At 39.9% G+C, this 94,285-nt stretch carries 98 protein-coding genes; 57 read left to right on the top strand and 41 right to left on the bottom strand.

The genetic code is table 11. The features are described 5' to 3' along the window. The first annotated feature begins 132 nt into the window (after nucleotides 1–132). The 11 genes from CWC02_RS08830 (at nucleotide 133) to CWC02_RS08780 (ending at nucleotide 11,371) form a co-directional block, all read left to right on the top strand. Nucleotides 133–1,314, top strand: coding sequence for a thiolase family protein (locus CWC02_RS08830; RefSeq protein WP_138617741.1), 1,182 nt, complete (start codon nucleotides 133–135; stop codon nucleotides 1,312–1,314). Nucleotides 1,315–1,405: 91 nt separating this feature from the next. Beyond that, complete coding sequence (locus tag CWC02_RS08825; protein ID WP_138617739.1) at nucleotides 1,406–2,896, top strand: CoA-acylating methylmalonate-semialdehyde dehydrogenase; 1,491 nt, start codon at nucleotides 1,406–1,408, stop codon at nucleotides 2,894–2,896. A 110-nt stretch (nucleotides 2,897–3,006) separates the two neighbouring features. Continuing rightward, a complete protein-coding gene (locus CWC02_RS08820) occupies nucleotides 3,007–4,164 on the top strand; it encodes an acyl-CoA dehydrogenase family protein (protein ID WP_138602212.1) in 1,158 nt (385 codons plus the stop codon). Between the two features lie 10 nt (nucleotides 4,165–4,174). Then, the gene (locus CWC02_RS08815; protein WP_138617736.1) at nucleotides 4,175–4,954 is read left to right on the top strand and encodes an enoyl-CoA hydratase; all 780 of its coding nucleotides are present in this window, start codon (nucleotides 4,175–4,177) and stop codon (nucleotides 4,952–4,954) included. After that, nucleotides 4,954–6,096, top strand: coding sequence for an enoyl-CoA hydratase/isomerase family protein (locus CWC02_RS08810; protein WP_138617734.1), 1,143 nt, complete (start codon nucleotides 4,954–4,956; stop codon nucleotides 6,094–6,096). The genes CWC02_RS08815 and CWC02_RS08810 overlap by 1 nt, the downstream gene beginning before the upstream one ends. Nucleotides 6,097–6,113: 17 nt before the next feature. Continuing rightward, nucleotides 6,114–7,004: a 3-hydroxyisobutyrate dehydrogenase gene (gene mmsB / locus CWC02_RS08805; protein WP_138617732.1), complete on the top strand. Its 891-nt coding sequence runs from the start codon at nucleotides 6,114–6,116 to the stop codon at nucleotides 7,002–7,004. 9 nt (nucleotides 7,005–7,013) lie between these two features. Further along, nucleotides 7,014–7,775, top strand: coding sequence for an SDR family oxidoreductase (locus CWC02_RS08800; protein WP_138617730.1), 762 nt, complete (start codon nucleotides 7,014–7,016; stop codon nucleotides 7,773–7,775). A gap of 108 nt (nucleotides 7,776–7,883) precedes the next feature. Next, a complete protein-coding gene (locus CWC02_RS08795) occupies nucleotides 7,884–8,372 on the top strand; it encodes a hypothetical protein (protein ID WP_138617728.1) in 489 nt (162 codons plus the stop codon). 55 nt (nucleotides 8,373–8,427) lie between these two features. Continuing rightward, a complete protein-coding gene (locus tag CWC02_RS08790) occupies nucleotides 8,428–10,248 on the top strand; it encodes a protein kinase domain-containing protein (protein ID WP_138617726.1) in 1,821 nt (606 codons plus the stop codon). Between the two features lie 38 nt (nucleotides 10,249–10,286). Next, nucleotides 10,287–10,958, top strand: coding sequence for an RDD family protein (locus CWC02_RS08785; RefSeq protein WP_138617724.1), 672 nt, complete (start codon nucleotides 10,287–10,289; stop codon nucleotides 10,956–10,958). Nucleotides 10,959–10,972: 14 nt separating this feature from the next. After that, the gene (locus CWC02_RS08780) at nucleotides 10,973–11,371 is read left to right on the top strand and encodes a biotin/lipoyl-containing protein (RefSeq protein WP_054553813.1); all 399 of its coding nucleotides are present in this window, start codon (nucleotides 10,973–10,975) and stop codon (nucleotides 11,369–11,371) included. 169 nt (nucleotides 11,372–11,540) lie between these two features. Here CWC02_RS08780 and gloA read toward each other — a convergent pair whose 3' ends face one another. Both gloA and CWC02_RS08770 read right to left on the bottom strand, forming a co-directional pair. After that, a complete protein-coding gene (gene gloA, locus CWC02_RS08775) occupies nucleotides 11,541–12,071 on the bottom strand; it encodes a lactoylglutathione lyase (protein ID WP_054553814.1) in 531 nt (176 codons plus the stop codon). 182 nt (nucleotides 12,072–12,253) lie between these two features. Then, on the bottom strand, nucleotides 12,254–12,670 hold the full coding sequence (locus CWC02_RS08770) for a VF530 family protein (protein WP_138617722.1): 417 nt from the start codon (nucleotides 12,668–12,670) through the stop codon (nucleotides 12,254–12,256). Nucleotides 12,671–12,853: 183 nt separating this feature from the next. On the opposite strand from CWC02_RS08770, the gene CWC02_RS08765 reads away from it, so the two are divergent. After that, on the top strand, nucleotides 12,854–13,420 hold the full coding sequence (locus CWC02_RS08765; RefSeq protein ID WP_054553816.1) for a hypothetical protein: 567 nt from the start codon (nucleotides 12,854–12,856) through the stop codon (nucleotides 13,418–13,420). A 48-nt stretch (nucleotides 13,421–13,468) separates the two neighbouring features. On the opposite strand, the gene acuI is transcribed toward CWC02_RS08765, so the two are convergent. After that, a complete protein-coding gene (gene acuI / locus CWC02_RS08760) occupies nucleotides 13,469–14,458 on the bottom strand; it encodes an acrylyl-CoA reductase (NADPH) (protein ID WP_138617720.1) in 990 nt (329 codons plus the stop codon). 61 nt (nucleotides 14,459–14,519) lie between these two features. Then, nucleotides 14,520–15,152 carry an acrylate utilization transcriptional regulator AcuR gene (acuR, locus tag CWC02_RS08755; protein ID WP_054553818.1) on the bottom strand — a complete coding sequence of 211 codons (633 nt, stop codon included), beginning with the start codon at nucleotides 15,150–15,152 and terminating at the stop codon, nucleotides 14,520–14,522. 373 nt (nucleotides 15,153–15,525) lie between these two features. Between acuR and rmf the strand changes: the two genes are divergently transcribed. Then, nucleotides 15,526–15,696 (top strand): ribosome modulation factor, encoded by a 171-nt coding sequence (gene rmf, locus CWC02_RS08750; protein WP_036968408.1) that lies wholly within the window; start codon nucleotides 15,526–15,528, stop codon nucleotides 15,694–15,696. A 64-nt stretch (nucleotides 15,697–15,760) separates the two neighbouring features. On the opposite strand, the gene fabA is transcribed toward rmf, so the two are convergent. Then, complete coding sequence (gene fabA / locus CWC02_RS08745) at nucleotides 15,761–16,276, bottom strand: bifunctional 3-hydroxydecanoyl-ACP dehydratase/trans-2-decenoyl-ACP isomerase (protein ID WP_054553819.1); 516 nt, start codon at nucleotides 16,274–16,276, stop codon at nucleotides 15,761–15,763. 207 nt (nucleotides 16,277–16,483) lie between these two features. Here fabA and CWC02_RS08740 point away from each other — a divergent pair, with 207 nt between their 5' ends. The 4 genes from CWC02_RS08740 (at nucleotide 16,484) to CWC02_RS08725 (ending at nucleotide 19,686) form a co-directional block, all read left to right on the top strand. Then, nucleotides 16,484–17,341 (top strand): 6-carboxytetrahydropterin synthase, encoded by an 858-nt coding sequence (locus CWC02_RS08740; protein ID WP_138617718.1) that lies wholly within the window; start codon nucleotides 16,484–16,486, stop codon nucleotides 17,339–17,341. Next, a complete protein-coding gene (locus CWC02_RS08735; protein WP_138617716.1) occupies nucleotides 17,334–18,152 on the top strand; it encodes a M23 family metallopeptidase in 819 nt (272 codons plus the stop codon). Before CWC02_RS08740 ends, CWC02_RS08735 begins: the two co-directional genes overlap by 8 nt. 5 nt (nucleotides 18,153–18,157) lie before the next feature. After that, nucleotides 18,158–18,592 carry an acyl-CoA thioesterase gene (locus CWC02_RS08730; protein WP_138602233.1) on the top strand — a complete coding sequence of 145 codons (435 nt, stop codon included), beginning with the start codon at nucleotides 18,158–18,160 and terminating at the stop codon, nucleotides 18,590–18,592. A gap of 182 nt (nucleotides 18,593–18,774) precedes the next feature. Next, the gene (locus CWC02_RS08725) at nucleotides 18,775–19,686 is read left to right on the top strand and encodes an endonuclease/exonuclease/phosphatase family protein (RefSeq protein WP_138602235.1); all 912 of its coding nucleotides are present in this window, start codon (nucleotides 18,775–18,777) and stop codon (nucleotides 19,684–19,686) included. Here CWC02_RS08725 and CWC02_RS08720 read toward each other — a convergent pair. Then, nucleotides 19,659–20,063, bottom strand: a complete 405-nt coding sequence (locus tag CWC02_RS08720; protein ID WP_054553824.1) for a response regulator — start codon at nucleotides 20,061–20,063, stop codon at nucleotides 19,659–19,661. The genes CWC02_RS08725 and CWC02_RS08720 overlap by 28 nt on opposite strands. Beyond that, nucleotides 20,063–20,977 carry a glycosyltransferase family 2 protein gene (locus CWC02_RS08715; RefSeq protein ID WP_138617714.1) on the bottom strand — a complete coding sequence of 305 codons (915 nt, stop codon included), beginning with the start codon at nucleotides 20,975–20,977 and terminating at the stop codon, nucleotides 20,063–20,065. Before CWC02_RS08715 ends, CWC02_RS08720 begins: the two co-directional genes overlap by 1 nt. Before the next feature lie 220 nt (nucleotides 20,978–21,197). On the opposite strand from CWC02_RS08715, the gene CWC02_RS08710 reads away from it, so the two are divergent. The 14 genes from CWC02_RS08710 (at nucleotide 21,198) to CWC02_RS08645 (ending at nucleotide 38,621) form a co-directional block, all read left to right on the top strand. Further along, entirely contained in the window at nucleotides 21,198–22,349 is a 1,152-nt protein-coding gene (locus tag CWC02_RS08710; RefSeq protein WP_054553826.1) for a glycosyltransferase, read from the top strand. A 9-nt stretch (nucleotides 22,350–22,358) separates the two neighbouring features. Beyond that, nucleotides 22,359–23,774, top strand: coding sequence for a lipopolysaccharide biosynthesis protein (locus CWC02_RS08705; RefSeq protein ID WP_138617712.1), 1,416 nt, complete (start codon nucleotides 22,359–22,361; stop codon nucleotides 23,772–23,774). Next, on the top strand, nucleotides 23,758–25,122 hold the full coding sequence (locus CWC02_RS08700) for an O-antigen ligase family protein (RefSeq protein ID WP_054553828.1): 1,365 nt from the start codon (nucleotides 23,758–23,760) through the stop codon (nucleotides 25,120–25,122). The genes CWC02_RS08705 and CWC02_RS08700 overlap by 17 nt, the downstream gene beginning before the upstream one ends. Then, the gene (locus CWC02_RS08695; protein ID WP_138617710.1) at nucleotides 25,115–25,825 is read left to right on the top strand and encodes an acyltransferase; all 711 of its coding nucleotides are present in this window, start codon (nucleotides 25,115–25,117) and stop codon (nucleotides 25,823–25,825) included. Before CWC02_RS08700 ends, CWC02_RS08695 begins: the two co-directional genes overlap by 8 nt. Beyond that, on the top strand, nucleotides 25,822–26,946 hold the full coding sequence (locus CWC02_RS08690) for a glycosyltransferase family protein (protein ID WP_138617708.1): 1,125 nt from the start codon (nucleotides 25,822–25,824) through the stop codon (nucleotides 26,944–26,946). The genes CWC02_RS08695 and CWC02_RS08690 overlap by 4 nt, the downstream gene beginning before the upstream one ends. 153 nt (nucleotides 26,947–27,099) lie before the next feature. Next, nucleotides 27,100–28,575 (top strand): GumC family protein, encoded by a 1,476-nt coding sequence (locus CWC02_RS08685; protein ID WP_054553831.1) that lies wholly within the window; start codon nucleotides 27,100–27,102, stop codon nucleotides 28,573–28,575. Next, a complete protein-coding gene (locus tag CWC02_RS08680) occupies nucleotides 28,572–29,648 on the top strand; it encodes a glycosyltransferase (protein WP_054553832.1) in 1,077 nt (358 codons plus the stop codon). Before CWC02_RS08685 ends, CWC02_RS08680 begins: the two co-directional genes overlap by 4 nt. A 9-nt stretch (nucleotides 29,649–29,657) precedes the next feature. Beyond that, nucleotides 29,658–31,493 carry a sugar transferase gene (locus CWC02_RS08675; protein WP_346774160.1) on the top strand — a complete coding sequence of 612 codons (1,836 nt, stop codon included), beginning with the start codon at nucleotides 29,658–29,660 and terminating at the stop codon, nucleotides 31,491–31,493. Nucleotides 31,494–31,651: 158 nt separating this feature from the next. Further along, the gene (locus tag CWC02_RS08670; RefSeq protein WP_138602248.1) at nucleotides 31,652–31,972 is read left to right on the top strand and encodes an STAS domain-containing protein; all 321 of its coding nucleotides are present in this window, start codon (nucleotides 31,652–31,654) and stop codon (nucleotides 31,970–31,972) included. Between the two features lie 8 nt (nucleotides 31,973–31,980). Continuing rightward, a complete protein-coding gene (locus CWC02_RS08665; RefSeq protein WP_138602250.1) occupies nucleotides 31,981–32,838 on the top strand; it encodes an OmpA family protein in 858 nt (285 codons plus the stop codon). A 1-nt stretch (nucleotide 32,839) separates the two neighbouring features. After that, nucleotides 32,840–34,906, top strand: coding sequence for an SLBB domain-containing protein (locus CWC02_RS08660; protein WP_054553836.1), 2,067 nt, complete (start codon nucleotides 32,840–32,842; stop codon nucleotides 34,904–34,906). Continuing rightward, nucleotides 34,903–35,607: an AAA family ATPase gene (locus CWC02_RS08655; protein WP_054553837.1), complete on the top strand. Its 705-nt coding sequence runs from the start codon at nucleotides 34,903–34,905 to the stop codon at nucleotides 35,605–35,607. The genes CWC02_RS08660 and CWC02_RS08655 overlap by 4 nt, the downstream gene beginning before the upstream one ends. Nucleotides 35,608–35,614: 7 nt before the next feature. Next, nucleotides 35,615–37,072 carry a SpoIIE family protein phosphatase gene (locus CWC02_RS08650; protein WP_138617706.1) on the top strand — a complete coding sequence of 486 codons (1,458 nt, stop codon included), beginning with the start codon at nucleotides 35,615–35,617 and terminating at the stop codon, nucleotides 37,070–37,072. A gap of 100 nt (nucleotides 37,073–37,172) precedes the next feature. After that, nucleotides 37,173–38,621, top strand: coding sequence for a sigma-54-dependent transcriptional regulator (locus tag CWC02_RS08645; RefSeq protein WP_138617704.1), 1,449 nt, complete (start codon nucleotides 37,173–37,175; stop codon nucleotides 38,619–38,621). On the opposite strand, the gene CWC02_RS08640 is transcribed toward CWC02_RS08645, so the two are convergent. Further along, the gene (locus CWC02_RS08640) at nucleotides 38,590–39,624 is read right to left on the bottom strand and encodes a glycosyltransferase family 4 protein (RefSeq protein ID WP_138617702.1); all 1,035 of its coding nucleotides are present in this window, start codon (nucleotides 39,622–39,624) and stop codon (nucleotides 38,590–38,592) included. The two genes, CWC02_RS08645 and CWC02_RS08640, sit on opposite strands and share 32 nt — an antisense overlap. A gap of 20 nt (nucleotides 39,625–39,644) precedes the next feature. On the opposite strand from CWC02_RS08640, the gene CWC02_RS08635 reads away from it, so the two are divergent. Next, nucleotides 39,645–39,977, top strand: coding sequence for an Hpt domain-containing protein (locus tag CWC02_RS08635; RefSeq protein WP_138617700.1), 333 nt, complete (start codon nucleotides 39,645–39,647; stop codon nucleotides 39,975–39,977). Here the strand turns inward: CWC02_RS08635 and CWC02_RS08630 are convergent. Then, complete coding sequence (locus CWC02_RS08630; protein WP_138617698.1) at nucleotides 39,942–40,847, bottom strand: gluconeogenesis factor YvcK family protein; 906 nt, start codon at nucleotides 40,845–40,847, stop codon at nucleotides 39,942–39,944. The two genes, CWC02_RS08635 and CWC02_RS08630, sit on opposite strands and share 36 nt — an antisense overlap. 166 nt (nucleotides 40,848–41,013) lie before the next feature. Here CWC02_RS08630 and CWC02_RS08625 point away from each other — a divergent pair, with 166 nt between their 5' ends. Continuing rightward, entirely contained in the window at nucleotides 41,014–42,987 is a 1,974-nt protein-coding gene (locus tag CWC02_RS08625; protein WP_171043831.1) for a response regulator, read from the top strand. Nucleotides 42,988–43,028: 41 nt separating this feature from the next. Here the strand turns inward: CWC02_RS08625 and CWC02_RS08620 are convergent, their stop codons facing one another. The 27 genes from CWC02_RS08620 to CWC02_RS08490 form a co-directional block, all read right to left on the bottom strand. Continuing rightward, the gene (locus tag CWC02_RS08620) at nucleotides 43,029–44,351 is read right to left on the bottom strand and encodes a Na+/H+ antiporter family protein (protein WP_138617694.1); all 1,323 of its coding nucleotides are present in this window, start codon (nucleotides 44,349–44,351) and stop codon (nucleotides 43,029–43,031) included. 8 nt (nucleotides 44,352–44,359) lie between these two features. Next, entirely contained in the window at nucleotides 44,360–46,300 is a 1,941-nt protein-coding gene (locus tag CWC02_RS08615) for a transglutaminase TgpA family protein (RefSeq protein ID WP_138617692.1), read from the bottom strand. A gap of 2 nt (nucleotides 46,301–46,302) precedes the next feature. Beyond that, complete coding sequence (locus CWC02_RS08610) at nucleotides 46,303–47,262, bottom strand: DUF58 domain-containing protein (RefSeq protein ID WP_138617690.1); 960 nt, start codon at nucleotides 47,260–47,262, stop codon at nucleotides 46,303–46,305. A gap of 3 nt (nucleotides 47,263–47,265) precedes the next feature. After that, on the bottom strand, nucleotides 47,266–48,159 hold the full coding sequence (locus CWC02_RS08605; protein ID WP_138617688.1) for an AAA family ATPase: 894 nt from the start codon (nucleotides 48,157–48,159) through the stop codon (nucleotides 47,266–47,268). A 7-nt stretch (nucleotides 48,160–48,166) separates the two neighbouring features. Further along, nucleotides 48,167–48,562 (bottom strand): response regulator, encoded by a 396-nt coding sequence (locus CWC02_RS08600; RefSeq protein WP_138617686.1) that lies wholly within the window; start codon nucleotides 48,560–48,562, stop codon nucleotides 48,167–48,169. A 725-nt stretch (nucleotides 48,563–49,287) separates the two neighbouring features. Next, entirely contained in the window at nucleotides 49,288–50,430 is a 1,143-nt protein-coding gene (locus CWC02_RS08595; protein ID WP_138617684.1) for a phage head morphogenesis protein, read from the bottom strand. A gap of 1 nt (nucleotide 50,431) precedes the next feature. Beyond that, the gene (locus tag CWC02_RS08590) at nucleotides 50,432–50,974 is read right to left on the bottom strand and encodes a hypothetical protein (RefSeq protein WP_138617682.1); all 543 of its coding nucleotides are present in this window, start codon (nucleotides 50,972–50,974) and stop codon (nucleotides 50,432–50,434) included. Continuing rightward, the gene (locus tag CWC02_RS08585; protein ID WP_138617680.1) at nucleotides 50,975–51,415 is read right to left on the bottom strand and encodes a hypothetical protein; all 441 of its coding nucleotides are present in this window, start codon (nucleotides 51,413–51,415) and stop codon (nucleotides 50,975–50,977) included. A gap of 10 nt (nucleotides 51,416–51,425) precedes the next feature. Next, nucleotides 51,426–52,040: a DUF3164 family protein gene (locus CWC02_RS08580; RefSeq protein WP_138617678.1), complete on the bottom strand. Its 615-nt coding sequence runs from the start codon at nucleotides 52,038–52,040 to the stop codon at nucleotides 51,426–51,428. After that, nucleotides 52,033–53,538, bottom strand: a complete 1,506-nt coding sequence (locus CWC02_RS08575; protein ID WP_138617676.1) for a phage portal protein family protein — start codon at nucleotides 53,536–53,538, stop codon at nucleotides 52,033–52,035. The genes CWC02_RS08580 and CWC02_RS08575 overlap by 8 nt, the downstream gene beginning before the upstream one ends. Beyond that, a complete protein-coding gene (locus tag CWC02_RS08570) occupies nucleotides 53,531–55,270 on the bottom strand; it encodes a hypothetical protein (RefSeq protein ID WP_138617674.1) in 1,740 nt (579 codons plus the stop codon). The genes CWC02_RS08575 and CWC02_RS08570 overlap by 8 nt, the downstream gene beginning before the upstream one ends. Then, the gene (locus tag CWC02_RS08565) at nucleotides 55,270–55,776 is read right to left on the bottom strand and encodes a DUF1804 family protein (RefSeq protein ID WP_063530259.1); all 507 of its coding nucleotides are present in this window, start codon (nucleotides 55,774–55,776) and stop codon (nucleotides 55,270–55,272) included. Before CWC02_RS08565 ends, CWC02_RS08570 begins: the two co-directional genes overlap by 1 nt. Next, entirely contained in the window at nucleotides 55,776–56,114 is a 339-nt protein-coding gene (locus CWC02_RS08560; RefSeq protein WP_138617672.1) for a hypothetical protein, read from the bottom strand. Before CWC02_RS08560 ends, CWC02_RS08565 begins: the two co-directional genes overlap by 1 nt. A gap of 9 nt (nucleotides 56,115–56,123) precedes the next feature. Further along, nucleotides 56,124–56,567, bottom strand: a complete 444-nt coding sequence (locus tag CWC02_RS08555) for a hypothetical protein (RefSeq protein WP_138617670.1) — start codon at nucleotides 56,565–56,567, stop codon at nucleotides 56,124–56,126. 387 nt (nucleotides 56,568–56,954) lie between these two features. Next, on the bottom strand, nucleotides 56,955–57,182 hold the full coding sequence (locus CWC02_RS08545; RefSeq protein WP_138617666.1) for a hypothetical protein: 228 nt from the start codon (nucleotides 57,180–57,182) through the stop codon (nucleotides 56,955–56,957). Nucleotides 57,183–57,193: 11 nt separating this feature from the next. Beyond that, nucleotides 57,194–57,358: a hypothetical protein gene (locus tag CWC02_RS20750; RefSeq protein ID WP_171043830.1), complete on the bottom strand. Its 165-nt coding sequence runs from the start codon at nucleotides 57,356–57,358 to the stop codon at nucleotides 57,194–57,196. After that, entirely contained in the window at nucleotides 57,355–57,546 is a 192-nt protein-coding gene (locus CWC02_RS08540; RefSeq protein ID WP_138617664.1) for a hypothetical protein, read from the bottom strand. The genes CWC02_RS20750 and CWC02_RS08540 overlap by 4 nt, the downstream gene beginning before the upstream one ends. After that, a complete protein-coding gene (locus CWC02_RS08535; protein WP_138617662.1) occupies nucleotides 57,533–57,784 on the bottom strand; it encodes a hypothetical protein in 252 nt (83 codons plus the stop codon). The genes CWC02_RS08540 and CWC02_RS08535 overlap by 14 nt, the downstream gene beginning before the upstream one ends. A gap of 9 nt (nucleotides 57,785–57,793) precedes the next feature. After that, nucleotides 57,794–58,201 (bottom strand): Mor transcription activator family protein, encoded by a 408-nt coding sequence (locus CWC02_RS08530; RefSeq protein ID WP_063705226.1) that lies wholly within the window; start codon nucleotides 58,199–58,201, stop codon nucleotides 57,794–57,796. Beyond that, nucleotides 58,198–58,395, bottom strand: coding sequence for a hypothetical protein (locus tag CWC02_RS08525; RefSeq protein WP_138617660.1), 198 nt, complete (start codon nucleotides 58,393–58,395; stop codon nucleotides 58,198–58,200). The genes CWC02_RS08530 and CWC02_RS08525 overlap by 4 nt, the downstream gene beginning before the upstream one ends. Next, complete coding sequence (locus CWC02_RS08520) at nucleotides 58,396–58,794, bottom strand: phage protein GemA/Gp16 family protein (RefSeq protein ID WP_138617658.1); 399 nt, start codon at nucleotides 58,792–58,794, stop codon at nucleotides 58,396–58,398. Further along, nucleotides 58,791–59,150 (bottom strand): hypothetical protein, encoded by a 360-nt coding sequence (locus CWC02_RS08515; RefSeq protein ID WP_063705220.1) that lies wholly within the window; start codon nucleotides 59,148–59,150, stop codon nucleotides 58,791–58,793. Before CWC02_RS08515 ends, CWC02_RS08520 begins: the two co-directional genes overlap by 4 nt. Before the next feature lie 36 nt (nucleotides 59,151–59,186). Then, nucleotides 59,187–60,422 (bottom strand): AAA family ATPase, encoded by a 1,236-nt coding sequence (locus CWC02_RS08510; RefSeq protein WP_138617656.1) that lies wholly within the window; start codon nucleotides 60,420–60,422, stop codon nucleotides 59,187–59,189. Then, nucleotides 60,412–62,076 carry a Mu transposase C-terminal domain-containing protein gene (locus CWC02_RS08505; protein WP_138617654.1) on the bottom strand — a complete coding sequence of 555 codons (1,665 nt, stop codon included), beginning with the start codon at nucleotides 62,074–62,076 and terminating at the stop codon, nucleotides 60,412–60,414. Before CWC02_RS08505 ends, CWC02_RS08510 begins: the two co-directional genes overlap by 11 nt. A 9-nt stretch (nucleotides 62,077–62,085) precedes the next feature. Beyond that, nucleotides 62,086–62,994, bottom strand: a complete 909-nt coding sequence (locus CWC02_RS08500; RefSeq protein ID WP_138617652.1) for a hypothetical protein — start codon at nucleotides 62,992–62,994, stop codon at nucleotides 62,086–62,088. 118 nt (nucleotides 62,995–63,112) lie between these two features. Further along, nucleotides 63,113–63,562 (bottom strand): hypothetical protein, encoded by a 450-nt coding sequence (locus CWC02_RS08495; RefSeq protein WP_138617650.1) that lies wholly within the window; start codon nucleotides 63,560–63,562, stop codon nucleotides 63,113–63,115. 52 nt (nucleotides 63,563–63,614) lie between these two features. Beyond that, nucleotides 63,615–63,881, bottom strand: a complete 267-nt coding sequence (locus CWC02_RS08490; protein WP_138617648.1) for a helix-turn-helix domain-containing protein — start codon at nucleotides 63,879–63,881, stop codon at nucleotides 63,615–63,617. 203 nt (nucleotides 63,882–64,084) lie between these two features. On the opposite strand from CWC02_RS08490, the gene CWC02_RS08485 reads away from it, so the two are divergent. Both CWC02_RS08485 and CWC02_RS08480 read left to right on the top strand, forming a co-directional pair. Beyond that, nucleotides 64,085–64,735, top strand: coding sequence for an XRE family transcriptional regulator (locus CWC02_RS08485; protein ID WP_138617646.1), 651 nt, complete (start codon nucleotides 64,085–64,087; stop codon nucleotides 64,733–64,735). Between the two features lie 12 nt (nucleotides 64,736–64,747). Continuing rightward, complete coding sequence (locus CWC02_RS08480; RefSeq protein WP_138617644.1) at nucleotides 64,748–65,413, top strand: hypothetical protein; 666 nt, start codon at nucleotides 64,748–64,750, stop codon at nucleotides 65,411–65,413. Nucleotides 65,414–65,467: 54 nt separating this feature from the next. On the opposite strand, the gene CWC02_RS20825 is transcribed toward CWC02_RS08480, so the two are convergent. Next, a complete protein-coding gene (locus CWC02_RS20825) occupies nucleotides 65,468–66,472 on the bottom strand; it encodes a hypothetical protein (RefSeq protein ID WP_212751475.1) in 1,005 nt (334 codons plus the stop codon). Nucleotides 66,473–66,648: 176 nt separating this feature from the next. On the opposite strand from CWC02_RS20825, the gene CWC02_RS08470 reads away from it, so the two are divergent. Continuing rightward, on the top strand, nucleotides 66,649–67,611 hold the full coding sequence (locus CWC02_RS08470; protein ID WP_138617642.1) for a hypothetical protein: 963 nt from the start codon (nucleotides 66,649–66,651) through the stop codon (nucleotides 67,609–67,611). Further along, nucleotides 67,611–68,159, top strand: coding sequence for a hypothetical protein (locus CWC02_RS08465; protein WP_138617640.1), 549 nt, complete (start codon nucleotides 67,611–67,613; stop codon nucleotides 68,157–68,159). The genes CWC02_RS08470 and CWC02_RS08465 overlap by 1 nt, the downstream gene beginning before the upstream one ends. A gap of 123 nt (nucleotides 68,160–68,282) precedes the next feature. Here CWC02_RS08465 and CWC02_RS08460 read toward each other — a convergent pair whose 3' ends face one another. After that, nucleotides 68,283–68,666 (bottom strand): hypothetical protein, encoded by a 384-nt coding sequence (locus CWC02_RS08460; RefSeq protein WP_138617638.1) that lies wholly within the window; start codon nucleotides 68,664–68,666, stop codon nucleotides 68,283–68,285. A 67-nt stretch (nucleotides 68,667–68,733) separates the two neighbouring features. On the opposite strand from CWC02_RS08460, the gene CWC02_RS08455 reads away from it, so the two are divergent. The 20 genes from CWC02_RS08455 to CWC02_RS08355 all read left to right on the top strand — a co-directional run bounded on the left by CWC02_RS08455 (nucleotide 68,734) and on the right by CWC02_RS08355 (nucleotide 92,191). After that, nucleotides 68,734–69,621: a hypothetical protein gene (locus CWC02_RS08455; protein ID WP_138617636.1), complete on the top strand. Its 888-nt coding sequence runs from the start codon at nucleotides 68,734–68,736 to the stop codon at nucleotides 69,619–69,621. A gap of 80 nt (nucleotides 69,622–69,701) precedes the next feature. Next, complete coding sequence (locus CWC02_RS08450) at nucleotides 69,702–70,832, top strand: hypothetical protein (RefSeq protein WP_138617634.1); 1,131 nt, start codon at nucleotides 69,702–69,704, stop codon at nucleotides 70,830–70,832. 4 nt (nucleotides 70,833–70,836) lie between these two features. Beyond that, on the top strand, nucleotides 70,837–71,232 hold the full coding sequence (locus CWC02_RS08445; protein ID WP_138617632.1) for a DUF2190 family protein: 396 nt from the start codon (nucleotides 70,837–70,839) through the stop codon (nucleotides 71,230–71,232). Between the two features lie 41 nt (nucleotides 71,233–71,273). Then, nucleotides 71,274–72,209, top strand: a complete 936-nt coding sequence (locus tag CWC02_RS08440; protein ID WP_138617630.1) for a capsid protein — start codon at nucleotides 71,274–71,276, stop codon at nucleotides 72,207–72,209. Nucleotides 72,210–72,285: 76 nt separating this feature from the next. Beyond that, the gene (locus tag CWC02_RS08435; protein ID WP_063530167.1) at nucleotides 72,286–72,753 is read left to right on the top strand and encodes a phage protein Gp36 family protein; all 468 of its coding nucleotides are present in this window, start codon (nucleotides 72,286–72,288) and stop codon (nucleotides 72,751–72,753) included. A 2-nt stretch (nucleotides 72,754–72,755) separates the two neighbouring features. After that, complete coding sequence (locus CWC02_RS08430; protein ID WP_138617628.1) at nucleotides 72,756–73,178, top strand: phage virion morphogenesis protein; 423 nt, start codon at nucleotides 72,756–72,758, stop codon at nucleotides 73,176–73,178. 22 nt (nucleotides 73,179–73,200) lie between these two features. Continuing rightward, nucleotides 73,201–73,644, top strand: a complete 444-nt coding sequence (locus tag CWC02_RS08425) for a phage tail terminator protein (protein ID WP_138617626.1) — start codon at nucleotides 73,201–73,203, stop codon at nucleotides 73,642–73,644. Further along, nucleotides 73,641–73,844 carry a hypothetical protein gene (locus CWC02_RS08420; RefSeq protein ID WP_138617624.1) on the top strand — a complete coding sequence of 68 codons (204 nt, stop codon included), beginning with the start codon at nucleotides 73,641–73,643 and terminating at the stop codon, nucleotides 73,842–73,844. Before CWC02_RS08425 ends, CWC02_RS08420 begins: the two co-directional genes overlap by 4 nt. Then, entirely contained in the window at nucleotides 73,841–74,737 is an 897-nt protein-coding gene (locus tag CWC02_RS08415; RefSeq protein ID WP_138617622.1) for a hypothetical protein, read from the top strand. Before CWC02_RS08420 ends, CWC02_RS08415 begins: the two co-directional genes overlap by 4 nt. A 195-nt stretch (nucleotides 74,738–74,932) precedes the next feature. After that, the gene (locus CWC02_RS08405) at nucleotides 74,933–75,259 is read left to right on the top strand and encodes a hypothetical protein (RefSeq protein ID WP_138617618.1); all 327 of its coding nucleotides are present in this window, start codon (nucleotides 74,933–74,935) and stop codon (nucleotides 75,257–75,259) included. Nucleotides 75,260–75,279: 20 nt separating this feature from the next. Next, a complete protein-coding gene (locus tag CWC02_RS08400; RefSeq protein WP_138617616.1) occupies nucleotides 75,280–75,630 on the top strand; it encodes a hypothetical protein in 351 nt (116 codons plus the stop codon). Further along, entirely contained in the window at nucleotides 75,590–78,541 is a 2,952-nt protein-coding gene (locus CWC02_RS08395) for a tape measure protein (RefSeq protein ID WP_138617614.1), read from the top strand. The genes CWC02_RS08400 and CWC02_RS08395 overlap by 41 nt, the downstream gene beginning before the upstream one ends. A gap of 54 nt (nucleotides 78,542–78,595) precedes the next feature. After that, nucleotides 78,596–79,465, top strand: a complete 870-nt coding sequence (locus tag CWC02_RS08390; RefSeq protein ID WP_138617612.1) for a hypothetical protein — start codon at nucleotides 78,596–78,598, stop codon at nucleotides 79,463–79,465. 82 nt (nucleotides 79,466–79,547) lie between these two features. After that, nucleotides 79,548–80,156, top strand: a complete 609-nt coding sequence (locus CWC02_RS08385) for a hypothetical protein (RefSeq protein ID WP_249364089.1) — start codon at nucleotides 79,548–79,550, stop codon at nucleotides 80,154–80,156. Further along, the gene (locus CWC02_RS08380) at nucleotides 80,156–80,746 is read left to right on the top strand and encodes a hypothetical protein (protein ID WP_138617610.1); all 591 of its coding nucleotides are present in this window, start codon (nucleotides 80,156–80,158) and stop codon (nucleotides 80,744–80,746) included. The genes CWC02_RS08385 and CWC02_RS08380 overlap by 1 nt, the downstream gene beginning before the upstream one ends. Continuing rightward, a complete protein-coding gene (locus CWC02_RS08375; RefSeq protein WP_138617608.1) occupies nucleotides 80,730–81,140 on the top strand; it encodes a DUF6950 family protein in 411 nt (136 codons plus the stop codon). The genes CWC02_RS08380 and CWC02_RS08375 overlap by 17 nt, the downstream gene beginning before the upstream one ends. Beyond that, nucleotides 81,133–87,258: a phage tail protein gene (locus CWC02_RS08370; protein WP_138617606.1), complete on the top strand. Its 6,126-nt coding sequence runs from the start codon at nucleotides 81,133–81,135 to the stop codon at nucleotides 87,256–87,258. Before CWC02_RS08375 ends, CWC02_RS08370 begins: the two co-directional genes overlap by 8 nt. Nucleotides 87,259–87,261: 3 nt before the next feature. After that, complete coding sequence (locus CWC02_RS08365; RefSeq protein ID WP_138617604.1) at nucleotides 87,262–90,207, top strand: hypothetical protein; 2,946 nt, start codon at nucleotides 87,262–87,264, stop codon at nucleotides 90,205–90,207. Further along, a complete protein-coding gene (locus CWC02_RS08360) occupies nucleotides 90,197–90,835 on the top strand; it encodes a hypothetical protein (protein ID WP_138617602.1) in 639 nt (212 codons plus the stop codon). The genes CWC02_RS08365 and CWC02_RS08360 overlap by 11 nt, the downstream gene beginning before the upstream one ends. 840 nt (nucleotides 90,836–91,675) lie before the next feature. Beyond that, on the top strand, nucleotides 91,676–92,191 hold the full coding sequence (locus CWC02_RS08355; protein ID WP_138617600.1) for a DUF2971 domain-containing protein: 516 nt from the start codon (nucleotides 91,676–91,678) through the stop codon (nucleotides 92,189–92,191). Between the two features lie 424 nt (nucleotides 92,192–92,615). Here CWC02_RS08355 and CWC02_RS21125 read toward each other — a convergent pair whose 3' ends face one another. The 3 genes from CWC02_RS21125 to CWC02_RS20820 form a co-directional block, all read right to left on the bottom strand. Then, entirely contained in the window at nucleotides 92,616–92,786 is a 171-nt protein-coding gene (locus tag CWC02_RS21125; RefSeq protein WP_171043829.1) for a major capsid protein P2, read from the bottom strand. A gap of 250 nt (nucleotides 92,787–93,036) precedes the next feature. After that, on the bottom strand, nucleotides 93,037–93,606 hold the full coding sequence (locus CWC02_RS08350) for a hypothetical protein (protein WP_138617598.1): 570 nt from the start codon (nucleotides 93,604–93,606) through the stop codon (nucleotides 93,037–93,039). Between the two features lie 377 nt (nucleotides 93,607–93,983). Next, on the bottom strand, nucleotides 93,984–94,285 hold a 302-nt coding region (locus CWC02_RS20820; protein WP_502705404.1), incomplete at its 5' end, for a hypothetical protein.

Genomic DNA, 94,285 nt, shown 5'->3' with positions numbered 1-94,285 from the left:
AAATATTATGTATGCTGAATTAAATCGAAATTAAACTATAACAAATTAACTGTTTGGTTACACATGATTTGAACACATGATTTGAACACATGATTTGAACACATGATGATAACCACTTACATGGAGCCAATTATGACTACTGAAGCCGTTGTTATTGTTGCCGCAAAACGCACCCCTATGGGTGGTTTTATGGGCGCACTAAGTGGTGCACACGCAACTGATTTAGGTGCTACAGCTATTAAAAGTAGCTTAGAGCAAGCCGGTTTATCTGCCGATAAGATTGACGAAGTGATCATGGGCTGCGTATTACCAGCTGGTCTTGGTCAAGCACCTGCACGCCAAGCAATGTTAAAAGCGGGTCTTAATCAAGGTACTGGCGCTACAACAATCAACAAAGTATGTGGTTCTGGCTTAAAAGCTGCAATGTTTGCCCATGACTTAATTAAATCAGGCTCTATCAACTCAGCGGTTGCTGGTGGCATGGAAAGCATGAGTAATGCCCCTTATATGTTACCAAATGCACGTTCAGGTATGCGTATGGGTCATGGCGAAGTAAAAGATCACATGATGTGTGATGGCCTTGAAGATGCTTACGACAACAAAGCAATGGGTTGTTTTGCACAAGACACTGCTGATCAGTATTCAATTGGTCGTGAACAAATGGATAACTTTGCGCTTACCTCACTAACTAAAGCGAATAGTGCGATTGAAACCGGCGCATTTGCAAACGAGATTGCCGCGCACACTATTTCTACACGCAAAGGTGATGTGACCGTTGCGATTGATGAGCAACCAGGCAATGCACGTCCTGATAAAATCCCGGGTTTACGTCCTGCATTCAAAAAAGACGGTACGATTACAGCTGCAAACTCGTCATCAATTTCTGATGGTGCAGCAGCGCTTGTGTTAATGCGTGAATCAGATGCTAAAGCACAAGGTTTAACACCACTGTGTCGTATTGTTGCTCACAGCACACATTCTCAAGCACCAAGTGAATTTACTTTAGCACCGGTTGGCGCGATGCAATCGCTTTTAGAAAAAGCAGGTTGGTCTGTGAATGATGTTGATTTATGGGAAATCAACGAAGCGTTTGCCATGGTGACTATGCTTGCAATTAACGAGTTAAAACTTGATGAAAGCAAAGTAAACGTAAACGGCGGTGCCTGTGCACTTGGTCACCCAATTGGTGCAAGCGGCGCGCGTATCTTAGTTACCTTAATTCATGCATTAAAGAATCGTGGTCTTAGCAAAGGTGTTGCCTCACTGTGTATCGGTGGTGGTGAAGCTGTTGCTATGGCAATTGAAGCTATTTAATCACTTTAGAATTTTAATCTCTCACAGCCGCAACGTATTTTAAAAACTATCATGTTGCGGCCTCTTTATACCCACTGGGGAGGAGTGCCTCATGCACCAAGTACCTTTATTTATCAACGGCGAATTTACCCAATCAAGTTCATCGCAACTGATTGATGTTATCAATCCTGCGAACCAAGAAGTGTTAGCCCAAGTACCGTGTGCAACGGATGCTGAAATGGATGCAGCCATTGCCTCTGCAAAAGAAACATTTAAAACATGGAAAGAAGTGCCAATTTCTGAGCGTGCGCGCATTATGATGAAATACGCTGCACTACTAAAAGAAAACCATGACGAGCTTGCGACGATTATTTGTCATGAGCTGGGTAAAACATTTGAAGATGCCAAAGGCGATGTTTGGCGTGGTATTGAAGTGGTTGAGCAAGCAGCCAATGCACCATCTCTGATGATGGGCGAAACAATGGAAAACGTAGCGCGTAAAATCGATACTTACTCTTACATGCAACCATTAGGTGTATGTGCGGGTATTACGCCATTTAACTTCCCTGCGATGATCCCTTTATGGATGTTCCCACTAGCTATTGTGTGTGGTAACACCTTTATTCTGAAACCATCAGAGCAAGATCCACTAACACCGATGCGTTTAGCTGAATTGTTTGTTGAAGCGGGTGCGCCAAAAGGGGTGTTACAAGTTGTTCATGGTACAAAACCACAAGTTGACCGTTTATTAGAAGACCCAGCAGTACGTGCTATTTCATTTGTTGGTTCGTGTGGTGTAGGTGAATACATCTATTCAAAAGGCACAGCAAACCTTAAACGCGTGCAAGCTTGTGTAGGTGCAAAAAACCACATGGTTATTATGCCAGATGCCAGTAAATCGCATGTTGTAAACAACCTAGTAGGCGCGTCTGTAGGTGCTGCGGGTCAGCGCTGTATGGGTATTTCGGTAGCTGTATTTATTGGTCAAGCAAAAGACTGGGTTGATGAAATTAAAGCTGGCTTTGAAAACGTACGCCCAGGTGTATGGGATGATACCAACGCGGCTTACGGCCCACAAACATCAAAAGCTGCTAAAGATCGTATTTTATCGCTTATCGCAAGTGGTAAAGAGCAAGGTGCAACGTGCTTAATTGATGGCTCTGACTTTACTGTTGAAGGTTACGAGCAAGGTAACTGGGTTGGTCCAACGCTATTTACTGATGTAACCACTGAGATGGATTTATACAAAGAAGAGATCTTTGGTCCTGTATTGGCTTGTATGTTCGTAGATACTCTTGAAGAGGCGATTGAGCTTATCAATAACTCGCCTTACGGTAACGGTACTTCGTTATTTACATCAAGCGGCGCTGCTGCACGTAAATTCCAACATGAAATCGAAGTAGGTCAAGTTGGTATCAATGTGCCAATTCCTGTGCCACTCCCGTTTTTCTCTTTCACAGGTTGGAAAGGCTCATTCTACGGCGACCAACACACCTACGGTAAGCAAGGTATTCGTTTTTACACAGAAACGAAAACAATTACTTCACGTTGGTTCGAGGATGATATCGCCTCAGGTCCTAACATGAGTATTAACCTTAAATAAGCCGTAATTAATTTACTGCTGAGCGAGCACACGCTCGCTCAAAGAACACACATTTAAACGACAACAATCGTTTTTCACACAAGAATAAGACAACAAAATAGAGGTCTACTATGGACTTTAATTTAACCGAAGATCAGCAAGCGTTTGCTGAAACAGCCCGTCAGTTTGCAGAGTCAGAACTTGCTCCACATGCAGCTAAGTGGGACCAAGAACACATTTTCCCGAAAGACACCATTAAAGCAGCCGGTGAGCTAGGCTTTTGTGGTTTATATACCCCTGAAGAAGCGGGCGGCTTAGGTTTATCTCGCCTAGATTCAAGCATTATCTTTGAGCAGCTTGCCATGGGTTGTACCGCAACAACCGCTATGTTGACCATTCATAATATGGCAACCTGGATGATTGCAAGCTTTGGTACTGAGGAAGTAAAAGCTCAATACTGTGAACAATTAGTAATGGGTGAGTTACTTGCGTCTTACTGTTTAACAGAGCCTGGCTCTGGCTCTGATGCGGCATCGCTAAAAACCAAAGCGGTTAAAGAGGGCGATGAGTATGTGATCTCAGGCTCTAAGATGTTTATTTCGGGTGCTGGTGAAACTGATTTACTTGTAGTTATGGCGCGCACTGGTGGTGAAGGCGCTGCCGGTATTTCGGCATTTGTTGTGCCAGCTGACGCAGCAGGTATCGAATACGGTAAAGCTGAAGAAAAAATGGGCTGGAATGCACAGCCTACACGTTTAATTAGCTTCGAAGGTGTCAGAATTCCTGCAGCTAACTTATTAGGTCAAGAAGGCGAAGGCTTTAAGTTTGCAATGCAAGGCTTAGACGGTGGTCGTATTAATATTGCTACCTGTTCATTAGGTACAGCACAAGCAGCTCTTAATACTGCGCGCGAATACCTAAAAGAACGTGAGCAATTTGGTAAGCCTTTAGCTGCTTTCCAAGCACTGCAATTTAAGATTGCTGATATGAACACCGAGCTTGTTGCCGCTCGTCAAATGGTACGCTTAGCCGCATTTAAACTAGATACCGGTGACAGCGAAAAAACCACCTACTGCGCGATGGCAAAACGTTTTGCTACAGATGTTGGTTTTAAAGTCTGTGACGACGCACTACAAATTCACGGCGGTTACGGTTACATCAAAGAATACCCATTAGAGCGTCATTTCAGAGACGTCCGTGTGCATCAAATTCTTGAAGGCACAAACGAAATCATGCGTGTGATTATCGCACGTCGTATCTTAGCAGAGTCAGCTGGCGACATTCTATAAGGAGCAACCTATGTCTAATCCATCGATTGATTTAAATATTGAAGGTAACGTAGCGGTTTTAACTATGAATAACCCGCCAGCGAATACCTGGACACAAGATACATTAACCGCGCTTAAAGACACTGTAACTGAGCTAAATGCTGACAAAAATGTCTATGCATTAGTGATTACAGGCCAAGGTGAAAAGTTCTTTAGTGCAGGTGCTGATTTAAACGTGTTTGCCAGCGGTGACAAAGGCGTTGCTGCCACTATGTCAAAAGTGTTTGGTGATGCATTTGAAGCATTAACCAATTTCCGTGGTGTATCAATCGCGGCAATTAATGGTTATGCCATGGGTGGTGGTCTTGAAGTGGCTCTTGCTTGTGATATTCGTATAGCTGAAGAGCAAGCTCAAATGGCACTGCCTGAAGCGAAAGTTGGCTTACTGCCTTGTGCTGGCGGTACTCAAAACCTTGCGTGGCTTGTTGGTGAGGGCTGGGCAAAACGCATGATCTTATGTGGCGAGCGCCTAAAAGCAGATAAAGCTCGCGAAATTGGCCTTGTTGAAGAAGTTGTTGGCACTGGTGAGAGCTTAGCTGCAGCAATGAAACTTGCTAACCAAGTTGGCGAGCAAAGCCCAGTTGCTGTGACTGCATGTAAAGAACTTATTCAAAAAGGTCGCACACAACCTATGGCCCATGCATTGCCATTAGAGCGTGAGTTATTTGTACAATTATTTGATACGCAAGACCAAAAAGAAGGCGTGAATGCGTTCTTAGAAAAGCGTAAAGCAAATTGGATAAATGGCTAATGACTAACGTAACACTACTAAATCATCAAGATGCGCCTGTGGTGTTTGAAACTGCAGAGGCCGAGAGTGGCCTCATTGCAATTGCAACACTCAATGCGCCTAAGTCTTTAAACGCTTTAAATTACGACATGATCCAACTGCTTGAGCCTCAGCTTAGAAAATGGGCTGACGATGACGCCGTTGCCATGGTTGTGCTAAAAGGGGCTGGCGAAAAAGCATTTTGTGCCGGTGGCGATGTAGTAAGCCTGCATAAAGCAATGAGCACAGGTGAGCCAGCTAACTACATTGAAGACTTTTTTACCCTTGAGTACAAATTAGACTATCTAATTCACTGCTATGAAAAGCCAATATTACTTTGGGGTAATGGCATTGTTATGGGGGGCGGCCTTGGCTTAATGGCTGGGGCAAGTCACCGTGTGGTAACAGAGACATCACGTATCGCAATGCCTGAGCTAACCATTGGTTTATACCCTGATGTGGGCGGCAGTTATTTCTTACATAAAATGCCTGAGCAAGTGGGTCTATTCTTAGGGTTAACTGCGGCGTCTATCAATGCTGAAGATGCCTTGTTTGTTAATCTTGCTGATCACTATGCAACAGCAGATAAATATGACGCTATTTTAACGGCTATCACCGCTGAAAAGTGGGGCAAAACAGCCTCATTAAACCACGAAAAGCTAACTAACATTTTAATCTCTATTGATAATATTTCAGGCCGTGTTCCTAAAGGCAATGTAAAAGATAACTTAGCGGTTATTCAAAAGCTGGCTGAGTTTGATTCATTGCAGGGGAAAATTGACTACATTCAAGCTTTACAAACTGAAGAAAAATGGCTTACCCGTGCGCAAAAGTCATTAGCACATGGTTGTCCGCTTAGTTGTGCGCTGGTTGAACGTCAATTAGCAAATTCAAAAGAAATGACATTAGCAGATTGCTTCAAAATGGAGCTGGGTATGTCGGTTCGCTGTGGCGAAGTAGGCGAGTTCCAAGAAGGGGTTCGTGCGCTGTTAATCGACAAAGACGGTGCACCTAACTGGCAGTTTAAATCGCTTAGCGATCTCGACGAAGCAGTTGTAGATAGCTTCTTTACAGCACGCTGGGATGAGCAATCTCACCCACTAAACTCATTAACGTCATCTTAAGTCCAAGGGGTAAACAAATGGCTAAATTAACAATAGGATTTATTGGTTTAGGCAACATGGGTGGCCCAATGGCGGCAAACCTTGTCAATGCAGGTCATACAGTTCGCGTGTTTGACTTAAATAAAGCGGCGGTCAGTGAGCTTGCCGATAAAGGTGCAATTGCTGCAAACGATGCAGCAGAGTGTGCCATTGGCGCTGATATTTTTATCAGTATGTTACCAGCAAGCAAACACGTTAAATCGCTTTATTTAGGCGAAACAGGTCTTATCAACTTACTTGATAGCAAAACCTTAGTGATTGACTGCTCAACCATTGATGCCGAATCAGCGCGTCAAGTGGGTAGCGAACTTGCTCAAAAAGGCATTGATTTTGTTGATGCGCCGGTATCAGGTGGTGTTGCAGGTGCAACAGCGGGTACTTTAACCTTTATCGTCGGTGGTGAGCAAAGCCACTTTGAAAAAGCCAAACTGGCTCTAGTAGATATGGGTAAAAACATCTTTCATGCTGGTGATATTGGTGCAGGCCAAGTCGCAAAAATCTGTAACAACATGTTGCTAAGCATTTTAATGGCAGGTACTAGCGAAGCACTACAAATGGGGATAAATAACGGGCTAGATCCAAAAGTGTTAAGTGAAATCATGACTGCAAGCTCTGGTCGTAACTGGACACTTGAGCTTTACAACCCATGCCCTGGTGTAATGGAAACAGCACCAGCAAGTAATGATTATAAACCGGGCTTTATGGTTGATTTAATGGCGAAAGACTTAGGTCTTGCTATGGAAGCGGCTCAGCAAAGTAATTCATCTACCCCAATGGGGTCAATGGCGAAGAATCTATACACTATGCTTCAGCATCAAGGTGCGGGTAGTGATGATTTTAGCGCTATTTTTAAATTATTCTCGAAGTAGGAGATTGTTGTGGAAATTAAAAACAACAACATCGTAATTACCGGTGGTGCGCAAGGTTTAGGCTTTGCGATGGCCGAGAAATTTGCATCCCTTGGCGCGAACATCGCCCTTATCGATATGCAACAAGACGTACTTGATACTGCAGTATCAGCGCTTGCCAAGCATGGCACAAAAGTTATGGCGTATGCTGCTAATGTCACAGATGAAGATGCTGTGGTAGCAACGTTCAACACGATTAACAAAGACTTTGGCCATATCGGCGTGTTAATTAATAACGCGGGTATCTTACGCGATGGTATGTTTATCAAAGCAAAAGAAGGCAAAGTAGTTGATAAAATGTCGTTGGCTCAATTTCAATCTGTGATTGATGTGAACCTAACCGGAGTATTCTTAGCAGGGCGTGAAGCTGCGAGCCACATGATTGAGTCTGGCAAAGGTGGCGTTATCGTTAATATGTCGAGTGTTGCTCGTGCTGGTAACATTGGCCAAACAAACTATGCTGCGTCTAAAGCCGGTGTTGTTGCGATGACAACGGGTTGGGCGAAAGAACTAGGTCGCTTTAGTATCCGTGTAGGTGCAATCGCACCGGGTGTTATTCGCACAGCAATGACAGATGCAATGAAACCAGAAGCAAAACAACGCATGATGGCGGTAACGCCAGTGGGTCGTTTTGGTGAAGCAGAAGAAATTGCCCAAACAGCACAATATATAGTAGAGAACGACTTCTTTACAGGTCGTGTTGTTGAAATTGATGGCGGTATCCGCCTTTAGTTTGAAATGGTAACCCTTTACCCATTGAAAGTACCAAAACGGTAAGCCTAGCTTGCCGTTTTTTTATTTTTAAAGTATTTTAAATTCATAATAATAAGGAGATTTGTTATGAACACTGATGGCATTACAGTATCAATGAGCAAGGGAATTAAAGCCAACTTCAAACTGGGTGAACATTTAATTGAATACTGGGGTTCTGCTTACTCAGGTAAAGAAGTTCTGAAAGTAGACGGTGAATTAATAGCAGAATCACGTAACTTTAAAACGAAATCTGTTCATGAGTTTAATATTGATGGTAAAGCCTGCCAATTAACAGTTTCAGTGACTTTATTCAGGAAGTTTTCTTCTACCATCACATTAGAGTGTGAGGGGGAGCTAGTTCACAGTTATCAACTCACATATGGTAAAACCCGACAAATTGCTTGGTATTTAAAAGCAATCCCATTTTTATTTGCAGGGATTTTAGGCTGGTGTTTTGCCGCTGATATTCTTACCTTATTAGAGTTAGTCATTTTTGGCTGCTTAACCTTTGCAATATCAGAGCTGCTTATGAAAGATCAAGGCTGGATCATCGAAGAGCAAAAGCCTTGTAATTAACTGCCTAGCATTCAATAATTAAGCGGTTAAAAGCCGCTTAACTTTGAGAGATGTAGTGAATCCCAAACAAATCCGAAATTTTTATATCAATGAAGAACAGTCTGTTTATTTGCTGTCTCACCATGATGCTAAAAAGCACCGTCAATGGCTTAATATTTGTATTAAACAGCTTACTTTGCTTGGTTACAGTGACGTTGAATTAATTGGTTCTGGTGCGTTTGGATTTGTTTTTGCCGGTGTCGATGATGAAGACTTACCTTGGGTATTTAAGTTTTCACGTATAACTCTTGCACAAAGTGTACGTGACCGTCTAGAAGACGAAGCGTACATGCTCTCGCAAGTTAATAATCCGCTTGTGCCAAAATTTTATGCCTTTGAGCGCATTAAAAAGCAAGGCATTTTAATGATGGAGCGGGCTCTAGGTGAAGACTTAGAAAAAATTTCCATCAAGCAGGGGCGTTTTAGTGCAGCAAAAGTCATGGCGCTTGCTCTTAGGCTACGTAATGTGCTAGTAGATTTACGTGAACATAAAAATGGCTTAAGCCCACAGCCAATTGTGCATGGCGATATTAAACCTTCAAACATTGTTTATGACGAACAAACCAATAAGTTGTCGTTGGTAGATTGGGGCAGCTCTGTTTATGCACAAATAGACGCTGAAGGTAATCCGGTTGCCAGCAATTTTATGGATCTTATGTCTGCTGATATCAGCACCACTAATGCACGTATGGGTGATGTGTATTTTATTGGTGATGAGCAAATGTCAGGCGGGCAGTCATCGCCACGTTTTGATGAACAAGGTGTTGCCTCAACTCTTTATGCACTGGCCTCTGCACAATCTTGCAGGTTCGGTGCGGCGGTTATTCCGGCTACAAGCCTGAATTTACCTATGGAGCTTGCCCGGGTTATTGACGGTATGCTTTCAAAAAATAAGGCCACTCGCGATGGCGCTGGTGATTATTTTATACGAAACATGCCGACAATGGCTAAAGCTTACCTCCCTGAGCTGCCCCGTAAGGTCATTCGCCCTTATATTCCTTATTGGTTTAGTGAGTTTGATGAGCACCCAGACACGGTGGTATACAGCTCGCGAAAGCAATTTTTAAGACAAGCCGATCATAATCAGCAATTACTTGATGTAAACGATGCCCAGCTCGACAGATACTACAAAGAGTTTTTATTTGATACCGGCGACACCGAAAAAGCATTTTTGGCCTCAATAAGCAGATTAGCAAAATACCCAGTAGTAGGGGGCCTTAGTTTTCACTGGAAAGAAAACTCACTGTTTGTTGAATCTTCCCTTATTTTGCATGATGAAACACTTGGCACTGCGTTTACCGATGCGATTAACAACACGGTAATGTTAGCACAAGGGATTGAACAAAAAGGTCTCTTTAAATGTTGTTTGTTTGATGCGCGTAAGACCATTCAGCTAGAGCGTGATGGCACAGGTGCTTTTAAGTTTGAACATTTACCTGAGCTTGATTACGAAGTAATGGATGTACAAGCCTCAGACGTAACCAGACCGCACTCTTACTTTGAAGATGGTAAAGACCCTGATGAGCAATTACAGCTCCCGAAAAAGGTCATAAAGTGCGTATTTGAGCTAAACCAAATACACCACACGGGCTGTATCATTTTCGAAGCCTTACCTGATAGGATGAAAATACATCATTACTATCGTCTGCTGGATGCCAGTAAAGAACCTGAATTTAAACGTTTATTAAGTAAGCTCATGCAATATGCAGTCAATATTACCGATGTTGGTGTGGCAGGCTTTATGAAGCTACCTTACAAAAATACCCGTGAATTTGATTTGTGCACTAAACAGCCCGATGAGTTTTATCCAAGAGATCCAAAAAGAGCTGAATGCTAAAAGCTGACTAAATTAAAGCAGTAAGGAGAATAACAAACATGGACTACACCCCAAATTATAAAAATTATTCATTGGATGAGCTATTAGATGCTCAAAAGTATCTTGATAAAGAAAGCTTCCCACAAAGAGCACAAGAGTTAGAATTAGAGATTGCAAATAAATTAAAAGACCCAGAAATAAAAGCAGAGTTTGAAGAGCTAGAAACGAATAAAAGGTATGCTACTTTTTGGCCTCGTTTTTGGGCCGCGATTATTGATGGTTTAATATTTACAGCATTACTTTATATTGAATGCTTACTCTTTGGCGTTGAATACTCTAACCAAAACATGGTTTTACAAGCCGTTAATGGCGTTCAGTATATTGGCTACGTTGTTTTTATGCATGGGTTTTATGGCCAAACTCTTGGTAAGATGGTGATGGATGTTAAAGTCCTCGATCATGACACTGAAACAGATATTAATCTTAAACAATCGGTTCGCCGAGAATCTGTAAATATTGCTATTAACTCATCTTGGATACTACTACTTTTATCTATTTCAATATCGTTACAACAACTCGGTAGCATACATGAGTTTTTAACTTATTTAATTATGGGTTTGAGTTCTTTAGCTACAGTATGGGCATTGTCAGAATTTATAACCATGCTGTTTAATGAAAAGCGTCGTGCAATACATGACTTCATAGGTAAAACGGTTGTTGTTAGGTTGTAATAAGGAGCGCGACTATGTCAATCCCAATAAAAATACCTGAATTACCAAATGATATTGGCGATGTTAAGGTAGCAAATGTTCATGTAGATGTTGGCGATATTGTTTTAGTTAATTCCCCCCTCTTTGATATAGAAACAGATAAAACGATATTAGAAATTCAAGCGTCTGAAGCAGGTGAAATTAGTGAATTTAAGGTTAAAGCTGGGGATTATGTTACTGCTAACCAAGTAGTTGGGATGATGTTACCTGATGAAAACGCTGAAATTAGATTTGTTCACTCTACACCGAAGGAAAATGCTACTTCTAAAGTAAACACCTCAGATAAAAAGAGTAAGAACCATCAAGTTCAACATTATTGGCTGCTAGTTCTTTTTTTTGTGGCTATTGTAGGTATTATTTATACAAGTTTGTAACTGAGAAGATGATGTTATTTGGCTTTTAACAGGTGTATTTAAAGCTAAACAATGACCAAATGATAATTAATGGAATCTTTATTTTAAAGAGAACTCTGAGTTAATAAGTAAAACCTTAAAATGAAAAATTCAATAACCTGCTAAATAGCAGGTTATTAAAGGGGCAGCCTTACTTATGCTCTTCAATGATCTCAGTGATCCCTTCAGCCGAGAGTATTTCTATCCAATAACCATCTGGGTCTTTAATAAAAGCTAGGCCTTTCATAGAGCCATCATCTGGTTTTTTGACAAACTCAACATCGTATTTTGCAAAACGCTCGCATGCTGCGTACACATCTGGCACGCTTATACCGATATGACCAAAGCCTTTTGGTTCATCATTACCACTATGGTAACCTGTAAAGCTGTCGTCATTTTCTGTGCCCCAATTATGTGTAAGCTCGATAAGAGCAGGGCGGCGAAATACCCACTGTGCTTTTTCTTTATCGCTGCCTGTTGGCATGTCTTGCTCATAACCTAAAAAGTACAGCGTAAACTCCATTTTAGGGAAGTCATATTTACCAAGTAACTTCATACCTAAAACATTTTGATAGAAATCTAAAGAAGGCTTTGGATCTTTAATGCGCAACATTGTCTGTTGCATTACATAACCTTGCGTAGCGGTTGCGATTTGTTCAGGTGATTCGTTGTAGTTAGACATACACATCCTTTTTAGCTGATATTTCTGGTAATGTAATTAGTCTAACATATTCACGTTACCCTTAAATTAATAACAAATATTTTTGATGTGCTAAGACAAATCTTCAGTTCTTAATTAGCTAACCCAAATAAAAAACCGCCAAACAGGCGGCTTATTTCATCTTACAGCTCAAAGCTTAAAAATCAATTACCCCAAGGGTTACTCGCACTTGAACGCTGTTTACGAGCTCGAGCAAGTTGTTTTGCTTCTTTTTTAGCGTGGATACGTTTGGCGTCAATAAAACTTAACTCACACGGTTCACCTGGTTTTTGATCAGCAGGGATCACACGATCGCGTGGCGGTAATTCGTAGTTTACATTGTCTGGGCGTGGTAAGTTTTTTAGACGATACAAATAAAAGTTCTCGACTTTTTCTTGAGCCCATTGGGTTTTACGTAAAAACTTAACCGTAGATTTAACATCTGGATTATTCTTAAAGCAGTTCAAACGCATATAGGCGTGGAGTAATTCCCAGCCATATTGTTCGACAAGCTCTGTGACGACTTGCTCGATACCAACACCTTGTAGCGGGTTATTGCTGAAAATTTCTTTATTACTCATATCATGCTCTTGTTTATTGTTTACGTAATTAGTTAATTATAATTTGAAAGATCTAATTTAGATACCGCTTATCAATTTGATATACGAACCATTTTAAAAGTTTACATGTTTACCTTATATGGGTAATCTATGCGCTTGAATTGGCATGAGGCTAATTTATTAAATTGATTAAGGAATCTATAAATGGGACTTTTTGATAAGATCAAAACACAAGCTAATACAATTGGAACAAATATTAGTGAATCAACCTCTAAACTAACCAGTGATATCTCTACTGCGTCGAAAGAAAAATCAAAGCTTTCAGCGATTAATTCTGAAATTACTTCAATTAACGGGCAACTAAATATTGCTTACCAAGACATTGGTAAAAAGTATGTATCTAATTTAGTCGATAATAAGGGTGAAAATGTTGAAGCTGTTCTAAAAGATACACTCGACAGAATAGAGCCTCTTTTAGAGAAAAAAATAGAGCTTGAGAAAGAAGCAGTAGAAATTGAGAAAAAATTAAAAGATCAGATAATTCTACAAGAAAAAGCAATTTTTCAACGTGAGTTTGATGAAGAAAAAGAAAAGCTAGAGAAAGCTGTGAAACTGGATGTATTAACAGAAAAAGAGATGCAGGATAAATTAGCTAGAGCTCAGCTTAAATTGGATAATTTTGATAATATTCGTAAAGTTAAAAAACAGTACGATATGCAATTAATTTCAAAGGAAGAACTAAACGAAAAGCTTGCGGCGTTTGGTGTTTAAATTCTTTTTTTTAAAAAGGCTCTAAGGTGTTTAGAGCCTTTAAATCTATTACTTACAATTAACTACTACACGGCCGCGTATTTCACCTTTTAATAGGGCTTCTGCATTTGCAACGGCGTCAGAAAGCGGGACTTCTTGTGAAATAGTATCTAGGTACTGCGCCTCAACTAACTCACTTAAACGTTGCCATGCTTCAATTCGGTCAGCTTTAGGGCGCATTACACTATCAATACCCATTAGGCTAATGCCACGAAGGATAAACGGCGCTACCGTTGCCGGAAAGTCCATACCTTGTGCTAAACCACAGGCTGTTACAACACCACCGTATTTAATCGATGCACACACATTTGCAAGGGTGTGGCTACCCACAGAATCAATTGCACCAGCGAATTGCTCTTTTGCCAGTGGTTTACCAGGTGCTGAGAATTCATCGCGAGATAAAACACGTTTTGCGCCTAATTTTTCAAGGTGATCTGCTTCGTTCATGCGGCCTGTTGTGGCAACAACATCAAAGCCAAGCTTATTAAGTAAATAGATAGCAAAACTGCCCACGCCGCCATTAGCACCGGTAACAAGAATTTCGCCACTTTGGGGTGTGATACCTTGTTTTTCTAAAGCGATGATACTCAGCATTGCGGTATACCCCGCAGTACCAATTTGCATTGCTTGTTTTGGTGTTAAATTAGCGGGAAGGGGGATAAGCCAATCTGCACTCATAGATGCTTTTGCACTTAAACCACCGAGGTATTTCTCACCAACACTAAAGCCATTTAACAAGACTTTATCACCTACTTTAAATTCATCACTTTTAGACTCAGTCACTGTGCCTGCAAGGTCAATACCTGGGATCATTGGAAATGTTCTTACCACAGGGCCTTTACCCGTAATCGCTAAAGCATCTTTGTAATTCAAAGTGCTGTAGTCAACATCAATATTTACATCGTGCTGGTGGATGCTCTCTAGAGGAAAGTCTGTGTATTCGGCACGATAGCCTTGATCATCTTTGTTGATAACTACCGATTTTACTGATGTTGTCATGTTGACTCCTTTTAGACCGATCGTCTTTTAATGGTTAAAATAAAACCGTATTAAAACGGCTTTATAAAATTAAGCGTAAAAATTGTGCTGTATAAAGGGTAAGCGGTTCACTTGATTTATCAAGTTTAGAGCGCATCACTGCGCCTTCCCAGCCAATCCAGAAGAACTCAGCAAGCATTTTACAATCTGATGATTGAGGTATTTGTTTTTGCTGCTTTGCGTCTATCAAGCAGTGTTCAATTAGAGCTTGCCAGCTGGTGTAAGCCTGCTTAATACGTGCAATCATTGCTTCATTAAGGTAGCTGAGCTCTTGGTTTAAATTACCAATTAAGCAGCCGCGATTAAACTCAAACTTTGCCATGCCTTGTTTAGCGTCATTAGCAAACAGCACAATCCTTTCAAGAGGTGTTGTTGCATCGTTTGCTAGGTGGCGTTTTAACTTTGCCTGAAAATAGCTGTCGTAAGCATCAATGAGTGCCAAGCCGAAATCATTTTTACTTTTAAAGTAATGATAAAAAGATCCCTTAGGTACTTGCGCTGATTTTAAGATTAAATCAATGCCGGTTGCGCTAAAGCCTTTTTCAGTTAATACGGCTAACCCTGTATTAATTAGTAGGGCACGCGTATCTGCATTTGAACGCGCTATTTTTGGTGGCCTGCCACGACGGCTCGGCACTGAGTTATTTGTTTCCATGAGCACCATATTAGACCGATCGGTTTTTAATATGCAAGTAATAAATAGACTAAATTGTAATCATCATAAATTTGTCATGATTACAATTTAATTGGGAACTTTGTCGAAATAGGCTAGGTCACAAATATTGAAGCTAAAAGAGCTGTATCGTTTTTAGCTGAATTTAAGTGTATTAATAGATGGTTTTAGTTAAAGAGGTACGACCACCTAGTCATTTGAAATGTTAATTCATTTGAGCATCAGCACGTTAGTTATTGTCAATTTATTTAATTGCTTTTTGCTATTTGAATTTAACAGTTTTATTAACTATTCATTAAATGTAGATGTCAATTTCGCTACATATCTATAAATATAAAAGGTGAGGATATTACCTATGAAGAGACAGAAAAGAGATCGTTTAGAAAGAGCTCATTCTCAAGGTTATAAAGCAGGCTTGGCAGGCCGTTCCAAAGAACAATGCCCTTATCAACAAATAGACCCTAAATCAGAATGGTTAGGCGGCTGGCGAGAAGCCATTGAAAACCGAAATATGTTTAAAACTTAAAATAGGCACCGTATTTACGCAAAAAAGCCCCACTTTGGGGCTTTTTTGTATCTACAAATTAATATTAGAATGCAGATGTATCTTGGAAAAGACCTACTTTAAGATCTTTTGCTTCATAGATTACGCGGCCATCTACTTCTACAGTACCATCAGCCATACCCATGAATAATTTACGTTTAATTACACGCTTCATGTCTAAACGATAAGTTACTTTTTTAGCTGTTGGTAAGATTTGACCTGTGAATTTAACTTCACCTACACCAAGTGCACGACCAAGACCTGGACCACCAGACCAACCAAGGAAGAAACCAACTAATTGCCACATAGCGTCAAGACCAAGACAACCAGGCATTACTGGGTCACCTTTAAAGTGACAGTCGAAGAACCAAAGATCAGGGTTGATATCTAGTTCTGCAACGATTTGGCCTTTACCGTGCTCACCACCATCAGCAGTGATAGAGATAATGCGGTCCATCATTAACATGTTGTCACTTGGTAAACGACAGTTGCCTTCACCGAACATTTCACCTTGACCGCAAAGGACCAATTCTTCTTTTGTATAGCTGTTTTTAGGTTCCATAACTCTCATTCATCGCTTAGAAATTGCCCCGTACTTTAGCGTACACTTGTACGCTAAACAACTCGGAGCAGTTAATTATTTGCTATTTTTCGCTTGTTTTATGACCATTTAATTAAACTGTCGCTGATAAAGGGAGATAAAACCGCGCATTGTGAAGTAAAAATCATTATAATTGCTGTGATTCTTTAACTAGTCTAAAGGAAATTTATGATCCTTTTTGTAAACTCACTGACAGTGATTGATTTTTCTTACTTGTGTAATAAACGCGGCGCAGTTGGCGAGAGCTGGATTGTGGATTTAACTCTGCACGGTCAATTAAATGATGAGTCGATGGTGCTTGATTTTGGCTTAGTTAAAAAGCAAATCAAGGGCATTATTGATAACTGTATCGACCATAAACTTGCTGTGCCTGCCACACTAAACGGTTCACTAACACAGCATGCTGAGCACAGCGTGCTAGATTGTCATTTTGGTGATAATTATCACTTAGCTATGAGCGCTCCTAACCAAGCATATTGTTTAATCGATGCTGATGTTATTGATGAAAAGTCGGTAACCGAGTTTTTAATTAAAACAATTATGCCTGAGCTACCTAGCAACATTGAAAAGATTGAAATTAATTTATACCCAGAGCATAGCAAAAGTTTTTATTATCATTACAGCCATGGTCTTAAAAAGCACGATGGTAATTGTCAGCGTATTATTCATGGTCATCGCTCTCAGATTGGTATTAGCCTTGATGGTATGGCTATGCCTCGCTTACAAAAAGAGTGGGCAGATAAATGGGAAGACATTTATCTAGCAACAGCTGAAGATGAAATCAATAAATCAGACCTTAAGCATGTAACTGCACAAGAGAACGATGTGTGCTTTGCTTACACATCACAGCAGGGCTATTTTGAAATGGCGATAGACAAATCACGCTGCGACATTTTACCTTGCGATACTACGGTTGAGTGCATTGCAGACTACTTAAGTTCACAAGTTAAAAACCAATACCCTGATTCAGAAGTTAAAATTACAGCTTACGAAGGGGTTGGTAAGGGGTCAATCAGTTATGCGTAAAGGATTACTAATAGCTGCATTTGCAGGATTGTTTTCTTTAACTGCAAGTGCTGTTGAATTAAAAGGACATTTAACTCAAGGCGGTTTAGTAACAGGCCAAATTGAAGGCGCTAAAAGTGTTAGCTTCAATGGTGAGTCTCTTAAGCTTTCAATAAATGGTGAGTTTGTGTTCGGCTTTGGTCGTGATGCCAAGACAAATCATAGCCTTACTTGGGTTGATAGTGCGGGTGTAAGCCACGAACAAGCAATTGTGATCACTAAGCGTGATTACAAAATTGACAAAATCACCGGTGTTGCAAAAAAATATGTCTCGCCACCTAAAGAAGTGTCTGAGCGTATTAGCCGTGAAGCTGTTGCCGTACGCAAAGCGAGGCAAGTCAATTCTGACCTACGGTACTTTTTAGATCCTGTTTATAAGCCTGCAACGGGCCGTATTTCAGGTGTTTATGGTAGCCAGCGTTACTTTAATGGTGAGCCTCGCCGCCCGCACTTTGGTTTAGACATTGCCAATAAAACGGGTAGTCCAGTGTATGCACCAGTAAGCGGCACAGTTGTTTTTGCTGATGCTGACTTATATTACTCTGGTGGAACCTTGATTCTTGACCACGGCCATGGTGTTACCTCTACTTATATTCATTTAAGCAAATTAGATGTAAAAGTAGGGGATGAAATTAAGCGTGGCGATAAAATTGCCGAGATCGGTGCAACCGGTCGCGTAACTGGCCCTCATTTAGACTGGCGTTTTAATTGGAAAAATGAACGCCTTGACCCTGCGCTAATGATGCAAGACACATTAGCTAATAAAAAGTAGAGACTATGACACAACCAATCGATCGTGACGCTATTATTGCAAAGCGTATTGCTGACTCAACAACGTCGGTAACAAAAACTGTTTTTCCTGGCCGCACCAATCACCACAATACCTTATTTGGCGGTGATGCGTTGGCTTGGATGGATGAGGTCGCGTTTATCGCTGCTACACGTTTTTGTCGTAAGCCACTTGTAACTATTTCGTCTGACCGTGTAGATTTTAAAGAAGCCATTCCAGCTGGTACATTTGCAGAGCTAATTTCTAAAGTGGTGCATGTAGGAAACACTAGCCTTAAAGTAGACGTTGAAATCTTTTTAGAAACAATGCACAAAGACGATAAGCATTTAGCTATTTCTGGTAGTTTCACGTTTGTAGCTGTTGATGATAATCACAGGCCAACACCGGTTGTTTGCGATAAAATGATCAACGGTTTCGAATAAAGCACGGCTATACCAATTCGCAATAAAACTTAATTAAGCGAATTGGTGTTAAACTTAAAAAATAAGTACCTGCGGGTATTTATTTTTGCATATAAAAGAACACATCATACTAAAATTTGTGTAAATATTATCTCAGCAAAGATTAAGAAATAGGACTATAAGTAATCAGAGGGAGGGTGGCTATGCGTTTACTAATTCTGGTTCTTTATGGCGTTCTTTTATTTTTAGCTTTTAATCAATTAGATTCTTATATGCTGGATTTAATCGCAGCGCTAAGAGGTCAGTTAATTTTAGTTAGCTTTTTACCTGTAGGGTTATGTTATTTTTACAGTAAAAAGGTGGCATCAAGCTTACTAGTTTTAAGTACAATTTTGACTTTAGTGCACTTTAAACCTTACTCATCTAATCAGAGGGAGGTCGGTGATATTAAGGTTACGCAAATAAACCTACAATATAGTAACCCTAACTTACAACAGATTATCTATAACCAAATGATAGAAGAGAAAAATGATATCCTGGTGTTATTAGAATTTAATGATACACAGCGTCATGTTCTTGATAATCTCAACACTGAATATCATTTGTTTGGTTATGCTGAAGTTGAAGGCGCGCCTTTTGGTATAATCGTTATCTCAAAACTTCCGATTATCCAAAAACAAATTAAACGTTTTGATAATCCAAAACTAGGCTATGTAAAACTTAGTTTTTTGCATAATAACATTATGTTAAATAGCCTTGTTTTTCATCCTCCATCACCAAGAGATAGAACTCTATGGACGCAACGCAACTCTGTTTTAAGTAAAGTGCAAAACGAAATTAAAACTTTAGGAGGGAATTGGTTAATTGCAGGGGATTTTAACACGGTTCCATGGTCGCGCTATTTTATTGAAGCTGATAATAATTGCTTTGATCGTAGTGGATTTTATGTAACTTGGCCTTCTAAAATTCAATTTAATGGCTCACCAGTTTTAGGTCTTCCTATTGACCATTGCATTGCAAGTGAGAAAATTAGGCTAACTAATATTAATACTAGTTTCGTTAAAGGTAGCGACCACAGGTCGCTTACCTATGAAGTTAAACTATCTAAACAGTGAAGTTGTCTTAATTTACTATTTTCTATCAATATCTCTACTAACATACTTAATTCAAAATTATCCCAAGGCTTTGCCGTAATCATTGTTGCGACTTTATCTTTGACTGCATGCTTAGATGCTTCCATCTCTGCATAGCCAGTTAATAACATACGCGAACTGTAAGGTTTTACTGCCTTAATTTTCTCAAGTACAGCTAAACCACTCAAAGAAGGCATTAATAGATCACAAATTACCAGGTCAAGCGCATTTTGTTTCGCATATTCAATAGCTGCATAGGGATCACTGTAACAAACTACAGAATAGTTACTAATTAGCAGTCGTTTTAATGAGCGCAAAATTGCCTCATCATCATCAATTATTAATACAGTTTCTTTCATTAGCTTGCACCCAATAAGTGTTTTAGATCATAAAGAACATGTTTAAAATTTCGCTTATGAGGAAATAGCCAAAATGCCTTATTTGAATAGGATAGTGCTTTCGAGTAATTACCTAATTCTCTATAAAACTCACCATAACACTCACTTAAACGTGCTTTTATTTTCTTTAATTCTCCTTTTGTAACCCCGTATTGATTCCTGCGTATAATTTCAACCATTGCGGCTAATCGATTTTCTCTATTAGCAGTTATTGAGTTTGCTCGCATCAAGTAGTGCATTGCGCACAAAGAGCTGTAAGCTACATCACCTTGCTTAGCTATTTTTAACCAACAATCCAGATCTGTTGCGCTTGTTAATTTGTGATCAAATCCGCCTACGTCAATCAAAGCGGCACGTTTAACCATTACAGATGAAGTGCCAACAATGTTAGTTGTTATCATTTGACTTATTGGATTTTTCAGCAAATGAAATTCTGTGTTCGTTCTATTGCTGTCGAATTCAGGCCAGTAGTCAAAACAGCTGATTATGTCTTCATTTTTTTCATTAAAGTGCATGTAGTCTGTAAAACTTAGTACGCACTCTGGATGCTCGTTATGAAAGGCTAACTGTTTAGCTAGTTTATCTTTTGACCAGTAATCGTCTGCATCTAAAAATGCAACATACTCTGAATTTGCTTGTGTGATGGCCAAGTTTCTTGCTGCCACGACACCTTTCCTATTTTGCGTAAATAAACGTACTTCTTTATTTGTTTTAGCGAGTTGTTGTAAGTAGTCTATGCTTCCGTCAGTAGACCCATCATCAACAATAATAATTTCAAAATTAACATCATTTTGTTGGTAAATACTGTTTATGCATGTCTCTAAATACTTGAGACAATTGTAATTAGGGATGATTACACTAACTTGAGTAGACATAAGATTACTCCAAAAACTTAAACATATTATTCTTGTAGTACGCAATTTAGAAGCCACTTTTATTAGCTCGATATTGGCTATAATTCTCTGATTTTTCTTTTTGTGCGTTGCATTTTGCAATTATTTATAGATTTGACGTCTCAAATTGAGAAAAGTACCCCATAAAAAGCAGGTATGGTTATTGCCCTTGTTTCTACATATATTTTAGTAGGAGCATTTTATGAAACACATCGCTATCTTAGTTCCGAGTTTCCCAGTTGCATCAGAAACATTTGTTGTCACAGAAATTAATGCACTTCTAGATGCTGGACATAAAGTGACGGTATTCACTTTTGAAAAAACCTCTGTGTTGATTAATTTATCAAGTGCAATAGAGGTCAAAGAGATTGAAAAGCCTGATTTTAAAAAAATACTTCCCGCAATGTTTAATGTTGTGAAACTCAGTAAAGCAATAAATACTGCAATCCAGTTTCGCTCGATATCTACACAATCTCTTATTGGCTATGGCTACAAAATTGCTCAGTACCTTAAAGTTGCCAAAATAGATCATTTGCACTGCCATTTTATGCATGGCCCTTTAGCATATGGCATTGTTGCTGCGAAAATGGCAAATATAACTGTCTCTTCGATAGGGCATGGCCATGATGTTTATGTGAATAGTGCCGATTTAAACTCGAAATTAGCTTTATGTGATTTCTCTGTCGCTGTGTGTGAAGAAATGGCTATGCAGTTTAAAAAATGCGAAAAAAGTAACGTGAAATTACTTCACTGCGGTATCGATACTACAAAATTTAACCAAACACCTTCATCATTAAGCGAATCTGTAAGGTTAATTTTTATAGGTAGGCTAGTCGAAAAGAAAGGGCTTCAATTCTTATTACCAGCTCTTAAACATATGCCTAAAGAATTTGGTATTACTTTAGATATCGTTGGCGACGGTCCAATGATCAACGACCTAATGTATATGGCTGAAGAGCTTGGCGTAAGAAAGTCAGTCAGGTTTCTAGGTGAAAAACCTCATGCTTGGGTAAGTGAAAACCTAGTGAATTATTCAGCTTTGATTGCCCCATTTTGTGTTGCTAAAAATGGTGACCGAGATACAGGGCCACTGGTTTTAAAAGAGGCAATGGCATGTGGTTTACCTGTTTTAACAACCACTTTAATGGGTGCGAATGAAATTGTTACGCCTAATGTTGGCATGAAATGTATGCCTAGCAGTATCTCTGGTATTAGCAAGATGCTTTATAAATTTCATCAGTTGTCACCTCATAAACGCTATTTACTCGGCCAAAATGCAAAACAACATGTTAATCAGCACTACAATGCATTTAACCAGGCTAAACAACTATCAAAGTGGGTTGAAGCTTTGTAAGGAACAGTTATGAGTAATCTAAAACAAATAGGTTATTTTGCCGTCGCAGTATTATCAGTAAAAGGACTAGGCTTTTTATTGCTACCAATTAGCACACGATTCCTAAGTCAAGTAGAGTTTGGTCAGTTAAATTTTCTTGTAACTGTTTCTGCGCTGTGCTCGCTTATTTTATCAATAGGCTTACCAGAGCTTTTACTTAAACAACAGTACAATACTCATACTGAAAAACTTGCTCTGTTTCGTGACGCGGTAATAACAACCTTTATATTTAGTTTACTCTTTGCAGGTTTTTCTTTGATTTTTTCTGAGCAAATAGCACATCAGTTACCGGCCAAAGTTGATCCTCTAGATTTAAGGCTATTAATTGTTAACCTTGTACTATCGGCGCTAATTGGTATTCCGTACATTTATTACCGCTTGACTAATAATGCGAGAACATATTGTTATTTATGCATTTCTCATGCTTTAGTCCAAACAACATTAACGATTACCTTACTATTTTTAGGTTTCAGTATCACTGGAGTTATGGTGTCTGGGGTAGTGAGTAGTTTACTTATTGTATGTATTAGCTATTTTGATATTTTAAAGGTTATTAATGTAAGTTATTCAGAGTTTTCTTGGCGAATACAAGGGAAACAGATTGTTTTTATCATTTCTATTGTTATCTCTAGTTTATTTATTTATACCGGAAACGGCGCTGAAAATTGGTTTATAGTTGCAAACTTTGATGAGACATTGTTAGCGAATTACTACGTGGCGGCGCAGTTTGCAGTATTAACTTCGTTTACGTTTGAGCCTATACGCCTTTGGTGGTTTGCTAAACGTTTTAGCCTAGTTAAAAACAATAAATCTGAATACGAAAGTAAAGCCATTCTCTGTTTGAATGTTGGTTTAGCGCTTTGCGTAGTGATGTCTGTTCTTGCTCCAATCACTTTAAATTTAGTGTTACCTGATAATTACCACGGCAACGAGCACTGGTTAGTATTGTTAATTGTTGTGGTTGCTATTAGGCACCATAGCGATATTTTGAATATTGGTTGTTATACGCATAAGAATGGGATCTCGGTACCCATTATTAATCTTTTAACTGCATTAGTCGGTCTGAGCCTTTTATATCTTCTGGTGCCAATGTTTGCTGTAGAAGGAGCGATTTTATCTTTAATTATTATGCAGAGCTTTAAACTGTTATGTTTTTACTTAACTAGCCAACAGTTTGTTCCGCTAACTTTTAAACTATCTTCACTTGCTCCTAGTTGGCTTGCTTTATTGATCATAGCGGGTATTTCGTTTATGCCTGGCAATTTAATTCTACAATTAGGTGTCCTGTTAACGTACATTTTTGTATTTATTAATCAGTACAAGAGCATCATTTTACGAGTTATCAAAAAAACGGTAGAGGAGCGTAAATATGCTCAATTACTATAAGCAAAATCAACTTGTAATAAATGGTATTGTTGTCACCGTACTGGTTATTTCGACTTACTCGCTACTAGGTCCTATCGCCGTTTTTGCTTTATTACTACTTCCTTTTGCAGCGTTTACAGCAGTGAAAGTCAGTGTTGCATTTATTATCTTATTTATTCTTTTTAGTTATTTTAGACTACACGAAGCATTTCCTGTTTTGATGCCATTAAAAATTCCTAAGCTCTTGGCATTAGCATCTCTTTTAGGGATTGCATGGCATCTATTTATTTCGCAGAAATTAAAGCCTCATTGGCATACAAATCACCTTATATTTTTTGCTTGGTTTATTTGGTTAACTATTTGCGTATTCAGTGCGGCTAACCGTGGTTTAGCGCTTGAGTATTGGTCAGGTGTGTTGATTAAAGTGCTCATAATGGTGTTTGCAATTTCATGGTGGATGACTTCTCTACAACATTTTAATGTTATCCGCATTGGTATTATGATTTCAGGCTCAGCCATCGCGCTTGTAGCCTTGAGTAATAAAATGAATGGGATCGGTCTTGTTGAAGGAACTCGTGTGACTATTTCGCGAGAACTTCGCTCACAACTCGGTGACCCGAATGATTTATCACTTGTCATGATGTTCCCAGTGTCTTTTCTTGCAGCTGAAGTTTTTGATAGTAGCGCCCATAAAATAAGACGTTTTATAGCACTCATCTGTCTAATAGTTGCGATTAGTGGCGTTATTGCTACTCAAAGTCGTGGGGGATTACTGGGAATTGCAGCAGTATTAAGCTTTTTTATCTATCAAAAAATTAAAAATCCAATCATTGTTGGTTGTATAGGTGCTGTCGGAATGCTCGCGATGATTGTTTTTGCAGGGATATCAGATAGACAAAGTGGTGGTGCTCATGAAGATGGTGTCGATGAGTCTGCAATGGGCCGTATCTATGCTTGGCATGCGGCAATTAACATGGCGCTGTCTAATCCATTGACTGGGGTAGGTGTAAATAATTTTGTCGCGAATTATTTTTTCTATAGTCCACATTGGGATGGCAAGAATCATGCAGTACACAGTACATGGTTTCAAGTACTTGGCGAAACAGGCATTGTTGGGATGTTCATATTCATTGCCCTGATCACATGTATTTACCGAAGTTTAAACCGTGTTTTCTTGATAAATAAACAGCTTAACGATGAAAAAATAGCAGTGAATGCGAAAGCACTTAAAGGCGGGCTGATAGGCTTTATGGTGTCAGGAACCTTTTTAACTCAAGCTTTTACTTGGCCTATATACATCATCTTGGCGTTAACTATTGCTCTTGAAAAGCTTGTTATAGATAAACAAAAGGAAAGGCATTATGACTGAGAATTTAAAACAGTGGTTAAAATCAAGTGACAGTCCTTTTGCAAAGTCACTTTTTCAAATTGCAAAACTCATTCGCAATCCGCAAATGTTTGTAATACCAGGTTTCCATACATGCCTATACAAACTGCATTTACTTGTTAAAACAATTTTCAGTGAACTATTACGTATCTTCTATTTTACGCCAATTTTTAAAAGCCAAATTAAAGGTTCAAAACGCAATTTATATCTTTATTCTGGTATGCCACAAATTTTAGGGCAGCTAGATATAACGTGCCAAGATAATTCTCGTATTAGTGGTATTAGCACTTTTTGTGGTCGTAGTCATGGGTTAAACAAATCGCAACTTATCATTGGTAATAATGTCGATATTGGTTGGCAAAACTCATTCTCTGTGGCTGGTAAAATTGTTCTGCAAGATGATGTTAGGCTTGCTGGACGGGTTTTTTTAGCTGGTTTTCCAGGCCACCCTTTAAACTCGCAAAGGCGCGCTTTAGGTGAGCCTGATGATGATTCGCAAGTCGGAGACATCATTATAGAGCAAGGGGCTTGGGTTGGAACGGGGGCGACAATCCTTGCTGGCGTAACAGTAGGAAAGGGCGCAATAGTTGCAGCAAGTAGTGTTGTTACAAAAGATGTACCTGCAAATACGATTGTGGCAGGAAACCCTGCGAAAGTTGTTAAGAAGCTGGAGTCAGAGTCATGAAATTTATCGTTTTTGGTGAAGATTGGCAAAGCCATCCAAGCAGTACTCAACATATCTTTAAAGAATTAGCGAAAAGCCATGATATTGTATGGATAAATTCAATCGGTATGCGAAAGCCAACAATAAAGTTGCTTGATGTAAAGAGAGTTTTTTACAAACTAAAATCCTTAGTGTTGAAAAAGAGGCATACTGAAGAATCTGCAGACAATCACAGTAAGCTTAAAGATCATACTTTGCCGATTTTACCTTGGCATGACAATAAGCTTGTAAAAGCTTTTAATAAATGGATTTTTAATAAAAAGTCTTTTGTTGATAATGAACCTATCATCTATTGGGTTAGTGTACCTACTGCCATATACCTTATTAATTTACGTCCCATAGACAAGATCGTTTATTATTGTGGCGATGACTTTTCGGCCTTAGCGGGTGTTGATCATTTAATGGTTGCTCCACTAGAGAGAGAGCTTATTCTTAAAGCCGACCTCATTTATGTAGTAAGTGAATTTCTTTCTAGCAAAATGCCAAAGCATAAAGTTAAGCTGTTATCTCATGGTGTTGACTTTGATTTATTTAATAATAAAAAGCAGAAGGCAGTTGAACTTAGTAATATAAATAAACCGGTTATTGGCTTTTATGGTTCTTTAAATGCGTGGCTCGACAAAGAACTTTTGCAAAAACTGGCACTTGAACGGCCTCAATACCAAATAATGTTAATTGGTAACATTATTGAAGACTTTGATTCATTATTATCCCTTAACAATGTGTCCCATGTACCCGCAGTAGAGCACCATAAACTTGCTACTTTTTCTCAACATTGGCATGTCTCGATTCTCCCATTTGTTGATAATGCGCAAATTAGAGCATGCGATCCGCTTAAACTTAAGGAGTATCTAGCGACAGGAACCCCCATTGTTTCAACTAATTTTGCTGCAGTGAGACCCTATCAAGAGGCTGTGCTGATCGCAGACTCTATGAATGCCTTCATTGAGCGTGTGGACTATGCCATTAGCATAAGCGATGAGCAAAAGCTTAATTGGCGACAAACTCAAGCTGAATACGCAAAAAATCACAGTTGGCAAGTTAAGGCGCTACAAATAAGTGATGAGCTAGGGCTTGGTTAACTTCATCTATTAAAAGCTGCATTAACGCAGCTTTTTTTATTTTTGGAACAAGAACTGCAACAGAATAACTAATTGAAATTATCGCAATTTATTTTTTTCAAAATGCAAATATAACTGCATTTTTTTGCAAATTGCAAAGCAATAGGTAACTCCATGTTAGTTAAAGAGCAGATCAAACGATTAATATATTTAGGGCTTTATGCGCTTTACACGCGTATTAAGCTTTTTATTATTCCGTTTTGCATTGTGCCTCTTGTTGTTATTTTCATGGGGCTGACTGCTCAAAAACAATATACCAACCACGCAACCATTTTGATTGAAGAATCTGCACTTTTAAATCCGTACTTAGATGATCTGTCTTTTTCATTTCAGTTATCAGATCGTATGGCAGCACTTAGAACTTTAGTTATAAGCAGAAAAGTACTTATTGCTGTCGCTAAGGAAACTAATTTAATCGCAGAAGATGCAACGCCAAAACAAGTTGAAGAAATTCATCAAAAGCTCTCTAAAGCTCTCTCTTTGTCATTAATCGGCGATGAATTAGTGCGTATAAACTTTATATGGCACGACCAAAGTCAAATGAAACCTGTACTTGAAAAAGTGGTAGAGAAATTTATTGAACGCTTACTTGCGCCAACTAAAGCCTCTTTAGATACGTCAGAACAATTTTTCTTTCAACAACTTGAAGGGTTACGCCAAGAGTTAGAAGTATCTGAAGAATCTCTTGCTAAATTTAAAAGCCAAAATAGCAATACATTACCAACGGTTTTACATAGCAACCGCGAAACATTCGATAAATTATTATCGGAAAAACAGCAGAAATTAATTGCTCTTTCTGGTGCTAAAGCAAAGCTCAATGCACTAAAAAATAAAGTAGGGCAAGCTAATCCAATCCTAGGGAAGTTAGAAGAAAAAATAATTCGTACAGAATCTGAATTAAGTCTACTGCGCACTCGTTATACAGATAAGCACAGTAAAGTTATTGAAAAAACACGTACTTTAAAAAACTTAAAAGCGCGTCAGCAGTCATTACTTGAATCAAGCGAAGATTTAGATACCTCGAATTTAGATCAACTTTGGCAAATGGTTAATACCTTGCCTTCGGGTGAAAATAAAGAATCCAGTGTATTGGTTTCTCAGCTGCTTGCCTTAGAAGAGGCTAAAAATAACCTGCTTCAACAGGAACAAGAATTTGCAATGCTAGAAGAACAGGTAAAAGAGGTAAGCGAGAGATTATTAATTACCAGCGATGTAGAAAAACAGCTAAGAAAATTAGAACGAGATTACGAAGTTAAACAATCGTTGTACAAAGATATGTTAAGCCGATACGAAATGGCAAAAGTAACAGGAAAACTTGTTAAATATGAAGGCCCAGACAAAGTAAAAACAATTGAACGCGCCTATAGCCCAACGCAACCAATCAATACCTCTTTAGTCATGACAATCGTGATTGGAGTTGTGCTTGGAATGTTTACAGGTGGAGCAAGTGTATTTGTTGCTTCACTTTGCGACAGCCATCTAAAAGATATTCAAACTATTGAAAAGCTTAGTAATGCACACGTAGTAACTGTCCTGCCAATTATAAACAGCAGTGCATCTAACAAGCATATTGAAGGAGAACCTTTATGAAGGTAATGCACTTAGTACAGCATTTAGAAGTTGGCGGCCTAGAAAAAATGGCAATTACGCTATTAAAGAATAGTCAATATAGCCAAACAACCATCATCGTCTCGTTAGAAGGTGATAAGGAGTCAGCAATCAAACAATGGCCGGAACTTAGCAATTATAAAAGCAGTGTTTTTTGTTTAAATAAAGCACCTGGCTTTAAAGGTTCGGTTATAAAAAAATTAAAGGCGCTTATAAAAGAGCAGCAAATAGATATTATTCATAGTCATCATATAGGTCCATTACTGTACGCTGGTATTGTGTGTTCATTAACAACTAAGCGTATTCGCCATGTTTCGACTATTCATGATGCTTGGTATTTAAACAATATTAAGCAACGTTTCTTCACCAGAGCTCTTAACTTATTAACACATATTCATTGGGTTGCAGATGCAAACATCGTAGCCAATGAGTTTCAATCAAAAACGTCAATCATACCTCAACAGACAATTTTAAATGGTATTGATTGCGAGCAATTTAAAGCAATAGATAAATCATGTGCACGCCAGCAGTTAAACTTACCAGAAAATGTTCAGTTGATCGGTTGTGCAGCCCGACTAATTGAAGGTAAAGGGCATAAAGACTTAATACATGCTCTCATTTATTTGCCTGAGAATTATCACCTTGTATTTGCAGGCGATGGTGACCAGAGAGATTTACTCCACAAAGCTGTTGAAAGCTATGATTTAAAATCGCGAGTACATTTCTTAGGAAATATACACGACATGAGAGTTTTTTACTCTAGCATCGATGTTATGTGTCTATATTCGAAACGAGAAGGTCTGCCCCTGTCTATCATTGAAGCGATGTCATGTGGAGTACCTATTGTCGCATCTGATGTAGGTGGTATTCACGAAGTTGTAACTGATAAAGAGGGGGAATTGATTGCAGCAAATAACTACAAGCTAATTGCCCCTGCAATATTACGTACTTTGCAATTACCAAACGGAAATCCTATTCGTCATCATGCTATTGCTGTTGCTGATGCACGGACCATGAGTAGTCAATATGACAATTTATACACAGCGTTAGCGTGATGGGAGGCTATGATGACAATTTTCAGTATCGTATTTTTAGTATTAGTATTCGTTGCAATTTACCACCATGTTGGATATCCAATCATGGTTAATTGGGCTGCAAAAAGTCACAAATCTAAACACAAAAATAGCAAGGCTGACCCTAAAACCTATCAGCCAAATATTGGTATTTTAATGTGCGCGTATAACGAACAAGACCACATAGCAGAAAAGTTACATAACTTAGCCTCATTGTTATATGACAATGATCATTACAGCATACATGTCTATTTTGATGGTTGCACAGATGCGACGGTGAACAGAGCTTATGAGGCTCAACGTGTTTTACTGAGCCATGGTGTGCAATGTTTTTTCCATGTTAGGGAAGAGAACAAAGGTAAAGTGCATGGATTAAATACATTAATGGGGTTAGCTAAATTTCAAAATGATATTTTATTGTTCACTGACGTGAGCGCGCTTTTGAGCATTGATGCTTTAAATAAGGTCGCCGATAAATTTAGTAATCCAAAAGTTGCAATTTCTACGGGAGTGTACACACTTGATGATAGGGCTCCAGATGCACAAAAAGCATATTGGAAGTATCAAAATCAGGTAAAACTATCTGAGTCCGAGCTAGGTGCAGTAATTGGTGTGCCTGGTGCCATGTTTGCGATGCGTTCAACATCGGCAATAGAGCTTGATGATAACACTATTAATGATGACTTTATTTTATCTATGAATGCGCTTGCACAAGGTGGTAAGGCAGTATTAGATGAAGACGTTGTTATTTATGAGCGTGAATGCGATTTACAACAAGAAGACTACAAACGTCGTATCCGTCTTGGAGCAGGGAATTGGCAACAAATTAAGTCCCTAAAACAGCTTCTAAAGCCTCAGCTTGGTTGGACGAGTTTAAACTTTTTTTCGCATAAAGTACTACGCGGTGTGATGCCGATTATCTTAGCGTGTATCTACTTGTGTATTTTATTCGAAGCTGCATTCATGAAAACCACATGGGCAGTGTTTTTAGCCATAGGTATTTTAAGCTTACACGGTGTTGAGCTGTTAAAGAGTGTTTTTAATATTAAAATGCGCGTACCTATTTTAGATAAAATAAACTATATTTTAAACAGTTATTTTCTGTCTTTATATGGAATTATACGCTACGAGCTAGGGTACTTTAATGCTCCTTGGCGACGTGTGAGGGATAACAATGTGAATCGTTCTTCTTATGAGATATCTGGTAAGTCGGTTGTGAAGGTTATAAAGCGTGGCTGTGATGTTATCGGTGCGTTAGTTGCAATCGCTCTCGTTTGGCCCATTTGTTTATTTGCCGCTATCGCAATTAAATTGACTTCTAAAGGCCCGATTATTTTTAGCCAACTTCGTGTCGGTGAAAGCTCAGATGACTTTGTCAAATTATTTAATGTATATAAGTTTCGCTCTATGGTTGTTGATGCTGAATTAAAATCAGGTGCCGTATGGGCGAGTAAGGATGATCCACGAATTACTCCTATTGGCAGATTTATGAGAAAAACGCGTATTGATGAGTTACCGCAATTAATAAACGTTCTTAAAGGGGATATGTCATTAATTGGTCCAAGACCAGAGCGCCCAGTTTTCTATGCAAAGTTAGAAAAAAATATCCCTTATTTTTGTCAACGAACTTATGGCGTAAAACCTGGTATTTCGGGTCTTGCCCAAGTAATGAATGGCTACGACGAATCAATAGAAGATGCTCGCAGTAAAATTGGTTGGGATTATGCTTATTCACTTAGTATGTCTACGCCATTAGCATGGCTAAAATTAGAATGCTCAATAATTGTCAAAACGCTAATGGTTGTTTTTACAGGAAAAGGCCAATAGTTTTATGGTCAAAATCAGTTGCATAATGCAAATTAATTCCTATAAATTAATTGCATTATGCACAAAGTAAATAAAAACTTAAAATTATCAATATCTTATATTCTGGCATTTAAGTTGTAACAGTAAGATTAACCAAACCATCTTAAAGGTAGAAAATCATGACTAATACAACTAAATCTGATGCAAATACCACATTCATCACTTTACCAAATGATTTCTCTGGCTTAGCAGTCGATAGCTTCAAAGATCAGTTCGAAACGGTAGCCACGAGTGAACAATCTAATGTGGTTCTTGATTTTAGTGACACCACCTTCATCGACTCCTCAGGTATTGGTGCCATGGTATTTTTATATAAACGAATTGAGAAAAAAGGCCAAAAGCTTTCTTTACTGAACGTTTCAGGTCAACCACATAAATTAATGAGTTTACTAAGAGTAGATAAAACCATCCCATTCATTGAGCAAGCTGACATCGCGTGAGGTGAGTTATGAAGCACATACTAATAACAGTTTTACTGATTATAATTGGCGGATGTGCTTCTTGGCCTGATGAAGGACAAGGAGGCTGGGCCGAAAAATACCAAAATTACCCATTAACCGATGAACAAAATGAGCTTATTTACGATACACAAGAAACAGTGGTTTTGAGTGAGTTTGAACATCACGTTTTGAAATTAGATTTGTTGAAAGCTCAAGGCATCAAACAATGTATGCCCGCTCAATTGCTTAAAGCTCAAATTTATGAAAATCGTATACGTCGTTTAATCGCAGCCCAAATGTGGGAAGACGCAGAGCATGATCTTTTGATCCATTACCACGGCCTAAACCAGTTATCAAAACACTTTGAAACAGTTAATGCGATGACGCAATGTGCTGGCCCAACGGAAAATGAGCAGGTGATGACTGCATCATTGAAAGAGCAGATCACTGAGCTGCTAAATAGTGACAATCAATTCTCTTTTAATGACTTTCAAGTAACACCTAAATACATCTCTCGATTATCACAAGCGGCTGACTTAATAAAACAAGTAGATAAAATCAATTTATTACTAGTAGGGCATACAGATATTAGCGGGCAACAAACCAATAACTATGAATTAGCATTGAAACGTGCAGAGACGGTTAAACATTGGTTAGGAATTTACGGGGTTAATCCAGCTACGATTACAACGCTCACACAAGGTAGTTTATCACCTTATAGCAATGAGCCCGACTCAAATGCTAAACGCCACTCAGATAGACGTGTAGAAGCGATAGTTATTGATATTACTGACAAAGATACGAACAAAAAAGTACATGCATTATCCAGTTGGACCAAAGTTTTAAATGGTCCTAAGGGGCAATAATATGAAACAATTAATTTTAATATGCTTACTTATGTTCTCAACACTCGCTGTTGCAGAGCAAGTTCAAGTCGGAAACAAAATATATTTATACTTACCGGGTGAAGTAGAGTTTGATGAACCATTTGAAGTTGCCAAAGATGGCACCATCACTTTACCTGAGCTTGGTAAGATTAAAGTAACTGGCGCTGAACTTGCTGAAATTGAACAGCAACTACGTGCTGCATTAAGCGAAGTCTATGTTGCGATGGACGATTTTTATGTCGAAATTCGTTCTAGAGATATTTTTATTAATGTTATGGGTTATGTGAACGACCCATCTCAAGTCAGTATTCCCCGTGATGGTAATATCCAAATGGTCATTGCACGTGCAGGTGGCTTGAAACCAGGGGCACAGCTAGACAGACTACAAATTCGTCGCGGTAACGATGTAATAGAATTCAATTACAAAGCCTATTTAGATTCAGGCAACATTGACTTATTACCCCAATTACAAAGTGCCGACACAGTATTCGTACCTGTATCACCACTATTAGGCAATGTACAAATCGATTTTGATGCGCAAACATTAAGTGCATCCGGTGATGCCAGCGATAACAGTGCAATCACCTTACTTGGTGAAGTCCACAATCCAGGTAGTTTTTCATTCAAAGAAAATATGAGTGTATTAGATGCATTGATGCGAGCTGAAGGCGTAACTCGCTACGCAGATGTAACCAAAATTCGCGTTATCGTAGACAAAACACCTGTTGTTTTTGACCTAAAAGCGTATTTGGATAAACCTAACAACGATACAATGCCTGCACTAAAAGCTGGTTCTACGATTTACGTGCCTATCATGGTTGATGATGTAAACACTACATCACGTACCGTCTACATCATGGGTGAAGTACAAAAGCCGGGTGCTTATGAGGCCGGCGATAGTACCAGCTTTTTAGATATTCTTGCGAATGCCGGCGGGCCGACTCGCTTTGCAGAAACTCGCCAGATTAAGATTTTAACGCCATCGGGCGAAAGTATTTTATTCGATCTGCAAGGCTACAGTGAAGGAATTGTGACTGTAAAAGTGCCTAACTTAAACCCAGGAGATGTGATTTTTGTTCCAGAAAAGACTGACCAAAATGAAAAAAGTTGGTTGAAAGTGCCACCAAAACGCGCAATTAAAATTATCGGCGCAATCCAATCACCGGGCCGTTATGAATGGAGTCCCGAAATGGATTTCACAGATTTACTTGCGCATGCAGGCGGGCCAACTAAAGGCGCAAATATCAATGATATAAAGATCGTTCGTAACGGTGAAGTCACTAAACGTTTCGATTTAGAGCAGTATACAATTAATGATGCAGGAAACTATGAATTACCCAACTTGATTGCTGGCGACACTATCATTGTTGAGGAACTGCCAGTTGATCCTGCTGATAATAAATCGCAATGGATCCGCCAAGAATCAAGTAAATCTATTTATATAATGGGTCAAGTTGGCTCTCCAGGCCGCTATGCATTTAATACTAATATGCATTTTATTGATATTTTAGCCGCGGCTGATGGTCCTACAGATAATGCAGATTTACGTAATATTCGTATTACCCATCGTAATGGAAACACTGCAAAGGTTAGTAAGTTAAACCTCGCACTTTATTTTGAAACAGGCGATGAAACACTCTTTCCACACGTTTTACCCGGCGATACCATCTACATTCCTGAAAAAGATAAAGATTGGTTACGTACCCCTAAAGAGCAAGTAGTGCGTATTATGGGGGCTGTTGAAAAGCCTGGTCGTTACAGCTTCGATGACACTATGACGGTACTTGACGTACTAGCAGAAGCAGGCGGTCCATCAAGCTCTGCACTCATAGACAAAATTGTGGTAGTTAATCATTCATGTTGCAAAGAGCAGTCTCGTGTATTTGATTTAGAAGAGTTTGTTAAGAATCCGAATTCAGCGTATATCCCTGTATTACGTGCCGGCGATACGCTTTATGTGCCAGATAAAGGTCAGGATTTAATTAGCCAATTTAAATCTAACTTTCTCGACTTCATAACAGTAATCGCTTTAGTGGTGGGCCTATGAAAATGATACCTTCTCAATACCAAGAGCTTGAAGCAGTTTGTAATGAAATTGATAACCTTAAAGCTCGCTGTATTTGTTTTATATCTTTAACAGGAAGTGAGGGTTCAACTTCCTTATGTACTAGCGTTGCAACAAGACTATGCAATCAATCAAAAAAAGTTTTGATCATTGATTTGAACCCAATTTCGCCTTTTAAACTTGATCAGAACCAAAGTACTGACGTTGGGCCATGGTGCTTTAGTGATATAAGTTGTCAATTGAATATTATTAGCACAGATCACGTTGATATTTTAACTATGCAGCATCTAAATGAGCTGGAATCAGTTAAAAACAAATCAATCCTAAACGATGCAATTGAACGAATAAAACAAGAATATGACTATGTGTTTATTGATATGAGCCCAGCACTTAAGTGTAATCGAGGCAATGTACCATTACATGCGCTAAGCTTATGTACTGACATGACATTTTTGACTGTTTCATTAGGTTTAAATGATGAAGAAGCACTGTGCCATGGCATTACAAATCTAGAGCAAGCAGGATTAACTGAGATTAAAATTGTAGTCGCACAGCATAACTTTGCTCCACTGGGTACACGTTTGATTGAGTCACTTAAAACGCGCCAACATAAATGGCCTAAACTTTCTAATTACCTAATAAATAAAATAATTAAACAACGTTGGTTGTTTACTGCATATTGAGAGACAAATGGACTGCCTTTATCAAAAGAGTTATACGCTAGATTGGCCGATAGTGAGCGAGATACGGCTTGTTTTAAAACATATCCTTACTGCAATTAGTGTCAAGCACCAAGACATTGATGCTGCAGGCCTTGTCGCAACCGAGTATTTAACTAATTTACTACGCCACACAAAGAAAAATGATAAGCCTTTGTTATTTAGTATATTTAAAGTATCAAACCAGCGGTTACGAATTGAATTTAAAGATTCATTTAAAAGTTATGATATTTTTAATAATCACTCATCAAATTGGGAAATAGACAGTGGTGAGCTTGTTGAAGGGGGGATGGGGGTTGCGCTTATCAAGCATTATTTTCCTAATGCTAGCTATAATACTCATCATCAATTTAATACATTTTCTTTCTCTTTAAACAATATCGATAAGCGGCCAACATTGATATACATTGATGATGATAAGTCACAATTGGCTCTGCTTAAAGCCTATTTATCTGAACATTTTCAAGTAATTTGTTGCGAAGACATTGAATCAGGTTGGCAAGAGATCCTGACCTCAGGTGCGACGATTTTACTGTTAGACCACAAGCTTAAAAATGGTACGAGTGAGCCGCTATTAAAACGACTAAACCAGTCAAATCTAAAAATTAATTTATCAGTTGTTATGCTCACGGGGGATGACAGTGAAGAGTTGATCAAAAGAATTAATATGCTCGGGGTTGATGATTATCTAGTTAAACCTGTTACCAAAACTAGATTACTGCAAAGTATTGAAAGAATTGTTCATCGGTTCTCTGCTTTAAAGTACTTTGTTAATGAGGAAAGAGCGCCAACCAAACGTGAGCTAGAAACGTATAACGCTTATAATTTTGGCTCAATTATAAGCCAAATGGGGGGAGATTTTTGTTTGTATCCCCACCAGCATAGCAACGCCGTGGTAATTGGCGATATGATGGGACATGGTCTAGTCGCTTTAAAAGAGAGCTTTGCTATTAAAGGTTTTTTAAGTGGTTGTTTAGCAACAGAGATCCCTTTAGAGACCGTACTACCTATGTTGAATAGAGCCCTTTCTGAGCAGCGCTTATGTAAATCAAGCTTAGTAACCTTGTTGATAATTTATATCGAAGATAACCGTTTACATTGGTTCAATGCGGGTCATCCTGCGCCTTGTGTTATTAATAAACAAGGCCGTTTAGAGCAGCTAGTTGGGACAGATCCTTTGCTTGGCCTTAATGATCAACATCAATTTAAGCATTACCAATATGAACTAGCTGAGGTTGAGCACATATTAATCTTTACAGATGGTTGGTTAGATAACCAACACTTAGATGAAGTGGATCAAATAGTATCGAAATTAAACGCAAACAAACTCTACAATGAAGATTTTGCATATGGTTTATGGCAAGCCAGTCAAGTGAAGTTATCTGAAGAAGTTGATGATGCATCACTCATTGTGATCAACAAACACTAAAGTTTGAGTTTACAAACTGAGCGATTTCACACTAAGCTATTAGTAAGGTTTTGTATCATAATCACTTTATCTCAACAGCTATTAAAATAAGGACATACCAATGCCACCTAAAATTCTCATTGTTGAAGATACTGAGTCACTGGCTTTAATGTACCAGTCATACTTAATACCCACGGGTGTAAATACGCGCATCGCTTACACCGGCGAGCAGGCGATAGCTGCTTTAGAAGAATTTCAACCAGACCTGATCATATTAGATGTCATGCTGCCGGATATGAATGGCCTTGATATTTTATCATCATTAAATGCTGATAACTCTCCGCAGGTAATTGTCTTAACAGGCCATGCAACAAAAGAAATGGCCATTAAAGCAATTAAATTAGGTGCAAGTGACTTTTTAGAAAAACCCATTGAAGCGGATCGTTTTCGGATCACTGTAAATAACGGATTAAAACTAAAAGACTTAAAGCAAACCGTAAAAACATACAAAAGTACCTATGAGAATGGACAGTACTTTGATTTGATTGGCAGCTCTGCTGAAATGCAATCTGTTTACCAAATTATTAAATCTGCCTCAGCAAGCAAAGCAACCGTTTTTATTACTGGTGAAAGTGGTACAGGAAAAGAATTATGTGCCCGTGCAGTGCACCTGGCATCTCCGCGTGCAAATAAACCCTTTGTTGCTTTGAATTGTGCCGCAATTCCTAAAGATTTAATTGAAAGTGAGATTTTTGGACATTTAAAAGGCGCATTTACAGGGGCCATTGCAAACCGTGAAGGGGCTGCCGGCCAAGCTGATGGAGGAACTTTATTTTTAGATGAGCTCTGCGAAATGGATATTAATCTTCAGAGTAAACTCTTGCGCTTTATTCAAACTGGTTGTTATCAGCAAGTAGGGAGTGAAAAAGAGGTTAAAGTTGATGTACGTTTTGTTTGTGCAACAAATCGTGATCCTTTGCTTGAGGTTAAAGAAGGGCGTTTCCGCGAGGATCTATATTATCGTTTACATGTCATTCCTGTCACTTTACCACCTCTTAATCAACGTGGCAAAGACGTTATTGAGATAGCAGATGCCTTATTCAAAAAAATTAGTAAAGAGGAAGGGCGTAGTTACAGGGGCATGTCTGATGCTGTTAAAAACATGTTTTTAAAATACAGTTGGCCGGGTAATGTTCGACAGCTAGAAAATACAATTAGAAATATTCTCGTACTTCACAATGAGGATTATATAGAAACAAATATGATCCCTGCTTTACCTCATAGCCAAAACCAGTCAGTCGAAACGGCAGCTTCTGAACCAAGTCATAGGGTTAAAACACAATTTGAGGATAGTACGCCTATATCTTCAGAAATAATTTCAATTGATGAAAAACCAGCAGAGTTTTCTCAGTCAGATATAGAACCCCTTTGGTTAGTTGAAAAACGCTATATAGAACAGTCTATCGATGCTTGTGATAACAATATTCCAAAAGCAGCGGCCTTGTTAGATGTGAGTCCTTCAACACTTTACAGAAAAATCAAGAGTTGGGAGGAAATGCAGGTAAGCTAGCGGTATAAACCTTATTTAATTGTTCAAATTGCTGTTTACCTGAAAAACGTTGCTCAACTAATTGCTTAGCATTTTTGAGCATGTTGCGCTTTTGTTCAGCACTGAGTGATCGTAAGTAATTTAATTGGTTTACTAATGCATCAGTGCTTGAATCAGTCATTAGTAAGCCATTTTTTAAATGTTCAATGATTTTCACAAGTTGGCCAACAGGTGCAGAAATCACTAGTACACCATTAGACATTGCTTCAAGGACAACCATAGGTAAACCTTCGGCCCTTGAACAAACAACCAATACATCTAAATGTGGCCATATTTGTTCTGGCTCACATTGTCCATGATAAGTTATTGCTGTTAAATCTAATTCACTTGCCATTGGTCCATCACCAAACATATGAAAATTAAGATATTCAGATGAAAACTGTTTAGCAGTCTCAATAAATATATCAGGGGCTTTCTCGTAAGATAAGCGGCCAACAAAGCCAACGTTAATTGGCCCTCTCTCAATGTTTATTGAGTGCTTAGATTTATTATTCAAACTGATAAAGTTTTCCAGTAGTTCTGCTTTGTAAATCTGTTTTGAAAGAATATCTGAAACGGCAAAATTAAATGAAAAGTAGCTTAAAAGCTTATCAAGCCTGTTATATAAATAAACGAGTCCCTGACCTTGCTCACCGGCATGATAAGTAGATATACAACGGCGACTTTGCATTAAGCAAGCGAGCTTGCCTAATATACTTGCTTTATAACCATGAGTATGAAGTAACGAGCTAGATGGTAACTCTTTGATAATTTTGTATAAATCTAAAAAACATCCGCCCGCAAATTGGTAGTCAATATTTGCATTATCTAAACGATTGTAAAATGCGATGTTATTATGATCTTGATAAAACAAAACTGAGCTTTTAATATTATATTGTTCAAGCAAATTGCATAGGGCGATGATATGGCTTTCGATGCCGCCAATGATGCTTGAATCTACAAATAAAATAACACTGTACTTCATATCTACTCCAAGGAAAAAACATGATAGATACTGCTACATTTGCACAATTGCAACAGGATGTTGGTGAAGACCTAGCAAAACAGCTACTACAAGTGTACCTCACTGAATCCACACAAATTGTTAACGATATTGCTGATACAACAAAACAAGCAACTATTTCTTTAAATGCTCATAGTCTGAAAAGCAGTAGCCGAAGCTATGGCGCGCTTTCTGTAGGTTCTATTGCTGAACAAATTGAGCACAAAGCCAAAGCTGAACAATTCGATCATGAATTGCATGATTTAATCGAGACACTGCAAGACCAATTTTTACTAACACTAAAGCATGGAAACAGCTTGATCAGTTCGGCTTGATTTATCAGCCTCCAAAATTAATGGCATTTTAAGTATCTCACCAAAAACTGTACTAAGTTGTTTAATATCATGTTGCTGATTTGGTGTTTTAATCACATCATCAAAATGTGAAACAATTTCGTTAAGTGCGTCGTGTGAAATACTTAAATCACAAAATGAATATCCCAGCATACTTTCAAGCCAATCAACGGGTTTTAAATCTAATGATTTAATTACACTTGTTTCTTTTGCAATATTTTCTATAAACACTCGACACGCTGAAGTCATGTTAATTGCTTGAGCGATATCTTCTACAAGCATAGCTGGCATAACACTGGTTATCAGGCTACCAGGACCAATTAAAATTAAGTCAGCATTATGTATTGCTTCAACAGCACCTGGAGCCGCATTTACATTTTGAGATAGAGTGACATATTCAGGTAACTGAGTTAGCGAGTCTATCTGGCATTCACCAATAATTTTTTCACCGTTTGGTAAAACAGCTAATAAATCGGTTGGCTCATCAGACATTGGCAAAATGGTTTCAGAATTGCCCAGCATCGCATTGAACCAAGCAATTGCCTGAGTCGCAGAGTTAGTTTGTTGTGATAACCCTAGCAGTGTTAAATTACCTAAACTATGACCATCTAACTCACCGCCTTCAAAGCGATGGTGAAATACTTTATGTACTAATGAGTCATCATCGGCAAGTTGTAGGCAACAACGTCTTATATCACCTAAAGCAACGCCCCCCTGACTATTTCTTAGTTTTCCTGTACTACCACCATTATCAGTTGTTGCGACAATTGCAGTGAGTTCTGCGCAATGTGGTCTAATTGCACTAAGCATATGAGATAAGCCGTGGCCACCACCAATACATACAATTTTCATTTGATTCACCCTAATTAGTTCATACCAATTAAAAGCATAAGGCATACCATTTTTAAGATTTAGCTAATATGATGAAATATCGATAATTTTTTAAAAAATATATGGATGAATCTAATTCTTTTTTCTATATTTGCATTATGCGATGCAATTTTTGATAGGAAAAGCCATGGCGGGTATTAACTTAGAGCAATTACCAATTGTGCTAAGACAGTTTAATGGAATAACAGAAAATCAAACTGTTAAAAAAGAACTTCAAGTTTTACTTAATCCTTATTTTAGTTTTAATGAGCTTTGTTTAATTAATATTGAAAACAATAAAGCATCAGTCGAAATGCGTACTATGAAGTATTTCGATTTTGAAGAAACATTGTTTATTGATGCATTGATTGATGACTCAATCTTATGGGTTGAGATTAACAATAGCAGCATGTTTAGAACCCCAAGCAATGTAGAGAGTGCTTTAGTCTTTCAAGTAAAAACAGGATTTGGTAAAGCTCAATGCCTGGTATTTTTATCTATTGAACCAGGAGCTTGTTTTAACGAACTTGAATCAATGCCATTACAAATTTTACTTCAACAAGTTGCACATCAATTAGAACATCAAACGAGGCTTAACAGGCAAAAATTTCATTCGACTTCACTATTAAGCCGTTTAGCTGAGCTTTCAAATTTATTTAATGACTTTGCCAGTGAATGGTTTTGGAAAACCACAGAAAATAATCTGTTTACAAACGTATTAACCTCAAACGAAGCAAATAATCTATACAAAAGGCATTTCCTGAATAAAACATTTGACGATGTAATAACTGAACATGAACAAACGCAGCTAAAAAAGTGGTCTCAATTTAAACACTTATTGTCAGAACAAAATGAATTTATAGATTTTGAATTTGAGATAAATTCATCACCTCAAGCTTGGGTGTCTTTTAGTGGTAAACCGCAATATGATGCAAATGGCCATTTCAAAGGTTATATGGGTATTGCAAAAGATATAACAGTAAATAAAGATAGAGAGTATGCACTTAATCTAGCGAAGAACAGGGCTGAAGAAGCCAGTCTTGCAAAATCGCAATTTTTAACTGTTATGTCGCATGAAATAAGAACCCCAATGAACGCCATTGTTGGCATGTTAGAACTACTCGCTGACTCTGAGTTAAATGAAAAACAGAGTAGGTGGTTAAATTACGCTAATACTAGTGCAGACCTTCTTCTAGATCTGATAAGCGATGTTTTAGATTTTTCAAAAATCGAAAGTGGTTCACTGCAACTTGATGTCAAAGCGACAGACATTTACACATTGGTTAAAAATATCGCTTCTCAATTCTTAGAAACAAGCCAAAGCACGGGCGTTATTTTTTCATCTGAAATAAAAACGGGATTACCCAAAACTATCGATATAGATAGTGCTCGCGTTGGACAGATCCTATTTAATATTTTAGATAATGCGATTAAATTTACTAAAGTTGGTACTGTTAATTTTAAAGTTGATAGTACCGAAAAAGAACTTATTTTTGAGATCTCGGATACAGGGCAAGGTATGTCTCAGTCTCAACTTGAGACAATCTATGACGCTTTCAAACAACATGATGATGGCGTAAACAGGCAAGCTGAAGGGATAGGTCTTGGACTGAGTATTACAAAAAGTCTGGTCGATCTTATGAAAGGAACTATCACTGTTGTTAGTGAGCCTAACGTAGGCACTAAATTTACGATAGTGATACCTTTTACCTTGGTAAAAGAGACCACTCACACACAGGAACAAGAACAGTCACTTGAGCCGATTTCTATTTTAGTAACAGAAGATAATAAAACGAATCAGGTGTTAATTAAGACATTCCTAGAAAAACTTAACCATCATGTAACACTTGCAGATAACGGCCAGCAGGCAATTGAAAAAGTGCAAGCAAGTACTTTTGATTTGGTTCTTATGGATATGATGATGCCGGTTATGGATGGAATAAGTGCAACTAAGTACATGCGCGAGAAACTAAACCTCACCATACCTATTGTGGCGTTAACTGCAAATGCTTCTAAACAAGATAAGAGCGCTTGTTTAGAAGCAGGAATGGACAAAGTGCTTACTAAACCAATCAGATTTCATGATTTAAATCGTGCTTTACGTATTTTATTCAGCCAATAAAAAAGCCCCAAATTGGGGCTTTAAAATAAACAATGCTAATTTTACAACACCATTGCCGCAACCCAGCCAGCAATCAGTAGTGGAATATTAAAATGGATGAATGTAGGTACCACTGAATCCCAAATATGGTCGTGTTGCCCATCTGCATTTAAGCCTGATGTTGGGCCAAGTGTTGAATCAGAGGCAGGGGAACCTGCATCACCTAGCGCACCAGCAGTTCCAACCAGTGCCGCAGTAGCCATAACAGAAAAGTTTAGTTCCATACACAGTGGTACAAACAGGGTGGCTATAATTGGCACTGTCGAAAACGAGCTACCAATGCCCATGGTGATTAATAAGCCAACGAGTAAAATTAACGCAGCAGCAAGGGGTTTGTTACCTTCAATCATTCCTGCGGCAGAGCTAACTAATGAAGCTACATCACCGGTTGCTTTCATCACTGAAGCAAAACCTTGCGCCGAAATCATAATAAAGCCAATCATCGCCATCATAGCAATGCCTTTACTAAATACATCGCCGTTTTGCTCAAGTTTTACAACACCAAATAAGGTAAATATAGCTACCCCAACAAGACCACCTAGGATCATAGAGCCACTAATATTTTGTGCCACTAATGAACAAAGTACGGCGGTAATTCCCACTGCTAACACCTTTTTAGGCTGTTCAATGACAACCTCTTGCTGTTGCTCTGTTAGGCTGTGAGACTCGTAACTACGGCGTTTTCGATAAGATATAAACACCGCAACCAATAAACCAAATAACATGCCAATGGCTGGAATGATCATTGCAATCGGCACTTGAGTATTAACAATCTCTAAGCCATTTTCAGTGAGGTTCTTGTGTAGTATCGAGTATAAGTAAATGCCACCAAAACCATAAGGTAGCACCATATAAGAGGTGGCTAAGCCGAAGGTTAAGATACACGCAATAGCACGTCTATCAAGGCGTAACTTGTTAAACACAACAAGCAGAGGCGGAATTAGAATTGGTATAAAAGCAATATGTACGGGTATCAAATTTTGCGACGAGATCGCACACAGTAAAATAATACTTAATATAAGATAACTAAGCGTCGTTTCGCCTTTATGGCTATTGTCGTTTACTTGCTTTAGTAACTTAGACGCTAAAATACGGGTTAAACCCGACTTAGAAATAGCCACCGCAAATGCACCTAACATCGCATAGCTCAGTGCTATTTCAGCGCCGCCCGATAAGCCATCATTAAATGCATTAACGGTTTGTGATAAACCAAGGCCTGCGGTCAAACCCGCAATAATTGCGCTTACCGTCATCGCCACAATGACATTAATTCGACAAAGTGTCAGGATCAGCATCAACATAACGCCGACAATTACTGCATTCATATTGTTCTCTATTTGGCTGTTTTGAGAGAGTTTAACAGAACTCGTACGCGGTTTTTGCGATTTTGGTTATATGATTGCTGTTGATAACGTACTTCGATGATTATTTGCTCAAACTCACTTAAATATGCCTCTGTTCTAGGCTTTTGCTGTTTAATTAAAGCAATATTTTGCAGTGGCGTGTTGGTATCAACTGGCTCAATGCCTTGCTTTTTTGCCCACAGGTATAGCTTAGTGATGTCATCAACCAGCGGCTCTCTACTTCGAATAGGGCGTTTGTTATATAAGAAATAGCCAGTAAAGCTTAGTAATAATGTACCTAACACAATTAAAGGTGTTAGCCATGCTGACTTATTGCCAAACAGAGAATCAAATAAACTTTGTTGTGATTCTTGGTCAAACGTAAGCACCCAGTTAGTCCATTTATAGTCGAGCTCTTCAAGGTGAATTCGCAGCCAGTTTATTGCTTTAAAATGACTCCAGCGCTTTAGGCCAAAGTTAAGATTGTCGTTAAAGCTTTCGTTTAAATCCCCCAGTTGTGATAACGAACCGTTTAAACGCTCCGGGGCAACAACAGAGGTAGCATCAAAAATATGCCACTTTTCATCAAAGAACACTTCGACCCAAGCATGTGCATCATATTGGTAAATGTTAAGCGTAGCGGCTTTAGTTTGTTCTCCGCCTAAATAACCCGACACAACACGGGCAGGGTAACCGGCAACACGAAACATAAATGCAGCGGTGCTGGCATAGTGGCCACAAAAGCCACGTTTGGTATCAAACACAAACTGGTCTAACGTATTATCACCATACATGGGTGTAGGTGATAATGTGTAAGCAAACTGCTGCTGATTAAAGTAATCAAGTAGCGAATTAAAGTAACCTTGGGCATTTATATGCTCAGCAGCCAGCTCTTTTGCCAAAGCTGTTGTTTGTGGATTAGTTGCTTTCGGTAAGCGGGTGTATAAGCGTTTTTCAAATTCATTTAGGCTCAGCGAGGCTTGGCTACTCGTTACCGCGTATTTAATGTTTTTGTTTAAGTTACCTTTGCGTTTTAACAAACCATTGTAGGTTGAGTGCACATCAGAATTATCACTTTGCGCAAAGCCAACTGCAAAAAGCCAATTTGAAGATGAAGGCTCTGCAATAACCTGATAATTAACACCATTACTTTGAGTAATTGTACGGCGAATTGGGTTATATTGTTGCGATTTCAAAATGTCTGATATTAACCATTCACTGCCATTAAACTCATCATGAATAAGGCTGCGCCAGTAATAGGGGGCTTGTAAAGCTTGCTCTGGCTGTTGTTCTACCCGAAACACCAAGTCATCTGACTCTGCTAATTTCGCAATCGAAAAGGGGTTAACCTGCTCTGATAACCCCGTTTTAGCAAGTTTTGGCCCCGGTAGCTGCCAAAATGCGGGTAGCTTAGGTAAAAATAAAATCAAAAACGCCGCTATGGGTAAGGCTAGTAGTATGGTTTTAAAACTTTGTTTGTTAGCGGCCTTAAAGCTTTGAGGGCTAGTTAAATAGCCTAGTACCGCGAAGTTAACAATATAAAGTACACTGACTATCAAGGTTTCAAATAATCCTTGATGAAACAAATACACCGTTGAAAGGTTAAAAAACACCAGTAAACACACAGATTGATACTGTTTAACGGTTTTCGCTTGTAGCAATTTAAAGCTGCTAGCAAGTAGCATCATGGATACAAATAACTTGACCGTATCGCTCACACCAACCAGTATAAATAAGGCAACTAAGCAAACCGCAGCCAAAATATTCGCCACCAATCCATTTAGTTTTTTATAAAACTTACCTAAAAACAGGTTTAAAAAACTCAGGCCTGCCAATATGGCTAAGAATGGAGTCGCTACTTCAGTAAACAAAAAGCCACTGGTAACAATAAACAGCACTGATAAAACAGTATTTATAAGCGGCGTATTCATAATTAAAACTCCGCTAAAGCTTGTAGGCAGGTTGTTTGATGATTGACCCCTTGGCCTTTTGCAATGTATTTATTGGGTAAGGTTAACGAAAACGCTATGTGTTGGTCAGTTAATTGATTAACCAAAAAACATAACTGGCTTAATCTGTGCTCATTATTGCCACTCAACATATTGAAATTAAGCGCTAACTCTTTTGATGCATCACTGGTAAATTCTTTCGTTAATAGTTGCTGAGTTTTAGCGTAGTGTTTCCACGATACCTTATTAAGCGCTGTTCCTTGCACAAAAGGGGTAAGCTGGTAAAAGTCATCATTACCGGCTTTAACTTGTGCGTTATCGCCGTCGTGTTCGTCATTGTCATGGAGCTGAGTATCAAGCTTTTCAGTGGTGATAGGTTGTGGGTAAACATACACGGTTTCGGTTGGTTCAATGTAACTCCACACAGACACTAAACCAAATGGAAAGTGGCTAATGATTTTTATTCTATCAAAGCCATATGCACCACGTTCACTACATTTAAGCACTATTTCAACGGTCTTTTTCTCTTTGTTTTGCAGTGATACAGTTTCAGATTCAAGGTTGTCATTAACCAGTTTTATAAGCTCACAGTATGATCGTGCGTGAATTTGAAAACGCGCAAAAGGGGCTTTTGGCGCATAACTTTCATTAACTGATTGGTATTTAACCGACAAACCTCGCACATTTTTATAGCCGGTGAGTATCGCAAATACTAAAACAACCACCATTAAATACGCCATGGTTAAAATCAAGTTGTTTTGATAGTTAATGCCCATCACAAAGTTCAGTAAGGCAATTAGTAAAAACTGCCCACCAAGTTTTGAGGGTAATACATAAATTGTTTTATGCTGAAGCTCAATTTCGTTAGTTTTATGCTTGTTTTTTAATAACTTATTAAAAACGGACTGACGAAATTGATTAACAAAAGCAGGGCGCTTAAACATGTTTTATAAGCTTACGGGCACATGTTTAAGTGCATAGCCGCTGTCACCAGCATTTAAGCCAAGCCGGTGATCAGTCACACTAGGGAAAACCGCTTGTACATCTTCAGGCATTACAAAATCACGACCTTCAATATACGCCCATGACTTTGCAGCGCGGGCAAGCGCAATACTCGCTCTTGGTGATAATGGGTTTACAAAATGGTTATCTTGGCGAGTATACGTAACGAGCTCAAGAATATAATCAACCACCGCGTTGCTTATCGTTACTTTATTAATTTCTTTTTGAATAACAGCAAGTTGTTCAGGATTAATGCGCACAGGTAAGTCGTCATAATTTCGGTTGTTTAAGCCTAAAATGAGGTTTTTCTCAGCGTGTTTATCAGGAAAACCTAAACTAATACGCATAAAAAAGCGGTCTAATTGTGACTCAGGTAACGGATAAGTACCAGATTGATGCACTGGATTTTGCGTAGCAATTACAAAAAATGGTGATGGTAGGGCGTGTTTAACCGCATCTACCGTCACTTGTTTTTCTTCCATTGCTTCTAACAGTGCACTTTGTGTCTTAGGACCTGCACGGTTAATTTCATCACCTAATACAACTTGGCTGAATACAGGACCTTGATGAAATGAAAAACTATGTTCTTTAGCATCAAAGATGTTTGTACCAAGAATGTCAGAAGGTAATAAATCGCTAGTGAATTGAATACGTTGATATGACAAGCCAAGAACTGCGGCAAGTGCATGAGATAACGTGGTTTTTCCCATACCTGGTAAATCTTCAATTAACAGGTGGCCTTCACTAAATAAACACGTAAGGGCGAGTTTGATTTGTTGTTGCTTACCAAAAATGACCGTTGATAGGTCATCTATAATGAGTTGGATTGTCGAATTCATAAACTACTTAATTTGTTATGGTTTCCATCAATTCTAGACGTTTCATAACAGAGTCGACTTTTTTTGCGTTGAATGGTTTAGCGATAAAACCTTTAGCACCTAATTCCCAGGTGTTTTGCACATTCTCAAGACTATTATGGCCAGAGCACATAACAACATGAGTATGAGGATGGCGGTCATTTAAGTATTCAAGAATTTGTGTACCGTCAGTGTTAGGTAGTTCAATATCTAGAAAGATTACGTTAGGCGACTTTTCTTCAATTACGGTTTTAGCTGATTCAAAATCTCGACTTTCTAAAATATCGTCAAAACCAAGACCAGTTAAAATTTGATTTAGATAGTCGCGGATATCTTGCATATCATCGATTATCAGAATAGGTTCTAACGGCTTCACAAATTCCATATCGTTTACATCTTATCGTTACATCTCAAGTTGATAGTTTTAATATAAGTCATGAGATAACTAAGCTCAAGAAACAAGCACTAATAAAATGAATAATATGATAAAACACCACCTTAATGTCCGATACCGTCTAGTATTGGACTTAACATGCGAAGAGAATAGGTATAGCTATGTATAGATACTTTACTTCCTATAATTTATATTATGTTAAATAGGTTATTTATGTATATTAGCAGCCTCAATACTCGTTAGATTTTAAGGTTTTTTTAGCCCTTTTTTTGATTGATTTGGGTTTTTACGGTTTTATAGCTTTTTATGAAATCCACATTTTTACTTTGTAAATTTCCAACCAAACTTACTTCATTCCAATAAGTCTACAACGGTAAGTTATTACAAACCTAGATTTGAAATGCCTTTCTTGTACGGCTTCCCAAAAATATAAATGTAAGGGGTTGTTCATTTCTAGAATTATGGAGGTATGGAGATTTTCGCCCTCGTGTTTTGGAAAAGCCCGTAAATACTGACCTTCGCCAATCCCAAGCCGAAAATTCATGATTTTTGAATTACGCTTGTTTTTAGACTCTAACCGTTCAAACTGACTCATTATCTGATCATTCCTGCTCATTTTACGTTTAGAATTAGATCATTTCTGATCGTTTAACTTTTCTTTAAACGCACTTTAAACGCCATTTAAACGCTCTTTAAATATTCTCAGCGAGCAATCTTTAAATCTTTTCTGCTGCTACAACCGTATTAAAATTTGGTCCCAGTTCAATTGTGATCATAAAGCCCTGGTACGTCATTCTAATTTTGTTATCTATATATGTGTACGCATTTGGTTTTTGAATAGCGTTCATTAGCTGGTGAATTTGTTCAATTGTAAGTTGGCCAGCTAACAGCTTTTCAATTTGTGAACTGCTAATCGTAACAACGCTACTATATATAGGTGCATTTTTACGTGACAACTCGTTTAAGAAAAATGCAGGCAAGTGCCCTAACGTAAATTCTTGGCCATCGACTACCGGCTTTATAAGTGCAATCTGAGCTGCTTTTAAATTTACCTGCTTTTTATAATATTGCTGTGACTTCAAAACAGCTTCATTAAATTGCGGTACCGCTAGTTGTTGAAGTTCTTTCGATAACTTCACTACTGACTTACCAGCTGCTATGTCAGCACCTAACCACGCTTTACCTGGATTATAGTCCCAACCTAGATCTATGCCAGGTAACTTATCTAGTTGTTCACCTGTTGATGCATCGACGACCTTGAATGACTGCATAAACTTATTAACAGACTCTGGTTTTGTGATCGATAAGCCCATACGTGCAATATCACGTTTATTCAGTGAAACCACCTTACAACGGCAGTTATAGCCATTTGGCGGATAATGCGTGTCCCAAAACGGATGGTCGACAGGAAGTAAAATATAGTTCCATTTATTATGATCAGGCCTAACTCTGCTATCACCAGCGGTCAGGTAAAGTAAATAAGGTCTACGTTCTTTTAATCGGTTCTGTTGTTCCCAGCGCCCTGCTGCTCGCGCTGTATTTTTGTTGTTCTGGTAAATTACTTGAGTGCGCCAGCCACGCTTACCTTTATAAGACCAACCGTGATCATCAACAATTTTATCAAAGCGTTTTCTAAAGTCCGATATGGTTTCACCATCACTAATTGCTTTATCTACTGCTGTATATAGCTCATTCAGGATCTCGATTTCTGTTGCACCTGCAACGGTGAATGCTTTGGCATGAATTAAGCCCTGTAAGTCTCTATATGACTCACTTGTCAGCTTAATTTTGTCTTGAAAGTGTGAAATGGCTTCCTTGAATTTAACAAGGTCGCCATATTGTGGAGCTGATAGAGCCATTTTAATGCTCTTTTAATGACTGTTGAATGTCTTGAATTTCATTTCGTCGCGAGTTATCACGGCTATTACCAAAGAAGAAATTCAATATTGACGCTATAACAGTGCCTAAAACGAAGCCTAAAATTGTATCTGCAAAGCGTGTAGAGCTCTCAGGTATTGGCATAAACGTAATAAAGCCAATATATAGAGCCGTCGTAATTGACCAAAACCACGCATAATAATAGATGAAGCGTTTAGAAAACTTATCATCCTGGTTAAGTGCTTGGATCTGCATAATCCGCGCACTCTGGGTGTTTTTATATGCAAGTTCGTCTAGTTCTTTCTCTCGATTGAGTAAGGTGGTTCTTAACTCATGCGCGTATTTCTCTGAGTCTTTTATACGGTTTAACGCTTCTTCTGGTGACGATGTACCTGTTAAAGTTTGAGCTATATCAACGACTTTTGAAGCAACCGCTTCACCATTTGAGCCCCCTATCCAGTTACCTATTTTTTTATCTAGGCCAGTTAGCTTTGCAAGGCCAAGTGCAATTGTGATTGGTTCCATTTAAGCCTCCATTGACTCGTAGGGTACGCCACCAATAAGCATTAATTGGATACCTTTGATCCGCTTGAATTGGCGAACTAATGATTTAGCTGTTGTAAAGTGACAATCAAAGAACGCTTTTTTGTCATCCAGATTTGGAAAACATTTCTTGGCTTGCCTTTTACCAAAAGACTTTATGATGCGTTTCTTTTCCGCAGGTTTATAAATCGATATTATTCTTTTGCGCCAAACTTGTTTTAAACATGAGGGTTGAGCGGCTTCTTTAGTAAACCATTCACCTTTTATATAGCCATCAATGTAAACAGCTAATACAGTGGTAGATTCTGATTTTCTAACACGCTGTATCGAGATTTCATGATCGCCCAATTTAAATAAAGCACTACCAAAAGTCCCTGCAAGTTCACTTTCAACCTTGTCCCATTGCTCTTTAGAAATAGACATAAGCGCCCCGCTACAGCTTTGCTATATCAAGTGAAATAGCTTGTTCAATGCCTTTCTCGTCCTGCTTGTAAAAGCGGATAAAACGGCATGAATCGATAACACCTACAGACTCTGCAATGATGTTCATCGCCTTTTGCCATTTACCGCTTTCATCAGTGATTTCAAGCTTGCGTAACGCAAGGATACGTTGCGGGTTTAATGATCCTTGCTTATCGGTATTAAAGGTTTTACTGACAATGGCTCGTATGTTTTGATTGCCGCCTTCGGTCCATTCATCTAGGCACTCATCAATCAGCTGTTTAGCAAGGGATAGCTCTGGGCCAAGCTCGATACGTTCCTGCGTTTGAATATTTACGCGCAAAGTGTTATCGAATGAACGTAACTGCGTATTGCCTTTCTTACCACCTAAACTTACACCATGTTCTTGCGCTAAAAGCTCTATAAAGTCGTCAGCTTCAGCCATCAATGAACGTTTGAACTCAGCTAATTTTTCCTGCATTTCGAGTGCTTTCGCACAGGCTTTTTGTACAAACTCATCTTTGATCAAATCCGTCTGTTTAACGTTAGCAATTGCAACTAAATTGCCTTTACCGTCTTTTAAGTAACCTTCAGGAATATTATTCATCGTCTATCTCCACAGTTTTAGAATTAGCCTCGCTCATACCCGCCATAAACTCATACTGCAGAGCTTGCTCAGCCACTTGTGCTAAAGCAGACTCAGAGATAGTTGGGAATTGTGAGGTTATTTTTTGCTTAAGTTCGTCCAGGTCTTTTGATGCCTGGGCAAAATGCCAAATCTTTTCAATGGTGTCGTTTGAAGCGTGATCGAACACATCAAACTCATCGCTAATTTCAGTACTAGCAGAATCAGACTTCGCAAATTCAGTGCTTTTAGCAGCTGAGGCTATGCCTTGGCCGTCATCAGGTACTTCAAGAATGTCTTCACCTGGTTTAGGTTTTGGAATACCTAACTCTTTGTACACGTAGTCAGTGCTTACAGGTACCAGGCGTGCAGATTCGCGAACACGGCTTACCGTATCGGTATTAATTTCGCGCTTATCTTTAAAGATGAATTGCGGAGGCTCACCACCCTCAAAATTGACAGAGTGAAGAGTGTTAATGATCTGATTGCGATAAGAAGCAACAAGCGCCCTATCTGCGCGTTGATTATCGCCAGCGCGTTTAGCATGCGTTTCACTAGCTGCACGCGCGCCGCCGTTCTTTTGCTCAGTGGCCAATGTTTGGCTGGTTAGCGCCTTACTCATTTCAGCATTACAGAAATTAATTAAACGCTCAGGAATTGGTTCACCCGATAACTTACTTTCAAGTACTTCAATACTGGTATCGTCGGGTATTGCGGCTACACCGTCTTGAACTAATTTAGCGAGCCCAGTTAAAAGGCTATCTATATCAGCATCTTTTGCACCAATAGGGTATTTACCCACAGGGAACGGCACACCAAAGCGTTCACAAAATTGAACAAAGAACTTAAAGCCACCGTGCTTAAACATCCACGGCCAAAAGCAGCTGCTGAGTAGTGCAATGCCATACGGGTTTGTTGCACTAGGCATATGACGAACACACGACCAACGACGCGGGTCCACTTCTTCGCCTTGCGGGTTTTCTCTTGTTTTAACAAGCAGCTCGTGATCACTATTAAATGCAAAGCGACTATTACGCCATGTTTCAATGTATTCAGGCTGCCACGTACCATCACGTTTAATAAACTTGCCCAAATGTGTCACACTGAAGCCATGTAAAATAGCACTGTAATTGTGCCAATCCATATCGGCCCACTCTGTATGCTTGCACGGTTTACGCTTAAAAAACTGCTTTGCTAACTCGTAGCTTTTCATACTGGCCGCATCGGTACCACCAGGCACCAACTCAGTATTAAAGCTATATAAACCGCTGCGTAATGAGCGCAATTCACCAATGATATGCGCGTCACGGGCAATTTCTTCATAAATAGCCGTGTTTTTACCTGCTTTACGTAAAATTGGGTCAGGGTTTGGGAGCTCTGTGATCAACGACGAAAAGCCAGGGTCCAATTGATTTTGTTCAAACATACGAACAAGGGCACCATAAGCCCGTGAATTAATGCGTGGCTTAGACTTAAACATGATAGCCCCCTATTTGTTTGGTTACTTTACGGCTTCGAACTCTAGGCATCCCGCCTGCGCCAGTGCTGGATATCATCCATAAAATGGCTAAGGCACAACTCAAGTCGTAGTGATGTGTTGTTTGTTTTTCTGGCCAGTTTTCGAGCTCGTCGAGCAATAATCTGCAATGTGAATGAAAGGCTATTTGTGCAGGTGTATTGGTCACATAGGTTTCGAGTGAGCCTATGCGTTCTTCAGCTGGTAATGTGGCAGTAACACCACGTAAAGGGAGTGCAATGCCCTGCTCTAACCCTTTGGTGATAAACTCGCTGCGCATAAAGTCAAAGGCGTTGTTATTCTCAAAGCCCCACACTAAGCAGTTATATTCTTTTTGAGCGCGAATTATGTCGTTAAGTAAACGACTGGTACCGCGCACTTTGCGGCTTTCGTATTCAACGTGCAGCTTTTGTAGGTCTTTTGAATAAAAGCCAACAAGTATCGCGCTTGGGTCGGACTTTTCTGTTTTACCCATACTTGGATCACATGCACCGTATGGTACCCAATCGTGTAAACGGTCAACCCAAAAATCAAACTGGTAAAAAATCGCTTCTTCATCGCTTTTAGCAATACCTTGCATTTCGCGGTTAAACTCGCGCTTGTTCGCAGCCCACATACACATTAAATCGTAAAGTGTACGTACACTTGGCCAACTGGTTTTAGCGCCCTTAAGCATTTGGCGTTTGTTCTTGATCCAGAACTTAAACGAAGGCTTATCTTCAGTGGCAACAGCAATACCTTTAGCCGCTTCGCGCTTTTCAAAGCGTTTATCATCATGAACCATAAGGTCGCGACATTGCTCCCATAAGTCCATGCGCTCAGGCATTTGTTTAATTGCTTTAAAGCGGTGAACAATGTGCCCTGGTGCTTCTTCAGCACGGCTAATTGGGTCATCGTTATTAAGAACGGTGTTCACACCTAAGAATTTTACGGTACCATCGGGTGGCCCTAAGAACTGCACCGAAGCTTCAAGGAATCGCCAGCGGTTTTCACGCTCTGTGGGTGACTTGGCTTCGGCATCGGTAATGATATCGTCAGACAGTAACAGCTTAGGTCGGCTTGCACCGTGGAACGCACCACGTACAGCCTGCTCAGCACCACGGCTCTCAAATCGCACACCTTGGGCCGTTACAAACTCGCCTAACTTCCATACTGGCGATTTTTCGCATACTTCAGGAAAGTCTAAGGCTAAGTTGTTATTGTTCAACAACTCCGTTTTAACGACTTCAAGGGTCTTGGTTGGCATTTTGGTTTCAGCACCAAACAAGATCACAAAATCAATAAAGAGAGGTGGCTTTTCTAAGCCAAGTTCTTGGCGTACCTCTGCGTCTTGCAGCAGTGCCAATACTGAAACATACACAGGGGCGATTTTTACGCTAAGTGTACTTTTACCTTCGCCACGTGGAGCAACAAACCAGTTTTTCCAACCGTTTTTAAGCTTTAGTGCTTCTGGTAGCCAACTATTAAAATAAGCCTGAAACTCAGATGGTTTCTGCCCATCATCTAGCCACATATGGTGTGGGAAATAGGTATATACAAAAAACTCAAAATCACCGCTTAAAACACGTTTACGGCGCTCTCTAATGGCTTCAGGACTTGGATCAATATGACGTTCTTTAGCTTCGATATCGCGGCGTAACGCACTGGTTACTTGCTCTATCTCTGCTAAAAAATCACGTGTATTTAAATCAGCCATTAGTCGCTTAACTCCTTATCGAGCTGAGGACCAAATGCAGTAAGAATTTCGACTAATTGCGGTGCATAGTCAGGGTGATGTTTTGAAACAAATTTAGCTAAAATCTTGATAACTTCAGCAGCGACAGTGCGTTTTTCTAGGCGCTTATTGCCGCCAGATACTTTCATTACTTTGCTCATCATATCAGTGAGTGAGCTAAGTACTTTAGTGCGCTGCTCTAATGGAAGTGCTAAACCTTCTTCAGATTTTAAAAGCTCAAAGGTTTCGTTTACTTGAATAGTAAACTCTTCGATAAAGTCGGTTGTAAACTCACCTGCAGCACCCTCACTACGACGGCTTGCAGCACGAGCAAGATCCCAATCATCGCCCTGGTCTTTCGCTTCCATCTTCCAGCGGCGGGCTGTGCCATCTGCAACACTATGCTTTACTGCTGCAACACTTAAAGCAAGCAGTTCGTTTACATAGCTGTGACGTAAAGCGTTTTTCTTTTCTGCTGGGTGTGCCATTAGCTAAACATCCCACTTTTAACAGCGTAAGCAATTAAAGAAACAGCTAAACCCGCAGAGCCGCCCATCGCAGCCACTTTTACACGTTGGTTTGTGAGCTTTTCTTCTACTTTTGTTAATCGCTCAGCATGGGTCTTAAGCGCCTCAGCTTGGCGCTGCTCACTTTTTTCGATATCTATTTTTAAGCTATCAGTGATCTGCTTTTGACGGGCTTCACTCTTTTCTATGCTGTGGTGAATATCAGCCTTAAGACTTCTAAGATCATCCAAAATGGCTGATTGGCTTCCTTGAATTTCACCGATTGCTTGAAATAGCTGGTTCTCTTGTTCTGGTGTCATGAGGTGTCCTTACGGGTAAAAAACTTTAATGCCGATCCACGTAGGTGTGCGAACGTCGAAATGGAACCAACTCACATCGCCCTCGATGGCTGTGATGTAAGGAAATTCTTCAGGGTGAGCTAATACGTATTCACGTACCTGCTGAGCGGTGTAGTTTTCAAAACTACAATCAAAGGCTTTACCTAGTTTGTGTTGGCTGCGCTTTGCGCCAATTGGGCAGTCTAACGGTCTATAGCCGCGTAAGTGGTTAGCACCACCCCATAGCCAGTTATTTACTGTGCATGGGCCAAACTTATCACGCAGCTTTTGCAGCATGCGTAAGGCTCTTTCATCAAAAAAGTTTAAAAGAAAAAGGGGATCGTCTTTAAAAAGATTAAAGACATTTTCAGGCACTATTTCCTGAAATAAGAAACTAGGTGCAGTTGGGACTTTAACTCTTATTTTGGCCGCCATGTTGAGTCCTCAGATTAGTTAATCGTTGTTTAATTAGGACGTAACAGGCAGGCAAAGGAGTTTTCCGCGTTGGCTTTTGGTTAGCTGGGTTTAATAGCTCTTTTACGCGTGTGCGTAGTGCTGGCAAATCTTTTAACGGGCAACGGCGTGATATAGCGATTTGCTCGTTTTTAGACTTGGCCGACACAATAAGCTGAGCTAATAACTCAATAAATGGCGCATGCACTGTTTTTGTCATGCGTTAAGTAAATCAATTTAGAGGGGGGCATTCCGCTGTAAAGTTGTTTTCAGCGTTGTATTTTGCGGGTGTCTTATTAGGTTAAAATGAAAAGGCTTGCCATTACAATAGGGGCAAGCCAATTAATTTAAATTAGGTTTAAACATGGTTTAAATCAGTTTAAGAATTTCGTCTAATAAATTTTCTATCTCTGCTTGATACAAAAACTCATACTCTTCACGCAGATATTCAATTTTTTCTCTTGCTATGTCATTTTGCTTTAATTGGTCATTAAAGCTAACTTTACTTAGCTTACCACCATTGATGTCCATACCACCTGATATAGGAGGGGCTTCACCTTCAAATTTTACTACGTAAGTTTGGTATTCAGTCGCCATACATTTCTCACTTAAATCTTATTTGTTAATTCAATACCAGCATTAAAGCCAATCCACATTGCGTTGATTGTTTGGCTTGAGTATCCATTTTTTACGTCAAACGAAAGCCCTCTTAAGTGAACAGGACCAAACTGCGTAATTAGCCATTTTTCAAAAAGCTCCTTGTGTTCCATCATTTACCCTTAATTTCTCTATACGCTTCGTGATATTCGTCCATTAACCCTGTTGTTGTTAGGCCAAATAACTTGCGTTGGTTTATGTAGCGGTTTAATAGGTTTAAACCAAATTCAAGTTGCCACTGCTTTGGCTTTTTTCCTCCACTGAGTTGCAAAGCAGTGAGCAACACAAAGTTATTGTTTTGCATGACCAAGCGAAGGCGGTACTTGAGCGCGTACTTCGTCCTGTGTCGCTATCTTGAAAAAACCAGCACCACAATGCCAACAGGTAGACAATGTGTCCCATATAACACCTTTTGGTGGTTGTAAGGTTCTAAGCTCCTTACTGCAGCACGGGCATTTAAAAGTAATAACAGGTGTACCACGAGCCGATGCCTCGCTAAAATACTGCTCAGCTTCATTTTTTAAATCAGAAATAGATTCCATGATGATCCCCTATAAACTTAAATTTAACTGTGTTTCGCCTACACGTTCTTGTTGATACGTGCTGTAAATACTGCTTACTTGCTGGCGCGTGATCTTAAAACGCTTTACCAGCTGCTGAATGCTGCAGGTTTTATTATCAAGCGCGTAGCAAATCTCTTGGTTGCGAATTTGCTGAAGTACTTTATGCAGCATTGGCATTTGGTAATGCTTGTTTTCGTATTCATCAACCAGGGCTTGTACTAACTCAATACCAAAAATCTTAACTGCCTCATGGTTAGCTGTTGGCTTACGGGGTATATAAAACATTTGGCCCTGGTGTTCAGTAAGTAGCGCTATCGTTTTATCGACACCTAGAATTTCAACAAGCTTGCGCAAGCCATAAGGCAATGCGCGTAAATCTAACTCAGGTTTGTTCATGACTGTTCATCCCATAAGTAGTCAAGGCCGTATTCTCGATCGATTGCGCGCTGTTGATGGTAGGCTTCCACATCACGGCGAATACGGCACTTACGTTTGTCTTCAGCTTTAACTGGGCGCTTACTTTCCATCTCGCTATAAGGCTGTTTACGCGGGTTGATAGTAAAGTTTTGATAGTCTTGGTAATGAGCCATTTAAGCCCCCTGCTTTGCTTTGTGGCGTGCTAACCATTGTTTAAGTACTTCAATGATGTGCGGCCATTGCTGTGCGCTTTGATACAGCTTTTTACCTTGTAAGTGGTTTTCACAAAACGACTCACAAGCGCTTTTAGAGTCAACGTTAACTGCACCGGCTCTGTGTAATTGCCCCCACAGGCTATAAATCATTTTAAGCTGTGGTGGTAATTGCTTTTTCCCTGCGTTCGGGTTCATTGCACGGTAACGAGCAAGCAGCTGCTGTTGTTCGAGCTTTGTTAAACCAGTACACGTGTTAGTGCGTTGGTTAGAAATATACGCAACATTAAGTTGGTGGGTATCTTGATCGATACCCGCCGCCTTTTGCGCAATTTTGATTTGTTGGATCAAATTATTCACGCGCTTTCCTCCAACATTTGAATTTCAAAGTGAGGCGATGCCTCTAACGAGATAATCTTAATTCCCCAGTCTTTCATGCCTTCAGTAAAAATAAGCGGGAACTCTCGACAAATAGTGTTAAAGCGGCGCGCGGTATGCGCTGGGCCATTCACCTCATGAACATGGTGAATGCTAAAAAGCTTATCTGCAGCCAGTGTGGCAAAGGCCGCTTTAATGTTGCCGTTGCATTTGTCGATTAGCTCACCTTGTGGGTCTTTCTTAGCTAAAAGAGCAAGCATTACTGCATTAGTCACTAAAGAGCTAAACGCAAGCTCAGCTGAGTAACGTGGTGTGTTTAATTTGATTGAAAATGCCATGATTTAATCCTTCTTTAAATGGAATTTAAACAGCGTTTAAACTGCAGGTTTGTTCAGTACAGAGCTAAAAATGCCGTTAATAAGTAACTTATCGATTGCGACACCAGGCTTTTTGTTGGCATGATTTAAAACATGCGGTAATAGGTTTTCGACAAGCTCGCGAGCATTACCTTCAACGCGCTTATGCAGCCATTGCCACCAACTAGCATCGTCATTAGCAAGCTTTACGATGCCCTCGGTTAACTCAACAAATAGGGTCTTGATATCTTCAACGGTTACTTGGCCAATAGGTTTGGGCCAAAAGCACACGCGGCTTGCAATGAGTTCGTAGCGTTCTTGAGTTTGTAGCTTGTCGACTAGTTGAATATTGCCAACGAGGGTTACACCAACAATAGCTTGGTCACTGATAGTGCGTAACGGGTCAAGCGCATTAGGTTTGCACTTATCAGCTTCGTCTAAGATGATCAGGCGGTCTGTATCACGCAGTGCCATAATGATCTTTTGCATATTCTTATAGGCACTTGGGCAACGAGATAAGCCCAAAGCCAAAATCAATTGATCGAGCACCTGCGCACTGCTGGTTTGTTCACTGCCAGCAATTAAAATGGCTTCTTTATTATGGCGACAATATTCATTAATGCCCTTAGTCTTACCAAGACCTGCTTGTCCTGCGAATACACTAAAACGGCGACGCTGCCTTGCTTGGTCACACGCCATTGCAATTAACTTAGATGTGCTTGTAGGAATAAACGGCACCTTGCCATACACAATGCTGACATGCTTACGTTCTTCTGTTTGTTTTGATTGTTCAAGCTCTGCAGGTGAAATAAGGCCCCAAATATCATGTAAATGTTTGCTTGGGTTCGCGCCATATTTCCCGTTTAGTAATTGGCTAATTGTTGCAGCGCTTTTACCCATACTTTTAGCAATGCTTGCACTGGTAATGTTTTGGTCGCGCATTTCTGGTGACTGTAAACGCAAACAAATACGTGTACACAACTCCCTATCTGCCTTTGAATACGCTTTATTAAAGCCATTTCGTTTTTGAATTTCTTCAATGCTGGCAATATCAAAAAGCTCAGACCAGATAACATCAATAACCTTTTGTGGATTAATGGTACATTTGAATGTCAGGGCTTCTTTAATCGATTGCAGCGCAAAACCACAGGTTAGCTTTTCTGGTGTTAATCCAAGCGTATCCATTTCTTGGTTGATTAGTTCAACACGAAGAGTTTGCTCGTCGGTGTAGGTAAATGGGATTTTATAGCTCATAGCTTTGTTCCTTGCGTGTAATTGGTTGTTCGAGTAATTCGTCTAAGTCAATTTCGTGCTGTGGTTTAGTCGGTGTTACGTCAAACTCAAACACGTTAACCTCTGTTTGATGGGCAATAGCTGGCGCTACCGGAGCTGCTAACTCTTCAACAGCTTTAATATCGATAATGCGTGTATTTGTTTCTTGTGCTTCTACTTCACGGCGCTTGGTATCTAAGCGTTTTAAACGGCCAATACGGCGTTTGCTTTCAGCCTGTTCGATACGTGATGTTGGCACGGCATGTGACTTAATTTTAAGGTTGGCAAACATTAAGAACTCGCCGTTTAACTTATAAAGCTTGGTGTAGCTATCATCGTGTAAGTCGTATGCGGCTATAAGTTCTTGGCCATTGAACTGGTGCAAGTAATCAGCACTGTAGTCACGTTGATGTAAACGAAAACGACCACGGCGAATATTCACTTTTTCACGCGGTAGCATGACAAAATCGTCCTCTACTGGTGGTACACGCTCTATGCCTTCATCCCACACTTGCTGGCGGGTTTTCCCCTTAATTTCTGGGTGTTCGCTGTTGTGGTAATCATTTAAAAAGGATTTAAATTCATCAATCCATTCATCAACTGTGGGTAGGTCGCGTTTACCCTGCTTAGCCTCTTTTAAGATAAGTTGTTTATGACGGTCATCATGATCACGCCCACAGTAAGTGCTAAAACGCTTTCCTACGCGGTCTTCCATGTGTAAGAAAAAGCGCTCTATCCACTTAACTCGTGCATTACCAGGTATCGCAAAAATAACGTCGATTTCGAACTGAGCGTAAAAGCCGGTTGTATCGTCGTTCATTAGCTTATTTTTGTAGCCAGAGCCGTTATCTAGATAAAACATGGCGGGCACATTGTTGTGTACTTTAATAGCGCGGCTAATCGCAGAAAGCGTATCTAGCGTACTTTCGGCATAGCCAAGCTCCCAACCAACAATGCAGCGGCTGCCAACGTCTTGAAATGCTGTAAGCTCAGCGCGGTATGGCTTGCCTGTTTTTGGGTGCGCTAAGTAAACATCAAGCGTATGGCCATCGCCGTTATATAAAACACCGGGTTTAATATTTTCTGTTGAGCGCAATAAATGATCTTTATGTTTTTCACGGTATAACTTAGCACCCATACGGTAAGGGCTTTGTGGGCCAAGTTCGTGTGGTAAGCCATTTATAAAGCGGCGAACTTGATGATGTTCAGCTTTATAACCTTCTTTGTTTAATTGGTCTGCCACCTGCGCAAAGCTAGGGCTATTTGGGCTGTGATAAAGTTCTAAACAACGTGAAAGCCAGCTGTATTGTGTTTGAGCTTTGCCTTTGTGGTTAGGCAGCAAACCATTAATGCCATTTTCTTTGTAGGCATTACACCAGTTATAAACTGTTGCGCGACCAGGCAAACGTCCTAATGAATCAATGGCTGATGTCAGCGAATTTATTGCGGTGTTACCACGGTATTCAGCCACCAGATTTGCAAACGCATTAGGCAAGCCACCTTCTTGTGTTAATAAGTGGCGCACCAAAACAGCTTTACATTGGGCTTTTTTTCGAGCTGTTTCACTGGCGTTCTGCCATGTTAAATCGTTGCCAATACTTGGTAGCTGGTTAAATTTTTGAACTGCAGGATGCATTAGTCTCTCCTACTCGCGGGTTTTAATACGGTCGTTAAACATGGCTAGCATGTATTCACGGTTAGCTTGTGCGTCTTGCCACTCGTCTTCGGCAAAGTGCGGAATTTGCTCAGCACCCGTTAGGTTTTCTGCGCCAAATTCATCACTAAGACGATTAAGCATGTGGCCAATGCGTTGCTGAATACCCAGCCATAAATGCCACGTAGTTTGAGCGCCACCAACACGGTGGTTTGGGTCAAGGTCACGGCTAGTGCATAGCTGTTCAACCAAGCCTATAAACTCTTCCAGTGATTCATTGACAATGGCGCTATGCGAATAAGCACGTTGGCGAACCTGAGCAACCAGCATAGGTAGCTCGTACATTTGCTTAGGAGCTTTTACTAGTCGCTCATTTTCAAGCGCGTTAATTAGCGTGGCTGTTTGCTCTTCAAGCTCAGTGTGCTTTTCTTTAAGCTTGCGAATTTCTTTGCGAAACTCTCGTACTGATAAGTCATTCAGTGTTTCTAGGTCGTCTTCGTCAAGTGCTTCAACCGTTTCAACAGGTAAGCGAGCCATTTCAATAAGCTTGCTTTTATTCATATTCAAAAGTGCAGACGTCTGCACTTTTGATTCAGGAAGCGCTAAAAACATCTTAGAAACGGCCATTGCATTAAATGCATTACGGCGCGGAATACCATATTCTTTAAGCTTTTTATCAAACTCACCATGTTGTGAATGTGACTTAATACTCAAATAAATTAATCCACGCTTTGCGGAATCGATTAATGCTTGCTCTTCCATACGAACAACCAGTTGCCATGCTTCATCTACTGAATCAGGCATAACTAATTGAATGTGCCCTGCCATCTTTTCTATTTTGGCGGTGAGCTGTTGTTGCTCTTCGGGGCTAAAAATTTGCTCTGCTAAATCAGTGCTCATATTGCCCTCCGTTGTGTATAATTCGACCATTTTTACAAAAAACAGACGGTTCTTGGTCTTTGATTGTCATTGCTTTAAGCCTTAAATGAGTTTTGTAACGCGTGGTGTAATGGTGCTGTCATTCTTCAGAACTATCGGTAAGTAACGACTCTGCTATGTAGCGTTGCATAGCGGTTCGTTCTTCGATTTCCATCTGAAGTTCTGCGTGTTGCTGTAGTAGTTGAGCGCGTTGATCAACGGCTTTATATAAAATGGGTTTAAGTAAAACATTGGCAGGTTCTGTAGAGCGAACTGCATAGCACAGGGCTGGCAAGTAATGCATAGGCATAAAGTGAGGTTGGCTTGGCGCTAACCACTTGTTTAGTTTTGCTTGATCTACATCGCACTCTTGGGCGCGTAATGCGTCATTCATACGGTCTGCAATAACTGGGCGGCTGAAACCAGAACGCTTCATTGCTGAGCATACACTATGAATAAACAAGTTATAGATATCGCAGTCTGGTGCTACATCGGCTTCAAGTATGCTTTTAGTTAGCTGATTTTGTTGTGCTTTAGTGAGCTGTTCCATGGTAAAAATCTCTTGCAAAATTACTTTGATTTATTGCTCTTTTTTGCCAATGCTATTGATCGCTGGCTAAGAGTTCTTTAAGCGCTTCTATCTTCTTTGTTCGGCTATCTTTGTTTCGGTGATAGGCCTTAACATTTGGGAAAATTTCTTCTACTGACTTACCAATAATTTTGGAGATTGCAGATGCAACTTTGTAAGACGAGGTGTGTTGGTACACCACACTACTCACGTGAGAGAGGTTTAAACCCAGTGCTGCAGCAAGGATCGAAAGTGAATAACCTTTTTCATCAAGGGCTTGTTTAATTTCTTCAGGTTTCATTGTAAAGTACCTTTTGGTTTTCATTCTCTTTTCTGTTCTTTGGCGAGATAAAAAGAGAATGTGTTTGTGAATATGTGATGAGTTTAGTTTCAATATATTGAAACTGTCAACACTATAATTTCAGTATTTTGGCACTTTTTATTTCAATATTTTGTATCTTTTTGAAATTTGGTGTTATTTTAGATAGAAGAAAGTTTCAATAAATGACAACTTATTTACGAGATGAACGAAACAGGTTAGGTCTAACTCAACAACAAGCAGCTGAAGCTATTGGTGTTGGAAAAACTACTTTATTGAGATGGGAATCCGGATATCCTATTCCTTCAGACAAGTTAATTGCCCTATCTGATATCGGATTTGATGTAACTTACGTCCTAAAAGGTGTTAATACTCCATCAGCTGTATTAGAGCCCACTAAAACTGATTTAATAGCAGTTCCGCAATATGATCTTGCTGCAAGTGCTGGTGGCGGAGCTTTAGTTATTGCTGAGCACCCTATCGCGCGATTTGAACTATCAAAACGCTGGCTAGAGCAACATAACTTACACAACAAAAGGCTTACTGTAGTGCCCGTTCGTGGGGACAGTATGGAACAAACCCTGTATGACGGTGATTTAACACTTGTTTCGTTAGTTGATGATCTAGCAGAAGCTCGTGAAGGTGTTTGTGTACTTCGTTTTGATGATGAGATTTTCGTAAAACGTATTCAGTACGACTTCAAAAGTAAGGGCTACAAAGTCACCAGCGACAACACAGCCTACTCAAGTTTCTTTGTTGAGGTAGACGATATCGAGTCAGGCCGCTTCACAGTTCTTGGCCGAGTAGAGAGAGTTTTACAAAGGACTAAGGTTTAAATACTAATAACAATGAAAAGTTGGCTCAAAAATAACAAAATATACTTTGAAACTTTGGCTCCTGTGTGTATTAGTCTCGCAGCCCTTTTTGTTGCATTGGCGTCTTATAAGTTAGCTGATCAACAATTGATATTGTCTGCTATTAATGTTGAACCAAACTTCTACCTAAAAGAGACGTATTTATATGATCCGGTAACCAAAAGTTCGCACAAGACAGAGTTAAGCATATACAACTCAGGTGAAGGTATAAGTAATTTTACAGAGAATGTAAATTCACTATTAGTTATTGAACACTTCACTGATACAGGAAAAACTTTATCATATATACCGATAATTGGTTATTACGATACCAGTTTCACTTCAACTGAACCGAAAGGGGAATTAGCAATTGTCACAGGCTATGATAATAACGCTAAGTTTTCTGATATATATTTTGAGTTTCAAAAATCTCAACTAAAGGATAAATATGGTTTTGTTTTTATTTCATTGAAGCATGCGACTAAGATCACTTACACCAACAAACTGGGAGTTGCAGGTGAAACATTTTTCATAGGAACAAAACCGGTTAACTCTATCAAGTATCGAGAGTTTATGAGCCGTTGGAATGCAAATGAATTTATTGACTTAGATGATTTATCTCTTAGCGATATTGAAGAAAAGCTACAAACTAAGCGATAGTTTTGCATATGAACATTGATATCAGCTCAGTATTTATCAAAAATGGTTTTGGAGCTATTGCTTTTTCGCTTTCTCATTTTTTATTTGTGTGTAGGTAAGCCGACAATCGTCTATAAAGTTTTTATATTGGTAACCAGTATCCTTTTCTGTATGCATCTTTATCTGACTTTGCTTTATCCATAAATTTAGAATTTCGATAAGATGAGATTGCCTATTAAAAGAAAAAAAATGGTTGTATTTTGAATCTCCACTATCCAGCAAGCTTCGTTGTAGTGCCAAAATTTCTGTTATCAACTCAATGACCTTTGTTAGTGAGGAATTAAACATAGAATAATGCTTGATACCAATTACATCACAAAGTTCTTTTAAAACATTTTCAAAAGTTGATAAAAGAATGATGATTTTTACTTTGTATGAATTAGTTCTCATACAAATATCAGGTAAAAATTTGTTATCTTTATCATCAATAATGTACTTAATTATTTCATATTTCATTTTGTTTATATTAGGCTCTTTAGCAATAGCAAAAACTTTTTTTTCAAAGTTAATGAAAAAGGTAAAGATGTAATCAACACGGTTTTGGTCGATTGTGTTATGAGCATCGTCTTTTGATTTTGGTTTAAGGTAAAAGCGACAATAAATTGAGGTTGCATCGTTTGCTCTGATTAATTTGAACCCACCATTATTAATTGCAGCTTCAAATTTTTCTTTAAACAACACAAGTTCCTTGTGGTAGAGATCTAATTTATGTTCATATTCTTGTCGTTCAATATTCCTTTTTTGGTAGTTCAAATTTTCTTGAAATTGAATAGCTCTAAAGTTAGCTGCTGCAAGTGTTGCGAATGGAATTGCTGAACCCATAATCCATAATGGAACTGACATATAAGTTAGGAAGGTTTCTAGTGACTCTTTACTAGGCCTCTCAAAAGACAAGTTATCGTTTTGCCAAATTAAGATCATTAAGGTGCAACCTAAAGCAAGCGGCACTGCTAGCGCTATCTGGAAGTATTTATAATTGAACACACTTCGGACTTTTTCTTTTTGGTTGTCTTTAGCCATGATTATTCTCTCCTTGATATTTAAAGAGAAAAGTAACAGATAGCACTCGTATGTAAAGTAATTTGCTCTACCAACAAATATCACAAAGTTATATTTTGTTAATAATTTGTTCAGTTTGGTTTTTTCTAAAGCATTTTTGATTTAAGGTATGGTTTCCAAAAGTTAGAGGGAACTATATGAAAGTACGTATTTTGGGATTCAGTATTGATCCAACCGACAAACCTAGCCTTGATGATTTAATGTCTCATATTGAGGCTACTCCTATCGATACCAATAAAGAGAATGAAGATCGAGGTGGACGTTTAGTTTTTGTTAATTCTAACGCTCATGATGATTATCACGTAGGCTTAGTTATTACAGCAAAAGACGCAAAAACATACTGTCAGTTGAAAAAAGATGCAACTGGTGCCATGAAACTTGTGGTGTCTGATCTTGATCCAGATGCTAGTCTGATGGAATTTAATTTTTTCGTGATAAAAAAAGATAATGGTATTGGCCTTTACCAACATTATCACCAATCTTGTAGTATGAACGGAACAATGAAGCTACTACAAAAACAATTTAATATTGTAGTTAGGCAAAAAGTAGATGAAGCGAAAAAGCATTACATTAAAACAGAGGAACTATCTAAAAAGAAAGCAACGACTAAGGCCAATAAAGAATACAAAGACCGCTTTAAATGGCAAATGCTTGTTAGTGAAGAAAAGTTAAATAAAATCCTTGAACACATGAAGCGAATTAAAGCATTAGAGTTAAGCTTCTCTACTCTTGAGGTCGAGGCAGATGAGTTTAGAGGGTTAAAAGATCATGTTGTAAAAAACACACAACGATTTCTTTTTAGCCAGGAATCAAGATTTACAGATTTATTAAAAAACGTCATAACCTGTGTAAATGATTCTGAAGCTGATTCTGGCCGAGTAATTGCCATTGATATAAATGATAATGAGCAAACTTTTGACATATCAGAAAACTTAGACATTTTTGGCGTCTATGAATTTGATGATGTCACGAAAAAAATTGACTCGCTTGATATCGATGACTTTGCAGATAGCTGGATGATTAAAGAGTTAATTAACATTTGCAATGAGCGTTCAGAGTACTTTAAAGCTAAAATTAGGAAAAAACAAAGGAGCAGATAATGGCTGGTAAAAAAGTTTTATTTTGTTGCTTTATAGTTTCGCTCGGTATTATTGCTTCTATTTTTGGATTTACTATTTGGTTAGATTTAGACCCGAACAAAGTTGTAAAATTTTATCAAGTTAACATTAGAGGTAGCTTATTTGCTGGGCTTTTGACGTTAGGTGGATTTTTACTCTCGTTAAAAACCTTCATCATTGTTAAGTTAAAAGAAAATGTATATGACCATGATGAATATGAAAAGCGTTTTAAAGAACGAAGTAAACTAAAAAGTGGATTGGTATTTTATGCACCACTAAAGAACCTTAGCGACTTTTTATTTTGGACTGTAGCAAGTTGCATTGGTGCTGCAATAACTCAATTAACGTTTGGTTTGTTTAATTGCTATTACACAACTCTTTTTGCTTTACTGACAGCTTTATTTGCATTGAGTGTTTTGGTGTATTCCTTACATCTTATAAAGCAGTGTTTAAACGACTGGTTTGAGTTTTTAGACCTTGCACGAGAAACAAAGATAGCAGAATCCTCAAAAGATAAAGACTCAGATTGAGTCTTCTTTCACAGTCCTATTTTAAGAGCTTGTAATAGAACTAAGCCACATTGGCTTAAGTAAGTGTAGTTTAAACACTTACAGTTCGATTTAAACGTGTTTTAAACATGGTTTGAATCTAATTTAAAGTACTGGATTTTCATTCTGGTACTTTTCCCATGATTCAGCGAATTTTGCTTTAGCATTATCAAACACTATTTTCTCTTTGTAACTGACCGTAATGAGCTTTTTCTGTTCGATTTGAATTCTTGCTAAAGCCATAAACTCTTCATCATCTATAACTTTGTCTCTATAAGACTCCGAAAGCTTGTTTATGAACTCAGTATTTGGGTTGTTTTTTAATTGCTCTGCTAATGCTATGTAGAACTCAGCTAAAGCTTCATCTGGATTCTCTGAGTAATATTTGCTGTCGTTGGTGATATAAACGTGAAGATTAAGTGCTATGTATAAAATTAACGCTGGAGCAGCAAGACCGTAAAGCACTTTTCGTGGGATATTAATTTTCATAACCATTCCTTGGTTGTTTGTAGCTTTTTGAATATAGTATGAATATCTTAAAGTTTAAAGGAATATCATGTTCTACTTAGTAAAAGGTTGGAACTCATTAAAAAATATTTTCAGGTATCTTTTTGGTATTCATGAGGATAAGGCATTACATCAAAACTGGATTTTTTGGATTGTGGTACTAGTTCCACTTGGTGTCGTCTGCTGGTTAATGTATACATTAACTCAAGATCTAATTTCTGATGGGCTTTACAATCCACGTGTATCATCTGAGTCACTAGCTTCTTTTGTAAATTATTACGCATTTCCTATTACAATGCTTACAGTCCCTCTTACTTTAGCTGTTATGATTAATAGATTTCATTCGTCAAAACAAAAAGCTAAAAGCAATCGGTTAGTTGAAAAAAATAACTCTTCAAATAATTTTTTTAATCACTTTAAATATTTCGATGAATATTGTAAAAAAATAACAATGAGCACTACTAATAACAGTAAAATTATAGTAAATACTGAAAAACTATATCGAGGACTGTTTAGCGGTAGCGGTCCTGATAACTACATAACAAATATTAATATTGTGAATATAGCTCCTCTGGTAGAAAAGCTCGATAATCTTATAATTGACTATAAAAGTCACAAAGAAACAACACCTTACTATGAATCAGAAGCCTACAATGCAACGGATGATGAAAAAAACAGAAGGTTAAAAAAACTTTTTAACTTCAATTATGATTTTTTGGGATTGAAATTTTCAGGAGGTATTAGTAATGATGCAATATTATACAGAGAAATTAGTCACTTGTTTGAACAACTTGTATATATAGTAAACTTTATTGGTGTAAGTAATACAGATGAAGTTCTTTTAGAGATAAAAGAAAAAAAGCGATTGTTTGAGTACAAGTACTTTGAAATATATGAAACTGAAGATTCCAATATTTCTCAAAAGCTTAAAAAATAAATGTAAACCCTTTTCCAGCAGTACCTTTCTCTATCAATTCATAAACTAAGTGCCAATTACTCGTTTTTGGCACTTAGAACATGGCACACAAAGCAAATACCAATACACAGTTCGATTGGTTTGAAGTTTTTAAAGCTGGCACCCAAACAGACAGCAAAGGCGTTACTAGCGAATTTAGTGAAGCCGATTTAAATAGCGTTGTTGCTAACTTTAAGCCTAAAACCGCCCCACTCGTTATTGGCCACCCAACCATGGAATCACCCGCTTGGGGCTGGGCCAGTGAATTAAAAGCCGTAGACGGCGTACTTTACGCTAAAGCAGATGAAGTAAGCAGTGAGTTTGCTCAAGCCGTTGAAGATAAGCGATACCCTAACCGCTCAGTTAAATTAGAAAAAGTCGAAAACGGCTACAAACTTGCCCACATTGGATACTTAGGTGGCAAGCCTCCTGCTGTTGACGGTTTAGCCTGGCAATTTAACCAGGATGAGAATGCCGACACCCTTACCTTTGAATTTGCTGCCGGTGATATGGACAGTATATCGCTACGCACATCAAACACCCTCACACGCCTTATGGGCAATTTACGTAACTTCATTACTGATCGTTTTGGTAGTGAAGCGGCAGATAAAGTTGTGCCCGAATACGAATCAGAGTGGCTAAAAGAAGAAACCATTATTGCTGAGCATGAGCGAGCCAAAGGTAATGCCGAATTTAGTAAAGGTGATGATGACACCACGCCCCCAACCAATGAGGACAATGCGATGGATAAAGAAAAAAAGGCACTTCAAGACAAGCTTGATGCAGCCAATGCCAAGAACGAGCAACTTGAATACAGCCAACGTGTAACAGCTGCTAAGACGTTCATCAATGATGAAGTTAACAGTGGTGATGCACCTCGCTTAACTAACACAGATGGCGTAGCTGAGTTTATGGCAAGCCTTGGCGATGGCGACACAACGTTTGAGTTCGCTGCAGCGGATGGCGCGAGCCAAACACTTAAACCAGCAGAATGGTTTAAAGGCTTTTTAAAAGGCTTACCCGAGCAAACTGGCTTAACAAGCGAGTTTAATAAAGATGATACAAGCGACGAAAACGGCAACGACACAGCTGAAACGCTTGCTGCTAAAGCGCTTGAGTATCAAAAGTCACAATCTGACAAAGGCATTACGATTAGTATCTCGTCTGCGTTAGACCACATTAAGAAGGTATAAAACCATGGCGCAACCAGGATTTATTAGAAACTTTTCGGCTGTTTCAGCAATTGCAGCGAATCGCCTTGTAGTTGTATCAGCACTTGAAGATTTTCATGTTGCTGCTGCAACAGATGCAAGCGCGGTATTTGCTGGCGTAACAGAGCAAGGCACTGATAACCACCTTCGTGTTGATGTAGTGATGACACAAAGTGCCCCTGTTGAATTTGGTGGTGATATTGCAGCGGGTGACTTAATTGTTGCTGATGCTGAAGGTAAAGCCATTGCATTGGATTTGGCCGACTATGTAGGTGAAACCCAAATTCATGTTGCTGGCTGGGCAATGGAAACCGGCGATGCTGGCACCATTGGTGACATCTTTTTAGCGCCGCAACTCATTGCGACGATTCCAAGCGCGTAAGGCGCTTGGGTTAACTTAATTTCATAAAGTGAGGAATTGCCATGAGTAATGGTATGCCATTTACACCCGATACAGAGCAAACGGCCATTGCCATTGCTTATAAAAACAAAAAGCTAATTGCTGACCAATTAGCCCCCTATTCGCCTGTTGGTAAACGTGCATTTAAATGGACTGAGTACAATAAAGGCGACAAGTTTACGTTGCCAGATACTAAAATTGGCCGTAAATCGGGCCCAAATCAAGTTGAGTTCTCAGTAACGGAAAAAGAAAGCTCAGTAGTAGACCACGGCTTATCAGACATTATTCCAAATGATGATGTGGATAACGCACCAGCTAACTATAACCCGCGTACCCATGCGGCTGAAAGTATCACCGATTTAGTACTACTTGGCCGTGAGGTTCGTGTTGCAGAGCTATTTAACACCGCATCGAACTTTGGTAAGTCTGAAAGTTTATCGGCTCAAGGCTTTAAATTCTTAGATGATCCAGCACTCGATATCTTGCCGTTCTTCCTTGAAATGCTTGATGAGCCATTGATGCGACCTAATGCAATGAATATGTCGCAAGCTGTTGCTACTAAAATTCGTACGCATCCAAATATCGTTAAAGCATTCAACGGTTCAAGTGGTGATAAAGGTTTAGTGCCTTGGAGCTGGATTTTAGAGCAGCTTGAACTTGAGCATATTAATGTTGGTCAAGCTCGTTTAAACACAGCTAAGAAAGGCAAGGACATTAACTTAAAACGTGCCTTTGCTGACAACTTATCGTTTACCTATCACGACCCGCTGGCGTCGTTCCAAAATCAACGAATGACATTTGCTTTGACTGCACGTTATGGCTCGCGAATTTCTTCTAACCGCGATGTGGCTGCAGGCTTAAATGGTGGTGTAGAAGTCATGGTTGGTGAAGCAGTTAAAGAAGTGGTGATTGCCAAAGACTGCGGCATCTTACTAACGAATGTACTTAATCCGAATTAATTAACGCATTGTTCCCTGTAAAAGGCTCTTAGTCTCCAAGTTTCCTGAGAGCCTTTTTTTACTAACTGAGGCATGTATGTTTACGACAACTCAAACAGTTATAGACAAAATTGGCATTAATGTGCTGTTGCAATTTGTGTCTGCAAAATTTGCAGAGCCAGGTGCATACCCTACCCGTGACGATGTAGAAACGGCTTTACTGGGTGAACCTGAAACAGAGTTGCAACAGCAGATTGCTGCATGGTACAGCGAAGCACAAAAAGACGTTAACGCCACTATTACGGGCTTTGTAGCGCGTTTTAAGTTAACACAAGACGATATCAACACGTCGGTTTTGCCAGGCATTGCGATTGACTTAATGCACTGTGAATTGGCAACCAATATCGCCGACGAACACCTTAAAGAACTAAATAAAAAGGCCATGGCCCTATTAGATAAGGTTAGTAAAGGTGTGATCCAAATTAAGGAAGATGCGCCTGCAGGCTCAAGAACTGGGATGCGAACAAAAGCTGCAGGCTCTCAATTTGACTGGGACAGGTACTAACGATGGCTGGGGTATTTATCGATTTATCGGGTAATGCACTGCCCCGCCTGAGCCAAATTGCAACAACCAGTGAAAGAGCTACCGATGTATTGGACGATATCGGCGCATTTTTAGACATGGACGTCACCACCCGCTTTTTACGTGAAATGACACCTGAAGGGCGTAAGTGGGAACAATCTCAGGCAGCAAAAGACCGTGGCGGTTTAACACTAACCGATACACGCAGCTTAGCTGGCTCTGTTACACACAACGTAAGCTACAACACGTTAGTACATGGCCTGGGTGAAAAGTATGCCGCCATACATCACTTTGGTGGTGAAACAGGACGCAATAAAAGCGTGAAGCTGCCTGCTCGGCCAATACTTGGCATAGCAGCAATACAAGAAGCAGAAATTAACGACATCGTTGAAGACTGGTTAATTTAAAGTGAGTTTAAAGAGGGTTTAAATGTCATTTAACTTTGATTTAAACAAGGTCGAAACCGTCCTTAAACAATCTGCAATTAGAGCAACGCTTGGGTTTTCAAGTGACTTTAACGAAGTGAGAAAACGTGCGGTACATAGTTCGCACCTATTTGTTTTGCCCCTTGCTGAAGATAACCAGAACACAAACCAAGTACCAGGGCTTGATGAATACCAGGTGCATGAAACATTTGCAGTGATGATTGTTATTCCTTGCCTAACGGGCAACGCAACCAGTAATGCCGAAATTAAAGAGTTAAGAGGCCAAGTGAAAGAAGCCTTAGCCGGTTGCCAGTTTGAAGGATGGGACCCGATTAAGCTAGATAAAGGCCGCACTGTTGAGCTTAACAAAGAAACAAACAACTTAATTTATCAGTGCCAGTTCAGTGTAACTGGTATTCATACCGTAACTGTGAAGGTGATGCCATGAGCAAACAAACCGAATCGCAATCGACAAAACCAGCACCAGAAAGAGGCGTTGTTATTACAGAGCCTAAAGTGTCTCGTGCTATGGCCATTGCGACCAATGTAAACAAGGTACTTTCGAGTAACAAGGCATCTCGTACAGAGCTTGCTGGCGCATTTAACTTGAAAGATGGCGAGTTAATTAAAGTGGAGAGTAAATCATGAGCTGGCGCTTTAAAGATAAATTAATTTTAGCGGATGCCTTGGGCACCACATTAACGGGTATGCATGCAATTTACGCAAGTGAAGTTGAGCTTGCCATCGAGAACGAAAGTGAAAAAGACGAGCTAGAAACAAGCTACAGCGGTGCAAGTCTTGAAACGTTTTACGGTGAGCACATTAGCCTTAACTTTAAAACGCCTCTTGCTATGAGCGGCACGGCAGGTAATGAGCCTGCCTTTGCGCCCCTATTACTTGCCTGTGGCATGGTGCAAGTTGCTGATGCGAGTAGCGTGACATTCACCAAAGGTGCTGCTGTTGCTGTTAAGTGCTTAGTTCGCTTTGGTAAGAACACGCATGAAATAAGCGAAATGAAAGGCAATGTGAGCTTACAGCTTGAAAAAGGTAAGCCAATGCTGAACTGGCAATTTAAAGGCTTATTTAGTGCCCCTATTGCAAGTGCTGCTGCACCTGCAGTGGATTGGGACCGCTGGGTTCGTCCTGAAGTACTTGGTGTAAGCAATAGCTCTGACTTTAAGTTAAATGATGTGAAGCGAACTCTACATAAGCTGACCGTTGATTTGGGTAATAACGTGGTATTTGACCGTGCCATTAATCACGAAGAAATTATGATCACTGGTCATGAAAGCAGTGCCAACTTTACGCTTACAGCTGAAGAACTGGCAAACTTCAACCCCTTCGATGATGTTGGCAAAGTGCAGATGTTCGAATTTACGCACGGTACCGCTGTGGGTAAAAAAGTCACCATTATTGGCCGTTATCAAATGCCCCACCCTAAATACACAAGCCTTGACTCTGAATTAACAGGCTATGAGTTTGATGGAAAGCTGGTACCCAGTGGTGCGGGTTACGATGAATTAACCATCGTGTTTGAGTAATTCCATGCGTTTTCAAGCCGTCAACGTCACAAATATCGTCACAGGAAGTGTTGAATTTTACACGGTCATTGTAAAGCCAAAGGGAAAAGCGCCAAGTTACTGCAAAGATAGCAGTGGCATTCTTAAATTTAGTAGTCATAAAGCCGCAAAGGATGAGGCTAAACGACTGACTAATGCATATAAGTGAACTTAAAAATGAAATTAAAACTTTTAGAAGAATTGAAAAACGCATCAGCTGAAGCGCCGCTAAATTTTACCTTTGCGGGAGTGCAGTTCAAATTCACAGCGAAAATTAAAATTGTTGATGATAAAACGCTTGATGAACTTACGAATAAGCAAAACTCGAATGATAAGGATATTGTTCGTGAATTGCTTGTTGGTTGGGATGATTATGTAGACGAAGGCAAACAAGTGCCCTTTGCAACCGACACGCTTGAAGAAATGCTTGCGTTTCCTGGTTTAACTGCACGGTTAAGTGTTGAGTGTATTAACGCGCAATACCGTGTACAGGAAAAAAACTAAACGATGTTGCTAGGTGGTTTGTGGGCGACCTAGCAGCACAAAGCCAAACATTAGATGACGACGAAGCCCATTTTGGCGCACCTGTTAAAGCTGCGCCTAAAAACGACAAAGACGACACATTATTTGTATTGCCAGCTAATCACGTTGCAGTAATCGCTATAACTACCGCATCGAGTCAATGGCAGTTAGATAATAACGGGGTTGAGTTTGCCCTTGATTATGCCAGGGCTGATATTGCATGGCGATATGCAAACATAACACTGACCCCACCCGACTTTGACAAAGTACAAACCCTTGAGCGCACCATAATTGGATTGATAAGGCGACCTGATGAGCAACAACTTGAATTTGGCGTTACGCTTAAGTTATGACGGCAAAGCTGTTACTGCAGGTGCTCGCCAGAACGTCAACGAACTAAACAGAATTAACCAGGCTGTACAACGCCAAAGTGCAGCCAACCAACAATTAGGTGTAAGCCAAGCGGCTGTGATGCGCCAACAAGGTGCGATGACGCGCCAGCTCGGTTTAATGAATACGGCTTACGGCCAATTAGGTGCAACGCTTACTACCCTGGTGAGCATTGGTACCGCGACGATGTTTGTACGTGATACCGGTGCTGCACAACTTCTCGATACTCGATTGAAGGGCTTAACAAGCTCAGTGCGTGAATATGAAAAGGTGCAAGCCTATTTATTTGAAACGTCTGACCGACTTAATACCAGTTACACCACCCTCGCCGATTCATACAGTAAAATATTAACCCTACAAGATGCGGGGGTTGTTACCCAAGAGCAAGGCATTGCAATACTTGAAGGTATGGCCAATGCAGCCGCTAAAACAGGTGCCAGTAATGTACAGCTAGGCCAAAGCTTGTTTGGTATGACACAAGGTATGACTGCGGGTGTGTTACGTGCTGAAGAGCTAAACCAAGTCACTGAGCCAATGCCTGGCTTATTACAAAAACTCGATAAAGCAGCAGGTAAAGCCGCTGGCGGTTTTAGACAAATGGTGAACGATGGCCAAGTAACTAGCCAAATGTTCAAAAACTATTTGATCAAAGCGCTAGAAGATTATTCGGGTGCAGCTGAAGCGACTGAAGGCAAGATAAACGCAAGCTTTGCTGAAATGGGCAATGAATATCAGCGTTTAATACGTAAATATGAAGAGCCAGTAAACTTTGCTGTTACCAGTGTTGTAAGCAGTATTACCGATACAATGGCGTATTTGCGCGAGAACGAAGAGGTTGTAGACGACTTAGTATTTGCGACAGGTGCATTAGCAACAGTTCTATCTGGGCGTTTAGTGTCAAGCTTGGCTGCAAGTGCGCAAGGGTACATTGCAAACGTAGCAGCAAAGAACCAAGCAATAATTGCTGATGCTGCCCTGGCTAAACAAGCCAAGATAAATGCTATTGCTGAGCGGGAACGTGCGTTATATGAAAATGCAGCGGCAAAACGCCAACTAGCAGCTGCATCAACTGCAGGGACACGTGCAGCGGCCATTACACGTTTAGCAGCAACGAACAATAGAGCTGCCGCCTCTGAAGCAAACCTTACTGCAGCGACTAATGCCTATACTGTAGCGGCGACTAGAGCAACGATTGCATCACGAGGGTTAAATGTTGCCATGGGTTTTTTAGGCGGCCCTGTCGGTGTGATCATGACTGCTGGCCTCGCCCTTGCCTACTTTGCAAGTCAAAGCGACACATCAAGCGTAGCCGCTAAAAAGCTTGAAACAAACCTTTATGATTTATCTACTGCTTTTGACACACTTGCCAATAAAAAAGCCACTACACAGCTGCGTAATAATCAAAATGAAATCAGTAAATACAGTAAAAATATTGAAGATGCCTATAGCAAAATTGCTGATTTAAAAGCGCAACAAGACCAAGCACCAACTGGGCGTGCAGCATCTGCCTATAGCCGTCAAATTAGAAGTTTAGAGTCGTACATTGATAAGCAAACAGAGTTACGCGCTAAGTTAATGGATACGGCCACAGAGGTTGCTAACTTTGAAAAGAACTTAAGCGAGATTAAGTGGAACACACCTAAGTCTGACCAATCTGAATCTGCATCTGAATTACCAGAGAATATTAAACGGTTACAAGAGCGCTTAGCGGGTGAGGAAGCAAGGCTGAAGATCAGTTACGACAAACAGCGCCAAATGGTGATCACTGCCCGTGAAAACGATGTTGCTAATAAAGCAAAATACGATGCCATTCTTAAACAGTTAGACACAAAGTATTCTGACGATGTACAAGCGTTAGTCGAAAAGCGTGAAGCTGAAAAAATTCGTATTCAAAACCAAGCGGAAGAAAAACGTAAAAATGACTTACGCAGAGATCTAGATAATCGTATAGCGATTATTAAAGGGTTTGCTGATAGAGAGCAACTTGCTGCTTATAATAATGAGCTGCGTGTAGAGCAAGCAAGGCAACAAGCACGAGTTGATGCAAAACGCCGTGCAACTTTAGGTTTGGCTGCTAACGATGACCGTGGCGAGTTGCAATACAATGCAGATAATCAAATTCGTGATCTTGAACGTCAAACTGAATTAAATGCGGCTGCCGGCTATTATTCTCAGCGTGAAGCTGATGAGGCTGCACACCAAGAGCGTTTATTTCAAATTAAGAACCGCTATGCCGGTGCCCTACAAAGTAACATTGTTGCCTTCGCTAATTTTGAAAAACAAACTGAAGCAGATAAAGCTCAAGCTATTATTGGTTTAGGTGCTGCCACATTCAAAACCATGGCAAGCCAAAGCAAAACCGCGTTTAAGACATATAAAGCGTTCGCTATAGCACAAGCCATTATCAATACATACCAAAGTGCCACGGCTGCATTTAACTCTCTTGCAGGTATTCCTATTGTGGGCCCTGTTTTAGGTGGTGTCGCTGCAGCTGCTGCAGTCGGTCTTGGCTTACAGCAAGTTAGGCAAATTAAAGCACAGCAGCCAGCAGGTATTGCGCACGGTGGTTTAGATTACGTACCTAATGAGTCTACCTATGTATTACAACGTGGTGAGCGTGTACTAAGTCCTAAACAAAACATTGAAATTAGCCAAATGGCGCGCCGCTATAACGCAGGAACTGCTGCAGCTAATGATTCAGTTAGTCGAGGTGTTACGTTAAATATAACAAACCAAATTAACGTACAAGGCTCAGCAAATGAGCAAAGCGCTCAGCTTATTGGCCAAGACATTGCGCGTGAAGTGGTGGGTGTTGTCGTCGCAAACATTCAAAGTAATGGGGCTATTATTCGCTCTATACGCGGAGCTGCTTAGTTGTTAAGTAATTGAGATTAGTGTAAAAAGGGATTTTTAAGCGAGGGAATGTGAATGACTGAACATGAGAAAGTACAAAAAAGAGAAGCTGAGTTAATTAAGTTAATTATTATCATAGCAGTCTTTGCGCTATTAATAGTTAGTACTACTTTTGGCATTTTTTTTGATTTTACCCCCTCTAAAGAACTAAAAACATGGGTTGATACGGCAACTATTTTCACAGGTGTTGCTACTCCTATTTTGTCCACTGTATCAGTTTTCCTATTGTATTTTGTGTGGAAAGACAACCGTCGTGAGCTTGCTGCAACAAAGCAGGCACTGATAGAACAATCTGATACACAGAATTTTAGTGTCATTAAGGATGCTGTTTTTGAAATTGTTGAACAAATTAAGTTGTTATCTGAAAGGAAAGTGGTGCTTGTTAATTACGGAAGAGAAGCACTTCTTTATGAAGTAGGTGATGAATCATTGGATACTTTGAGACCTGAAGATGGAGATATAAAATCAACTAAATATGTTATTGAAGATTTATTACATGATTATTTTATTTGGTCTAAGTTAGAACAAGTATCAAACACTCCACGCACTGACTCCCTAAAAAATTTACTTTTAAGCGATCAGTTTTACGATTATATAGCGAAAATGAATACATTAGCCTTGTTTATGCAAGCGTTAAAAAGTGATAAGTATCGTCAAATCTTAGAAATTACTTTGTTCAATAAATTAACCATATTCACTTGGCTATTTTTTGTAGAAATTGCATATCATTTATTTAAATACGCTGAAAAGGAAAATAAAGAAACTACTGAACTTGTATTTGTTGAGATAGCTGGTTTAACATGCAGACAGCTTAAAGAGGTTTATTGGCGCGATTCTCTTTCTCAAGAAATAACCTTGGAACTTCAAAAAAGAAATCTAATATAACCATGTAAACCCCTTTCCAGCCGAAAGCTACTCCCCTAAATTTTATACTCGTTACCAGTGTTTTACTTAAAGCCTGGTAACGATGACAGTACCACTCCCCTTACCCAAACACCCTAAGCGCTCTAACTTTAAGTTAGTGCCTAATAGCCAAGTTCATTTAAACAAAGCCAATAACGCCACTGAGGTGTATGACCTAGAAGGTGCTTATTGGGAATTTGAAATTGAATTAGCCAATGTACCTGAGCGTGAAGCGTTGGCGCTTGATGCGTTTATTGCAAGCCTGCGTGGGCAAGTGGGCACGTTTACCCTATTTGATTACCGTCGAGAGCAACTTGATAAAGATTTTACTGGGTATGTGCGTGGTGAAAACCAAGACGGTAATACGCTGGTTATTGATGGTTTACCGCTAAACCAAACCTTGCTAGTTGCTGGCGAACGTATGCAAGTGGGAGTCGGCCAAAATACAGAGCTTAAAATTTTAACCGGCGATTTGGTCAGTGATTCACTTGGCCGTGCCACTGCCGTTTTTGAATCGCCCCTGCGTAAAATCCCTGCTGATAACACTTTAATCACCTTTAAACAGCCGCGTGGTTTGTTTCGCCTTGCGGATAACAACCAGGGCATCGATAGCGCTGAATACAAAAAAGGCATCATCACTAGTTGGAAGATTAAAGGACGGGAGGCGTTTTAATGGAGTCGTTAAACGCTGGGTTACTCGCTGATTTAGCCAATAGTGGCCGTGCCCGTTACTTTGTTCGCCTGGCATTTAAAAGCGGTGATGTATTACTGCACACCGGTGTGGGTGAACGTCGCTTTAAAAACTTAACCTGGCATGGCTTAGGCATGCTTGGCACCGTGAGTGAAATACCAGCGAACGATAAAAACGACAGCGCCCGTATTCGCTTAACCCTACACACGCAAGATACAGCCGTGCTTGCTGAAGTGGCTGAAAATGACCCTATCGGCCACAACTGCGAAATCTACCTTGTTACCGTGGATGAACATTACCGCGTAAGCCAAAGCCAACTGCTTGAAAGTGGTTACATTGTGGCGTGCGATGTAGAGCGCGGTGCTGTATCACAAGTGCAATTAAGTGTGGCGGGTGAAAGTGAACGCTGGAAAGAATCACGCCTACATCAGCGCTGGAATGACGCCACACAACGCGCCCTTTACCCTGATGATGCTTTTTTCAGTGAGCAAGCCACTGCCAATAAACAAAACCTACCTGACACACAACCTGGTAACTACATAGGGAATAAACGCCGTGAACGCCACCGTTAAACTAGCCGCCTTTATAAACCAACGTAATTGCATGCCGTTTCAGTGGGGCAAAAATGATTGCTGCCTACTCGTGGCTGATTGGGTTCGCTTTGCGACAGGCCAAGACGTTGCTGCAGATTTTAGAGGTAAATACCGCTCTGAGAATGGAGCATTTAAACAACTCTTTAAACGTGGTTTAAACGATGTTCAAAGCGTCTTTAAAGACCGTTTAAACCGTGAAATTCCTATTGCGTATGCGCGCCGTGGTGATTGCGCCCTTGTTGAATTTAACGGTGAACTTGTTGGCGGAATTGTGACAGTCAATGCCGTTGTATGTGTTGGCGAAAACGGGCTTGTGACTAAACCTATGAGCTGTGTAAAAGCAGTTTACCCATTGGAGCCGCGCAATGTCTAAAGTTGTCGATACTGTTGTAGACACAGGGGGCGATTTATTCGGCATTGGTCGTAGTATCTATGATAAGACGGTGGGCGCTCTGTGGGACTCACTCACCCCTGATGTACCTGAAGAGGACCTTGCAACACTTGCTAAGGGCTTACAAAAAGGCATAGACCAACCGCGCCGCATTACCTTTGGCCGTGACCGTGTTGGTGGGGTTATTGCACACCAGGCGGAAATTGAACGCGATAAAAAGAAGTTTGTTCAAATGGTGGTGCTAATAAATGGCGCCCCAATTGATGCCCTCGAAGAAATCTACATTGCTGATAAGCCGCTTACTGAATACCCAAGCGAAAGCTGGGACTATGAATTAAGTGATGGCCGCCATACAACGGCGAACAGTAAAGCCGTTGCTAAAATGGCAGGTTGGACTGCTGAACACATCGGGTATGGCCAAGCACACATTTTTGTTGAGTTTGAAAATAACCGTGAAGTCTTTCCGGATGGCATTAGCGATACTGAGTTTTTAATTCGCGGTGCCCGGGTGTGGGACCCGCGCGATACAAATCAAGACCCTGATGATGAAACCACCTGGCTTTGGTCACAAAATGCGGTGTTATGTGCCCTGCACTATGTACGCTTTTATGGGGCGCATGAAGTCCCTTTTGAGCGCTTACCCCTTGAATGGTGGATTGCAGCCATTAACGTGTGTGATGAAGAGGCCGAGTTTACTGATAAAGACGGTAATGTCACCACTGAGCCGCGTTATACAACAAACGGCAGTTTTACCTTTACCACGAAACCCCTTGATGTATTAAACCAACTTGAATCATGTTTTGCGGGTAAGATATTTCGCCAAATGGGCCAATGGTATGTGCGTGTTGGTGCCTGGTATGGCAACCCGACATACACCATAAATGCAGATGATGTTCATGGCAATATTAAGATTAAATGGCACGCGGATTTAAGAGACCGTGCAAACGTTGTGCGCGCGACGTTTACCGACCCCGAACAGAACTATGAACGCACTGATGCGCCACCGGTGATATCAAGCGCATACCAAGAGCGTGATAACCAGGTATTAGAAAAGTCGATTACCCTACCTTTTGTTAGAAGCAGTACGACAGCACAGCGCTTAGCCACTATACACCTTGAACAAACACGCTTAGGTGAAATTGAACTACCCCTTAAGCACAAAGGCTTGGCTGCAGCTGTTGGCCGAACTGTCTACTTAAACTTACCTGGTGAATCGATTACCAATAAAATCTACCGTGTCACAGAGCGCCGTTTTCGTTTAGATGGCGGCGTAACGTTAATGTGCATTGAAGATGGCCCAGGCTTATGGGGTGATAACTTAATACCAGGCGCACAAGATTTAACCCCAAACAGTGATTATTTGGTGGGCCGTCCACAGCCTATTTTTGATGTACGGGTAACGATTGATGGTGATGGTAATGGGATTGTAAAATGGGCTCACCCTTCCCCGTTATCAGTCTTTGAATATGATGTTGAGTTTTATACGACGATTGAGCCAGAGGTTGAAGATGAAGATCCAATTGATGTGCTTATGTATCAAAACACAGTTACATATACACAATCTATCATTCCTACGTTGGATATCGGCGAGTATACCGCACGGATAAGTGCAAAAAATATCTTTGGGCAACGCTCATTAAAAGCTATTGTAAAATTTAACTTTGATAAGCCGCTTGTACCAACTATCTCGTTTGATGCTACATATAATTCAATGGTATTAACAGCCAGTGTTGATGGCTCTAGCACAGGCACTTCATTTCAATGGCAGTTCTTTGGTACTGAAGAGCCGGTTATTGAAGAACCAACAGAAGAGAACACTGATGGATCAATTCAGGTTGATGAGCCGCCAATTTTAAATGGCTATAGCTATACGTTTACCGGCTTAGTGCCAGAAACTGAATACTTCTTTAAGGTTAGAACGATTAATGTTGTCGGTGTCAGTGAATGGATTGTGTTTTCTGCAAGCACGACAGCTGCAGATATTACCGAGTTCATAACCAATCTTGAGCTCACACAGCTTAGTGAAAGTGCCCAAAACCTGATCAACGACATTAACGAACAAGTTGATCGCCTTCGCGAGGGCTCTGAGAATAACATTGACGACAAAATTAATGATATTGAAGACAATCTTAGTGATGCAATAAAGGACTTAGACGATAAAGTTAACACTGATATTGACGATATCAATTCGAATATCGGAGAGTTAAATGACAACCAAAACACAATTAAAGATGCTGTTTTTTCGCTTGATCGTTCTGTGGCTTTACTCGATGCCGAAGCGCTTAATCGCATTGATATTGAGCGCGTTGTATTTGACTTAACCGCCGAATATGTGCGTTTTCGTGAAGCGTATGAAAACCGCACGGCAGAGCAAGACCGCTTAGTTGATGCTGCAGTTACTGTTGATCCTGAATCGGGCCGCATTGTTAATCGCGCCGAAGAAATCACAGCAGATATGCTGCAAGAAGCTTATCAAGAAATTGACGCAGTAAAAGGCCAGGTCACAACACAAGTTAAGAAACTTGAGGTATCAGAAAAGCGTATTCAGCAAGCCGAATCTGAACTATCTATACAAGCCGATAAAATAAATCAGCGTGTTACTTATACTGAGGTTCAATCTGAAATATCTAGCGCTATTCAGGCCCTTGTTCCTGCTTATTCGTGGCAATTTAACAGCTCAGATGAAGGCTTTACAGGCGTTACCAGCCATAACACAGCGGGCTATATAGTCGCTAATGAGGCCGTAACAAGTCCAGATATTAGCTATATAGCCGAAGAAAACACCATGTTTCGCTTGCGTGTTCGCTTGCATGCGGGTGCAACGTGGCTTGGCCAAGTTGTTATTAATGGCGCTGTTACCCTGTCTGTGCCAGCCCCTGCAACGAGCGGTTGGGAAACATTACAAGTCAATGCGGAGGGTTTAACCGGCTATACGGGCGAAATTACCTCACTTGTATTTAACCTAGGCCCGTGTGATATAGACGCCATTGAAATAGGTAAACGTGGCGCGAGCGATTTAGCACTTCAAGATATCACTACACGCACTACAAACCTTGAGCAAGAAATCGATGGTCGTACAGGCCGCATGGCCCAGTATGCCACTACAATTTGGGTTAATGCCCTTGGCTATCAAAAGCAAAGCGATGTGCAGCAGATTATCGATTCGTTCAATACGACATATAAAGTCTCTGCAACGCTTCAAGAGTTTGACGAAAACGATGTACTAACAAAAGCTAACAACGCGCAAGAGTTTATTAATGGCGCTGAGGCTTATATTGAGCAGCAAATTACAGCCTTTATTGACCAAGAAGATGGCGTAAACGCTAAATTTAGTATGGTTAACCAGCGCTTAGACGCACAGCAAGGCACCATTACTAAACAAATTGCCCAGCTGCAGAACTTAGAAGTCGACTTAAATAACGCCTCGATAAACGATGTACTGCAAGCGTGGAACGAATTTCAAAAAAATGAGGAACTGCAAGAGCTAGATATCAAACTCGCCCTTGCTGATGAAAAGCTCCAAGCCCGTACCGAAGAACTAAAAAGTGTTACTGAGCAAAGCTTAGCGCTTGTATCGCTATTTGAGCAAAGTAAGTCAGCCTTAACGAGTGTATCAACGGCATTTTCTAATTCGCATCAAGCGCAAGTAAAGCAAAATCGTGAATTTGAGGTTCAGCATAAAGACGCTAACGCCAAGTTTATCAATGTAGAGCAAGCGATAGCCGACGAAACGGAGGCCCGTGTTCAAACAGAACAGGCCTTTCAGGCAGAGTTTGATAGCAATACAGCTAAGTTCGCACAAGTTAATCAGGCTATTGCGAGTGAGACTGAGGCTCGAGTTCAAACCGAGTTAGCCTTTCAGGCTGAGTTTGATAACAATGCGGCTAAGTTCGTGCAAGTTAACCAAGCTCTTGCGAATGAAACTGAAGCCCGTGTTCAAACTGAGCAAGCATTTCAGGCTGAATTTGACAACAATGCGGCTAAGTTCGTGCAAGTTAACCAAGCGCTTGCTGATGAAGTACAAACCCGCGTCCAAAACGAATTGGCTTTTCAAGCTGAGTTCGAAAACAACGCGGCAAAGTTTGTTCAAATCAATCAGTCACTCGCAAACGAAACCCAAGCTCGGAACACGTTAGAGCAAGTGTTAAGAGCCAAGATAGAAAACGACGACACCGATGTATTAGCAGACGCGCATGAATTTACACGAACAGCGGTTGGCTATTGCTTAGATGCAAACGGCAACCCGACAAGTGAGAGTGATGCCACGGTTTGCGTTGCCAGTGGAGGTACGTGGATTGCGGGGCCGCTTGCTGAATATATCGCCAACATGCAAATCAGTGACGGTGTCAACACAGCAAGCATTAAGCAGCTTCGCCAGTTGTTCACCACGGTAGACGGCAAGCTTGTTGCCCGTGGTGGCTGGACGCTCGATAACAATGGTCGCGTGGTGGGTATTGCGGGCTATAACGATGGCGAAGTGGGCAACCTTGATTTAGTGGGTGACGTTATCCGCCAAGGCGTCATGATTGGTAATACATTCGTTCCTACGGTGTACATTGATAACACAGACCCAGCCAACCCCGTACAAACAATTCGCGGCCGAGTCATTTTAAACGATGGGTATGTAGTCGATGGCGAAGCTAAGATCAGAGCGCTAGATGGCGCACCTGGCGCGGATGGTCGAGATGGCCAAGACGGGGCAGACGGCTTTGGTGCGTTTAATATATCTCTAGACTCAGGTACTTACACCCGCGTTGGTAATCGCATAACGCGAACAAACACAGGTACGGGTTGGTTCTGGGGGGTTAGCACGGTTGAGAGTTATAAAAACTGTGTTATGTCTGCGCGAGTGCCACCCAACGAAAACATTATGCTGGGCTTGAGTGCAACCCCCTCTAACGGGGATTACACCAGCATGGATTATGCGCTATACGTCGATTTAGGCGTATTAAAAGGCTATGTAGGTGGCAACCTAGTTGCGGGTAACTTGGGCTCAGCAAATATTAATGATGTTCTTTCTGTCGAGCTAACAAACGGCATGGTGTCGTTTCTAAAAAACGGCATAACATTATATACCTCGCCGCTTACTACATCAGCCTCATTACGCGGTGATGTCGGTATTTTTAGACAATATCAATATCTGTTAGATTTTTCATTCACGCCGAAAGGCTCAAGGGGCTTAAACGGTGCGCGTGGTGCAGGTACATACTATGTTGCAACTTCAACAGGGGCTTGGTCTGACTCAATAGCCAATGCGGCCGTTCCCAATGGCTCGCCCGTTGCTGGTGACATTGTCGAAATTTTCAAATCGACAGACCCAACCGTGAGCACAACTAAAAAGCACAACGGTAGCTATTGGGGTGCATACACATTAATTGTAAATGGTAACGCTCTTTTTACGGGCTCAGTTGATGGCTCAGCAATTAAGGCTGGTACCCGCATTGAATCCCCCCGTATTGATTTGATTGGTGGCGGCTTTATGAAAATTGAGCTCGCCAGTGGCTTTGGGCCAGATAACCTTTGGTACTGGTATGGCCCAAAAATCATGAGTGGTGGTTTACCAAACCTATCAGCGCTAACAAAAGCAAATGCTATTGAGTGGAAAGACACTGGCGGCAATGCCTATTTTGGCGGCGCAATTACATCGGGTGTACTTAGTACGGCGCTTACTACAACCGATTTATCTTACAACGCCAACGTCACAATAGGCCCATTTGGCTCTAATGGTGGCGTAATTAATATTGTGTGTTCGCTTATCGCGTCATCACGGGGAACCGGTAAAGCTGACACCGCGCCACCTAAACCTTCAGTACCAAGTTACACCATTACGCTTTACGAACTGGTTTCTGGTAGCTGGGTTACTCGAAAATCACAAAGTTTGTCGGGTGAATCAAGCATGCACAGTACCTATGAAGGCGAAGACGGTAAGTTTCATTGGGTGGGTACTCAAAGCTGCTCAGGCTCTTTTACGTACACAGACAATAAGCGCACTGCGACAGACAGAACCTATAAGCTCGCTATAACTAGCCGCAGCAACCTAGCTACAACGGGCAGTTACTCTGCATCACAAAAATTAACCCTAGTTTCTCAAGAGGACTGACACATGGCCGCATTTACAGCCGATAGTATCAATATTTTAAATGGCCAAGACGTGGCCGAAATAACTAGCGCGGAGCCTATCAACACCATTCAAAAAGGTGACTTTTTAGTTATAAACGGCTTTCCGCCGGTTGAAATTTTACAAGCTTACAAAAATGGTCAAGGTGAGCGCTTTATCGAATTACTTAAGCCTTGGCCACACACCTCGCAAGCAAACCAACCAGCGATTGTCATACCAACAACCGTTGACTATCGCGAAGCCGTTGAAGCGCTACGAGCAGCCAACACGCTTGTAAGCGACAATAAAAAAGCCATGGGCGAGTGGCAAACAAATATGGGTACCGTCACGTTTAAAGACAAAGATGGTAACGATGTCGTTGTTAAAACACTCAGACAAATTGAGGCCGATAACCAAGCCCAAATGAACGCATACCACCCCTACCCTTGGGCGCTCAGAAAAGGTGAATGTAAAGCCCGCCGCGCAGCTAATGATAGAACATTTGCTGCGAGTGGTTATGTATATAAAGGTAAGGTTTACACAGCATCGGAATACGAAAAAATAGCAGAAGGCCTATTTACCGATGAAACAGCGCCGAATATTTTGCGCGAAGGACGAAAAGGGGGTGCTGGAGATAGCAAAACAGACTACCCCGTTTTACATATTGCGGGCGTGTTGACCAGGTTGGAATATTTAAGTGTGGCTGATAACTCAAGCTGTGTAATTATTAAATTACCAGAAGCTGAAGATGGAACAAGAACTTACGACTCAGCAACAGGCGAACCCGTTACACATGCAACACCTGCTTTAGCTTTTGCGTCTGAAACTACAACAAACAAAGTGGTAACAAACCGTGCCGATATGCGGGGTTATGAGTTATTTTTACGTGAAATTACGCCAGAAGACCCCAGTGTTTATCGTTTTGGACTTATTCAAAGTTTAGCACCCGACATAAACGGTGTGCCAACTTCACCAAACACGACAAGACCGGACTCTTACTTTGCGTGGTTTGACGGAGACACCACAAGTCGCGGTAATGACGTTGACTGGTATGCAGCAACGGATGACGAACGAAAAGTAATTGGTAGTGACTACGACAACAACATAATTTTTGATGACGAAACGGGCAAGTGGCATCAATGGTGTGTTCGTGGTTGTAGTTTTGCAGGGGCTGGTAATGGTGATTGGCTGAATGTCGAGAGTCAAGGCACTGTAGGTTGTAGATTTGACCTAAACAGTTCTACTCTTGTAAAAATTCAGGGGCCTTCAGATAATGATGACAATATTGCTTATGCTGACCATACAAGCCGCCTCGAAAACCCATACCCTAATATAGGATTATTTACCGCAAGAAATGATAGCAACGGAGCTGTTAACGGCGAGAGCTATTTGTTGGTGTGCGGCACTGTTAATCGACTAAACAAAGGAGCCTATCACCCAAGTTTCAACCCCCTAGGGGCGGCTAAGACTGCAATCGCTGGTGAGGGTCACCTACTTTGGTATCATTCTTCCAATGATAAGTTAATAGACAGAGCTAGTTGTTTTAAAAAGTGGGATAATGTATGGGGTTATTCTGGAGGTAGTATTTCAGTAGGAATCCCTACTGATAATACGCAACAAGGAGTTGGACGTACTGACTTACGCTTCTATGATGCAATCTATGCTAGCGGCCAAGGTGGTGTGTGTCGTGATATGCGTTATTCTGCTTGGGGATTAACTGACGAAGATTTTTCAGAGCAAGATTTGAAGATAAAAGAAGGTGAATATCGAGGTAGAGAAGTTTTAAGTATTACTAAATTTTATGCAGGTAATGTTGGGGGGAATACTGCTGGCGGAGGGTGGCAATTACGCAACTATGATGGTACGGGGGTTAATGCCTCAGGTGTTCAGATAGCTTTAAATAGTAATAATCCTTCTTTCGCTGAATCTCTAAAACACGGAAAGATGTTTGTCGTTACTGATGGAGTTAATAGCTTAGTGCTTAAAGTAACAGGGGTTTTAATTGCCAATGTGTACTCACTTTCAGTGCTCAATGAAGTTGGTTCTTTTCCAATAATTTCAAATGCTTCAGGTTTAGACAGCTCAAGTCTATCTATCTTGATAGATGTTAAGCATAACAAATCCGTTGCTGGAGAGTTTACCCACACGGAAGTTATAGGCGACCCAGCAGACATTTTGCTGTGTGATGACTTAAAAGATGGCTGGGTTGGAAGTTGGAATCAAGAGATACCAAACAATCAATCTACCAAGGTTTTGTGGAATAGGCCTTTAAAAGAAATACCCCCAGTCGGTTCAGTAAGCATTACAGAGAATAATGGAGCATTTTGGACTTCTGGTACAGTCTCATCATGGTTTGGAGATACAGATACGAATTCCTCATCCAGTTTAGTACTTAACAAGGGGAGGATAATAGTTGCTTGTTACAAGACCAAAGCCAAGATGACAACGCTTAAAGCTAACGGTGTAGTTCACGGGGCATACAAAGGGGTTGGTAGTGTGTTTTATACCTCATACTTTGATGAAGAGTTTGGGGCACTACTGGGATATAGCTTAACTGGTAAAGTACTCACACAAGGAGGCGGAGCGCTCGCGATAGGAACGGCTGAGATGCAAAGTAAGCAACTAAATAAAGTAGGCAGGATAGCCGGTAGTTCAACAGGGTCTATATACTCTAACAATACACACACACCTTTATCTCTAGCCCCGCCCGCGAACAGTAACAGTCCGGCATTTAAGGCCTTAAACTATAACGCTGTAGAAAACCAGCAAGGCTTTATTAATTATGCTTACGCTCAACTTTCATACGATGCAACGGCCGGTGATTGGGGTGATGACGGCAAGATACACCCTGTTGACAGTCAGACAACTATGCCAGACGAAAACGGACACACTGTTTTAGTTGGCACTGCTCGTTGTATTGAACCAATTGGATGGATTAAAAATGAAAAATAACCTTACCCCTATTTTAGAATTTATCGACATCGACGACGAGCAAAACCCTATCCTTGACGAGCAAGGTTTACCAACCTTGCTACAAGGGCCGGTTGGCGTTAAAGACATACCCGAGCTAATCGCCAAGGGTAAAATTGATAACTTAACCCTATTTGCCGAACTGCAATCAAAGCAGGAGCAGTACCTGTGGGCCAGAGAGTACGTTGACTATTTAGTCGAGCTAAACAACGTCAATGAATACAACGCGAGTTTACCCGCGCCAGTAGCCAATGAAGATGGCAGCGTTACGGAGGTTGAACCTAAGCCATTACCTAAACCGCCAGAGCGCCCTGCAGTAAGAACGGCGGATGACATACTTGAGCCGTACAAAAAGCAAATCGATAAGCTCAACGGTATTGAATGTAAAGGCGTGTTTGTGTCACTCAATGAGTCTAACCAAAACGGCTTGTCAGCACTCAAAAGTGCGCTTGAATTAGCCACTGAGTTTGGTGCTGCTGAAGCTTTCTTTCCAGTGAACTTCAATGCTGAAACTGCCCAAGGAGTTCAAGTTGTCAAACTTGAAAATGAAACTGAGTTTAAGCAATTTGGTTTTAACTTTATCCTGGCGCGTAAAGCGTATTTTGAATAAATAACAAGGGGCTTTACAGCCCCTTATTTGTTGGAGATTAAAATGTTAACCGTACTTAAAACAATGAGAACCCTAATATGTTACGTTTTATGCGGAATCATGTTGATAACCCCTTTTACCCTCATATCTTTCCTAGCCTTAATTGGAAACACCTGGGCAATTAATAGCATTTATAGCTTAGACATATTGATCTGCAGCATGTGCCATGGAACGCGACTCGAATCAATCTCAGCAAGAAGTTACAGGCTCAGAAATGACAAAAGATACTACTACCAAATGCGTTTCATAGACTTAATAGCAATACCATTTGATGGAAAGGAACATTGCAAGCGAGCATTTAAATGGGAAAGAAAAGTTATTAAACCGGTTTAAATGTTAGACCTTTAAAGCTCATTTAAACACAGTTTAAAGAGGCTTTAAAGATACCATACATCATACTCAAACAAATAAACACAAGCCTATTTAACATAATTAAGCGATTCTAAAATTCTACGTCTTTTTTTCTAAAAACAATCGGCGGCTTACAATAAAAGCAATTTTGTTTTCACTGCCTGTAACCGTTATGGCTTTAAGCTTATTAACTATGATTTATTTCTACAACAAGCTGTTCGTAATAACAAAAGCCACGTAGATGCCCTACAAGCTCAAATTAGATAGCTGTACGATTTGGTTTAAGTAAGCTAGACGCTGAATATCATTGGTAATGACTTAATCAAAATGAGTGTTCAACTGCTCTAAAAAATATTGTTTTAAAGTATGGAGATAAAAAACTACATAGTATTTGCCACATATTTATTTGTGCGGCATCATAGTTATTTAGTAAATTAGTTACGGATGATAATGAAAAAAATTGATTTTGAAATAGACCACCCGCTCGCTATTAAACGTGGGTATAAGTCATTATATAGGTTCATGCCAGTTGTTTCAGACGTTACAAAAGATGCTAGTTATTTAGAATGCTTATTAATAGATGGTTTGTTGTTCTTATCTGCTCCTTCGATGTTCAATGACCCATTTGAGTGTAAACCTCATTTCTCTATGTCTCAAAATAGTGCCCCAGCTCTCAGAAAGCATTTATTAACTCAAGCAAGAAAAAGTGCTCGAAGAAACAATATTAAATTTAATTCAGCCGCAGCATCTAAAACTGCAACTGATTTGCTTGGAGATCATGAGGCTGCGAACAACCTTATAAATCATGCCATTTTAAAAGTATTTCGTGATAATCGAATTTGTTGTTTTTCGCCAAACCGAGAAAATCTATTATTTTGGTCACATTACGCTAAGTCACATCAGGGATTATGCATTGAGTTTGATTGTTCATACGCTCCGGTGAACGGTGCTAGAAAAGTTAAGTAAACAGAGACTTACCCTTCGGTAATTTATCCGTTTCCATCAGAACTTGATTCAGTAGTTCCAATTTTAACGAAGTCTAAAGAATGGAGCTATGAAGAGGAGTTTAGGATTTCATTACGAGAGAACAACCCTCTTTTTGTTTCTGGAACAAATTATCTAAACCTCGATAAAGGAGCAATTAAAAGTGTAACTTTAGGTGCGTGTATATCAGATGAAGATAAAGATACAGTAATGAAAATAGCTAATGAAAGTAAATTTACTCCTAAAGTTTTCCAGTCAAAACTATCCACATCAAAGTTCGGGTTAGTATTCGAAGAAATCAAATGAATAAAGCCCGGTCTGGTAATAGGCTTTCAGGGTAAAACCCTTTAAATGATTGCCATTCCCTACTCCTAAGCAGTTATAGTTTCAGTGTCACTAGAGTCTTTTAGTGGGTTTTAAGTAATTTCCAATCTGTTGGACACCAAGAATTTGTCAGCTGTCGCGCTGAATATTTGAAGTGGATTTTGTCGTATGTCAGGCCAACGGGAACGTCTAAAGAAACTGTGTTACCAGGTTCAACGCCTGTAATACTTGGAAGTTTAGAAATATTGCGCATTGATGGCTCCTAGTTAATTAAGTTTTTAACTGGACGCAGAGCGCGAACTTTGTTGATAGCAGCAATAACAACTAATGCCATACCAACGGTAATTAAACGATTTTTAGTAAACATGTGCGGCTCCAAATGTAGTTGCACGGGATTGGAGCCTGCAAGGTAAAGGAGAATAAAAAAGGCCGTATTAGCTTTACTTATAGCTAATACGGCCTGTTAAACATTTTTAACTTAAAGAAGTAACTAGGTTATTGAACTACTCTTCGGCTTCCCTAGCTTCCCTAGCTTCCCTAGCTTCCTTATTCCAAATTTTAGCTTTAATCATTAAGTTAATTGAGTATTCACTATTTTCATGTAGTGAATGACATAACGCATCAGTTTGAATAACAAAAGACTCTAATTGATATAGTTCTTCTAAGGCATCATTTATAGTTGATATAGCATTTATATATTCAACCTTTTTTTTATAAGTAACTTCAGCATCAGTAAGCCTTTCTGATGCTGAATGAGTTAATCCATCAATATATTTTGTGATACTTTCAAGATCATCATCATCTAAAGCAGCAAAATCTGCTTTAAAAAGTAATTCACTTAATCGAGTGGTGTTATTTTTTAGAGTTACGAAATTGGAGTAATATTTGGAATTTAATACATATAAATCTCTTTTAATTTTGCTTAATTGAACAAACTCTTCATGTTGTCTAGACATACGAGCATTTTTATATGTTTTAACACTGATAAATACAGCTGCGCAACCGATTAGAAAAGTTATGAAAGGTTGAAAAGCACCTAGAATAACCAAAAACCTTTCTAGATAATGAATCATACTAATTCCTTTTAAATTTAATTGTTTCAAGTTTCGCTAATTCAGTACCTTTACGCAACCAATACTGAATTTGTTTGCGATCAATGTTCTCTATTGATTGAAGTTCTTGAACAGTTAAACCCATTTCAGTAGCCATGTATTTGTATGAAACACACCACAAAACATGAATTCAATCTGGTTAAGAATGGTTTTATTGGATTCCTTTGGTCTTTAGGTAATAGCCTACCACCACACTTACTGACTTTACGGTACAACTCGCCCAAATAATACGGTTCCTTACTAACCCAGTAAAAGTCTGCAATTTCATCTGAGAATTTTTAATAAAAAATATAGTCATATTTATTCATGTAACTTAAAGACCAAGGCTAATATTTTTTTCATCTTCCCCAATTAAACGCCCTAGCAACCCCCAGCGCTATTTCATGCAATACCACAAATCCAGCGCCATATAAGGTAGCCCAAACTGGGATGATGATAAAATCGAGGGTTGAGGTAGATGATGAAACAGCGACTTCTTGGTAATTTGTAAGCCATGGGTAAAAGCCAAAGCAGTAAATATGCGGTAAGCGGCTGTAAAATTCATAGTCATTCCTTGTAATACCAATTCGCTTAATTAAGTAGTCTATTTTGAGGCAATAAAACCTCGTTGATAGCAAGGCAAAAATTTCGTTATTTAGTT

Origin of the sequence: Pseudoalteromonas sp. S2721 (assembly GCF_005887425.1) — a bacterium.
Classification (GTDB): Bacteria; Pseudomonadota; Gammaproteobacteria; order Enterobacterales; family Alteromonadaceae; genus Pseudoalteromonas; species Pseudoalteromonas simplex.
The sequence above is the reverse complement of the archived record's forward strand: the minus strand, read 5'-3'. Positions and strand labels throughout refer to the sequence as shown.

Excerpts from the sequence above, each read along its gene's own strand:
- CWC02_RS08830 (WP_138617741.1), top strand. The coding sequence starts at position 133 with ATGACTACTGAAGCCGTTGTTATTGTTGCCGCAAAACGCACCCCTATG.
- CWC02_RS08825 (WP_138617739.1), top strand. The coding sequence starts at position 1,406 with ATGCACCAAGTACCTTTATTTATCAACGGCGAATTTACCCAATCAAGT.
- CWC02_RS08820 (WP_138602212.1), top strand. The coding sequence starts at position 3,007 with ATGGACTTTAATTTAACCGAAGATCAGCAAGCGTTTGCTGAAACAGCC.
- CWC02_RS08815 (WP_138617736.1), top strand. The coding sequence starts at position 4,175 with ATGTCTAATCCATCGATTGATTTAAATATTGAAGGTAACGTAGCGGTT.
- CWC02_RS08810 (WP_138617734.1), top strand. The coding sequence starts at position 4,954 with ATGACTAACGTAACACTACTAAATCATCAAGATGCGCCTGTGGTGTTT.
- mmsB (WP_138617732.1), top strand. The coding sequence starts at position 6,114 with ATGGCTAAATTAACAATAGGATTTATTGGTTTAGGCAACATGGGTGGC.
- CWC02_RS08795 (WP_138617728.1), top strand. The coding sequence starts at position 7,884 with ATGAACACTGATGGCATTACAGTATCAATGAGCAAGGGAATTAAAGCC.
- CWC02_RS08785 (WP_138617724.1), top strand. The coding sequence starts at position 10,287 with ATGGACTACACCCCAAATTATAAAAATTATTCATTGGATGAGCTATTA.
- CWC02_RS08780 (WP_054553813.1), top strand. The coding sequence starts at position 10,973 with ATGTCAATCCCAATAAAAATACCTGAATTACCAAATGATATTGGCGAT.
- gloA (WP_054553814.1), bottom strand. The coding sequence starts at position 12,071 with ATGTCTAACTACAACGAATCACCTGAACAAATCGCAACCGCTACGCAA.
- CWC02_RS08770 (WP_138617722.1), bottom strand. The coding sequence starts at position 12,670 with ATGAGTAATAAAGAAATTTTCAGCAATAACCCGCTACAAGGTGTTGGT.
- CWC02_RS08765 (WP_054553816.1), top strand. The coding sequence starts at position 12,854 with ATGGGACTTTTTGATAAGATCAAAACACAAGCTAATACAATTGGAACA.
- acuI (WP_138617720.1), bottom strand. The coding sequence starts at position 14,458 with ATGACAACATCAGTAAAATCGGTAGTTATCAACAAAGATGATCAAGGC.
- acuR (WP_054553818.1), bottom strand. The coding sequence starts at position 15,152 with ATGGAAACAAATAACTCAGTGCCGAGCCGTCGTGGCAGGCCACCAAAA.
- rmf (WP_036968408.1), top strand. The coding sequence starts at position 15,526 with ATGAAGAGACAGAAAAGAGATCGTTTAGAAAGAGCTCATTCTCAAGGT.
- fabA (WP_054553819.1), bottom strand. The coding sequence starts at position 16,276 with ATGGAACCTAAAAACAGCTATACAAAAGAAGAATTGGTCCTTTGCGGT.
- CWC02_RS08740 (WP_138617718.1), top strand. The coding sequence starts at position 16,484 with ATGATCCTTTTTGTAAACTCACTGACAGTGATTGATTTTTCTTACTTG.
- CWC02_RS08735 (WP_138617716.1), top strand. The coding sequence starts at position 17,334 with ATGCGTAAAGGATTACTAATAGCTGCATTTGCAGGATTGTTTTCTTTA.
- CWC02_RS08730 (WP_138602233.1), top strand. The coding sequence starts at position 18,158 with ATGACACAACCAATCGATCGTGACGCTATTATTGCAAAGCGTATTGCT.
- CWC02_RS08725 (WP_138602235.1), top strand. The coding sequence starts at position 18,775 with ATGCGTTTACTAATTCTGGTTCTTTATGGCGTTCTTTTATTTTTAGCT.
- CWC02_RS08720 (WP_054553824.1), bottom strand. The coding sequence starts at position 20,063 with ATGAAAGAAACTGTATTAATAATTGATGATGATGAGGCAATTTTGCGC.
- CWC02_RS08715 (WP_138617714.1), bottom strand. The coding sequence starts at position 20,977 with ATGTCTACTCAAGTTAGTGTAATCATCCCTAATTACAATTGTCTCAAG.
- CWC02_RS08710 (WP_054553826.1), top strand. The coding sequence starts at position 21,198 with ATGAAACACATCGCTATCTTAGTTCCGAGTTTCCCAGTTGCATCAGAA.
- CWC02_RS08705 (WP_138617712.1), top strand. The coding sequence starts at position 22,359 with ATGAGTAATCTAAAACAAATAGGTTATTTTGCCGTCGCAGTATTATCA.
- CWC02_RS08700 (WP_054553828.1), top strand. The coding sequence starts at position 23,758 with ATGCTCAATTACTATAAGCAAAATCAACTTGTAATAAATGGTATTGTT.
- CWC02_RS08695 (WP_138617710.1), top strand. The coding sequence starts at position 25,115 with ATGACTGAGAATTTAAAACAGTGGTTAAAATCAAGTGACAGTCCTTTT.
- CWC02_RS08690 (WP_138617708.1), top strand. The coding sequence starts at position 25,822 with ATGAAATTTATCGTTTTTGGTGAAGATTGGCAAAGCCATCCAAGCAGT.
- CWC02_RS08685 (WP_054553831.1), top strand. The coding sequence starts at position 27,100 with ATGTTAGTTAAAGAGCAGATCAAACGATTAATATATTTAGGGCTTTAT.
- CWC02_RS08680 (WP_054553832.1), top strand. The coding sequence starts at position 28,572 with ATGAAGGTAATGCACTTAGTACAGCATTTAGAAGTTGGCGGCCTAGAA.
- CWC02_RS08675 (WP_346774160.1), top strand. The coding sequence starts at position 29,658 with ATGATGACAATTTTCAGTATCGTATTTTTAGTATTAGTATTCGTTGCA.
- CWC02_RS08670 (WP_138602248.1), top strand. The coding sequence starts at position 31,652 with ATGACTAATACAACTAAATCTGATGCAAATACCACATTCATCACTTTA.
- CWC02_RS08665 (WP_138602250.1), top strand. The coding sequence starts at position 31,981 with ATGAAGCACATACTAATAACAGTTTTACTGATTATAATTGGCGGATGT.
- CWC02_RS08660 (WP_054553836.1), top strand. The coding sequence starts at position 32,840 with ATGAAACAATTAATTTTAATATGCTTACTTATGTTCTCAACACTCGCT.
- CWC02_RS08655 (WP_054553837.1), top strand. The coding sequence starts at position 34,903 with ATGAAAATGATACCTTCTCAATACCAAGAGCTTGAAGCAGTTTGTAAT.
- CWC02_RS08650 (WP_138617706.1), top strand. The coding sequence starts at position 35,615 with ATGGACTGCCTTTATCAAAAGAGTTATACGCTAGATTGGCCGATAGTG.
- CWC02_RS08645 (WP_138617704.1), top strand. The coding sequence starts at position 37,173 with ATGCCACCTAAAATTCTCATTGTTGAAGATACTGAGTCACTGGCTTTA.
- CWC02_RS08640 (WP_138617702.1), bottom strand. The coding sequence starts at position 39,624 with ATGAAGTACAGTGTTATTTTATTTGTAGATTCAAGCATCATTGGCGGC.
- CWC02_RS08635 (WP_138617700.1), top strand. The coding sequence starts at position 39,645 with ATGATAGATACTGCTACATTTGCACAATTGCAACAGGATGTTGGTGAA.
- CWC02_RS08630 (WP_138617698.1), bottom strand. The coding sequence starts at position 40,847 with ATGAAAATTGTATGTATTGGTGGTGGCCACGGCTTATCTCATATGCTT.
- CWC02_RS08625 (WP_171043831.1), top strand. The coding sequence starts at position 41,014 with ATGGCGGGTATTAACTTAGAGCAATTACCAATTGTGCTAAGACAGTTT.
- CWC02_RS08620 (WP_138617694.1), bottom strand. The coding sequence starts at position 44,351 with ATGAATGCAGTAATTGTCGGCGTTATGTTGATGCTGATCCTGACACTT.
- CWC02_RS08615 (WP_138617692.1), bottom strand. The coding sequence starts at position 46,300 with ATGAATACGCCGCTTATAAATACTGTTTTATCAGTGCTGTTTATTGTT.
- CWC02_RS08610 (WP_138617690.1), bottom strand. The coding sequence starts at position 47,262 with ATGTTTAAGCGCCCTGCTTTTGTTAATCAATTTCGTCAGTCCGTTTTT.
- CWC02_RS08605 (WP_138617688.1), bottom strand. The coding sequence starts at position 48,159 with ATGAATTCGACAATCCAACTCATTATAGATGACCTATCAACGGTCATT.
- CWC02_RS08600 (WP_138617686.1), bottom strand. The coding sequence starts at position 48,562 with ATGGAATTTGTGAAGCCGTTAGAACCTATTCTGATAATCGATGATATG.
- CWC02_RS08595 (WP_138617684.1), bottom strand. The coding sequence starts at position 50,430 with ATGGCTCTATCAGCTCCACAATATGGCGACCTTGTTAAATTCAAGGAA.
- CWC02_RS08590 (WP_138617682.1), bottom strand. The coding sequence starts at position 50,974 with ATGGAACCAATCACAATTGCACTTGGCCTTGCAAAGCTAACTGGCCTA.
- CWC02_RS08585 (WP_138617680.1), bottom strand. The coding sequence starts at position 51,415 with ATGTCTATTTCTAAAGAGCAATGGGACAAGGTTGAAAGTGAACTTGCA.
- CWC02_RS08580 (WP_138617678.1), bottom strand. The coding sequence starts at position 52,040 with ATGAATAATATTCCTGAAGGTTACTTAAAAGACGGTAAAGGCAATTTA.
- CWC02_RS08575 (WP_138617676.1), bottom strand. The coding sequence starts at position 53,538 with ATGTTTAAGTCTAAGCCACGCATTAATTCACGGGCTTATGGTGCCCTT.
- CWC02_RS08570 (WP_138617674.1), bottom strand. The coding sequence starts at position 55,270 with ATGGCTGATTTAAATACACGTGATTTTTTAGCAGAGATAGAGCAAGTA.
- CWC02_RS08565 (WP_063530259.1), bottom strand. The coding sequence starts at position 55,776 with ATGGCACACCCAGCAGAAAAGAAAAACGCTTTACGTCACAGCTATGTA.
- CWC02_RS08560 (WP_138617672.1), bottom strand. The coding sequence starts at position 56,114 with ATGACACCAGAACAAGAGAACCAGCTATTTCAAGCAATCGGTGAAATT.
- CWC02_RS08555 (WP_138617670.1), bottom strand. The coding sequence starts at position 56,567 with ATGGCGGCCAAAATAAGAGTTAAAGTCCCAACTGCACCTAGTTTCTTA.
- CWC02_RS08545 (WP_138617666.1), bottom strand. The coding sequence starts at position 57,182 with ATGGCGACTGAATACCAAACTTACGTAGTAAAATTTGAAGGTGAAGCC.
- CWC02_RS20750 (WP_171043830.1), bottom strand. The coding sequence starts at position 57,358 with ATGATGGAACACAAGGAGCTTTTTGAAAAATGGCTAATTACGCAGTTT.
- CWC02_RS08540 (WP_138617664.1), bottom strand. The coding sequence starts at position 57,546 with ATGCAAAACAATAACTTTGTGTTGCTCACTGCTTTGCAACTCAGTGGA.
- CWC02_RS08535 (WP_138617662.1), bottom strand. The coding sequence starts at position 57,784 with ATGGAATCTATTTCTGATTTAAAAAATGAAGCTGAGCAGTATTTTAGC.
- CWC02_RS08530 (WP_063705226.1), bottom strand. The coding sequence starts at position 58,201 with ATGAACAAACCTGAGTTAGATTTACGCGCATTGCCTTATGGCTTGCGC.
- CWC02_RS08525 (WP_138617660.1), bottom strand. The coding sequence starts at position 58,395 with ATGGCTCATTACCAAGACTATCAAAACTTTACTATCAACCCGCGTAAA.
- CWC02_RS08515 (WP_063705220.1), bottom strand. The coding sequence starts at position 59,150 with ATGGCATTTTCAATCAAATTAAACACACCACGTTACTCAGCTGAGCTT.
- CWC02_RS08510 (WP_138617656.1), bottom strand. The coding sequence starts at position 60,422 with ATGAGCTATAAAATCCCATTTACCTACACCGACGAGCAAACTCTTCGT.
- CWC02_RS08505 (WP_138617654.1), bottom strand. The coding sequence starts at position 62,076 with ATGCATCCTGCAGTTCAAAAATTTAACCAGCTACCAAGTATTGGCAAC.
- CWC02_RS08500 (WP_138617652.1), bottom strand. The coding sequence starts at position 62,994 with ATGAGCACTGATTTAGCAGAGCAAATTTTTAGCCCCGAAGAGCAACAA.
- CWC02_RS08495 (WP_138617650.1), bottom strand. The coding sequence starts at position 63,562 with ATGGAACAGCTCACTAAAGCACAACAAAATCAGCTAACTAAAAGCATA.
- CWC02_RS08490 (WP_138617648.1), bottom strand. The coding sequence starts at position 63,881 with ATGAAACCTGAAGAAATTAAACAAGCCCTTGATGAAAAAGGTTATTCA.
- CWC02_RS08485 (WP_138617646.1), top strand. The coding sequence starts at position 64,085 with ATGACAACTTATTTACGAGATGAACGAAACAGGTTAGGTCTAACTCAA.
- CWC02_RS08480 (WP_138617644.1), top strand. The coding sequence starts at position 64,748 with ATGAAAAGTTGGCTCAAAAATAACAAAATATACTTTGAAACTTTGGCT.
- CWC02_RS20825 (WP_212751475.1), bottom strand. The coding sequence starts at position 66,472 with ATGGCTAAAGACAACCAAAAAGAAAAAGTCCGAAGTGTGTTCAATTAT.
- CWC02_RS08470 (WP_138617642.1), top strand. The coding sequence starts at position 66,649 with ATGAAAGTACGTATTTTGGGATTCAGTATTGATCCAACCGACAAACCT.
- CWC02_RS08465 (WP_138617640.1), top strand. The coding sequence starts at position 67,611 with ATGGCTGGTAAAAAAGTTTTATTTTGTTGCTTTATAGTTTCGCTCGGT.
- CWC02_RS08460 (WP_138617638.1), bottom strand. The coding sequence starts at position 68,666 with ATGAAAATTAATATCCCACGAAAAGTGCTTTACGGTCTTGCTGCTCCA.
- CWC02_RS08455 (WP_138617636.1), top strand. The coding sequence starts at position 68,734 with ATGTTCTACTTAGTAAAAGGTTGGAACTCATTAAAAAATATTTTCAGG.
- CWC02_RS08450 (WP_138617634.1), top strand. The coding sequence starts at position 69,702 with ATGGCACACAAAGCAAATACCAATACACAGTTCGATTGGTTTGAAGTT.
- CWC02_RS08445 (WP_138617632.1), top strand. The coding sequence starts at position 70,837 with ATGGCGCAACCAGGATTTATTAGAAACTTTTCGGCTGTTTCAGCAATT.
- CWC02_RS08440 (WP_138617630.1), top strand. The coding sequence starts at position 71,274 with ATGAGTAATGGTATGCCATTTACACCCGATACAGAGCAAACGGCCATT.
- CWC02_RS08435 (WP_063530167.1), top strand. The coding sequence starts at position 72,286 with ATGTTTACGACAACTCAAACAGTTATAGACAAAATTGGCATTAATGTG.
- CWC02_RS08430 (WP_138617628.1), top strand. The coding sequence starts at position 72,756 with ATGGCTGGGGTATTTATCGATTTATCGGGTAATGCACTGCCCCGCCTG.
- CWC02_RS08425 (WP_138617626.1), top strand. The coding sequence starts at position 73,201 with ATGTCATTTAACTTTGATTTAAACAAGGTCGAAACCGTCCTTAAACAA.
- CWC02_RS08420 (WP_138617624.1), top strand. The coding sequence starts at position 73,641 with ATGAGCAAACAAACCGAATCGCAATCGACAAAACCAGCACCAGAAAGA.
- CWC02_RS08415 (WP_138617622.1), top strand. The coding sequence starts at position 73,841 with ATGAGCTGGCGCTTTAAAGATAAATTAATTTTAGCGGATGCCTTGGGC.
- CWC02_RS08405 (WP_138617618.1), top strand. The coding sequence starts at position 74,933 with ATGAAATTAAAACTTTTAGAAGAATTGAAAAACGCATCAGCTGAAGCG.
- CWC02_RS08395 (WP_138617614.1), top strand. The coding sequence starts at position 75,590 with ATGAGCAACAACTTGAATTTGGCGTTACGCTTAAGTTATGACGGCAAA.
- CWC02_RS08390 (WP_138617612.1), top strand. The coding sequence starts at position 78,596 with ATGACTGAACATGAGAAAGTACAAAAAAGAGAAGCTGAGTTAATTAAG.
- CWC02_RS08385 (WP_249364089.1), top strand. The coding sequence starts at position 79,548 with ATGACAGTACCACTCCCCTTACCCAAACACCCTAAGCGCTCTAACTTT.
- CWC02_RS08380 (WP_138617610.1), top strand. The coding sequence starts at position 80,156 with ATGGAGTCGTTAAACGCTGGGTTACTCGCTGATTTAGCCAATAGTGGC.
- CWC02_RS08370 (WP_138617606.1), top strand. The coding sequence starts at position 81,133 with ATGTCTAAAGTTGTCGATACTGTTGTAGACACAGGGGGCGATTTATTC.
- CWC02_RS08365 (WP_138617604.1), top strand. The coding sequence starts at position 87,262 with ATGGCCGCATTTACAGCCGATAGTATCAATATTTTAAATGGCCAAGAC.
- CWC02_RS08360 (WP_138617602.1), top strand. The coding sequence starts at position 90,197 with ATGAAAAATAACCTTACCCCTATTTTAGAATTTATCGACATCGACGAC.
- CWC02_RS08355 (WP_138617600.1), top strand. The coding sequence starts at position 91,676 with ATGAAAAAAATTGATTTTGAAATAGACCACCCGCTCGCTATTAAACGT.
- CWC02_RS21125 (WP_171043829.1), bottom strand. The coding sequence starts at position 92,786 with ATGCGCAATATTTCTAAACTTCCAAGTATTACAGGCGTTGAACCTGGT.
- CWC02_RS08350 (WP_138617598.1), bottom strand. The coding sequence starts at position 93,606 with ATGATTCATTATCTAGAAAGGTTTTTGGTTATTCTAGGTGCTTTTCAA.